Below are 113,322 nucleotides of genomic sequence, written 5' to 3' on the forward strand. Positions count from 1 at the left end.
CATTCCAGGAAGACCGGGAAATTGATTCAACGAACTTCTAACTCACGACACTAGCGGTGCGTCGATCGTTCCGCCGACTACCGGAAAGAAAAGTGCGCTGCGCCCGGATGGGCGCACATCGGCCGCTAGTCGCCAAAGCAGAATCGCCGGATCAAATCATTCGGAATACCGAATATTTGACCCGGCAATCGACGAGCGAACGCGTTGCAGTCAGTCAGTTGTACCCGAGTATCGCCGACGTAGCGACGTCTGCGCGGTCGCTCGGGTTGCCAGCCAGTACGACGGTGGGCTCATGCAATAACGAGCGATACGGGTGCAGATAAGGTTCGTTTTCCGGATCGGCGTCGTCCTGTTCGATCTCCTGGGAGTGGCTGTACTCACGTTTATCCATGATCGTCTCCTGATGTAGGGTCTAGTTGTTCGACAGTAGGGTTCCCTACATACCGGCTGAGCAAGTTTGGTGCCGCACTCGCTTTCTATCATGCCGGCGGAGTTTCTTCTGCCGCGCCCGACTCTCAGGAAGTCGTGAGCTTCAGGTTCGGACGCAAGTCGTGAGTAACCGCTTCACGTTGCCCTTTGCGCAGGTCCGACACCTGTTCGATGCCGGCCTTCAGCACCTCCTCGCAAAACGCAATTCGCGTGCGGTAGTACTCGGCCTGCAATTGCGCATCGAGAACCCGCTGTTCGGCCTGGAAGAGTGCCATGCGCAATTCACTGAGCGCGCGTTGAGCCTGCTTCTCCGGCGTTGCGGCATTGTGGGCAATCAAGTTCGAAAGCCAATGCAACATGGATAAGCCCCCCTGTTTTCAATTTCACGATCGCACGCGTCAAGTTTGATAACCGCCCGAACTGTCGCTGGGAAAAGACTATCAGAGGCGAAGAAAACCAGTGTGTGTGCAAACGAACGTGTTGTATAAACGATGCAAAAAGGTCGTATCCACGACGCGCTTACATAGCGCGTTTTCATCGCATGCTTTCGCTGCACGCTGCGGTTGCAAATAGGGAGCGATACATGTCCGTGGTGCCGGATCAGCCGATCGAGATGGGGCGCAACCGTGACTATCCACAAGCTGAGGTTTTGCACACTTGCGCTGTGCATCGCGTTCGCGTTATTGGGCCCCGGCGTGTGTCTGGCGGACCAGGTGAAAGTCATGATGTCGGGCTGGTTTGCGCCAGTGTATCGTGATCTGGGCCCGCAATTCGAGGACGAGAGCGGCTATACGCTGGCCACCGTCTGGGGCGCTGCAACAGGCAACGCCCTGAATGCGATTCCCGTGCGGTTTGCGCGCGGCGAGTGGGCCGACGTGCTGATCGTGGTCAGCAATGCGCTCGACGACCAGGTTCGCGCGGGCAACGTGGTGCCCGGCAGCAAGGTGGACTTCGCACGCTCGCCAATCGGCCTCGCGGTGCACGAGGGCGCGCCGCAACCGGACATCAGCACGGTCGACGCTTTGCGCCGCACGCTGCTTGCAGCGAAGTCGATTGTCTATCCGGATAGCGCGAGCGGCGTCTATATCGCCAACGAACTGTTTCCGCGTCTGGGCCTCGACGGGCGCATGAATAGCAGGAGCCGCATGGTCTCCGCCGAGCGGGTCGCCACTGTCGTCGCGAACGGCGACGCCGAGATCGGCTTGCAACAGGTCGTGGAACTGTTGCCGGTGAAGGGGATAATAGTGGTTGGCAGTCTGCCCGCGGAAGTACAACGTTACACGGTGTACTCCGGCGGCATTGCAACCACAGCGAGAAATCCTGTCGGCGCAGAAGCGCTGATCCGCTTTCTGTCCTCGCCGGAAGCGGCGGCCGCGATCACGCACAGCGGTCTCGAACCGATCACGGCACCGCAACCTCCTCCGCTGCCGCTGCTGCAGCCGCAACTGCCGCTGCAACCACCACCGCAACCGCAACTGGCGCCACAAGAACCGCAACCTCAACCGAATTGAGCGAAGCAGCCGTCCGGCCGATCGGCCATCACCGAAAGCCGGCCATCAACTGGCTGCCATCCCTTTTTCGGCCAGTTCTTTCTTCGCGCTTTCGTTCTTGGTCAGGTGCGTCAGGCCCATGCCGCGCAGGACGTTCGGCGCCTTCGTGAACTGGATGTTGTCATAGCCCACGATCTCGATGCGATTGCCCCAGGGGTCGCGAAAATCCAGAAATGGACCGTCGAGCGGCTTCACGCCCGCCGCCTTGAGTGCGGCGCGCGCCGCCTCCTTGTCATCGACAACGAGGCCGACATGGCGGCCGTCGTCGGCGGGCTGTTTGCGCCCCGCCTGCAACGCGATGAATTGATCGCCAAGATCGATGAAGGCCATCGTCCTGCTCTTGCCGCGCAACTGAAAGTCGAAGATGCGGCCATAGAATGCCAGCGCTTCCTCGATGTCGCCGACTTCCAGCGCGACGTGATTGAAGCCGATGACGCGCGGCCTGGTGGTTGAAGTGTCAACCATTTCCCCCTCCTTCTGCAGCCAGTGCATAGCGTTCGCAAACTCGCCCGGAACCGATATTCCGACGAGACACCCTCAAGTATGGGGATTGAAGTCGACTCGCACTAGCCGGTCAAACAAGATTTGTTGGAGTTATTTTTGAATAAGAATCGTACCCGATGCGGCGCGCGTGCATGGCGTAACCTATGATGGTTCGAGCGCAATGAGCCGGCAAACCGTGAGGGCACCAGCACCATGGACAGGACAGAGCGGACTATCAAGTGGCGCAGTTTGCCAAATGTAAGCAACGACGCGAACGAGCCACGCAATCCATTGCCTGCGGTCTGTGACGTCTCAGTGACGAACGTTTGCAACGCTGCATGCGACTTCTGCGGCTTTTCTCGTGAGAAGAAAATGGCAGGTCCGCGCCGCTATCTCGATCCCGATGCGTTCGAGCGTGCGATGCCGATGCTGCGCAGACGCAAGATTCGCTACATGACGCTGCAGGGCGGAGAGCCTCTGGTGCACCCGCAAATCGAATCGCTCGTAGGCTCGGCCACGAAAGCCGGCATCCAGTGCGGCGTGATCACGAACGGCTGGTTCCTTCCCCGCCACATCAAGCAGCTGGCTGACGCCGGCCTCAAGCGTCTCCTGATCTCGATCGATAGCGCGGACATGAGCGAGCACGAGCACAATCGCGGCCTGCCCGGCCTTGCGGCCCGCATCCGCGAGGGCATCACCCAGGCGCATGCTTTTGGCATCCCGGTTTGCGCAACGGTTACGGTGAGCCATCTGGTCCGTTACGCAGCGCTTCCCGAGACGCTCAATCAGCTTGGCTTCGATTCCGTGGTGTTCTCCTACCCAAGGCGCGACGCATTCGGTTCCACATCGCTCGTTTACGACGAAAATTCGAAGCTCGTCGACCTCAGCCGCGACGAACTGCTCGAAGCATTGAGTGCCATCGAGGCCCTCAAAAAGCGCTTTCGCGTGATGGACCCGGGCGCTGCACTGGACGAAGTCGCGCGGTTCGTGCGCGGCGAACAGCAACTCATTCCGTGCATCGCCGGGAGCAAGTATTTTTATATCGACTGGAATCTCGATGTCTGGCGTTGCGAACCGTGGCATGAGCCCATGGGCTCTGTGTTCGACCTCGACCGCCTGCCCGATCAACGCGAACCGTGCAACGCCTGCATGATGGGGTGCTACCGCCATGCCAGCGTGCTGATGCACGGCGCCAAGGCCGTCACTGACTCGGTCTATGCGCTCGGCAGGGGCGAGCTTCGCAGTGCTGTCAGCTTGTTGTTCCAGCGCGGCGTGGCGTATTCGCTGTGGGCTCTCGCCACCGAAGAATTACCTCGAACGGCGCTTGGCGCACTGGCAGGACGGAGCGGCGCACGCCGTTCATCGCCGCAAGGCGCATGAATCGAGGCTACGGGCAAATCACCGTCATGTTGAACGGGCCGCCGTTCGCCGCCGCGTGCGCGACGGCCTCGTTCGCATCGTCGAGCGCAAAGGTCGTCACGTCGAAATGGCGCAGATCGAGCAGCGCCCCGTGAATCAAACCTGTCATGAGCGTCACGGCGTGCGTGGGGTACATCCATTTGCCCCGCACCGTGATGTCATTGCGCATGATCCAAGGATAAGGCAGTTCGAGCCCGGCGCCACCGAGCATGCCGACCCCGCCCATCAGGACCACGCGCCCGTATGGGCGGACCGCCATCACCGCGGCGCGCACCGTCGTCGCCGGAACCGATGGCGGCATCAGGTCCATCACGCAGTCGATCGGCCCAGGCGCCGCCTGTTGCATGCGTTCGCGGTCCGTTGCTTCGTCGCCGGAAAGCGCCACGGTCCGCACGCGCTCGCCGAAGTTGCGCGCCAGTTTGTCGAGCGCCTGTACATTGCGCCCGGGGGCTACGACGCACCGCGCACCCATGGCGAGCGCGACCGCGACGCACGCGCTGCCGAAGTTGCCGGTCGCGCCGCTCACGAGCAGGATCTCGCCCGCCCGCAGATCGGACGCGAGCAGCCCGCCATAAGGCACGAGCAGCGTATTGAGCGCACACCATCGCGCAGCGTCGGCCGGATCGATGTCGCCGATACGCACCGCGTTTTCGGTCGGCACCCTAAGCTGTTCCGCGAACGGGCCATCATGAAAATAGCGCTGCAATTTCTGGCCGCCCTCGCCCCGCGCGCTCCAGCCCTGCAGCACGATGTCGGGCATGAGCGCGTCGTCGCGCGCGCGCACCGTCGGATCGCAGAACACCCAGTCGCCCGGTTGCAGTTTCGTCGCATCCGGGCCGACGGTCCGGACCCGGCCGATCGCGCCGCAACCAGGCACGATCGGCAGGTCGATGGGATAGCGGCGTTCTCCACTAAACACTTCCTGCGCATAGGACAACACCGGCGCCGCAACGACGTCCACGACGACCTCGCCAGTGCCGGCGGTGGGGTCCGGTATCTGTTCGATCGTGAGCGGCGCGTTGAGGGTTTTCAGAATGGCAGCTTTCATGGCGCTTCCAGAAGGGGGAACGAGCCGATTCTGGCAGGCTTAGAATCAGCAACAAGGCCCGCTGCGATCCCAGGATTGCGCAGTCCCACCCACCCTGCACGAAGCGAACGCGATGACAGCCACGACACAAACCCAATTCGGCGATTTTCTGCGCTCCCGGCGCAAGAAGCTGAGCCCCGACGAAGTCGGCCTCGGTGGCGGCAGGCGCCGCCGTACGCCCGGCCTGCGGCGTGAAGAGGTCGCGGAACTCGCGGGCATCGGCGTCGACTGGTATGTCCGCCTCGAACAGGGGCGCGCAGTCAGCCCTTCGGATGCGACGCTCGATGCGCTTGCCCACGCACTGCGGCTCGACAAGGCCGAAGCCGCCCATTTGCGCGTGCTCGCGCAGCGCGGCGAGGCGCGCGTCTTCGCCCGCGAGAGCGTGCCGCCGACCCTTGCGCGGATCGTCGCCAGTCTCGGTCTGCCCGCTTACGTCACGGGCCGGCGCTGGGACATCCTCGTGTGCAACGAGGCCGCCTCCGATCTGCTTGGCTTCGATCGCCTCGCTGCGGAAGATCGCAACATCATGATCTACATGTTCATCGAACCGGAGGCACGGCGGCTCTTTGGCGCGGGCTGGCCCGATGAAGCGCGCCGCATGATCGCGCTGTTTCGCACGAGCCACGACCTCTATGCGGGCGACCCGGCGTTCGTCGAACTGGTCGAGCGCCTGCGTTCAGGCAGCGAGGAATTCGTGAGGTGGTGGAGTACGCACGACGTGCGCAGCGGCGCGTCGGGCCAGAAGGTCCTGGCGCACGCGAAGCACGGTACGCAGCGCTACCAGTACGCAACGTTTCAGGCGAACGACGATCCGGCGCTGAAACTCGCGATTTATACGCCGGTCGACACGAATGCCGTCTAGCCTAGCGCGGCAACCAGCGTATGGTGCGCCCGCTTGCCGGCATGGTGTTTGACGCTCTGCCGGTGCGCACCGGACGTCGGGGCGCTCGGGTACGATGCGAGCCGCACCCTGACGCCGTGCGAGCGCGCGAGCATCGAATAGTGATGATGCGCACGGGCGCTTGCGTAATAGCGCGGTTCCACGACCGGCGTGTCGTCGCCGTTCAGCCATCGCCGTATCGTGACGAGATCGGCAGAGCGTCCCCACGAGGTTCGCGAGCCGAGCAGCGCAATCATCACCTGCCCGTTCGGCATGTTCGCATCGACCACGATGCAGCGCCCCGCCTCGCGGATATAGCCTGTCTTTGCGACCAGCACGTCCCAGTCGGCTGAGCTCACTATCGGGTCGGTGTTGTGATAGAACCGCGTCCTCGTGCCGATCGCCTCTTCGTAACGGGGAAGCGTCGTGTATTCGCTGATCAACGGATAGCGCGCCGCGGCGTCCGCCATCTTCACGACATCGCGCGCCGTCGAGAGATTCTCGGGCGAGAGCCCGGTTGGATCGTCGAAGTGCGTACTGGCCATATTCAGCGCGCGCGCCTTTTCATTCATCTGCCGGATGAACGCCGCCTGGCCGCCCGGGAACGCATGCGAAAGCGCGGATGCAGCGCGGTTCTCCGACGCCATGAGCGCAAGACGCAGCATCTCTCCTCGCTCGAGCGACGCACCGATAGGGATGCGGGACCCCGTATGCTTGAGCCGATCGATGTCGTCGTTGTCGACGGTCACCGTGTCACCCAACGGCTGGGCGCTGTCCAGCACGACCATCGCCGTCATCAGCTTGGTGAGCGACGCGATCGGCTGGGCCTCGTCGGCGTTCTTTTCGAGCAGGACTTCGTGGCGCGCGACGTCATACACGATCGCGCTGTGTGAATGGAGGAATGGCGTCTCGCCCCACGCGACGAACGGCGCCGAAGCGAGCAATAGCGCGCTGAGGAATTTTTTCATGGCGTTCACACCCTGGGACGGCAATCAGGCGATGGCGGGTCCAACGTGCAACTGATCCCCAACGATTCAACTGTAGTTGCTCGTTGCACGAATGAGTGTGGGAAAGAGGACAGAATTCTTGCCCTTCACGCCGAGTATTTAGCGGCTTGCGAAAATTCCTCGGGCGTCAGCGAAACCGCCCGTTTCATGGCGTCAGGCAGACAGCCGTTCGACGATCTCATCGAACGAAGGCCGCCTGTCGACCTGCTCGGCGAAACAGTCTGCAATCAGCGCATCGAAGCCGGCGTCGCGTTCATTAGCCTCTGCGGCCAGACGTTGCGCGAGTTCTTCCAGCAGACAGCCGAACGCACGCACCTCGATGCGCTCGAGCGCCTGGGACTGTGCGCGATCGTCGATATCGTGAAAGGACGCCGCGCCGAAGTCGCCGAGCAATACGTGCCCTGAGCCGTCGTGCAGGATGTTGTGCGCATAGAGATCGCCGTGCATGATCCCGCGCCCATGCAGATGCCGCGCCGCCGACGCGATCCCGCGTGCGATCTGCAACGCAACCAGCCTGTCGAACAGAACATCGGCTGCGTAGACGTCCCGCGTACACGAGTCGAGGCTCGGCGGCCCGGCGAGATTGACGAACGACGGAGGGATCAGTTCCATCACGAGGCCGTGCTCGCCCAGCGGATGACCCGTGATCTTGCCGAGCACCGGGATGAGGTTCGCGTGCGGCCCGGCTTGCAGGCACGCCGCCATTTCCAGTTCCGGCAAACCGTCGCTCGTGACCGCGCCCTTGAACAGCTTGACGGCCACCGCCTCCACCGGATGCCCGTCGCGCAGGAGACGCGTCGCGCGATGCGTCACGCCCGATGCGCCCTCGCCGAGCGTTTGTCCGAGTGCGAGCGTATGCCAGTCGATATCGGGCACCGGCGAATCGGCCAGCGCCACCTGCTCGCGCACCACGTTCAGCGGATTGCCGGCGTAGGCGAGCCACGCCAGGCGCGGCAGGCGCAACAGCCAGTCGGGCAACGCGTCGAGCCGGTTCGCCGAAATCCGCAGCAGCTCGAGCCGGCTGCACGCGGCCATCGTCTCGGGCAACGAGCGCAGCCGGTTGCCGGCAAGCATCAGCTTCTGCAGATTCGGACGTTCGCCGATTTCAGGCGGCAGCGCGTCGATGTCGTTATCGGTCAGGATCAGCCAGCGCAATTGCGGCGGCAGCGCGCACCCCGTAACGCGGCGAATGCGGTTCGCCTTGAAGCCGACCATGCTCAGCGATTCGCAGTCGCCGAGTACCGGCGGCAACTCGGTGAACGGGTTGTTCGAAGCGAACAGTATGCGCAGACGGCGCAGCCTCGGCAGGTCGTCCGGCAGCGACGTGAGCGCATTGCCCGAGAGGTCGAGCACCTCGAGGGTGTCGGCGAGATCGAAGATTTCGCGCGGAAATTCGGTCAACCCGCAAGCGAGCTTGAGCTGTCGTGCGCCGGCGAGTTGCCCGTCACGCAGTTGTTCGAGAGTAGCGGTCTTCACGCGTGAATTGAATCGAGTAATGGCAAGGAAGTCGCAAGCGCCGCTGCACAACGCAGCGCCGACCATCGCAATTCTAGCGGGTGATTCGCCTGGACTGCATCCTGGGCCGCATTTCCGACTGCATGTTTCAGGAATGCGCCGGGTCGCTTGCGGCAGCCTGCTCAGGCACGCTCGACGCGGACCAGCCGCCGCCCAGCACCTTGTACAGCGTGACCTGATTCGAGAGCTTCGCCAGCTCGTCGGTGACGAGTTGCTCCTGTGCCGTATAGAGCGTGCGCTGCGCGGTGAGCACGGTCAGGAAGCTGTCGGTGCCGGTCTTGTAGCGCGCCTGCGCGAGGTCGTAGTAATCCTGCGCCGATTTCACGTAGTCGCGGTCCGCCGCGACCTGCTCGACATAGGTCGCGCGCCCCGCCAGTGCGTTCGACACTTCCTTGAACGCCGTCTGAATCGCCTTTTCGTAGTCGGCCACGTCGATATCCTTCTCGATCTTCGCAACGTCGAGCGACGCCTTGTTGCTGCCGTAGTCGAAGATCGGCATCGTGATCGTCGGCGCGAAGGTCCACGCGCCCGTGCTCGCCTTGAACAACTGCGAGAGGCTCGTGCTAGCCGTGCCGGCGCTCGCCGTCAGCTCGATCTTGGGAAAGAACGCCGCGCGCGCGGCGCCGATGTTCGCGTTCGCCGCCTTGAGCGTATGCTCCGCCTCGATGATATCGGGCCGTCGCGCGAGCAAGTCGGACGGGATGCCCGCATCGACGTCCGCGAACATGGCGTCGCTCTCGAGCAGCGTAGACCCAGTGGCGAAGTCGTCGGGCAATGGACAGCCGATTTCGGCGATCAGATTGTTGCGGTCCTGCGCGACCGCGCGCGTGTATGACGCCACGCTCGCGCGAGCGCTCGCAAGCGACGTTTGTGCCTCGCGCACGTCCTGAAGCGACGCGCTGCCGACCTTCATCATGCTCACCGTGAGGTCGTAGGTGTTCTGGTCGGCCGCGGCGGTGTCGGTCGAAACCTTCAGCAAGGTCTCATCGGAGAGCAATTGCAGATAGTCGGTCGCGACATCGGCCACGAGCGAAAGCTGCGTACTCGTGCGCGAGGCCTGCGTCGACAGATAGTTCTCGAGCGCCTGGCGCTTGAGGCTGCGGATGCGCCCGAAGAAGTCGATTTCCCACGACGTCGTGCCGACGGAAACGGTATTCGAGTGGCTCACCGCGCCGTCGGTGCGCGTGTTCGTGAGCGAGCCGCCGGCGTCGATCGTCGGCGCCAGCTCCGCGCGCGTGATGCGGTACTGCGCCTCGTACTCGGCCACCTGCAGCGCCGCCACCCGCAAGTCCCGGTTGTGGTCGAGTGCGAGCGCGATCAGTTCCTGCAGGCGCGGGTCCTTGAAGTAATCGCGCCAGCCGACGTCGGCCGCGTTCGGCGCCGCAGGTGATGTTGAGGGCGTAGCCGCCGATGCACCCGTAGCGTACGCGGCGCCCGTTGGCCAGGCGGTGGCGACCGGCGCAGCGGGCCGTTGATAAACCGGGTCGAGAGAACACGCACTCAATGCTGCCGCACAGAGCACGGACAGAAGCTTCAATTTCATTCCTGGTCCTTTGCGTGCTGCACGGCTTCGCCGTCGCCATGCTCCTTGAACAGCCGGCGCACGACGATGAAGAACACGGGCACGAAGAAGATGGCGAGCGCCGTCGCCGCGATCATCCCGCCGGCGACGCCGGTTCCGATCGCATGGCGCGCGGCCGAGCCCGCTCCGGTGCTGATCACGAGCGGCAGCACGCCGAACACGAACGCCAGCGATGTCATCAGGATCGGCCGCAAGCGCTGGTGCGCCGCCTCGAGCGTGGCCTCGACGAGCCCACGGCCCTGCTCCTGGAGGTCCTTCGCGAATTCGACGATCAGAATCGCGTTCTTCGTTGCGAGGCCGATTGTCGTCAGCAGGCCGACCTTGAAATAGACGTCGTTCGACAGCCCGCGCAAATGCGCGCCCAACAACGCGCCAAGCACGCCGATCGGCACCACGAGAATGACCGCGAGCGGCACCGACCAGCTCTCATACAGCCCCGCGAGGCACAGGAACACCACGATCAGCGAAATCGCATACAGATACGTGGCCTGCGAACCGGCAAGCACTTCCTGATACGACTGCCCCGTCCACTCGATGCCGAATCCGGTGGGCAACTGCCTCGCGAGATTTTCGACGGCGGCCATTGCCTGGCCGGTGCTCACACCGGGCGCGGGCTGTGCGCTCATCTGCATCGCCAGTTCGCGGTTGTAGCGCTCGATCTGCGGCGGCCCGAACGTCCAGCGCGTGGTGGCGAATGCTGAGAACGGCACCATCTGGCCGTCGTAGCCCGACGTCGTGGTGGACGTCGTGGACGTTGTAGACGTTGAAGCCGAAGTCGAACTCGACGACGAACTCGAGGATGACGAAGTACTCGACGACGACGAATCCGCGCGCACATACCATTGCCCGATGTCGTCCGGCATCATCCGGTACGGTGCGTCCGCCTGCACGTAGACCTTCTGGATCCGCCCGGTATCGATGTAGTTGTTCACGTACGCGGAGCCGAACGCGGTGGAAATCGTCGTGTCGACATCGGCGATCGACAGCCCGAACGCACTCGCCTTTTCGCGGTCGATATCGACGTAGAGCTGCGGCGTATCTTCGAGGCCGGCCGAGCGCGTCATGGCGAGCGACGGTTCCTTCGCGGCCAGCGCGAGAAACTGGTTGCGCGCCTTCAGCAGCTTGTCATGCCCCTGGCCCGCGCGGTCCTCGATCTCGAAGTCGAGGCCGCTTTGCGTGCCGAGACCATGAATCGCGGGCTCGTTCATCACGAAGATCTGCGCATCGCGATTGCCCGCGAAGACCGCGTTCGCGCGATTGATCACCGCCTGCGCGCTATCGTTCGACCCGCGCTGGCTCCAGTCCTTCAACTGCACGAACGCCAGCGCATTGTTCTGCCCTTGCCCGTTGAAGCTGAAACCGTTCACGGCCATCACGTGCGTTACCGCGGGCTGCTTCAGAAAGTATTGCTCGACGGCTGCCACGGTCTGAAGCGTCTTCGAAGAAGGCGTGCCGACCGGCGCCGAAATCGACACCATGATCGAGCCCTGATCTTCCTCCGGCAGATACGACGAAGGCAGCGTCGCGTACAGAATGCCGACCACGCCCGCAATGAGTGCATAGCCGAGCATCCAGCGCGCGGGCCTGGCCACCACGCGCGCCAGCGTGGTGCTGTAGCGCGCGTTGCTCTTCGTGAAGAAGCGATTGAACGCGCCGAGCAAGCCGCGGCTCTGCGCATGTTCGACGGCCGACGGGTTCAGCAGGCTCGCGCAGAGTGCGGGCGTGAGCGTCATGGCGAGCAGCACCGAGAGCACCATCGCCGAAACGATAGTGACAGAGAACTGGCGATAAATCGCGCCGGTCGAGCCGGAAAAGAAGGCCATCGGGATGAAGACGGCGGTCAGCACCGTCGTCACGCCTACGAGCGCGCCGGTGATCTGGCTCATCGCTTTCTTCGTGGCCGCCTTCGCGTCGAGCTTTTCCTCGGCCATGATGCGCTCGACGTTCTCGACGACGACGATCGCGTCGTCCACGAGCAGGCCGATCGCGAGCACCATCGCGAACATCGAGAGCACGTTGATCGAGAAGCCTATCGCCGACATCACGCCCAGCGTGCCGAGCAGCGCAACCGGCACGACGATCGTCGGAATCAGCGTCGCACGCAGGTTCTGCAGGAACAGATACATCACGAGGAACACGAGGATCACCGCTTCGAAGAGCGTCTTCATGACCTCCTCGATCGAGATCTTCACGAACGGCGTGGAGTCGTACGGATACGCAATCGCCACGTCTTTGGGCAATTGCGGCTGCAGCTCTACGAGCTTCGCGCGCACGGCCTTCGCGACCGCCATGGCGTTCGCACCCGTCGAGAGCTTGACGGCCAGCGCGGCCGCCGGCTTGCCGTCGAGCCGCGAGGACGTATCGTATGAATCGCCGCCCACCTCGACGCGCGCGACGTCCTTCAGGCGAACCTTCGAGCCGTCGCTGTTCACGCGCAGCAGAATGTCGCCGAACTGGTCGGCCGTCGTCATGAGGCTCGACGCCGAGATCGTCGCATTGATCGCCTGGGAGTCCGTAGCAGGCGCGCCGCCGAGTTCGCCGACGGAAAGCTGCACGTTCTGATTGGTGACCGCTGTCGTCACGTCGGACGCAGTGACGCCGAAGCTGCGCAGCTTCACGGGATCGAGCCAGATCCGCATGGCGTGCTGCGCGCCAAAGAGCGTGACGTCGCCCACACCGTTGATCTGGGTAAGCGGGTCCTCGATCTGCGTCGCGATGACATTGCCGAGGTCGATCGAATCGAGCGTGCCGCCCGGCGACGAGAGCGCGACGATCATCAGAAAGTCGCTCGACGCCTTCGCCACCTGCACGCCCTGCTCCTGCACCGTCTCCGGCAGCGAGGCGGTGGCCTGGGTCACCTTGTTCTGGACCTGCACCTGCGCGATGTCCGGATTGGTGCCGGGCCTGAACGTCAGGTTGATGGTCGCCTGCCCCGCGCCGCTGCTCGTCGACGACATGTACAGCAGGTTATCGATGCCGGAAAGCTTCTGCTCGATCACCTGCGTGACGGTCTTCGCGACCGTGTCGGCGGAAGCGCCCGGATAGGTTGCCGTGACCTGCACCGAAGGCGGCGCGATGGTCGGATATTGCTCGATCGGCAACGTGGTGGTCGCCGCAGCGCCGATCAACATGATGACGATCGCAACGACCCACGCGAGGATCGGGCGCTGAATGAAGAAACCTGCCATGCGCCCTCCTTACGACTTCGCAGCAGACGCAGCAGCGGCTGCGGTGGCCGAATCCGCGGCCACGTGAACCGCCACGCCGGCCTGCACCTTTTGCAGCCCGCTCACGATCACGCGATCGCCGGCTTGCAATCCGCTCGTGACGATCCACTGGTCTGCATAGGCACTATCCGCGTGTACCGCAACCTGCTTCGCGTGTCCGGTCGCATCGACGACCCATACGCTCGCGCTGCCGTCCGAAGCGCGCGTGACCGCGAGTTGCGGAACGAGCAGCGCGTTCGTGCTCTCGCCCTCGTCGAGCTGCGCGCGCACGAACATGCCGGGCAGCAGTTCGCCGTCCGGGTTCGGGAAAACCATGCGCACCGTCACCGAGCCCGTTGTCGCGTCGACGGTGATGCCCGAAAACTGCAGCACGCCAGCGTGTGCGTATGGCGTGCCGTCCTCCATCACGAGCTGCACCGCCGCGCCCGTGCCCGACCGCTTGAGCCGGCCCGACGCAAACGCCTTGCGCAAACGCAGCCAGTCGGCGCTCGAGCGCGTGACGTCGAGGTACATCTCGTCGTATGCCTGAATGGTGGCGAGCGCCGTGGTCTGCCCTGAAGTCACGAGCGCGCCTTCGGTCACCGACGAAGCGCCGATGCGGCCCGAAATGGGCGCCGTGATCCGCGTGTAGCCGAGATTGATACGCGCCGACTCGAGCGATGCGCGATCCGCGATCACGTCAGCCTCGTCCTCGCGAACGGCCGCGATCGCATCGTCGTTGTCCTGTGCGCTGACCGCGTTGATCTTCACGAGCTGGGCGTAGCGATCGGCTTTCGTCTTCGCGGAAGCGAGCGTTGCCTCGGCCTTCGCGAGCGTGCCGCGCGCCTGATCGTACGTCGCCTGGTAGGTGGCCGGATCGATCTGGTAGAGCACCTGCCCCGCCTTCACGTCCGAACCCTCGACGAAGAACCGCTTCTGCACGATGCCGCCGATTTGCGGCCGCACATCCGAGACCTTGAGAGACGAAAGGCGGCCCGAAAGCTCGGCCGTCATCACGATGCGCTGCGGCGCGAGCGTCTTGACGCCGACTTCGACGCTCTGGCTGGCGGGGTTAGCGGGCATCCCGGCGTCGTGACGTTGACAGCCGGCGATCAATATGGCGGTCGAGCAGAAAAGCGCCGCGCCGAGGCGTTGGCCCTTCCTGTTCCATCCCTCTCTTGCATGAATCTGTTGTGGCATATATTCCATCGAATCGTGCGTTGACGCGCCCTGCCAGAACAAGGCAAGGCGCAAAGCCATTGACTCGTAGTACTAAGCGGTTGAAGTCTTGCAGCCCGGTAAGGCTGATGCCTCGTTGCGCATCAACTTCGAACCCTGAATTAATGTCCCGGTCACATAACTAAACTGAACGGTATGGTTTATAATGGAACGATCGATGACTGTCAATCGCCTTGCCCGGCAACGAATGTTTCATTCCATGACGGACGAGGGTATTGGCGTGGACGCTCGCGTCCCAGGCCCGAGAACAAGTGAGGAAGGGAGACCCGATGAGAAAGAAGACCGAAGAAAAGCGTCAATCCATCATCGAAGCCGCGCTGGCAGTGTTCCGGGACGTCGGCTTCGAGCAGGCGTCGATGACGCAAATCGCGGCTCGTTCGGGCGCGTCGAAGGCGACGCTGTATAGCTATTTCGAGTCGAAAGAGGCGTTATTTGCTGAAACAATGACGAGCCGCGCCGGAAGGGAAATCCGGCATGCGTTCAGTCAACTGACGCTCGAAATGCCGCTGGGCGAGTCGCTCGTCGCGTTTGGGGTCCACTTCCTGACGGCCGTGCTGCAGCCCTCTTTTCTCGCAACGCGCCGCCTGTGCTACCAGGAGGTCGACCGGTCGAACGTGGGCCGAGCCTTGTATGAATCGGGTCCAAAACGGGGCTTGATGCACGTGCGCGACTTTCTGGCGAGCGCGATCGAGGCGGGCACAATCCGGCCGTGCGATCCAGGCGTCGCGGCGCGACATCTACTGGCGCTTCTCGAAGCCGAGTTGGTCGAAATTGCGACGCTAGGCTATGAGGTCAAGGCCTCGCGCGCGAAATTGCTGGAGGTCGTGAACCGGGCAATCGATGTATTTCTCGCGGGCTATGCCGTGACAGCGCCGCAAGCGAACCGCAAGGGTCCGCAGAACGCAAAATGATGGCGGGATTCGCGAGCGCAAGCCCGCATCAGCAAGGCGCAACATGCGGAATCATCGCAGCCTGCCCGTGCAGCACACCCGTTTCGTCGATCAGTTGCCATACGGTCGCGCGCTCGATCCAGAAGCGCTGCCCCGACTTCGTAATGCGGATGCCGCGATAGTCTTTCACGAAGCCTTCGCGCGTCACCGAATCGAGAAATGCCTGCCGCTCGCTACGCTCGGGCGCCTGCGCGGAAAGACGCGAAGGCAGCGCCGTGATTTCGTCCCAGTCGTAGCCGAAGATCGCTTGCGCGCGACGATTGCCATACATGAATACGGGGTCCGCCTGCGTGCCGTGCGCAAGCAAGCCGAACGGCGCGCGTTCGTAGAGCCAGGCCGCGCCCTCTGTGTCGCCCATGCCTTCGGGCACGAGCGCGACGCCCAACAGGCGGCGATAGCTGTTCGCGAGAAGGCGAAATAATTCGGTATCCGTGTTCGGCGACATTCAGACTGGCTCCTTCGAGTCGAGGGGTTGCTTGCGCGTTGCGCAATTCTATCAACCGCTTGTAAAAACCCGCGCCCTGCCTCACGATCCGCCGTCTCGATGCGCCAACTACGGACATCCACGATGTCTATCTGCACTTGCACCCGAATCCGGCTTGCTTCGGGTGAAGTGGTAAAGGCCATCGACATCATTGGCCGAAGCGGCCTCGTGTATCGGCGCAATTCGCAGACCGGTCAGATCGAAGCGCTGGAAAGTGCGAGAAGCTGGGTGTCGCTGCATCCGTCGCTTCACCGTCCCTCGCCTCAACGGTATCTCGTCACGCCAGACAGCCGAGGCTCGATTCGAAGCGTTTGAAGGAGAGGCCGATCTCTAATTCGCCGCGCCGCACGCGCATGGTGTTCGCAACAGCTTACGTATGACGAAAGACGGCGTAATCCGCAAAAACTCAAGAACAGCAGACTTGAGCCGTAATAGGGAAGTCGGCGCGTCATGCGCCTTGCATTTTTAGCCATTCGAACCCCATGAAACTCAGCCGCAAGATTCCCCTCGCCTTCGCCGCGTCGCTCACCCTCATGTCGGCGGGTGCGTTCTACGGCATCCACACGCTCAACCAGGCGATCGATACCTACCGCACCACCGTGCAGGACGCCGCCGCGAACGAGCGCATGGTGTCGGCCACGCTCGTCGAGTTCAAGCTGCAGGTGCAGGAGTGGAAAGACACACTCCTGCGTGGCAAGGACCCGCAAAAACTCGATCGTTACTGGAGCGCGTTTCAGAAGCGCGAGCGCACCGTGAACGATCTCGCCGCCGGGCTCGAAACGAAGCTGCCCGAAGGCGAAGCGCGCACGCTCGTCGCGCAGTTCGCCGAGGCGCACGAGGCGATGGGCCAGGGGTACCGCAAGGGCTTCGAGGCGTTCAAGGCGGCGGGCGCCGATCCTGTTGCGGGCGATACCGTGGTCGCCGGCGTCGATCGCGCGCCCGCCCAACTGCTCGACCGCGCCGCACAGATCATTGCCGCCACCAACGCGCAAGTGGCCGCCCAGGCCGCGGTGCAGGCCGCGCACGCCACCATCGTGAGCGCAGTGCTGATGGTGGCCGCGTTCCTGCTCGCGCTGGCGGGCGGCGTGCTGTTCAGCCGTACTGTCACGAGCCCGCTGGGCCGTGCCGTGGACTTCGCGCGCGAGGTCGCCGACGGCGACCTGTCGACCGATCTGCATGCACATGGCGACGACGAGACCGCGGAACTGCTCACGGCGCTTTCGAAAATGCAGACGAGCCTCGCACGCGTGGTGAGCGAAGTTCGCGCCAACGCCGAAGGCGTGGCAACGGCGAGCGCGCAGATTGCCTCGGGTAACCAGAATCTGTCCTCGCGCACCGAAGAGCAGGCTGCATCGCTTGAAGAAACGGCCGCGAGCATGGAGGAGCTGACGTCGATCGTACGCATGAACGCGCAGAACGCGGAGCACGTCAGTTCGCTCGCGGGAACGGCGGCGCAGACCGCGGCGCGCGGCGGCACGGTGATGCGAGGCGTGGTCGGCACGATGCAATCTATCGCGGACAGTTCAAGCAAGGTCGGCGAGATCATCGGCTTGATCGACGGCATCGCGTTCCAGACCAACATCCTTGCGCTCAACGCCGCCGTCGAAGCGGCGCGTGCGGGCGAGCAAGGCCGCGGTTTCGCCGTTGTCGCGGGCGAGGTTCGCACGCTCGCGCAGCGCAGCGCGAGCGCGGCGCGCGAGATCAAGGCGCTCATCGAGCAGTCGAAAGTACACGTCGAAAGCGGATCGTTCCAGGTGGCCGACGCCGGCCACATCATCGACGAGATCGTCGAAGCCGTGCAGCGGGTTTCCGGCACCGTGCAGGAGATTTCGACGGCGTCGCGCGAACAGTCGACGGGCATCGAGCAGGTGAACATCGCCGTCACGCAAATGGACGAGGTCACGCAGCAGAACGCGGCGCTCGTGGAGGAGGCTTCGGCCGCGACGTATGCGCTGGCTGAACAGGCACACGCGCTTCGCGAGACCGTGTCCGCGTTCAGGCTCAGGGAAGGCGCCATTGCCTGACTTCGAGCGATTGCCGCGCGCGCCCTGGGGGACATAAGCGCCGCCTCCTCCCGCTCTGAGCCTGCAACCCCGGCTGGTCTGCGCAACGCAGACCGGCCGTAATTGACTGGCACGCCCGGCCGCGGCTCGCCTTGCGGCTCGGGCAACCGCCGCCGCCGGGTTCGCGCTCCAATTTTGTGAGGCGATACGCCGCACTGAAACTTCGCTCCCATTGCTTGAAAGCAAATCTTACGAAATGTAAACTTGATGCAAGCTTTGGATTCGGACGCAGTCTTCCCGAGGCTTCCCTCGAAGCTCGAGTCAATCCATCGATAACTTAGTCATCCTTTACTTCCTTGCCCTGGAGAAAACCATGAACTCGTACATCAACCGACTCAACGCCACGTTCGCGATCGCCGGCCTCCTCATGATGGCGCCGTTCATGGCCATGGCCCGCTTGCCAGCGCCGAGCGCTGTCCCGCATGGCGAATCTCTCGTCAAGAAGCGCACGTCGAACCGCTTCGCCGATGAGGAGCGTCGCGCCAGCGAATCCGGTGGAAGTGAATCCGTTAGTGAGTGATCAACATTCCTAAGTAAATTTCATCTCACTTCCTCTTTTCTTGAACGCTATTTGGAGCATTCACCATGAAAGCGAAAGTCACGACACTCTTCGTTATTGCCGCCCTGCTCGCCACGACAGGCACCGCGTTCGCATCGCAGCCCGAACACCGGCCTGGCAACCCGCCGCCTACGTCGATCGAACGAGCCAACCGTCCGGTCGGTGCGATTCCGCATCGCGACTGGCATCGTGGTGACCGCCTGCCGCCTGAATACCGTGATCGGATTTTCGTGGTCGAAAACTGGAATCAGCATGGCCTGAAAGCGCCCCCGCGTGGCTACCACTGGGTCGGCGTAGCCGGCGACTACGTGCTCGTTGCCAGCGCGACCGGCGTGATCTCGACGGTTCTGACCGCCGGCAGCCATTGATCATGCCGTTGTCTTTCCACGATATGCCCGCTCTTCGCCGCAACGCGGCCAAGGGCCGGCAACCAGCAGCGACCTGAAATCGAGCCGCAACGACGGCAAAACAACTAACTCTCGCAAATCCCCGGCACGGCAACTTTCTGGAAGATATGCGGCGACGCGATCACCGAGGAAGGATAAGCGGCCAGACTCGACCGGAACGCCGGCGCAGAGAATGCCGCCCGAAAATGCGCCGTGGATTCCCACACTGCGTAATTCATATAAGCCGGTTGCTCTCCGATCGCCCGATGGAGCTGCGTTGAAATAAAGCCGGGTTGCTGCTTCATGAACGCAGCGTCTTCCTGCCAGGCCTCCAGAAACTTCGCCTCATCGGCCAGATCCAGTGTGAAAACGTTCACGAGCACAACGGGCTCGGCGTCAACGGCAAGTTGACGTTCGATCGGGAAAGAAGGATCAAGCGGTCGCAATTGCAGCATGGTGCACTCCAGAGTCTAAAAGCATGATGTCAACCGGTCATGGCCAATATATAGTATATTGACATGATGATGTCAATTTAGAAATAGGGTGCCATATGCGCGAACTCGCGAGAACACCGGTCGGCGAACTCCTGTCGGGCATCATGCTCGAGCTCTTCCGGCTCAATAGCGGACTGCTCACTTCGGGCGACCGCCTGGTCGAGGGCCTCGGCCTCACGAGCGCACGCTGGCAGATGCTCGGCGCCATCAGGGCCGCGCAACGGCCGCAGCCGGTGGCCTGGATTGCCCGCGATCTGGGGGCCAATCGGCAAAACGTGCAACGAATCGTGAATGACCTGGCCAACGACGGTCTGGTCCGCTTCGAGGCCAACCCTCACCACCGCCGCGCGCAGCTTGTCGTTTTGACCGACGAGGGCCGGCAAGCTTTCGAAGCGGCCATGCGTCTTCAGGCCCCCTGGATCAACCAGCTCTCCGCTGGCGTGACCGCCAGCGAAATCAAGACCTTGCACCGCGTCATCACGAAATTGCAGTCGAATCTGGACCAAATGGCCGGAGCCGACGAGCCGGATTGATCGACAGCGCTGCTTGCGCATGCAATGTGCTACAGCAGGGCATCGTTACCATCCGCGAGGCGAGGCCCACGCATGTCGACCATTGCCCTCATTGTCGTGACGGTCGCGGTGACGCTCGTCGTCATCCTGGTGATCGCGAACCTCACGAGCGGCGAAAAGAAGATCGAGCACAAGATCGACCGGCTTTACGCGAGCGACAGTCCGCAGTTCATCCGCTCGATGGGGCTGCTGCTCGGGCCGCCCGTCGTGGGAGGCAATCGCTTCGAGGTGCTCGTGAACGGCGACGAGATCTTTCCGTCGATGCTGGCCGGCATCCGCGCGGCGCAGCACACCATTACCTTCGAGACCTTCATTTACTGGTCCGGCGCGATTGGCGAAGAAGTCGCCCGCGCGCTGTCCGACAAGGCGCGCGCGGGCATCGCCGTGCACGTGCTGCTCGACTGGGTCGGCTCGTCCAAAATGGACAAGCGTTATCAACGCATGCTGCGCGAGGCGGGCGTCCAGCTCGTCCTGTATCACAAGCCGCACTGGACGGGCCTCGGCCGCATGAACGACCGCACGCACCGCAAGTTGCTGGTGATCGACGGACGCATCGGTTTTACGGGCGGCGTAGGCATCGCCGACGAATGGACCGGCCATGCGCAGGACGAAAAGCACTGGCGCGATACGCACTTTCGCATTGAAGGCCCGGCGGTCGGACAGATGCAGGCGGTCTTCATGGACAACTGGGTCAAGTCGACGGGCAATGTGCTGCACGGCCCGCAGTACTTTCCCGCGATCGACGCCGCGGGCAACGGCCTCGCGCACGTGTTCAGCAGTTCGCCCTCTGGCGGCAGCGACGACATGGAGTTGATGTACCTCATGGCGATCACCGCCGCGGCGCGCTCCATCCATTTGTCGACGGCGTACTTCGTGCCGGACAAGCTGACGATCAACGCGATCGTCGAGGCGGCGAAGCGCGGCGTGAAGGTGCGCATCATCACGCCGGGCAAGCGCATCGATACTCACACGGTGCGCGAGGCCTCGCGTGCGTGCTGGGGCGACCTGCTCGCGGCCGGCGTGGAGATGTACGAGTATCAGCCGACGATGTTCCACTGCAAGCTGATCGTCGTCGACGAATATCTGGTGTCGGTCGGCTCGACCAACTTCGACAGCCGCTCGTTCAAGCTCAACGACGAGGCCAATCTCAACATCTACGACCGCGATTTCGCGCGCCAGCAGACGGCCATTTTCGATGCCGACGCTGCCCTCGCCAAACGCATCACGCTCGAAGACTGGCGCCGCCGGTCGTTACGGGAAAAGCTGCTCGAACACGCAGCCGCCCTCCTCGATTCGCAGTTGTGACGCCTGCCGCGAGCGCCGCGCCGCCAATCGACAAGAAAGCGAAGATCGCCGACAATCGGTGCCCGACATCGGGCTGTCGAGAAAGCAAAACAGAAAAAGGGACCGCAATCCATGCTGCACATCGAGGATCTGGCCGCTCCGCCAGAGGGGTTTCTTCCCGACGAGCCGGAGGGGGCGGAGTTTTACCAGGCCTTTCAGACGGCCCGGCTGGATGATTTCAGCTTCGGTTATTTCGCCGTGTACCGGGACAGCGCGCTCGTTACCGTGGCGCCCTACTTCGTGATGGATTTCCGGCTCAACACCCTGCTTCCCAGCGGCTGGCTGAAGCAAAGCCTGAGCTGGATCCGCTTCAAGCTGGCCTGCATCGGGCATCCGACCGTCGATGCCGGCCGCATCCAGGGCGAAGTCTCGCAGGAGACGCTCGCGGCCATCAGCACGGCGCTTGCGAAGAAAGGGAGCCTGCTCGCGTACAAGGGTTTCACCGAGGACTTGCCGCTGCGCGGCTTCGTGGCGGCAAAAGGCCTGCCCGTGCCGGTGCTGTCGATCGGCCCGGACTACTACCAGGCCATGAAGAGCGACCGCAGGAACCTGCTCAAGCGTAAGCTGAAAAAGGCCGCCGCACTGCGCTATGAAGAATGCGCGGGTCTGCCCGATCACCTCGTCGCCAGAGTGTATGAGTTGTATCTGAACACCTGGCAGAAAGCCGAGTTGAAGTTCGAGAAGCTCACGCCGGAGTACTTCGCCAATACCCGCAGCCTTAGCCATTATCTGCTGTACTTTCTGGACGACGAGTTGATTGGCTTCACCCAGTTGATCGGCAAGGGAAGGCACCTCGTCAACCGCTATATCGGGCTCGACTACGCCAGGAGCCAGGAGTACGGCTTGTACTTCGCCATGTTCATTCGCACGGTCGATTTCGGCATTCGCGAAGGTTTCGAGGAAATCGAGCTGGGCGCGACGTCCTATGAGTTCAAACGCATCCTCGGCGCCCGCCAGATTCCCACCTGGAATCACTACCGGCACAACAACGCGTTGGTCAACTGGCTGCTCGGCAAGCTGCGCAGCGTGCTGGAACCGTCGGAGTCCGAACTGCGTTAGCGCCCGACCGATTGGTTCGGTGCGTCCCACCTGCCGGCAACACGCGTTACAGGCGATAATGTGCCAAACGCAATCGACTTGAGAAACGGAGTGAGAATGAGCAAGCAAGGCTTCACCACTGGCATCGTTCACGGCGACAGGATCGCGGGCACCGAGCACGGCGGCGTGCGCCAGCCGATTCATACGTCCGTGCAATATGGTTTCGAGCGCGTCGAGGACCTGATCGGCGTATTTCAGGGCACGAAGAAAGGGGGTTTCAACTACGCGCGGCAAGGCACTCCCACGACGGCGGCTCTCGAGCGCAAGATCACGAGCCTGGAAGGCGGCACCGGCACAGTCTGTTTCAGCACCGGCATGGCCGCGATCACGGCGACCTTCCTCACGCTGCTGCGTGCGGGCGATCATCTCGTGTCGAGCCGCTATGTGTTCGGCAACACCAACAGCCTGTTCGGCACGTTGCGCACGCTCGGCGTGGAAGTCACGACCGTCGACGCCAGCGACGCCGAAAACGTGAAGAACGCCATCCGGCCGAATACGCGCATGGTGTTCGTCGAAACCATCGCGAATCCGGGCACGCAGATCCCCGACCTGCAAGGCATCGGCGAGCTGTGCCGCGAGCGCGGCATTGTCTACGTCGTCGACAACACGATTACCTCGCCCGCCTTGTTCCAGCCGAAGGCGGTCGGCGCGAGCCTCGTCATCAACTCGTTGACGAAGACCATCGCGGGCCATGGCGCCGCGCTCGGCGGCGCGGTGACCGATACGGGCCTGTTCGACTGGAGCACGTATCCGAACATCGCCGACGACTATCGGCGTTCGGCACCGAAAGATCAGGGGCTCCTGCAGATCCGCAAGAAGGGCCTGCGGGACATGGGGGCATCGTTGTCGTCCGAGCAGGCGCACGCCATCGCCATGGGCGCTGAAACGCTCGCCCTGCGCGTGAAGCAAAGCAGCGACAATGCGCTCGCGCTCGCACAGTTTCTCGAAGGCCACGAAGCCATCGGCAAGGTGTTCTATCCGGGCTTGAAGAGCCATCCGCAATACGAGGTTGCCCATGCGCTCTTCAAGGGCGCGTCGTGGCTGCTCTCATTTGAACTGCTCAACGTGGAGCGCATGATCGACGTCGTCAACGCGCTCCAGCTGCCGATCAAGGCGACCGGCCTCGGCGACACGCGCACGCTCATCATTCCTGTCGCGCCGACGATCTTTTTCGAAGCCGGCGCAGAAACGCGCAAGGCGATGGGCATCTCCGACGGCATGCTGCGGCTTTCGGCGGGCATCGAAGATATCGACGACCTGATTGCAGACTTCTCGCAAGCGCTCAAGCTGGCAGCATAACGCCGGGAGCGTCGATGTCGTGAACAGGGCCAGCACTCGCTGGCCCTGCGCGTTTTCGACGCTGATGCCGCTTACGGATTGAAGCGTTTTGCCTCGTCGCGCCAGTAGTGCTGCTGCTGCCAGCCAAGCAGGCGTTTGAGCTTCTCGTTGCTGAGCAGCGTCTCGAACTCGCCGAGGGCCTTCTTGACCGGCACGCCCGGATAGTAGCGATCCAGCAACGTCTGGGTCGGCAAGTCGGACGACACGTCGTCCGCCGCGACGTTCATGATCTCGAAGCCGAGGCCGTCCGTTTCGATGGCGAGCCGGCACGCGTTGGCGAGATCTCGCCCGTCGATGTAGCTCCACGCAATACGCTTGCGCAGCGCGGGATCCTTGAGCCACGTGGAGAACTTCGCGTAATCCTCGGGATCGAGCACGTTGCCGATGCGAAAACAGTAGATGTCCGACCCGGTGCGCGCCTGGAATGCCTTCGCGGTCACTTCGTTGACCACTTTCGAGGTGGCGTAGCTGTCCATCGGGTCCACCGGATAGTTCTCGTCCAGCGGAAAGTACGCGGGATCGCGATGCCGGTGGGCGAACACCACACCGTAAGTCGTCTCGCTCGAGGCGAGGATCACCTTGCGGACCCCTAGTTTCGCAGCGGCGTCGAGAATGTTGTAAGTCCCCATCACATTGATGCGGTAGACCTCGTTATCGGTCGTCAACATGATGCGAGGAATCGCCGCGAAGTGAACGATCGCGTCGATGGGTTTCGGCTCCAGGTCGTCGGCGAATTCCACTGGCGCCGTGGTCGAGGCGATCGCGTTGAAAACCTGGCCCGCGTCGGTGATGTCCGTGATCAGCGTGCGCGCCGTGCGCTTCGGCATGGGCACACGGTCCAGATTCAACACTTCGTAGCCGTGCGCGACCAGGTTCTCGACCACCCATTTGCCGGCAAGGCCGCTACCGCCGGTCACTATCACTCGCTTTGTCATCTGTCTCTCTCCTTTTCGTGGCGTCGTTCCCGCCTCTGCAAACGCGCACGTTACCGCAAACATCGGCCGGCTGTAATGACCACCGCTACCTTTCCAGCCGGATGGATTGTCTGCGGGGGACGCAGACAAAATCGTTATGCGCCCGATTGCGCGGGCGCGGCCACCGCAGGCTGCCGGTTGAACCGCTCCGCCAGAAAATCGATGAACGCACGCGCACGCGCCGATTGATTGCGCTTGTTCGGGTAGTACACGAACAAATCGGCAAGCGGCTGCACGAACTCAGGCAGCACGACGCGCAGCCGGCCGCTCTCCAGATACTTCGCCAGGTCCCACTCCGAGCGCAGCAGAATGCCGTGCCCGTCGAGCGCCCAGCCGAGCACGATATCGCCGTCGTTGCTCGACAGCATGCCGTGCACCTTCACCGCATGCGCCTCGCCATCGCGCTCGAGCCGCCATATGCCGTAGGCGTTGTCGTTCTGTCGATGCACGATGCATTGATGGTTGGCGAGATCGCCCAGCGTTGCGGGCGTGCCCTGCGTCTCCAGATAGCGCGGCGAGGCGCACAGCAAGCGGCGGTTCGTCATGATGCGCCGCGCAATGAGCCGCTTGTCGGGCAGCTCGCCAAAACGGATCGCCAGATCCACGCCGCTTTCGACGAGATCGATAGGCCGGTCGGTGACATCGAGCTGCACTTCGACATGCGGATGCCGCCGCGCGAACTCCGAAACGAGCGGTGCGATCGTCGTGCGCCCGAAGCCGAGCGTCGCGTTCACACGCAGCAAGCCGCGCGTGACGGAGCGGCTCGACGACACGACATCTTCCATTTCCTGCACTTCGGCAAGAATGCGCGTCGCGTAGTGCAGAAAGGTCTCGCCTTCGGCGGTCAGGCTCACGCTGCGGGTGGTCCGGTTGACCAGGCGCACGCCCAGGCGCGCCTCGAGCTGCGCGAGCCGTTTGGTCGCCGCCGGCGGCGTGATGTCCATGTCGCGCGCAACGCTTGAAAGGTTTCCGTAACGCCCGAGCAGAACGAAAAACGCCAGGTAGGAGGTCAGGTCATTCTTCACCGTGAGTTAATAAAGATGTGAAAACAAGTGAATCATAGTGCCGATCCGGGCGCATAACCTAGCGTCTCCCACAGCCAGCGAATCGCGAACGACCGCGCATGCTGGCCGTGCCACCAGGAGACACCCGTGAGAATCGTTGAAATCCGCGAAAAAACCGTTCCGATCAGTTCCTCGATCCGCAACGCCTATATCGACTTCAGCAAGATGACGCTCAGCCTCGTCGCCGTGGTCACCGACGTGATCCGCGACGGCAAGCCCGTCATCGGCTATGGCTTCAACTCGAACGGCCGCTATGGCCAGGGCACGCTGATGCGCGAGCGCTTCATCCCGCGCATTCTCGAAGCCGATCCCGCCTCGCTCGCGAACGACGCGGGCGACAACCTCGACCCGCACAAGATCTGGGCGACGATGTTCACCAACGAAAAGCCGGGCGGCCATGGCGAGCGCTCGGTGGCGATCGGCACGATCGACATGGCGGTATGGGACGCCGTGGCGAAGATCGAAGGCAAGCCGCTCTTCCAGCTGCTCGCCGAGCGCTACGGCAATGGCCAACCCGACCGCAAGATCTTCGTCTATGCGGCGGGCGGCTACTACTACCCAGGCCAGGACCACAACAAGCTCAAAGACGAAATGCGCAGCTATATCGACCGCGGCTACACGGTCGTGAAGAAAAAGATTGGCGGCGCGTCGCTCGACGAGGACCTGCGCCGCATCGATTCGATCCTGAGCGTGCTGGGCGACGGTCAGAAACTGGCCGTCGACGCCAACGGCCGTTTCGATCTGGACACCGCGATCCAGTACGCGAAAGCGCTCTCGCAATACGATCTGTTCTGGTACGAGGAGCCGGGCGATCCGCTCGACTTCGAATTGCAGGCCACGCTGCGCAACTACTACGACAAACCGATGGCGACCGGCGAGGATCTGTTCTCGATGCAGGACGCGCGCAACCTCATCCGCTACGGCGGCATGCGTCCCGACCGCGACTGGCTGCAGTTCGACTGCGCGTTGAGCTACGGCCTCGTCGAATATCTGCGCACGCTGGAGATGCTGCATCAGCACGGCTGGTCCGCGAGCCGCTGCATTCCGCACGGCGGCCATCAGATGTCGCTCAACATCGCGGCGGGCCTCGGGCTTGGCGGCAACGAGTCGTATCCCGATCTGTTCCAGCCTTATGGCGGCTTCCCCGATGGCGTGAAGGTCGACAACGGCTATATCACGATGCCCGACCTGCCCGGCATCGGCTTCGAGGGCAAGGCCGATCTGTTTGCGGAAATGAAGAAGATCGCGGCCTGACGCCGAAGCGAAGAAAAGAGCGCGACCGGAAACACAACCGCTGCACGCATGGCGGTTGGCGGTCGCCCGAAATTACCTGCATGGCGCCATGCTCAGGAGACAGACATGCGGCCCTCGAAACTCAAAAAGTATCTTTCGAAGCTCTACATACAGGTCTTGATCGGTATCCTGGCGGGCATTCTCGTCGGCCACTTCTATCCGGATATCGGAGCCGATCTCAAACCGCTTGGCGACCTCTTCATCAAGCTGATCCGCATGGCGCTCGCGCCGATCATCTTCGCTTCGGTCGTCGTGGGCATTGCCCGGATGAACGACCTGCACGAAGCCGGCCGCGTAGGCGTGAAGGCGCTGCTCTACTTCGAGGTGGCGTCGACCATTGCGCTTCTCGTAGGCCTCGTCGTCGTGAACGTGATCAAGCCGGGCAGCGGCATGAACATCGATCCGGCGCACCTCGACAGCTCGGCGATCGCCAGCTACGCGCACGCGGCCCACGACCACACGGCGCTCGGGTTCCTCATGAGCATCGTGCCGAACAGCATCGTCGGCGCGTTTGCGAACGGCGAAATTTTGCCGATCATCTTTTTCTCGGTGCTGTTCGCCATTGCGCTGGCGAAGCTCGGCCCGCGTACCGCACCGCTCGTCGATATGCTCGACATGTTCTTGCAGGGCATGTTCGGCGTCGTGCGGATCGTCATGTATGTCGCGCCCGTGGGCGCGTTTGGCGGCATGGCGTTCACCATCGCGAAGTACGGGCTCGGCACGCTGGCGTCGTTTGGCGAGCTGATGCTTTGCCTGTACGTGACGTCGATTGTCTTCGTCGTGGTGGTGCTCGGGCTCGTCATGCGCGTTTGCGGATTTTCGCTGTGGAAGTATCTCCGCTATATCCGCGACGAAATCCTGATCACGTTCGGCACGGCGTCGACCGAGGCCGTGCTGCCGCAGATGCTCGTCAAGATGGAGAACCTCGGCTGTTCGCGGCCTGTTGTCGGCATGGTGTTGCCGACCGGCTATACGTTCAACGCGGACGGCACGGCGATCTATCTCACGATGGCGGCCCTCTTCGTGGCCCAGGCGATGAACATTCATCTCACGCTGTTCGATCAACTTGTCGTGCTGAGCGTTTTGCTGCTGACTTCGAAGGGTTCCGCTGGTGTGGCCGGAGCGGGGTTTGTTGCGCTCGCTGCTACGCTTGCTTCGATGCATAAGATTCCGGTTTCCGGGCTGGTGCTGCTGTTGGGGGTGGATCGGTTTCTCAATGAAGCTCGGGCAGTGACCAATTTGATTGGGAATGGCGTGGCCACGATTGTGGTCGCCAGGTGGGAAGGGGCGATGGATGTTGCGCGGGCTCGGGCGGTTTTGAATGGGGAGATTGAGGGTGGGGACGCGTCGGGCGCTGGCGATTTGTCTTTGCCCAGCGGCGAGCCGGTTTCTGGTTCGAGGGGGCTGGTAGAAAACCATCTGTGAAATGAGTACTTTGCGGTGCCTTGTTTTCGCGTCGGTATGCCTGGGTTGCCCCTGTAAGGTTCACCGACGCGAACACAAGAAAAAGCCAAAGCGCCAAAAACCACAACCCTTCCGCGATAGCACCAAAAAACCACAACAAAGCAAACCCAAACCAGACACCAAAGAAATACATATCAGAATTCGTTAGTTTGTCGCGGATGGAACCCTGACTAGACTGCAGATCCATCTTGTTATGACAAGCGAACCATGCCCCGAACGAATCTGGTGGCGCTATCCCCCCAGCCGCTCTACGTCCAGATCAAGGACACGCTCCGAGAGCGCATCCTGAACGGCACCTATGCGCCGCACAGCCAGATGCCCTCCGAACACGAGCTATGCGCCCTGTTCGGCGTCAGCCGCATCACCGTGCGCCAGGCACTAGGCGATCTGCAAAAGGAAGGCCTGGTCTTCAGGCTGCACGGCAAGGGCACGTTCGTCTCCAGGCCCAAGGCATTCCAGAACGTAACCTCGCTGCAAGGCTTCGCGGAAGCGATGTCGTCGATGGGCTACGAAATTGTCAACCAGTTGCGCAGCTTCAGGATCATCAAGGCCGATCGCCACGTCGCGCAACGGCTCAATCTTCTGGAAGGCGCGCCGGTCGCGGAAATCCATCGCGTGCGCATGCTCAACCGCGAACCAGTTTCGCTAGAACTCACGTGGGTGCCGGAAGCGCTCGGCAAGCGGCTCGCCAACGCCGACCTCGCCACGCGCGACATTTTCCTGATTCTCGAGAACGACTGCGGCGTGCCGCTCGGTCATGCCGATGTGTCGATCGACGCGATTCTCGCCGATGACGACATCGCCCGCGCCCTGCGCGTGGAAGACGGCAGCCCCGTTCTGCGGATCGAACGCCTGACGCACGACGCATCCGGCAATCCCATCGACTACGAATACCTGTATTTCCGCGGCGACGCCTTCCAGTACCGGCTGCGCGTCGACCGCCAAAAAACCCGTGCAAGGGGAAGGAAAGCGCTATGAATACCGAAGTGCTCGAATACGACATCGTGGTCGTCGGCGGCGGCACGGCCGGCCCAATGGCTGCAATCAAGGCCAAGGAACGCAACCCGGCGCTCAAGGTGCTGCTGCTTGAAAAAGCCAATGTCAAGCGCAGCGGCGCAATCTCGATGGGCATGGACGGCTTGAACAACGCCATCATTCCCGGCCACGCCACACCCGAGCAGTACACGCGCGAAATCACCGTCGCCAACGATGGCATTATCGACCAGGAGGCCGTCTATGCGTATGCGCGACACAGCTTCACGACCATCGAGCAGCTCGACCGCTGGGGCGTGAAGTTCGAAAAAGACGGCAACGGCGACTATGCCGTGAAGAAGGTCCATCACATGGGCGCTTACGTATTGCCCATGCCCGAAGGACACGACGTGAAAAAGATCCTCTACCGGCAGCTCAAACGTGCGCGCATCGAGATCACGAACCGCATCGTCGCCACGCGGCTCATGACCGATTCGCAGGGCCGCGTAAGCGGCGTGCTCGGCTTCGACTGCCGCACGGCGCAGTTCCACGTGGTGCGCGCGAAAGCCGTGATCCTGTGCTGCGGCGCGGCGGGGCGCCTCGGTCTGCCCTCCTCCGGCTACCTGATGGGCACTTACGAGAATCCGACCAACGCGGGCGACGGCTACGCCATGGCGTACCACGCGGGCGCCGCCCTCGCGAATCTGGAATGCTTTCAAATCAATCCACTTATTAAGGACTACAACGGACCGGCTTGTGCCTATGTCACCGGGCCGCTCGGCGGCTTCACCGCGAACGGCAAGGGCGAGCGCTTCATCGAATGCGACTACTGGAGCGGACAGATGATGTGGGAGTTCTACCAGGAGCTGCAGAGCGGAAACGGCCCCGTGTTCCTGAAGCTCGACCATCTTGCCGAGGAAACGATCCAGACCATCGAGCAGATCCTGCACACCAACGAGCGCCCGAGCCGCGGCCGGTTCCACGCGGGCCGCGGCACGGACTACCGTCACCAGATGGTCGAGATGCATATTTCCGAGATCGGCTTTTGCAGCGGGCATAGCGCGTCGGGTGTCTATGTGAATGCGCGCGCGGAGACGACCGTACCCGGACTCTATGCAGCAGGCGACATGGCGGCCGTGCCCCACAACTACATGCTAGGCGCGTTCACCTACGGCTGGTTCGCGGGCGCCAACGCGGCCGAATACGTGGAGGGCCGCGAGCATGCGAGCCTCGACGAAGCCCAGATCGCCGCTGAACGCGCACGGATCTACGCGCCGCTCGAACGCGAAAACGGACTCGCGCCGGCCCAGGTCGAATACAAGCTGCGCCGCATGGTGAACGACTATCTTCAGCCGCCCAAGGTCACGCGCAAGATGGAGATCGGCCTGCAGCGCTTCGACGAGATCGCCGAAGACATCGAAGCGATCAAGGCCAACAATGCGCACGAATTGATGCGCGCCGCCGAGGTGCGCGCCATTCGCGACTGCGCGGAAATGGCGGCGCGCGCCTCACTGTTCCGCACCGAAAGCCGCTGGGGCCTGTATCACCACCGGGTCGATTACCCGCAGCGCAACGACGCCGATTGGTTCTGCCATACGCACCTGCGCAAGGACGCTTCCGGCAGCATGACGAGCGAAAAGCGCGCGGTCGAGCCGTACATCATCCCGCTCGCGCAAGCGGATCGAGGCGCTTACGATCAGCTACGCATTCGCGAATCCGCAGAACTCGTCGCCGAACACTAAGGAATCCGAATATGTCCTATACGCCGCACGAAATCTTCCAGCGCAGCAGTGCGCCCGTCACGATCGACGAAGACCGCTGCATCGCCGACAAAGGCTGCACGGTTTGCGTGGATGTGTGCCCGCTCGACCTGCTCGCAATCGATGTGAGCAAGGGTAAGGCCTATATGCAATTCGACGAATGCTGGTATTGCATGCCCTGCGAACGCGACTGCCCGACCGGCGCAGTCAAGGTCGACATTCCGTACCTGTTGCGCTAACCGCTGTCACCCCACGACGGTACCCGTATTGCTCGCCAAACAGATCATGAAAACACGCCAACGGATTCTTCGCCTTCTCGCCGCCCCGCTACTGTTGAGCGCCGCGATCACCGTACACGCCGAGACGATTCGCGTCGCGATCGGCACCCAGGACACCACTATCAACTGCGCGACGGGTGGCCTCCTGATCCGCGAATTGCACTTGCTCGACAAGTATCTGCCCCACACCGGCAAATACGCGAACGTCACCTACGACGTGCAGTGGAAGGACTTCACTTCCGGCGCGCCGCTCACGAACGAAATGGTGGCCGGCAAGCTCGACTTCGGCGCCATGGCGGATTTCCCGGGCTCGCTCAATGGCGCGGCGTTCCAGAAAGCGGGCCGAAAGAGCCTCTTCATCACCGTGCTCGAAGGCAGCACCGATGGCAGCGGCAACGGCATCGTCGTGCCCGTCAACTCGCCGGTGCATTCGATTGCCGACCTCAAGGGCAAGACGATCTCGGTGCCGTTCGCCTCGACGTCGCACGGCATGCTGCTGCGCGCAATCAAAGCGCAAGGCTGGAACCCCGATACCGACGTGAACATCATCACGCAAGCGCCGGAGGTGGCAGGGAGCGCCCTCAAGGCGGGCAAGATCGACGCCCACGCCGACTTCGTGCCGTTCGCCGACCTGTTCCCGTACCGCGGCATCGCTCGCAAGATCTACGACGGCGCCCAAAGCCGTGCGCCCACCTTTCACGGCGCGCTCGTCGATGCCGCTTATGCGCAGAAGTACCCGGAAGTGGTGGTCGCCTATCTGCGCGCGGCAATCGAAGCGAACCGCCTGATTGCGGAAGATCCCGAAAAATATAGTTTGCTGATCGAGAAGGTGACGGGCATCGAGGCGCCCGTCGACTATCTCTATCATGGACCGCTCGGCCTGCAAACGCGCGATCTCACCTGGAAGCCGGAGTACCGCCAGGCCGTGGCGACTGCCATCGACACGCTGAAGCTGCTCAAGAAAACGGATGTCAATCTCGATGCGAACACCTTCATCGACGACCGCTACATCCGCGAGGCGTTCAAGGAGTCGGGACTCGACTATGACGCCGCGCTGAAAAACTACGCTCGGCAGCCGCTCGCCGCGAACGACGCGCTGACCGGCAAGCCCATTCGTGATTTCCTCGCGGTCACACAGGTGTGGGTCGCCGACGAGGCACACGTGCGCAACTATGCGAACGCGGCGGAAGGGTTCGCAGCGCTCGCGAAACTCGAACAGTCCGGCAGCAAGGTGCGCGCGGTCTACGTGCAGGACCACGACAGCGGACAGAAGCTCTTCGCTTCCGACGCCTGGTACGTACGCGACGCGCATGGCGACGTCACCGCGTTCCTGCAGAAGACAGGCGCGGATGCCTACGCACAGCACACGTCGGGCGCGGTCGTCGACTATGCCGCTGCAAAAACGGGCGCCCAGCAGGCCCTCGCTTCGCGCTAACGCGTCGCGCTCTGTCCGCCCGCTCACTTGCCATTTATGAGGAGTCCGCATGTCTGCCACGCTTGACCTCGCAGCCCGGCAACGCCAGGCCGTCCGGGAACCGGCACTGACTGCAGCCGCAGCGCGCAGCGCACCGATACGCCGCCGCGCATGGCGCGCCGGCTCGATCGTGCTGTTCGTGGCTGCCTGGCAGTTGGCCGTTCATTTCCGGCTCTCGCTTGGCATCGTCACGTTCGCGAATGTCCCTTCGCCCGCCGACGCCATTCCCGCGCTATGGGCGCTGCTCCATTCGCCGAAGCTGCCGATGCATCTCGCCGCGAGTCTGACGCGCGTGCTGGCCGGCTTCTGCGCGGCGGCCCTGGTCGGCGTCGGGCTCGGACTCGCGATCGGCCGCTATCGCGCACTCGAAGATGTGCTCCTGCCGCCGCTCGAAGTGCTGCGGCCAATCCCGGCGGTCGCGTGGATTCCGCTCGCGATCCTGATGTTTCCCTCTTCGGAACTGAGCATGATGTTCATCACGTTCATCGGTGCGCTGTTCCCGATCCTGCTGAACACGATCCACGGCGTGGAGGCCGTCGACCCCCGCCTCGTCGCCACCGCGCGGGGTCTCGGCACCGGCTCGCTGTCGCTCTATACAGAAGTGGTGTTGCCGGGTGCCGCGCCTGCGATCTTCACGGGTCTTTCCATCGGCATGGGCACCGCGTGGTTCTGCCTCGTAACCGCGGAAATGATCGCCGGGCAGTACGGCATAGGATATTTCACCTGGGAATCCTATACGCTTCAGAACTACGCGGATATCGTTGTCGGCATGGCCCTGATCGGCGTGCTCGGCATGGGCAGCAGCCTCCTCGTCAAACGCATCGGCACCGCACTGACGCCGTGGTACCGCCTGCGGGGAGCGCGCCAGTGAACACGCCTGCCGCCGTCCATCCTGAAGCCCGCGCCAGGGCGCCGGTGTCCCACGCGGCGGGGCACATCAACGTGCGTTCGCTGACCGTGGAGGTAGGGCCGCCGCACGCGCGCTTCGCCGCGCTCGACTCACTGAACGTCGAGATCGCACCCGGCGAGTTCGTGTGCGTGCTTGGGCCGTCCGGCTGCGGAAAGTCCACGCTGCTCGGCGCCATCGCGGGGCACGTCCCGTCCACGCAGGGCGAAATCGCCGTCGACGGTCTCGCGGTCGAGCGCCCGCATCCGGAGCGCGGCCTCGTATTCCAGCAGCACACGCTGTTTCCCTGGAAGCGTGTGATCGACAACGTGGCATTCGGCCTGAAGATGAAGGGCGTTGGCGCCAGCGAGCGTCGGCGCGAAGCGGCCGAACTGCTCGCGCTGGTGGGGCTCGCGGGATTCGAGTCGCACTATCCCGCGCAGCTGTCGGGCGGCATGCAGCAGCGTGTGGAAATCGCGCGCGTGCTGATCAACCGTCCGCGCATTTTGTTGATGGACGAGCCCTTCGGCGCACTCGACGCCCAAACGCGCCGCATGATGCAAACGCTTTTGCTCGACATCTGGACGCAGATACGCACGACTGTCGTGTTCGTCACGCACGACATCGACGAAGCGCTGTTTCTCGGCGACCGCATCCTGATGCTCTCGCAACGACCCGCGCGCCTCGTCGCCGATATCACAGTGCCGCTCGCGCGGCCGCGCAGCGACGAGAGCACGACCGAAGCCGGCTTCATCGACATCAAGCGCCGCTGCCTCGCGTTTCTGCGCGAAGCGGCGTAGTCCCTCAAGCGCCCACCAGATCACTGCCCTTCCCATGACCGTTTCCGCTCCCACTTTGCCGAACCCGCAGCACCCGAGCGCCGAAGCGAGCGCCCTGCTCGCGCGCCTCGCCGACGCCGATCCCGCCGTGCGCCGCATCGCGCTCTTCGAACTCGCCGATCTCGAAGATGAAGCGCTGCTGCCCGCGTTCGTGGCCACGCTGCGCGACGATCCCGCTCCAGACGTGCGCCGCGAAGCCGCCGCCGTGCTGGCCGCGTGGGAAGACGACGACGTCGTCGAAGCGCTCTGCGCAGCATTGCTCGACACCGACGACGACGTGCGCGAAGCCGCGGCGCAAAGTCTTTCGGAATTGAAGGCGCAGTCGTCGGGCCACGTGCTGCGCCGGTGGGCCGCGCGGCCCGAACCGTTCGTGCGCCGCGCGGCGCTGCGCGGCCTGCGCGAACTCCGCTTTGCGGATGCCTTCGAGCCCGCGCTGCATGCGCTTGCGGACACTGAGGCCGACGTGCGGCTCGAGGCCGTCGCCGTGCTCGGCTGGCTCAAGGAGGAACGCGCGCTGAAGGCGCTCGCCGCGCTCGGCGCCGGCGACGCGCACCCCGACGTCCGCCGCGCCGCCGTTGGGGCGCTCGGCTTCGCATCGCCGGACGATCAGGCCACGCTCGACGCGCTGCTCACGGCGTTGCGCGACGACGCCTGGCAGGTGCGCGAAGAAGCCGCGACGACGCTCGGCAAGCTGCGTGCCGCAACGGCACTCGCACCGCTTGTCGAAGCGCTCGGTGACGCCTACTGGCAGGTCCGGCTGCGCGCGGCCCGCGCACTCGGACAGCTACGCGATGCGCAAGCGGCCACCGCCGTCGCCACGCTGCTCACGCATTCGATCAGCAACTTGCGCAAGGAAGCGGCGCTCACGCTCGGCGAACTGGGCACGCGCGAGTCTTTGCCCGCGCTGCAAAGCGCGCTGCAGGACCGCGATCCCGAGGTGCGCAAGGCCGTGCGCATCGCTATCGGCCAGATCGCGGGCGCAGCGCTATGAAAACGCCGCTCGAGGTTCGCAACGACGCCGTTGCGCGAGCGCTCACGCTCCGCTGGCCGGCAGGCGAGACACAACGTGTGAAGCACGCCCGGCTGCGCGCGGCGTGCCCGTGCGCAGCCTGCCGGCGCGTGCGGCTCGACGGCGCCGCGCCCGCGGCCGCTGCGGATGTGATGCTGATCGCCATCGAGCCGATGGGCTACGGCGTGCAGCTCGCGTTCAGCGACGGCCATGCACGCGGCATCTATCCATGGACCTACCTCGAGCAGCTTGGGCGCGGCGAAGACCGCTAGCTTGCGCCCTGAAGCTGGCAGCCACCCGCCTCGCTTCGATCTTCGATTAAAGAACGCTCGCATCGCGCCGATAAGCATGCCATGCCGTGCTCATTTGACGGGCGCCCGATCCGTTGACAAAGAATCGAAGAAAAAGATGCGAAACAGAATGACCCGCCTGCTCGTCGGCACTTCCTTCACATCCGCTGCGCTATTGTCAGGTTGTGTTCAGTTCGTGCCGGTCAAGGATATGGCCAACGACAAGCCCGGCTATCTCGCGGCGCACTTTGCCGTGGATTCCTTGCCCACGAGCGTTCGCGAGAAAATGCCGGCACCGGGCACGCACGTGCTGCCCTTCAAGGTCTTGACGGTGCTCGGCAAGGTAACGGGCCATGTTGGCACGGTGGGGATCGAGCGCGACTTCAAGACTGTGCTGATCAACGCACAAGATACGGGCATGGTCCAGCAGGTGTATGAAAGCTCGGCGAATGGTGTGCCCGCCGCCGCAACGTTCAGCCTCTCTTACCTCAACATTTACAGCCTGAAAGAGGAAACGGCGAACTACGCGCAGACGGCGGCGTTCATCCCCTTCGTCGCGCACGACGCCGACAACAATCAGTTCGCGTTCAACGCGCCGCAGGAAGACGAAACCTATACCACGACGTTCAAGTTCGGCACGACGGTTCAGATCGTCAACTTCCGGGCGCTCACGTGGACCTGTCACACGAGCCGCTACTATCCGGCTTCCCAGTTCAATGCAGCGTTCACCGGCAAAGCGATCGACCTGGACTGCGAACAGACGAAGGACGGTATCGTCCAGAACAAGACGCGTCGAACGTATCTGACTCAGTACGGCATCGGCCTGACCCGCTCGGTCGCCACCACTTCCGGCAAACTGGACTGGACCTATAGCGGCTTCGACAAGGACGGGCAACAAACGCTGACGCCGCACGGCCAGGCAGCGATCGAAAAACCGATTTGAAGTCGAGGCAGTGACGGCGCGCGCGATCGTCGGCCCCCGCCCCTCGATTATTCGGACCGTTGAGAATCGATCGATGCGGTGAACACGCGGTTTCCCACGATTGTGGCCCTGAGTTCCAGCGCCTTGGATACCTGCTCCTGACAGCCAGCTACACTACGGGCGCAGAGGCCGTTGAAAGGCCTGCCAGACAACTGCGCAAACCACAGGAGGAGCACGCAAATGACGCTTTCGAAGAGAAAATTTGGGCGGACCGGCTGGAACGTGTCCGAGATCGGCTTTGGTGCATGGGCAATCGGCGGCTCGTGGGGAAGCGTCGGCGAAGACGACGCCAGAGCCGCGCTGAACGCCGCGCTCGATAACGGCGTCACGTTCATCGACACCGCCGACGTCTACGGCGACGGCCGCTCGGAGCGCATTATCCGGGACGTGCTGCGCGAACGCGGCGGCGAGCGCCCGATCGTGGCGACGAAACTCGGACGCCGGCTCGATCCGCATGTGACCAGCGGCTATCTGAACAAGCGCGAACTCGAAGGCTTCATCGACCGGAGTCTTTCGAACCTGGGTGTCGACACGCTCGACCTCGTGCAATTGCACTGCCCGCCGACGGAGGTCTACTACCGCCCCGAGGTATTCGACGCGATGGACAGCTTCGTCGCCGCCGGCAAAATCCGCTTTTACGGCGTTTCGGTCGAAAAGGTGGAGGAAGCGCTGAAGGCGATCGAATATCCCAATGTGGTCTCGGTGCAGATCATCTACAACATGTTCCGCCAACGGCCTGCCGACCTGTTTTTCCGCGAGGCGCTAAAGAAGAATGTTGCGGTCATCGCGCGAGTGCCGCTCGCGAGCGGCATGCTCACCGGCAAATTGTCCGCGGATTCCGTTTTTGCGGCGGACGACCACCGTGCGTTCAATCGTCATGGCGAGGCATTCGACGTAGGCGAAACGTTCTCGGGCGTGCCTTACGACGTCGCCTTGAAGGCGGTCGATGAACTGCGCGGCCTGGTACCCGTGGACGCCTCGATGGCACAGCTCGCCCTGCGCTGGATACTCATGGAAGACGCTGTCTCCGTCATCATTCCGGGCAGCAAGAACGCGGCCCAGGCGGCGTCGAACGTCTCGGCGGCAAACCTCGCGCCGCTCTCCGACGCGGCGATGCAACGCGTGCGGGACGTTTACGAACACTATATAGCGCCGCACGTCCACCAGCGCTGGTAAAAGCCCTTGCGGTCGAGGCCGCAGGAATTTCTGCGCCCGCTTACCCGATTTTGCTCCGCCCCGATTGTTCGGCTGATCCTGCCAGTCAATTCGCGCCAGGCCGCTTTATCGCGGCGGCGTGGACCTTTAGATTCGCAATAGTCGCCGGCCGATGGCTTCATACAAGCCAGGACGCCGGTTCCATTCGATGCTGCGACATACGGTAAGGAGAACATGATGGGCAAACTTGCAGGCAAGGTGGCAGTCGTCACGGGCGCGTCGAAAGGCATTGGCGCTGCGATCGCCAAGGCCCTCGCGGCCGAAGGCGCTTCGGTGGTCGTGAACTACGCGAGCAGCAAGGCGGGCGCCGATGCGGTCGTGAGCGCGATTACGGCCGCGGGCGGCAAGGCGGTTTCCGTCGGCGGCGACGTGTCGAAGGCGTCCGACGCACAAGGCATCATCAGCACGGCCGTCGAAACTTACGGTCGCCTCGACATCCTTGTCAACAACTCGGGCGTCTACGAGTTCGCGCCAATCGAAGAGTTCACGGAGGCGCAATACCGCAAGCAGTTCGACATCAACGTGCTCGGCGTGCTGCTCACCACGCAGGCGGCCGTAAAGCATCTTGGCGAGGGTGCGAGCATCGTCAACGTGAGTTCGGTCGTGACGACGGTCACGCCACCGGGAACGGCTGTCTATAGCGGCACGAAGGGCGCGGTGGATGCGATCACGGGCGTGCTGGCACGCGAACTGGGACCGCGCAAGATCCGCGTGAATGCGATCAATCCCGGCATCATCGAGACAGAAGGCGCACACGCGATCGGCGTCATCGGATCGGATTTCGAAAGCCAGACGGTCAGCCAGACGCCGCTCGGACGCATCGGTCAGCCGGACGATATCGCCTCGGCCGTCGTGTTCCTCGCATCGGACGACGCCAAATGGTTGACCGGCGAGCATATCGTCGCCAGCGGGGGCCTGCGCTAAGGCAGGTGGGTGAAACTGGCTGGCGCGAAAAAACGCGTGCGTGCTAATCTCCTGAAGATCGGTCGTGCCGCCTGGGTGGCGGCACGACCGGCAACGCTTCGGAAAGAGGAGTTTGGCCAAGCCGCCTCATGCGAGTTTCCGACCTTGTAGACAGCCGCACGATTCTGCGCAGCCGGCGGCGTTGGCTGTATTTCGGCGTGTTCTGGCTCGGCGCCATCGCGACGGGACTGGTCGCGGTCATGTACGCGCGGCTCGTCGACTTCGGTTACTCGCTCTTTGTGCAGATGACAGGCCACAACCGGTGGCTGCCACTCGTCATCACGCCGGCCATCGGTGCGTTCTGCGTATGGGCCACGCGCCGCTGGTTTCCGGGTTCGGAGGGCAGCGGCATCCCGCAAGTCATCGCAACGCTGCACGACGTGCGCAAATTCGGCCCGCGCCTGCTCACGCTGCGCATCCTGATCGGCAAGATCGCCCTGTCGTTTCTCGCCATTGTCGGCGGATTCACGATTGGCCGCGAAGGGCCGACCATCCACGTGGGCGCGGCGCTCATGTACAGCCTCCGGCGCTTCTACCCGGCGCGCCTGCGCAGCATGTACGGCGTCGGCCTCGAATACAAGCTCGCGCTCGCTGGGTCCGCCGCGGGCCTTTCTGCCGCATTTAATGCACCGCTCGCGGGCGTGGTCTTCGCCATCGAGGAACTCACGCGCAGCTTCGAAGCACGAACGAGCGGCGTGATCATCACGGCCATCATCTTTGCGGGCGTCGTCTCACTCGCGCTGCAAGGCAACTATGTCTATTTCGGCACGATCGCCATCGGCAGTCATATGCCCGATCTGCTCGCGGTCGCCGTCATCCTCGTCGGCGTGATCACCGGCCTCGCAGGCGGCGTGTTCTGCTGGCTGCTGCTCAACACCGAGCGATGGATGCCGGCCCGTTTGTTCGCTCTCCGAAAGGAACGGCCCGTGACGTTCGGCGCCGTGTGCGGTTTATTCATCGCCGTGATTGGCGTGGCGAGCGGCGGCAATCTGTTCGGCAGCGGCTATGCGCAAGCGCGCGGCATGCTCGAGGGTCATTCACAGCTCGGCGTCGCCTATCCCGTGCTGAAAATGGCCTCGATGGTGGGCTCGTACCTGCCGGGCACGCCGGGCGGCCTCTTTGCGCCGTCGCTGGCGATCGGCGCAGGCATCGGCAACGTGCTGCACATGGTGTTCGGGCAGATGCAGTTGCCGATGCTGATCGCGCTCGGCATGGTCGGCTATCTGGCCGCCGTCACGCAGAGCCCGATCACGGCGTTCGTCATCGTCATCGAAATGATCGACGGGCACGCGCTCGTGATCTCGTTGATGGCAACGGCGCTCGTGTCGAGCCAGGTCTCGAAGCTGTTCGCGCCGCCGCTGTACGAAGCCCTGGCGCAACGCTTCCTGAAGCAGTGACGCGCGCTCACGCGCGTCGATCCTCACGCGCCGTTACCAGCGCAGCAACCGCGGCCCCAGCCACGCGCCAATGCCGGCGGGCAGCAACATGCCGATCACGTACCAGACGCTCCAGAACGCCGGGCTCATCTCCGGGCAATGGAGGCAATACGCAATGGTCGCGAGCGCGCTCGCAAAAAGCCCGGCTGCCGCGCCCGCTGCGCGCAGGCGGGTGGGCGCGAGACCGCGCACGGCCCAGAAGACGGCCACAAACGTCGGCACCGAAAGCAGCACGATATTGAACGGGCACGTGCGCCATGTGAGGCCCATCACGAGCGGTATGCGTTGCGCGGGCGCCGCGTCGCCCAGTGCGAGCCACGCGCCCGCCAGCACGGCGACGAACGGCAGCGCGACCAGCGCCCACGCGTAGCCGCCGCGCCGGCCCGGCCGCCCGAGGCGGCTGACCGCGAGCGCGGCGGCGGCCGCGACACACAACGGGAACGCGAGCTTCGCCCAGAAGATCGGCGTGTGCATGACACTCATGAGATCGTGCCGCACGCCGAACACCACGCTCATCAGCACGACCGAGCCCGCAAAACCGAGCGCCAGCGCCCGCGCGAAGCGGCGCAGCACAGCTTTGCGGTCCACGCGCGCATCGCCGGCGGCGAGCAGGTTGATCAGATCGTCGGTTTTCATCGCGCTCCCCTGATGCGCGTGGCAAGCGCCTTCAAACCGCGATGAATGCCCACCTTGACCGCCGATTCGGAGAGCCCCGTGAGCTTCGCCGTCTCCACGACCGAAAGCCCTTCGAGCTTCACGTGGACGATAGGCAGGCGCTGCTTGTCGGGCAATTGCTCGAGCAGCTTGCCGATATCTCGGCGCGCCTGCGCGGGTTCGTCGTCGGGCGCGGCGAAGAGATCGGTGTGATCTTCGAGCGGATCGTTGAGCACGTCGCGGCGTGCGCGCGAGCGGAAAAAGTCCATCAGCTTGTAGCGGGCGATCGCGTGCACCCAGGCCGTGAGCGGTTCGTCGGGGCGCCATGTGTGACGCGCGTTGTGGACCGCCAGCAGGATCTCCTGTACGAGGTCCTCGACGTCGTCGCGCAACTGCGGGATGCGCCGGCGCAGGTAGCCGCGCAAATGGCGCGTGAGTTCCTCGAGGAAGTCGCGATACGCTTGCGCGTCGCCTTCGAGGCCGCTGACGAAAAGCGCTTTGAGACGGGTTTCCGCGGTGTGCAAAGGTCGTCCTGAATGATCGCGACGGTAGGTTAGCGGGCTTGCGGGCATGGCGCTCGCCTGGTCTTGCGAAGGCGAGCTTTCAAAATTATTACGAGCACCGCCATATTCGCGCCCGTTCGCGTGAGCGTAGCCGAACGCTTCGCGCGGGCTTCGTCATTCCCACCTCGATCACGCTCGGCGGCTGGCTCGGCGGCGCACTGCAATGGCATTTCGCGGCAATGTGGCTGCTGTTTTTCAACGGCCTCGTCTATCTCGCCATGAATCTCGCCACCGGCCGCTGGCGCACGAAGTTCTTCCCGCTGAGCCTGCGCGCCGTGCTGCACGATCTGCGCGCCGCGCTCATGGGCCGGCTTTCTCACGCTGACTTAAGCCAGTACAACGCCGTGCAGAAGCTCGCCTACCTGGTTGCGATTGCCGATCTCGTCGTCCTCGTGCTGTCGGGCCTTGCGATCTGGAAGTCGGTGCAGTTTCCGCTGCTGCGCGAGTCGATGGGCGGATACGACCGCGCGCGCGTCGTGCACTTTTGCGCGATGTCCGTGCTTGCGGCGTTCGCGCTCGTTCACGTGACGATGGTCGCGCTCGTGCCGCGCTCGCTGCTCACCATGCTGCGCGGACGCTGAACGCGCCGCCCAATCCTGTTTGAATCACCGTCCTTCGATATCGATAAGGATTCCAGATGAACACGATCGACCGCAAGATCATCGCAATCGACCGCGCAGCGATCCTTGCCGATGCACGGCGCGAACTCGACATGCCGTCACGGCGCCTGTTCGGCAAGCGCATGCTCACGCTCGGCGGCCTCTCGCTGCTGACAGGCTGCACGATTACCGACGACGCCTCGGTCAACACGTTCCTCACCGCCGTTTCCCGGCTCAACGATCGCGTGCAGGCATGGCTGTTCGACCCGACCGGGCTCGCACCCACGTACAGCGAAGCCCAGATCACGCGCCCCTTCCCCTTCAACGCGTTCTATAGCGAAAGCGAAGCGCCCGTGGTCGATGGCGACGACTATCGGCTCAGGCTCAGCGGGCTCGTCAAGGGCCAGCGCGTCTGGACGCTGCCCGAGTTGTACGCGCTGCCGCACGCCGAGCAGATCACACGGCACATCTGTGTCGAAGGCTGGAGCGCGATAGGCCGCTGGGGCGGCACGCCATTCGCGCATTTCCTGCGCCGGGTCGATGCGGATCTCACCGCGCAATACGTGGGCTTTCGCTGCGCCGACAACTACTACGAAAGCATCGACATGGCCACGGCGCTGCATCCGCAAACCTTGCTCGCTTTCGACTACGACGGCGAGCGCCTGCCGGCGAAATATGGCTATCCGATGAAGCTGCGCATGCCGACGAAGCTCGGCTACAAGAACCCCAAGCACATCGTCGAGATTTTCGTCACGAATACGTATCCAGGCGGCTACTGGGTCGACCAGGGCTACAACTGGTTCGGCGGTTCGTGACGTCTTCCGGCCGCCGCCTGATACGCCACTTCATGCGACGGTTCTGTTTCACTTCCGCCCGCAAAAGGGGCAACGTTTTTTTCCACCCAGCAAGGAGCAATGCAAATGAACACGATCCGATTCGCAGCCATCGCCATCTCGGCCGCCCTGTTGAGCATGAGCGCGGGAGCATTCGCGCAGGCAAGCGGCGCGATGTCGAACGACGCCATGTCGAAGGACTCGATGCAGAAGGACGCCATGGGCAAAGGCGCCATGTCGCACGATACAATGAGCAAAGGCGGCGCGATGAGCCATGATCAGATGAAAAAGCCGATGAAGCCCGACGCCATGGGCATGGATCATCCGGCGTCGGGCGCCATGGCGCACTGAACCGTCGTAACGCGCTCCCGGCGTCGCTTGCCAGGAGCGCATCGCGTGCGCCCCAGCACAATGCGCAAGCGATGCACGATTTCCGCGGGGCCGCACACCCTGCACTGGGAGTACGTGATGGGAAGCGAATGGCAACGCCGCCTGAAATTGTTCATTCAGCGCTTCTGGCAGCCAACCAGCGCATGCATGACCTGCATGCCGGGGAGCTGGGGCAACATCATGAGCCTGCCCCATTGGACCATTGCATTCAAGACAGGACTGTTCACCGGCGCGCTGGCGGTGCTTCTCACCTTCACGCCAGCAACGAAGTGGTACGCGAATCGCTATGGCAACGCGCTGCTGGTGGGCTGCCTGACCATCATCGGCGATGCCTACGCACACACGAGTCACTATCGCATTCATGTTCTCGAACACATTGCGACGGGGGTCGTCGCTGGCCTGATCGCGCTCGCAGCGTCGTATCTGTTTGACGAGCGAGCGCGCCGCATACGAACGCTATGGACGCGCCTGACCGGGTGATTCACGAGGCGAAGCGGGCTTCCGCATAGGCCATAGGTCCGATTGACTGCGCATCCACGCATGGCACCCTTCGACAAAGCCGTCCTTTGGCTCATCGAAGGGGAACCCAATGCGCGCCTGCCGATACGTGGTCCTTTGCGCTTTGCCATTCACGATCGTCGGCTGCAACACGCCGCCCATCCCACCGGGCAAGCCGGTCGATATTCCGACCGCCCTCGAGCAGGTCCTCACGGGCCTGTGCAATTTCAGGAAGGAACAGGCCGAGCGCAAGCAGGATATGGGCGTCGCAATCGACACGGTCACCGTGGAACTCGACTTGACCGTCGACGGCGCAAGGAATCCCCCTGTAGCGGTCGCGCCGGATATCCAGTTCATTCCCACGGTGAGCTATGGGCAGATCATCACGGCGAACCGGGGCAGCCGGCTTACGCTCACCCTGAAAGGCGCTGGCACGCACGGCGGCTGTGACGTCATGACATCGCCAAAGTAGCGGCTGTTCGTTTTCGCTATAGGACCATGGGCCCATAGCCAGATCGTGCGGTTGTGACATGATGGGAGGGCGCGTCACACTCGGCCCTGGCACCATGCGCATTGTTCATACGTTGCTGATCATCCTGGCTTTCGGGACGAGTGTTGCCAGCCGGCCGACAGGCTGCCTCGCTGCCCAGGGAACGCCTGCGCAAGCCGCGGCGTCACAGGCCGCGACGGCTGCACCAGCCAGTGCGCCATCGCCCCCTGCGGCCCCCACCCCCACCGCCACGCGCCGGCTCAACCTCGCCATCCAGCCGAAGTTCGGCGATTTCGATGCCATGCTCGACCGCAGGCTGATCCGCGTGCTGGTGCCATACAGCAGGACCCTCTATTTCAACGAGCTCGGTCATGAGCGAGGGCTGACCGCCGGGCTCATGCGCGACTTCGAGCGCTACCTGAACAAGACGTACCAGAGCAGCCTCGGCAAGCGTCCCTTGACGCTCGTGATCATCCCGACGACGCGCGACCAGCTCCTTCCCGCTCTGCTGGCCGGGAAAGGAGACATTGCCGCCGGCAATCTGACCGTCACCGAAACGCGGCTCAAGCAGGTCGACTTCGTCGCGCCGCGCGACCGCAAGCCGGTTCGCGAGCTGGTCGTCACCGGTCCGAAGTCGCCCGCGCTCACCAAACTCGACGACCTGAGCGGCAAGACCGTGCACGTGCGTGCGAGCAGCAGCTATTTCGAGAGTCTGACCGCCCTGAACGCGCGCTTCAAAAAAGAAGGCAAACCGCCGATAAAGCTGGTATTGCTGCCCGATGCGCTCGAGGACGAGGACGCCATGGAGATGCTCAATGTCGGGCTGGTCCAGATTCTCGTCGTCGACGACTGGAAGGCGAAATTCTGGGCGCAGGTGCTGCCGGGCATCGTGGTGCATGACGACATGGCCGTGCGTGACGCCGGCTATATCGGCTGGGCGATTCGCAAGCAGAGTCCGAAACTCCAGCAGGCCATCACCGACTTCTACGTTGGCTACGTGAAAAAGCAGAGCGTGGCGGAAGTGCGTCTGCAGCAGGAACTGCAGCGCGTCAAGCAGATCACCAGCAATACGGAGGACGCCGAACTGAAGCGCTTCACGCAAACGGTCGGTCTCTTCGAGAAGTACGGCGCGCAATATCGCTTCGATCCATTGATGCTTGCCGCGCAAGGGTTCCAGGAATCGCAGCTCGACCAGAGCGCCCGCAGCCACGTTGGCGCGATCGGCATCATGCAGCTCATGCCGGCGACCGGCAAGGAGCTGGCCGTCGGTGACATCCGCGTGACAGAATCGAACATCCACGCCGGCGCGAAATACCTGGACCTCCTGATGTCCCGCTACTTCCCGGATGCGCACTTTTCCGACTCGGACCGCGCCCTGTTCGCGTTTGCGAGCTACAACGCGGGTCCGGCCAGGATCGCGAAGATGCGCAAGGAGGCGGCCGCCCGAGGGCTCTCGCCCGACAAGTGGTTCAACAACGTCGAGATCGTGGTCGGCGAGAAGATCGGGATCGAGACGACCACTTACGTGCGCAATATCTACAAGTACTACGCCGCCTACCGGCTCGTACAACAAGCGCAGGCGGCACGCGAACGCGCCATCGGGCAGGCGCGCAAGCAGGGCTGAGGCAGACTTACGCGTCAGGCGTCCAGCACCGCGAGATGAATCTCGCGACTTCATCCAGCGCATACCGCGCACTCGACAGCTCGTGCGTGGATCGCTGGAACACGTGGTGCAGTCCTTCGTAGATTTCCAGTTGCACCGTTGCGCCCTGCTCCGCTGCAGCCGCCGCGTAACGTCGCGCGTCGTCGAATAGCAACTCGTCCGTGCCCACCTGGAGCGCGATGGGCGGCAGGCGCCCGGGAATGGCATGCAGCGGCGACGCGCGTCCATCCGTGGGATCGCCAGCCCCAAGATACGCTGCGGCGGCATTGGCGAGCACCGGCCGCGTCAGAACGGCATCCCGGGTCGCATCGCTCTTGAACGACGGCCCTGTCAACGCCAGATCGACCCACGGCGAGAAAGCGGCCACGCTCGCAATGTTCAACGTGCGCGGTTCCTCCACACCCAGAGCCGCCAGTGCAAGGGCGCCGCCCGCGGAGTCGCCGACCAGCGAGACTTCGCGTATGCCGCCGTTCGCCAGCCATCGCAGCGCGGCGAGCACGGCATCGTGCGCCGCGGGAAACGGATGCTCGGGCGCAAGCGGATAGTCGAGCACGAAGGTATCGACACCGGCGCGCACCGCGATCTGGCTTGCGAAACCGCGATAGCCCGATGCAGAGCCGAGCACAAAGGCCCCGCCGTGCAGGAACAGGATCGCGCGATGGGCAGGCGCGGCGCGCGGCCGAATCCACCACCCTGTTGCGTCCGCGTTCGCGATGCTCTCCATGCCGACGCCGTCCGCGACCGGCGTCTGCGCGGTCATGGCGTCGTACGCCTCGCGCATCGTTCCGTCGAATTCGTCGAAAAGCCGCTGCGTGCGCTCGATCGAGGCCCTCGCCGCCTCACGGTCGTCTTCGCTCAGGCTGTGCCGCACTTCGGTCAGGTTTGTGCGTTGTCCGATGCTCATCATGGCTCCTTCGTCGCGTGAATGCGTTGTCGATGGGCATGACGATATCGATTCCACTCAGGGCATGGAAGACGGTCAGATGGAATAGAATCCATTCCAGTCAGGAAGTTTTGGGGAAGGGAAAATGGACCGGCTCGACGCGCTCAAACTTTTCATTCGCATCGTCGAAAGCGGGAGTTTCGCCGCGGCGGCCCGCGACATCGGCGTGGGTCAACCTGCGGTCAGCAAGCAGATCGCGTCGCTCGAGCGTCATCTCGGCGCTCAACTGGTGCGGCGCACGTCGCGCAGCATGACGCTCACCGAGACCGGTCAAACGGTCTATGAAGCGGGCTTGCGCATCATTGGCGACTTCGCCGATCTCGAGTCCTCCGTCGGGCACGGCCAGCTGTCTCCGAGCGGGCTGATCCGCGTCACCGTGCCACCGGTCTTTGGCCGGCTGTATGTCGTGCCGCACCTGCCGGTGTTTTTCTCCCGCTATCCGCAGGTGTACGTGGACCTTTCCGCAACGGAGCGAGTCGTCAATCTCGTCGAGGAAGGTTTCGATCTTTCGGTCAAAAGCGGACCGCTTGCCGATTCCTCAATGATTTCGAGGCATCTGGCCTCGAGTCCGGTCGTTGTCGTCGCGACACCGCAATACCTCGAAAAGCATGGGCGCCCGGAACGGCCACAAGAGATCGAACGGCATGCCTGTGTGGTTTTCGCGCCCCTGCACGAGCCGCGGGCATGGCGTTTCGGCAACGTCGAAGGGCCGGGCCTGCAGGTTCCGTCCGGCAATTTCCGCACCGGCGACGCGGAGCAGATTCGCGCTGCCGTTCTGGCCCATTTGGGCCTGGTTCAGGCGCCGGCCTGGCTCTTCGCAGCGGAGATCGCGAGCGGCGAGGTCGTCAGCGTGCTGGAAGATTTCGCGCCGCCGCCGTTGCCCATCCACGGCGTGCATCCATCGGGCAGACGGCTGCCGAACAAGACTCGCGTGTTTCTCGACTTCGTTGCCGAAATCCTCGCGACTGCTCCGCGGCCGGCTTTCGTTGCGGTCTGATGGCTTTGCGCCTGTGCGGAACGGTGCTTGCTGGGATAAGTGGGTCACTCATCCAGGAGAGCCAAAATGCCCGAGAAGAAAACGATCGAGCGTGCGCGCGCGGACAAGCGCGCAGGCAAATCTGCCAGTACCCAGGCCGGCGAGTTCGTGAAGGAGGAATTCGATCGCGTGCGCGAAGGCAAGCATGGCGTGCGTTCCGCGAAGCAGGCTGTCGCGATCGGCCTCTCGAAGGCGCGGCGCGCCGGTGTGGAACTGAAACCGCCGGCGCCAGGCAAAACCAGCGAAGCGACGCGCAAGAAGGCCGCCAAGGATAGCGCGGCGGGCCGCGGCGAGAAAACGGGCCGCGCGAGTTCGGAATCGAAGGCCAAACGCTCGCGTACGACGACGCAAGTGCTCAAGGGCGAGAGCCGGGAGGGCGCATCGCCACAAGCCGCGTCGAAACAGGCGAAGACCGCGGCGGCGCGCCGCCCCGCGGCCAGCCGGTCGGCGGCCGCGAAAAAGGCTGCGCAGACGAAGGGCGCAGCGGGCCGTTCCGCCGCGGCAAAAAAGGCGGCGAAGACACGCGCCGCGCGGGCGCAGCACACCCGCCACTAGCGGTAGCGCGGGGTTATGAGACTATCTTCCTCATCGCCCCGCACGCGCGTGCTGCACAATCGCCGATGTCCTCACCCGCTCTGCTGCTCGAACAGATCCTTCGCGACGTCCCACGCCGCTATCGCTTGCCGCAAGAGCCCGCGGCTTCGGCGCTGCCGCTTCGTCACGCCAATCCGGCGACGGCTCTCGCACGCGTCATCGAACAGGCGCGTGAAGCCATCGCACATGGCGGAGCACCCGACGCGACGCTGAAGCCGCGTTTCATCGACGCGCTCGCGGCCATGATCACGGAGGCGATGCACGCCGATTCCGGAGACCGGGCATTTCAGGCGATGGTGCTGCGGCACCGCGCGCCCCACGTACGCGAATTTGCCTCGCTTTCGGCCCAGGCCGATCAGGACCGCCGGCAGATCCATGCTGCGGTCAACGCGATCGCGCATCCAGCCAAACAGCAGCGCGCCCTCGAGGCCTGGCAGCGCGAAGCGCTTGCGCGGCTGCATGCGTCCGCGGCATTGGCGCACCACGAGGCCCATTACGCGGGACTCCATGAAACCGCGCGAGACCTTCTCGCTTCGCCGGAGCTTGCGAAGGGCTCGGCTTTCGAACCCGCGCTGGCCGATCTGCAGAACAGTCCGGCACTGGCGCGCTTGTGCCGGCTCGAAGCCCTGGCGCCCGACCCACTCGTGCAGCAATACGTATCATTGCTGGATGCGTATGGTCCGCGGCCGGGTACGCCGGCGGCCGTGGCGCAAGGCCGGGCATCGCAGCGACGCGGCGCGGCTGTCGAAGCGCTGGCCATCCAAGCCCTCGAATCTCTGGCTCAAAGGCTCAACGCGGCGCAGGAGAACCCGCACGCGTACCGTGTCGTGAGTTCGATGCGCGTTCCGGCCTCGATACCGGGTTCGCACGAGCGCGCCAAAACGGAATGGGACGTGGTCCTGCTCGAGCGGCTGCATGCGAAGACCTTCGATATCGTGCCCGTCTGGAACGTGCGCCTGCTCGTCGAAGCGAAGGCATCCGTCGAATCCGCAACGACCGACCTGCCGCGGCTCATGCGCGGTTTGCGCCTGCTCACGCACGCTGAAGAAAACGTCGTGTATACGTTCGAGACCCAGCAGGGGCCCGTGCGACTGCACGGCGCCTCGCTACGCGCGCAAGGCTTCGACGAGTGCGGCTTGCTGAACGCCGTGCTCTATTGCTGCGACGCGCCCGCCAACGGCGTTTCGCGAATGCTCAACGCCGCGAGCCGTATGCAGCTTTTGTCCGCACCGGCGAGCCTCGAATACGCCAGCACCCAGTGGGACGGGCGCCATGCGGATCCGGAAATACTGGCTGCTGTCTGGCAGCACCTCACGCAATCGTCGCGCTGGCATGCCGTGCTCGACCAGTATTCGATGCTGCGTCTCGTGCGCGAATTGATGGTGCACCCCGATGACCTGATGGCCACGATTCGCGATGCAACGGGGTGCTCGCCGGGGTGTTCACAGTACACAGCGAACGAACGGCCTTGTTGACGTGCGCGTGCGTGCGTTCGAGAGAGGCGCGCTGACGCCTCAATGCTCCGTGCTTGCGCGCGCCGCCGCGGGGCACGCCGGATCCTTGCCCCAATGCCCGTCGCACACGCGCCAACGGCAAAGCTGATCTTCGAAGAAGCCCTGTTCTCCGCACGCCTTGACTTGTTGCGCGAGCGTGAGCTTGCCAGCCGCCGGCTTCGACGCGTGCGCGGACGCGTCCTTGCCATCGCCCGGCTTGGTGCGGGCAACGAGCACGGCTAGCAGATCGACATCGGAATCGTCCTTCTGGCCGCCCGGACGCGCATCGTGTCGCTTCTTCGCCAGCGTTTCACCCTTGGTGCTTCCTGCATGCGCGGCGCTTTTCGCTTCGTGGCGGGCTTCGGCGCCCTTGGCCGGATGCTTGTGATTCGCGTCTACGGACGCGCTCGCCTGCGGCGCCGCACCGCCCGCCGGTGCGCTCGCTCCGGCATCGCGCGCGCCATTGGCCAACGCACGCGAAAGCCGGCCATTGTCGGGTACCGTTGCGGACGCAACGGCGTCGGGTGCGGGCTTCGCGTTGTCGGCAGTTTCGTCGTCGCTCACGATGGTGGCGGCGTGCGAAGCCGACGCCGTATCATGCGCGCTCGCCGCGTTCGCGACGGTTGGCGCTGCCCCCGTAGGGGCAGCTATCGGTGCAACGGCGGTGGCAGCCGCCTGCGTCCCGGCGTTCGCTGGTGCGCTGCGCTCGGCCACGTGCCAGGCGCCGAAACCGGCGGCGCCGATCAGAACCAGCGCCCCGACCAGCATCGGCGTGCGCGAACGCCGACCTGTACCAGGCGGCGCGGCCGGCGGCACGACGCGGCCCTCGAGATTCGCGAGGATGCGCGAGCCGCCCGGTTGTGCGCCCGGGACGCTGGCTGGCGTGTCGGCGAGGAGGCTGGGGGCAGCCTTGGGGGTAGAGTTGTCCGGCGCACTCATTCACTGTCTCGTTGGAATCGTGCTCATTGTGCTCATTGAATTGAGCCTGTTTCACCGCAATAATACGAGGCGGCCCAACTTCGGGCAGCGCTGATTCTAAAATCAAGCATTACAAAAAACAATTGCCACTCCGCGGGTTCGCTTTTGGTCGCCATTGCTCTCGTCGCCTATTTTGCCATTGCCGTACCACTGGCCGCACTCTTGCTGCTGCCCGCCGTACGCGCATCGCTTTTCAGCACGTTATTCGAATTGCATAATTTAATTATGCGTCGCGCTTCAGCAAGCGCCACTCACGCCCGGAGTCAGTTCTTTAAGTCGGCAAAAATTTCTCATTCGAGAATGGCCGATATGAAAAATATACTCGTCAGGCGGCGCTTGCTGATTTTCATTACCGCAGGTATTCTTGCGACGCCGCCGCTCATTGCCATTACATTGCGCGGTCATCAGTTATTTCAATACGATGACACGCCCCGGGTGCCGGACGAAAAAATCGCTGCCTTGCTGAACGGCGAGCAGCTGGTTCCACCGCCGCCGCTGCCTCCCGAGGTATTCGCCACGAAGGAGGTCGAGCAGGTGCGGCCCGCGCTGCACGACGCAAGCCGCGACTGGAATCTGCTGGATGCGGATTTCCGCACGCGGCTATTGCTCGTCTACAAGATCATGCGCGAGCAATACGGTTATGAAATGGCACTACTGGAAGGTTACCGCAGCCCCGAGCGGCAAAACAGGCTTGCGCAAATGGGCGGTAATGTGACAAACGCGGCAGCTTTCCAAAGCTATCACCAATATGGACTCGCGGCCGATAACGCATTTCTGCGTGACGGCAAGCTCGTCATTTCAGAAAAAGATCCCTGGGCGATGCGGGGTTATCAGTTATACGGCCAGGTGGCCGAGCAGGTTGGCCTGACCTGGGGCGGACGCTGGAAATTGATGGACCTGGGCCACGTCGAATATCACAAACCCGGCTTCGTTCTGGGTCGCGCGCCGGCAATTGTTAAATGAGGCGCAGCGGGAAATAAATGGGGAGTTTTATGGGGCGTTCATTCATTCTGCCGGGCGGCAAAACATCTTGCTGCGTGACGACACCGCACACCACGACAAACAGCACCCAAGGCACCAGGACCTGAACGGCTTATGCAACGCTTCTTCAACGTGTTGACAAACACGCGCACGCTCTCTGTCGTCGGCGTGATCGCGCTCGCGGCCGCATTGTTCATCGCGGCCGATGCACTGCAAATCAGCCCGGTCTGGCCCGCTGCCGTGCTCGGCGCGCTGTTCGCGATCTGGCTCGTGTTCTGGCTCTGGCGCCGCGCGCGCGTGCGGCGCGCGAACCGCAAGCTCGGCGACATGCTGGAGCAGCAGGCGCAGACCGATAACGGAGAGCCCGCACCCGCCCCTGCCAGGCAGGCGGAGCTGGATGTGCTGCGCACGCGGCTCGTCGACGCCGTAAAAACCATCAAGTCCTCGAAGATCGGCCAGCTTTCGGGCGGCTCGGCGCTGTATGAGTTGCCGTGGTACATCGTCATCGGCAATCCTGCAGCCGGCAAGAGCAGCGCCGTGCTGAACTCGGGCTTGCAATTCCCCTTCGCCGACAAGCACGACGCCGTGGTGCACGGCATTGGCGGCACGCGCAACTGCGACTGGTTCTTCACGACCGAAGGCATCCTGCTCGACACAGCGGGCCGCTATTCGGTCCACGAGGAAGACCGCACCGAATGGCTCGGCTTTCTCGGCCTCCTCAAGCGCCATCGTCCGAAAGCGCCGATCAACGGCATCATCGTCACCGCGAGCATCGCGGAACTCACGGGCAACCGCCCCGAGTTCGCCATCAACCTCGCGAAGAATCTGCGCCAGCGCGTGCAGGAACTGACCGAAAAGCTCGAAGTGTTTGCGCCCGTGTACGTGATGTTCACGAAGGCCGACCTGATTACCGGCTTCACCGAATTCTTCAGCAGCAACGACCGCCAGGAGTACGACCGCGTGTGGGGCGCTACCCTGCCCTACGAGCCGGATGAGAAGCGCGATATCGTCGCGCTGTTCGACGAGCGCTTCGAAGAGCTTTACGAAGGCCTCAAGGAAATCAGCATCGCGCAGATGTCGCTCAGCCGCGGCAAGCAGCTCTCGCCTGGGCAACTGAGCTTCCCGCTCGAATTCTCGGCGATCAAGCCGGCGTTGCGCGCGTTCCTCGCTACGCTGTTCGAGAACAACCCTTTCCAGTACAAGCCGATCTTCCGCGGCTTCTATTTCACGAGCGCGCTGCAGGAAGGCGAAACCAGCAGCGCCGCCGCGCAGCGCATTGCCAACCGTTTCGTGCTCTCCGCCGAGGGGCTGCCCAAGCCGCATAGCGCGTTTTCCAAAAACGGCTTCTTCCTGCGCGATCTGTTCTCGAAAGTGATCTTCGCGGACCGGCAAACGGTGAAGCAGTTCGCGAGCCCTGCCAAGACGCGCCTGCGCTATGCCACGTTCTTCGGCTTCGTCGCGGTGCTCGCGCTCGCGCTGGGCGGCTGGACGTGGTCGACCATCGGCAACCAGCAGCTCGTGGCGAACGTGCAGGCCGATCTCGACAACGTCGAGCGCATGCAGCAGAACCGCAACGACCTGCAGTCGCGCCTGCAGGCCATGGACATTCTCGAAGACCGCATCGAGCAACTCGAGCAGTTCCGTCGCGACCGCCCGCTCGCCGTTTCGCTCGGACTCTACCAGGGCGACCGGCTCGAACAGCATCTGCTCGAAGAGTATTACAGCGGCGTACGGCAGATCATGCTGACGCCCGTCTCGCAGAATCTCGCCTCGTTCCTCAAGGACGTGGACGCGCATCCCGAACTGCTCGCGCCGATGTCGCATACGCCCGATTCGGGTGCGATTCCCGTCTCGGCGCACACGGCAATGGCGGCCGGCAGCCAGGGCGGCCTCTATAGCGCCGCCTCGCCCACGAGCGTCGAAGACGCGTACAACGCGCTCAAGACCTACCTGATGCTCTCCGACAAGCGTCACGTCGAGGCCGCGCACCTGACCGACCAGATCGCGCGCTTCTGGCGTGGCTGGCTCGAAACGAATCGCGGCAACATGCCTCGCGACGAGATGATCAAGAGTGCCGAGCGCATGATCACGTTCTACCTCGCGCGCGTCTCCGACGACGACTGGCCGATGATCGACGCGAACCTGGCGCTCGTCGACCAGACGCGAGAAAACCTGCGCCACGTGGTGCGCGGCATGCCGGCGCGTCAGCGCGTGTACGAGGAGATCAAGGCGCGCGCCTCCACGCGTTTCGCGCCCATGACGGTGGCGCGCATCGTCGGCGACACGAATACCTCGCTGATTGCGGGCAGTTACGCGATTTCCGGCACCTTCACGCGCGAGGCGTGGTTCCAGTACGTGCAGCCTGCGATCCGCGACGCCGCAACGAAGGAACTGCAAGCGAAGGACTGGGTGCTCAACACCTCGGCGCAAGACGATCTCACGCTCGAAGGCAGCCCCGAGCAGATCCAGAAGGCGCTGGTGTCGATGTACAAGACCGAGTATGCGCAGAACTGGCAGAAGTTCATGCAGGGCATTGCCGTGCAGGACTTCGGCACGTTCGGCCAGGCCGTCGATGCGATGAATCGCCTGGGCGACCCGCAGGATTCGCCGATCCGCAAGATCCTCGAAACCGCGTACGACCAGACCTCGTGGGATAACCCATCGCTCGCGAGCGTGAGCATCAAGCGCGCGGAAAGCGGCGTGACGGGATGGGTCAGGCAATGGTTCTCGCGCATGTCGGGCAACACTGCCACGGCCAATCTCGACCTCAACGGCAATCCGGTCGAGCCTTCGATGGGTCCGATCGGCCAGGCATTCGCGGGGCTGGGCCGCATGGTCGTGACGCACGATAACGCGTCGCTGCTCGGCGGCTACATGGACTCGCTCTCGAAGGTGCGCACGCGTCTTAACGTCATCAAGAATCAGGGCGACCCGGGACCGGGCGCGCGCCAGCTCATGCAGCAAACGCTGGACGGCAACGGCTCCGAACTTTCCGATTCGCTCAAGTTCGTCGACGAGCAGATGCTCACGGGCTTGACCGACGCGCAGAAGAAGGCGCTGCGCCCGCTGCTCGTGCGCCCGCTCATGCAGGCCTACGCGGTGGTGATCCAGCCTGCGAGCGTGGAAGTGAACAAGGTTTGGAATGCGCAGGTGTACCAACCGTTCCAGGCCTCGCTCGCGAACAAGTACCCGTTTGCGGGGAGCGCGAAGATCGAGGCCGGCGCGAGCGAAATCGCCCAGATGTTCGGGCCGGACGGTGCGATTTCGAAGTTCGTCGGCACCACGCTCGGGCCACTCGCCGTGCGCCGCGGCGACACGCTCTCCGCACGCACCTGGGGCGACATGGGCCTCACGCTCACGCCCGACTTCACGACCGGCTTCGCGCGCTGGGTGGCGCCGCTTGCGGGCGGCGCGGCGGGCGCGGGACAAGGCTCGTCCGAGCCGCAGACCGTGTTCCAGATTCTGCCGCAGCCGTCGAGCGGCACGACCGAGTACACGATCGCGATCGACGGCCAGCAACTGCGCTACCGCAACACGCCGCCGCAGTGGACGAACTTCGTCTGGCCCAATCCTCAGGGCGCGCCGGGCGCGACGCTCTCGGCCACCACGTTCGACGGTCGCACGATTCAGTTCGTCAACGAGCCGGGACGTTACGGCCTGGAGAAGCTCATCAACTCGGCACAGCGCACGCGCCATCCGGACGGCACGTTCGACCTGACGTGGACGCAAGGCAGCGTGACCGTATCGGTGAGCATGCGCATCGTCAGCACCTCGCAGCCCACGGCTGCGAGCAGTAACGCGCCGCAGCAGCAAGGTTTGAGCGGCGTGCAACTGCCCTCTTCGATCGCAAGCGTCGGGACAGTGAACAGTGCGGCTGCCAACCCTGCGGCCGGCGCGAGTGCGTCGCCCGCCGCCGTGGCCGCCGTGACAACATCGGCGGCCCCCACTCAGACAGGAGGAACCGCGCAATGACGCAGTCCGTTCAGGCGCAGATCGCGTACTTCGGCAAGATTCCGTCGCGCGGCGACTTCGTCAAGAGTGCTCACAATCCGCAGCTGCTGCAGACACTGGACCGCTGGATCGCACAGGCGATGGAACTGCTCGCCGACGATCCGCGGTGGAAGATCGTCTATGCCGAAGCGCAGCCCATGCACTTCGCGTTTCTCGGCTCGCAGAGCAAACTCGCGATCGCCGGGCACATGGTGGCGAGCCAGGACCAGTCGTCGCGGCGCTTTCCGTTTCTCGCGGCCACCGCGCTCGAAGTCGAGCAGCCGCTCGCCTTTCTCGCGCGCAGCCCGCTCGCCTTCGCGCGGCTGTGGTCGCGTGCCGCGCAGCAGATGCAGCCGCTCCTTGGCACGAGCGAACCGGCGGGCGCGCTGCATGCGCTCGGCGAAACCCAGGTTCCCGTGGATGTGGGCGGCGTGGGCAACCCGCACGACGGCACCTTCAACGACTTCGTCGAACACCAGACGCTCGAAGGCCTCGAGCGGATGCTGCTCGCGAGCGGCCACCCCGTGCGCCTGCGCGGCGCGATGCTCGCGCTCGGCTCGCTGCTGCGACCAGTGATGACGAGCGGCTCCTCGCATCTGGAGCGCGGCCTCACGCTGCCGCTGCCGGTCGACCCGTTCTACCGCAGCCTCGTGGCCGCATTCTGGCTGGAGCTGATCGCGCCGTTCGTTTCGAAGGCGGACTTTGAACTCGCTATCTTCATCGGCACCATCGCGCAGCGCGAGCGGCTCATCGTCGGCTTCAACGGCGCATCGGCCCGGACCCTGCACAGCGTGGTTGATCCGCAAACCTACGCCGCCCACAACATCGATATCGACGATCCCGAATGGATCGACGGTCACGCACAAAGCGACCATGGCATCAGCAAACTCGTCAGCTACCTCGATCAGCCGCAACTGTCGCTGCGTCTTGCGATCGACACGTTCCAGGAAGCGTTCGTTGGGGAGGCTGGGCATGCTCGGCGCGGATAAACAGGCGCGCGTTCCTGTGCGTACGGCGATGGCTGCGGCGCTCTCGGCTGCCGTGTTGGGATTCGCTGGCTCGAACGCGTGGGCCGACGATGCGAGCCCTGCTCGCGTCACGCCCGTGAACAACAGCGGCGCGCAGGTCAGCACGACTGAGCTTCCTGCGGCGAACCCGGCCGCCTCTACGGCTGATACTGTTCCCCGCTCGACCGCCACGTCCACGCCCGCGCCTGTCGATACGGCGCCCGGCCAGGTCGTGGCAGGCGGCAAGGTGCCCGACGAAGCCACGCACGCGGCTGTGCTCGCTCGTCTGCGCGAGACCTATGGCGCGGCGAACGTCGTGGATCAGATTGAAGTGGGCGACGTAGCGACGCCGCCTAACTGGTCGGATAACGTGCAGAAGCTGCTCAACGCGCAGCTCAAGCAGATCCATAAAGGACAACTGAAGATCGACGGCACGCAAGTCGACGTGCGCGGCGAGGTGGGCAACGAGGCCACGCGCCAGCAGATCGCGAGCGACATGGCCACCGCGCTCAATCCGACCTATACGATTCGCAATGGGTTGCGTGTGAGCGCGTCCGAGCAGGGGCTGCTCGACCAGACGCTCGCGAATCGCACGATCGAGTTCGAAACGGGCAGCGCGACGCTCACGCCGCAAGGCCGCGCGATTCTTGATCAGATGGCGGCCGTGCTCGTGAAGATGAATACGCGTACTGTGGCGATCATTGGGCATACGGACAACGCGGGCAATCGTGCGTCGAATATCGCGCTGAGCCAGGCGCGCGCCGATGCTGTTAAAGGGTATCTCGTCGGCAAGGGGATCTCGCCGCAACAGATGACGGCGACTGGTGTGGGTCCTGACCAGCCGATTGCTTCGAACGATACAAACGACGGGCGTGCGAGGAATCGGCGGATTGAGTTTCGGGCGGGGTTGTAGGGGGACGGGAGACGGGAAGGCGAACTCACTGTGTTTTCTCTTCCGGCCCAGGACGTTCATCGACGTATTCTTTGGATGCTTCAGCCACGGCGGTTTCATTTGGATACACATGCACCGTGAGTACTCTGGAGTCTCCCGGCAATTCCCGCAAGACGGCGGTTGCATGGATTCTTTCGCCTAATCTTGGGGCGCCCTCTGGCCCTCCCAGCGAATAATCGATCGAAATCGGGCCAGGCTTCACCTTCACGCAGCAGACGGTCGAGCCACCCGCACCGCCTGGGTGATAGGCCATATAAGCACCACCTGCGTATTGACCGTTGACCGCGACATCGTAGATCGCGCGGGGCCAGTAGTTGTAGATTGAGACGTCGATGTTCATCGGCCGCTCCGAGCAAGCGGCGAGCGGCAATACGGACAGCAAACCGACGAGCAAGCGGCGGGTTAAGGTGTTGAACGCAGCGTCATACATCATGCATCGACGGACATGGACTGCTGCGATGCCATAAGCTTCGGCGGCGGATCGCATTTGCAAATACAGAGGTCATCGCTCAATGCCGCATGTCGTCCATCGGGCGCGGTCATCACCTGACGCGGTCCATCGCATTTGATTTTGCCCGTGGTGTTGCATGCGGGGCATTGCACATCATCACCCTCGTGAGCGACATCACGGCTTTCGAACTGGATCGAGGTTGGCGTGGCGACCACAGTACCGTTTGCCGTGGTCTTGTCGCCTTGAAGTATCAAGTAACGTGGCATGGTTCACTCTAGTTTGACGACAAATGGGGTCAGCTGACAATCACGCGTCGATCAATATGACCTCCTGCGACGCGACGATTTCGGCGTCTGTGCGCATTAGCGAACGTCATCACTAACAACGATCACTGATTTGCCTTGCATTCGCTCCAGCATTTTGGGCAAACGTATCATCACGATATACTGCCTGACGCCGAGTCCGGCGATCCATTGCGATACGGGAAAGAGAATCAGGGCGACTAGCAGGATCGGGCCGTGCGAACCCAAAACAGGCGCCAGAATTCGCGCGATCACCAGCGAGAGAGGCGCGATCAGCAGCACCAGATACATGTGAAACTTTCCAGAGGGGCTGCGTGAACTCAGCACTACCTCCAACTTGGCGATACTTTGCAGCCGATACTGCAAGACACTTCCTTTATCCTCAAATGCCTCCTGAACGAAGCGCGAGGTCGCTAGTGCCCTGTCGACATCTCGCGCTGTAAATGCCATCCAGTAGCCGGTCAGAGTGATACCGATCGCGAGACCACCAGCCTGTACGTACAGAGGCATCGGCGCGAACAGAAAGTAGAAAAAAAAGCAAACGATGCCAAAAAAGAAGTAAAACGCCGTCACCATGATCGTATTCGCGAGTCCCAGAGAAACGAGCCTGGATTGACCTCTGTCGATCAAAACAATGGCGCATGGTCCCACAACGGTAACTATCAACATCGCCGTAGCCAGCCAGAAAGGCGCTAGGGACACACGAAAAGCCAGCGCGTAAAAACCAAAGGCGATGGTGATCGAAACGACATTGACGAACAGCGTTAGCGGAATCGTCTTCTTCACTACGTTCCAAAGCGCGGTCTTTGCGTGAATCACGGTCGTCTCGGCGGCGAATTACATTTGCAGATACTGAGCTACTCAGCCACCAGTACGGGCTTTCGGCGATCCTTCGCGAGTTGTCTCGGCAAAATGACCATCACGACAACGATGCGAACCAGCAGCCCCCCCTAACCACAGCGACACCGGCATGCCCAACACCGCCAGAAAAAAAAGAACACCGTTCGTTCCAGAACTGGAACTCAGGAGCCGGCTCAGAATAAGGCAAAACGGCGCAACACCGCAGACGATCCAGTAATAAATCTTCGGGAACGGCAAACGTTCATTGTGGAGTTGGATCGAACAGCATCATTCCTGGCTGGATCCGGAAGCCGAGGTCGGATCCCTGATCGATAAAAGCGCGCTCGACAAAAGAAGTTGTCGTGATTGTATGAAGGACGCTTCGTTTGATGATGATCAGCCAGTACAACGTGAATGCGATGCCACCCAGAAGCCCTGGCCATTTAACCACCGGATGCAGTGGCGCAAAGATGAAATAGTAAAAGTACGCAAAAATGCCGAAAAAGAAATAGACCGCGAATATGCCGATCGACTGGACCAGCCCACACACCCACAGCAAGTTCGTGCGGCGGTACATCATGTAGATCATGAAGGGCGAGAAAGAGCACGTCAAAGTGACGAGCATCGCGAATTTCCACGGCCACCCAGAGACCGCAAGATCGTCGGCATAGGCGGCATATGAAACGCCGGTACCAAGCAACGGCAAGAGCAGGCTCATCGGTGCGACTGTTCTCACCATGTCCCGCAGCGAATCCTTGGGTGCCGTCTGCAGCGTTGCTATCGACTGTCTTCGTGGCATGTCTTTGCTTTCTTCCAGTGGATACCCGTCATGATCGAATGCACGCCAAAACCGTGAAGGACTACCTCTTCTACGAGGGAGGATTGCCGCGGCTGATGACGGCGACGGGCGCTGAGCGCTATGCGTCGACTGACATCGACTGCTGCGAAGCCACAAGCTTCGGCGGCGGATTACATTAACAGACGCAGAGATCGTCGCTCAACGCCGCATGCCGGCCGTCTGACGCCGTCATCACCAGGACGCGTCCTGTCGAAGGTGAACTATCCCGGGCAACCCGTTGAAGTCATCGATCGACATGTCGAATTGCTTCGGCGATCCGCTCGGCGCACCGAAAGCATACGCGTCATCGATCCTCCACGAACCTGTTTCCTTTACGAGAATCAGATCCGTCCGGCCGATTCCGTAGTAGCTCGCGCCACCTTTAACGATCTCTGCCCAATCGATCCGCACGCGCACGCGCGACGGGTTTACCTGAAGAATTCGGACCGGCTGTGTAATCTCTAGTCGAGCCTCATTGCCATAGTTCGATGGATCGGAATCTATTTCGGAGTCCCACAATCTGGCATCGAGCATGCCTGTTGCCTTGACATCCCCAACGCACGATTTGCGCATTTTGTCAAACAAGGAGCGTGAAAATAGCGGCTTAAAAATTCGCGTATAGGCCTCAAGGCGGAACTCACGATTGCGTACTCTGGGATCGACCGGTTGTCCATTGTGATCGATCTTACTGAAGACGCATGAAGCGTCCGGATGCGACAACGAATAGTATTGTTTGACCGTTGCGTTTATCTGTGCACCATCGGCCGCTGAAATTGCGACCTGCTGTGCATGAGCCATACCCCAACAGGCCGACAGCACAATTGCCACGAATAAGGCAGCTCGCTTTCTCAATTGTTGAACTCCTTCACGTACTTATCGAAATCTGATTTTAGCTGCGCCATTGTATAGCCTTGGTCCTGGCTAGTGCCAGGCATACTGGCCCATTCGCTTCGAAGCAACGCAACTGCCTTTTCGATTTCGCCGGTTCTCACGTAACCCAGCGCTGTCGGTTGTGGCTCTCTGGTGGTCGGGTCAAGACGTCCAGGATGCCCCTCCATGAGAAAGACTGCGTACCTGTCCTGCGTAGCGGGTTGAAAGTCGGCCGGCAAAGCGCCCATGTCGGGCCTTTGGCCGGCCATCCAAACCGCTCGGGTCATCTGATACGCTCCCTGGTGGTGTGCGCCGGGTGGATAGGTCGATAAATCCCTGATTCCGCCGGAAAGCGAGTAAACACCTTGCGACGCGTAATAGGTTTTCGAATCGCCTCCCAACTGAAAAAATGTCTTTGCTTCACGACTGCGAATAATCTTCAGGAACGCCTTCATGCGCGCGAGCGGCAATGGATCGCTAAAGCCCGCCTTGCGATATATGCCAACTGGTTCGTAATAGTGTCGCGTACCGTTTGGGTTCCTGCCGCCCACGCACAGGTAGTTGCGTTTGAAATCACTAACCTAGTAATGATACGTCCGAATGTCGATATGACCAGGCTGACCTCTTCCGTCAGCTGTTTCAGTATCACCAGCAACGTGATAGACGATGACATCACCAGGCAGTGCCCAGCGCGCGTCGGGGAGTTCACTCATGACATTCTTGAATCCTTGCGACTCTAGAAAGGCTCCAGCAACTTTTGCGTAGCTGCCACCTGCGCCTTCGAACTTGCCGTTCTTTTCACGAATGAAGCGAATCGCATCCATCTTCCACAGTGCGATCTTCACAAACATATAGCACTGTCCCTTCGATTCTTTCGAGGCTTTCGTACCATATTTGATCGTGCCGTCAGCAATTTGCTTGAGATTCACGACGGTCGATGGGGACGGCATAGTATGTGTCGTCTGCTCCTCCACCAGCCCACTGTTCTTTCTCGCGATGGCCGCGGTATCCAGGACGCTAGCGGATTGCCCCTGATCGGCGCCCCGCGGTGCCCGTTTCGCGGGGGCGATGGCGCCCTTACCGGCGACAGGATTCGACTCGACGCCCATCCAGTCCTCGATGAAATGCCACGCCGCGTTGATTTTGTGCCCAGCCCAATCGGCCCATGTCTCTAGAGGCTGCGCCTGCGGGTGACCTACAGCATCGCGCTTCGTCGCAACGTTCGGCGTAACCGGCGGTTTGCCCGATCCGCCCTTTGGCGACGCTGGCTTTGATTCCGGTTTGGATGCGCTGGTCGTTTTGCTAACTGCGGCCTTGCTTGAAGTCGCAACGGCATTCGGCTTTGGACTTGTCGCCGTATTTCCGACGCCGGTGGTCAATGTCGTTGTACCCAGCGAACTCACCGACGGTGCAGGAGCTACTGAGCCCAGTGGCGGCGCAGTTGTGTTGGTCGGATCGACTGTACTGCCCGCGCTATTGGCAGCCGGCGAAGCACTGGTGTCCGCGGTCGGCCTATCGCTTTCGGCAGGGGTACTGCTTGCGTCGTCAGCATACGCAGGATGCGTTGCTAAATTACCTGTTTCTGCCGGTGCTTCGGGAGGTGGCTCCTTGTATACGTCGGCATCCCCGCCTCCATGGAGTTCGGTGGATGTTTTCAGGAGCATGCTCGGGCTCATCAGCGTGACTGTGGTGTCGGCGCTGGGAATGGTAAAGCACGCGACCTGCTTATACTCGCCGGTATCCGTCTTCACGGATACAGAACATTCGGCGCCGGTGTTAAATGTCGTCGGAGCTGACGAGCTGCCGTCCTCGCCGGTGGAACAATCAACTGTCGCACTATCGGACTGCACGCGGTAAGTCAGGCCGCTAATCGGGCTACCGTCCAAACCGACAAACCTGTATTGCGTTTTCGGCGGAGAATCGGAGTCCGTTGACATCTGAGTGTCGGTAGATGAATCCTCCGCAGGCGTTTGCGATGTTGAGGCAGCAGTCCCATCGGCGCCGACGGGTTGTGGCGTCGCGACTCCCGTTCCGTTCGCGGCGGCCTTGTCGTGATGAAGTATCCGGTAACGTGGCACGGTTCATCCCGGCTTGACGCCAAATAGCACGATAAACTGGACATCACGGATCTGATCGAGCAATCGATTTCACGTTTGACCCGGCGGCCCGGCATCCAGAGGCGAATGCTGCGAGCATCGTGGCCGCTAAAAAAGCAATCAAATAGCGTCGCATGTGTTAGCGCGTTCTGTAGTTGGCAACGACGGATAGAGACGATTCCTGACGCACTAGCACTGGATACTCGTGCAACATCGGCAGAATGTCTCACGGGTCAATTGGATTCCTTGCGAGGCAGCCCTACTGTCCTAATCGTACGGAGAGGTCGGAAGATTTCACCCATCGCACGAGGCCCCCTCCCTTACCGAGGTAGTCGATTCTGGACCAGCTGGAACGCGTTTCAAGCACGGCCACAGGATCTAGTCGAACGAGATAGGCCTTTGTCCTGCTACTGTCTGCCGGCGCGGAATAAAGAATTGATTTCGGGACTGCAACGTAGTTGATGACGCGCCACGGTTGTGGCGTATCCAGTTTCAGAAAATCGCCCGTCGCAATAGTCGGCACGTCGCAATTGGGTAACGCGCCGGACAAGGTGGCAATCCAGGTACCGTCAGACCGTTTCTTCAGGGCAACAGACGCGCCCGCCTCATCGGCCTTGCCGCGTTCCGTGGGATACCAGGTATCGAGTTTCACCTCGCCGGCAGACGACAGCTTGCCTGTGAGAAAAAAGCGACAAGTTGGATTTGCGTCGGGGTCGTTTGATGCGGGCTGAGTGAACGGATTATCAAAAAATCCAGAGACCCGATCGCCATCGAAAGACAAGAACAACTTCCTGTAGTCAAGCTGCGTTCCAGCCACTGTCCGAAGCGTGTACGCACCTGATTGTTCTTCACTGCGGGCAACGTTGAATGCAGACAGCATGATCAAAGCCATGCCGATCGTCTTTACCCTGGTTACTTTCACTTGCCCTCCTGCGCATTGCGCTTTGCGTCCGCCTTCTGCAGTGCTTCAAAATTTCTCTTCATCTTTCCATCATAGTCGTTCTCGGCATACGATGGTCCGTTGTAACGGGATGCAAATTTGGTAAACTCTTCCTTCTGGATGGCCTTCAATAGTACCGGATCGGCCTTGACAAAATTCACAAATCCGTCAAGATGCGCTTTTTCAGATCGGGAAAGGGCTCTCACCATGGCTTGTACTGAGTCATACCCTAGCGTTTTGTAGTTGGAGCCCATAATCTGGAACGCTCCCCAGGAACATGACTCCAGTGCCGCTGTGTCATCGAGTCGAAACGCCTTTCTCAGTCGGCGATAGCTATCCTTATAAAAATCCCGATCGTCAAGGAGCACTCCTTCACGCAGCAATTGTTTGCCCGTTTCTGCTCCCGCAGCGTGAGATTTATCCTTGTCGTCATATCGCACCCAAACATCGACGGCAGCGGCCGTCCCGTCTGTTTTGGTCAGCGTCTCGGATTTCTTGTAGTACTTCTTTTTCAGGCGATAGTAGCCCACGGGATAAGAAAGATCGGGATTTGTGTCCCAATACTTCTTTCCAGATAGCCGATAAAAATAATGCCGCTCGTAAAGAATCTTGGGGACGGTGCGCCCATCCACAATAGTAAAGCTCCCCGAACCGACCTCCGTCTCATGGACTGCTTTTACGGCGTTGACGTTGCAGCTCAGCGATTTAGCAGCCGCCTTATAGTCATCTTCGCAAATCGGATCGCCGGTATACTTGTCAAGAAATTCATCAAGAGACGCATCATCGCTGGTCGCCTTCAAGACTGAAGCGCCGTTCTTGTCCTCTTCCAGTTTGGTCTTGACACCTTTATCGGGTGCAAACCTCGATGAGGTCTGGCTTCCTAATGGTGCCGCCTTAGGACCTGATTTCGCGCCATATTCAGACACAGCTGCATTTTTTGGATGGAGGACTGTCTGTGCGGTTAACTTGAGCCGAGGACTCACAAGCGTAATAAGCTTGTCGTTCATCGACGACATTGTTACATGGACAATCTTCCACTCACCGTTCAGCTTTTGAATGAGGAACTCAATCGTTTCGTCTTGGGTCGACGGCCAAAAGTCCTCTGTTTGCCCACCGGCTCCCGTCTTGCCAGACACTTCGCGGTCGGCGCCCTTGATACGATAAGAGACGTTCCCGAGCGGATTATGATCGGCATCCAGTACATGCGCACGCACTTTCCCAGATTTTCGCTTCGGAATCTTGAGCGTCTGTCCCGCACGCAACGCACGAGGGTCGCCTATACAGTTCGCTTGTGCGATGGCCTGCCAGGTTACACCTTTTTGCTGAGCGATCCCACTCAACGTGTCGCCGGGTTGAACGACGTAGTTGCCATCCTCATTGGTCATGCTTGACCTCGCAATGCCTGATCATCAGATAGGTGCTCCTCCTCGGAGACACGCCATTTCTCACTTTCTACCCACACGTCTACCTGCTGAGACTCTCTGGTAAAAAAGCGGCTTCCCACCCCGAATTGGTCGGTTACACCGCTTGCTATAACTGTTCCTTGTTGATCCGCAACGTAATAAGGCGCGTTCGCCCACAAATGCGCGTAATCTTCGGAAACAACGTCAAGTCCAGAAAGGTCGAGGAGGTTGCTATACCGTTGTACGTCAACAGGTATCGGCAACGCTGGGATCGGATAATTCGCTTGCGTAGGTCCCGCGAACGAATGCTGCGCACCCTTGATATCGATCTTCCCAGGAGCATGAATTTCTATGTTGCCATCCTTGATGCGGATATAGGCCCCGCCTGACGTCAGCAGGATTTCCTGTTTCGCGGCGGCTTCGATATTCTCTGTCGCGGAAAGCACCTTGACCGTCTTCTGTGCAGTCAACTCGATGTTGTCCGAGTGCGCCTGAACTTCGACCTTGCCCTTAGCCGCAAACAGTTTCATCCCCGCGTTCTGCACGAACAGACTGATCTTCTCGGCAGCGCTGGCTACAAGCGATTTCCCGCTGGCGATGAACGTGCTCTGTCCACTAACCAGGTTAGTCTGCTGATCACTCGCCAAGTGCACTGACTTTTGCGTCGACAGCGCAATACCGGACGGACTCGCAACCAGCATCACAGGCGACTTGAAAGCGTTCGCATTGCCGGTGCCACCTCCAGCCGTTCTACCACCAGACGATGCCCCACCCTGCGCACTGCTCTGTGTCGCATCGGTAAAGGACTTGAGCGCATCGTGCCCGTCACTGAGACTCTCCGCCTGATGCGCCTCGCTAGCCTGCGACATCGACTCGACCACGCTCTTGGCGCCCATGAGTTGCTGTCTGGCCTCGCTCACGTCCAGTTGCTGGCTGCCAGCCTGTTTAGGATGCGTCGCGACGTACAGCCCCTGCGAAGCACGCACCGCACCGTACGAATCCGTCTTCAGATCGAATCCTGATCCAAGGTATGAACCGCGCGTATTTCCGCTCTGGTCGATCAGATACCCCAGATGAAGCACACTGTTCCCCGTACTGCTGTACAACCTCGCCCGATTCTGCCCCGTCGCATCGTCGAGCACCATTTCATTAAAGCCGGAACCCGAATACTCCTTCGACCGGTAGCCCGAGAGAATACCGTTGCTGTGCCACTGCGGCTGGACACTCCCGTTGTAGACGCGATGCAGGACGATGGGCCGATCGCAATCTCCGCCCACATACCCGATCAGCACTTCCTCGCCAACTCGAGGAACGTGAACGCTACCGTAACCGCCCCCCGTATCCGACTGCGCGACCCGCACCCAGCACGAAGCGCCCGCATCTCCAGAATTCTGCCGGTCCCAGATGAACATCACCTTCACGCGGTTCAGTTCGTCCGTGTAGACCTCTTCGCCCTGCGGACCAACGACGATAGCCGTCTCCAGGTGCATTTCTGGCTTCTTGTGCTCGAACGGGCTGCGGTACGGAACCGTCACGCGCTGCGCTTCGACTTCGACCAGATAAAAACCTGCGGAACCGTCTTCCTGGGTAACAGTTTCTCCGGTGTGCCCGGATTTGGCCCTCGCCAGTTCGTTCTGCAAGCTGGGCGGAAAGCTCGCTTCGTGGTCCGAAAGCGGCAGGTTGTTCTCGATGTACCGGCGCACCTTGATTGCCGCGAATTCCCGCTGGCCCGCCGGATCGTGATCGTGCTCCGGGTGACCGGTCAGTTCGAAGCGCAGTCCCGCATCCATACCGCGAACGCCACCCGCCGCATAGAACCGTTTGGCACGCGACTCCCATTCTTCCAGATGAACTCTTGAAAGGTGTTCGCCACGAGTCTGGTCCGAGTATGTATATGCACCGGTATATTCGTAGACCTCAGCTTGCTCGGGCAGATTCCCCTGGTTCGCCATCGTCGGCAGCGTTGTCCCTTTGGGATTGACCGCGGACGACGGCGTCTTGTAGTCGAAAGTGCGCGTCGTGTGCACGGTGCTTTGCAACGTGCGCGAGCCCGACCACTGCGTAAAGGCGTCCGTTTCGCTGCCAGTGCCGGACCGGTAGAACGTAACCGGATTAGGCGACACCTCGTCGAGCGAATGAATGTCGTCGGTCACGACCAACGTATGTGACTTGCCGTCCTTGGCCTGACGCCAGAAGCCGAACAGACCCTCTTCTTCTAACAACCGGTGAATAAAATTCCAGTCGGTTTCGCTCTGGCGACAATACGAGCGTTGCGGCAGCGGCTTGCTCAAGGCGAACTGGAACTGGCCGCGCGCCTGTGGATGCTCGTTGAATACGTCCGTCATGATGGCGTCGGCGCTCTTGTCCTGCCAGTACCGCATGTCGCTGCGGAACCTAAGAAAGTGCATCCATGAGGCGTAGGTCAGCTGGTAACTCGTGAAGCTGCCATCTGCGCCGAGCCTTCGGGCCGTATGAATATAGCCGTTGACCGGAAGATAGGACTTGTCCGCTTGCTGAATCCACAGCGTCATTGGCTGCGCAATGAGTTTCTTGAGTTCGATGTCGCCCGCCGTGGACACCAGATCGAGCGTGCCACTGAAATCGCGCCCCAGCTCCGAACAAAGAACCGCCCTGCGCGGCACGAGCGCACTATCCGGCAAGGCTGGAATATCGGTCTTGATCAGGCGGTCCTGCTGGATCAGACCGCCCTGAATGACCTGAACAAGTTCAGTGAGATTCATGCTCAACTCGCATCATCCGTCTTCACACCAAGCATCTCGCGAATCTGCGCGAGCGTGCCATCGTCTTTCACCACGGTCGAAAGCCACTTGTGCAGCGGCATTTCCGCCCATTCCGCCGCCTTGTCCGCGAGATAGGCGGCGGGGCTATGCGGTTCGGTCTCGCGAAAGAACACCGCCACCGCACGCAGTTGCGCGACGGCTTCGGCACGGCTCTCTATGCCCGCGTACGCACGGACCGGCATTCGAATCGGATTCGCCATGGTGTCCTCAACGGCCAAAGGTGTCTTGAAGCTTGGTTCCGCGCGTTCGACAGCCACGGGCGAAGCGGCCGGCTGCACGGAAGGCTCCAAGGCCTCCGCATTCAGGTTCACGCCCACGTCACGCGCGAACCGCTCCGCAAGTCCATACACGCTCTCGCTGGCCTCGCGCGCTTGCCGGAAGCTCGGCGCCGCATCACCGGCTCGCGCCTCGAGCACCATATCGAGCGCAGCGAGAGCGGCTTCGAATGCTTTCAACTGCGTGAGCAACGTTCGATAGAACGAAGCCGGCGTGGCCCGCTTCGAGGCGTCGATCTGCTCCACCGAAGGCTTGCCGCGCGCGATATCGTCAGCGTGGTCCGGATCGCGCTTGACGGCCTGCGCGACGTGCATCGCGACATCCCAGTCGATCGCGCTGAAAGCCACCCCCGACTGCGTGAGCGGCACCGAACGCAGCAATTCCGCCGTGCGGCCCGCAAGCCACGCGACATTGCCGAGGCGGTACTCGGTATCGTCGCCTTCGGGTAGCGGATGCACTTGCTCCCAAAACTGCTCGACCAGTCCACTCAGGAGCGCATAGCCCTGCGTGAGCCCCGGCACGCCCTCCTGAATCGCGAGCGCCTCGGTAAGCCACACGGCGAGCCGCAAGTCCTTCGTCTGCGTGCGCAGCAACGCCGTGCAGCGTTCGACGACGAAAGGCCAGTCGGCTTCCTTGATCTCGGTGATCCACTCGCCCTGGTCGAGCGACGGGTCATCGAAGCGGCGTGCATGCTGGATCGCGTCGAAATCCGCCGAAAACAGCAGGTCGGCGCCGCACGGCGACGCTTCATTAATGGGCGCTAGCAGCGCGGTCGTGTCAGTCGACATGGCGTTCTACAGAAGGGCTAAGGCGTCGGGCTTCGAGCGAAGCATGGGGGTCGCGTATCAACGTCATGGTCATTGCACCGCGTACTTGAACTCACCCGCATCATCGGCGCGCACGCTCACGCGCGCGAGCGACGTGCCCTGCGCGATGCGCTCCAGAACCTGCTGTGCGAGTTCCGGCAAGAGCGTGCCGTTCAGAATGTGATCGACGTTGCGCGCGCCCGAATCGACTTCGGTACATCGCGCAAGCACCGCATCGACGAGTGACTCGTCCCATTCGAATGTGGCGCCGTGGTTTGCCTCGACGCGGCGGCGAATGCGCTCGAGCTTCAGCTCGATGATCTCCGCGAGCACGTCGTCGGAAATCGGGTAGTACGGCACGACTTTCATGCGGCCGAGGAAAGCGGGCTTGAACGACTTGTACAGTTGCGGGCGCAGCAACTCTGCCAGCGCTTCAGCGTCAGGCAGTTCTTCAACGGACTTGTTCAGGCAGGCCTGCATGACCGCAGTCGAGCCCACATTCGACGTGAGGATGATGAGCGTATTGCGAAAGTCGATCGCACGGCCTTCGGCGTCGTCCATCGTGCCTTTGTCGAAGACCTGAAAGAACATTTCCAGCACGTCGGGATGGGCCTTTTCCACTTCATCGAGCAGCACGACCGAATACGGGTTCCGGCGCACCGCCTCGGTCAGCACGCCACCCTCGCCATAGCCTACATAGCCGGGCGGCGAGCCCTTCAGGCCCGATACGCTGTGCGCCTCCTGATACTCGCTCATGTTGATGGTGATGAGCTTGCGCTCGCCGCCGTACAGAATGTCGGCCAATGCGAGCGCCGTCTCCGTCTTGCCCACGCCGGACGGTCCCACGAACATGAAGACGCCACGTGGCTTGTTCGGGTCCTCCAGATTCGCGCCCGCCGTGCGCACGCGCTGCGCGATGGCTTCTAGCGCATGATCCTGGCCGATCACGCGCTCGGCCAGCAGCGGATGAAGATTCAGCATGGTCTGGATCTCGTCCTTCACCATGCGGCCCAGCGGAATCCCGGTCCATGACGCGACGATTTCCGCCACCACGTGTGCGTCGACCTGCAGCGGCACCATCGGCGCGTTCTCCTGCAGCGCGTGCAGGCGCGCGATGAGCGGCGGCAACGATTCGCGCGCGGCATCGGCTTCGCGCATTCGTTCGGATGACGTACTGTCTTCGCGCGCCGCGTCGATCTGGCCGCGCAGTTTCGTGATCTGCGCCACGAGTTCGCGCTCCTCGGCGTGGCGCGCCTCGCTTTCTGCCAGTTCGCGAGCGGCAGTGTCCCGCGCCTCGCGCAGCGCCACGAGGCGCCCCTCATGCTCGGCGCCATGCACGGTTTCCCGCTCGAGCGAGGCGATCTCCGCTTCGATACGTTCGATGCGCTTCTTGCCGTCATCGATCGCACCAGGCGTCGCGCCCTGCGCGAGCGCCACTCTGGCGCACGCGGTATCGAGCACGCTCACGGCCTTATCGGGTAGTTGCCGCGCGCTGATATACCGGTGGGAAAGCCGCACGGCCTCGGTAATCGCCTCGTCGAGAATGCGCACGTCGAAGTGGCGCTCCATGAGCCCCACCATGCCGCGCAGCATGGCCGCCGCGAGCGTTTCGTCGGGCTCCTCGATCTTGACCACCTGAAAACGCCGCGCCAGTGCCGCATCTTTCTCGAAGTAACGCTTGTACTCGCTCCACGTCGTCGCGGCGATCGTGCGCAGCTCGCCACGCGCGAGCGCGGGCTTGAGCAGGTTCGCCGCATCGTTCTGGCCGGCCTGACCGCCTGCGCCGATGATCGTATGCGCCTCGTCGATGAAGAGCACAATGGGCTGCGCACTCTTCTTGACCTCGTCGATCACGCTTTTCAGACGGTTCTCGAACTCGCCCTTCACGCTCGCGCCGGCCTGCAGCAACCCCATGTCCAGCACGCGCAGCGCAACGCCGCTCAGCGCCTCTGGCACATCGCCCGCGGCGATGCGCAGTGCGAGCCCTTCCACCACGGCCGTCTTGCCCACGCCCGGCTCGCCGGTGAGGATCGGGTTGTTCTGGCGGCGGCGCATCAAGATATCGATCGTCTGACGGATCTCCGCTTCGCGCCCGATCACCGGGTCGACAAACCCTTCGCGCGCACGCTGGGTCAGGTCGGTCGTGTAGGTGTCGAGAGCAGGCGTTTTCGACGCAGCGACACTTGTTGCGCTTCCGACCTCGCCACCAGCTTCTGCCGCGCCTTCGACAGGCTCGACCTCGACCGAACCGAGCGTCACCTCATCAAAACGATGCTTGAGTTCGCCGACAGGAATCTCAGCGAAACGCGCCGACGTGCGCTGCGCGAACTGCGCGAGATCGGGCGCGCTCAACAGCGCGAGCAGCAGATGACCGGAACGGATGCGCCCGATCTGCGAGTCGAGCGACGCGATCAGCCAGGCCTGCTCGAACAGCGCGATCAGATGCGGGGAGAACACCGGTGTGCGCGTGTTGCCCGTCTTGAGGCGTTGCAGTTCGCGTTCCAGATCCGCACGCAGCGCATGCGCATCGACGCGCGACGCACGCAGCACGCATGTGAGGTCGCTGGCCGGTTCCTCGAGCAGCGCGAGCAGCACATGTTCGAGGTCCACTTCGTAGTGCCCGCGCGACAGGCACGCACTGGCCGCACGCTCGGTAGCCAGCCGGCAAGTCGTGTTCAGCTTCGCGATCAGGGTTTTCAGGGGCGTGCTCATGTCGTCCGGTCCGGCCTCGGGTCTCGTGTGTTCAATGAATGACGTGCAGTTCGTAGCGTGCGTCGCGGCGCTCGCGGTCGGCTTCGTGCGTGCAAAGGAAAGCATCCCAGCCCAGACGCGCGCCGGCGCCCAGGCGGCTCGGCCCGACTTCCTCGCGGCGCAGCACCAGCAGCACCTCGTATTCGAGCGTCACGCGCGCGAGCAGCGTGAGCATGCGTTCGAGCGCGAGCGCGTGTTCCGCGCCCGGCAGGAAGGCCTCATAGTCGGCCTTCGAAAGCGGCCCGATCACCAGGCGCGCACGCATGTCGCGCTGCCAGACGCGCTCGCCCGCAAGCGCCGTTGCACCGAGCATCACGTTGCGCTGGCCGAGCATGGAAAGCTGGTCGGGCGGCACGTCGTACCACTTGCCCACGAACTGCTCGACCTGCACGGGCACGCCGAAATAGTCGGAGAGCGTCTGGCGCAGATACGCGGCGGAAACCGGCTGATGACGCGCGGCCACCGCATGCCCCGCGATCGCCTCGTCGAAGAGCGCGCCGCCGCCGTCCTGCAGGCTCTCGCGCGACGCGTCGTTGGCCACGCCCGCAAGCGCGAGCAGCAGTGGCAGATAGCGTTCGTCGCGATCGAGTTCGTAGTGCAACGGCAGCCGGTACTTTTTCCACGCCGAATAGAACAGCGCCGTGGCGCGGTTCGAGAACACGTCGAAAAACTCGCGTGCCGCGCGGTCGCGCCGCAATTGCTCGCGCGCGACGATCTGCTCGGTGTAGTTCAGCGGCAGCGCGCCTTGCGCGCCCAGCAGCCCGAAGAACGCGGGCGTGAGATCCACGCGTTCGAGTTCGCCTGCATCGAGCGCCGCCGTGCGCTGGCCGGCATCGGCCAGCGGCGCGCCAGCCGCGTCATAAGACACGGCACCCGCGATCTCGCTGGCAGGAAACGCGAGCGACAGCGTGTTGCGAAAGCCGATACGCTGTGGGAGCACGTCACGCTGCCGCGCGCCGGCCTTGTCGACGAACCAGCGTTCGAGCAGGCGCACCGCCTGGAAAAAACCAAAGCGGTGCGGCTCATCGAGCAGCCGCTCGATTACGCCAGAATCGATTCGCCGCTGCGGGGGCTGCATCGCATGATCTCCTCGCCGGTGCGCCGCGAAACGACGACCAGTTGCACGAAGCTGTTGATGTGCACGTAAAGCCCAAAAAACACGTCGATGACGCGTACGAACGTTCCGAGGCTCGTGCCGACGAAGTGATCCTCATCGACGGTCAGGCGGATTTCGATGCCGCGCACGAAGGTCGCGAACGGCTTGCCGGGCAGCCATTGCACGGCGGCGCGCTGCTCGACGTCGACGATGCCGTCCACGTGCCGCGCCGAAACCGCCGTGCGCCGCAGGTCATAGAGCGCGAGCATTTCCTTGAGCGTCGTGGCGCCGTGGTTCACGAGCGAGACGTGATTGAGCGCGAGATGCGAAATGAGCCGCCAGTGCGCGGCCTGGCGGCGCTCGAAGCGCACGCACGGCGTCGGCCGCATCAGGAGCGCGATGCTGCTCGCCATCGCGCCGCCCTCCAGAAACAGATCGCCGCCTTCGAGCCCGGTCGCGAGCGCAGTGGGCAAATCGCGGTTGGTACAGGTCAGATCGAGGCTCAATGTTTCGTTTTGCTCGGTATCGACTTCGAAGTCGATATCGACGATCGAGATTTCGGTTTCGTAGCCCGGACTCTTTTGCGCGACGGCTTCGTCGCGCCGGGCGAACCAGTAGTGGCCGGCCCGCATCGATTCCCCATGTCGCAGCGAATAAAAAGGCCGGAACTCGACGACCGTTTCTTCGTGTGCGCGTTGCCGCACCAGTTGCACGGAGTCGATCGAATAAACTTCATAGGCGAACGCTCGCCGGCCCTCCGCCACCACCGGATACGAGACCGCCTGATGATCGAGGCGAATCGGCTCGCCGTGCTGCTTGAAGAGGTTCACCACGGGCGTGCAGAAAAGCCGCAGATGGTGCGCCGCGAGTGCGTCGAGCAACCGTGCCACGTGCGAGTCGCCGCGCACGTCCTTGAGCACGATATGAAGCGTGAGTCGCTGGCAGCGGCCCGCCGCGGCGGTCATTGCCGCGAGGTCGAAGTCGACGAAATCGAACTTGTCCGGAAACGCAAAATACTCCGTGAGCAAGCGGTACGCAGGGTGCGATTTCGCGGGATAGTCGATCAGCGCGTCAGCCGCGTCGAAGCCGGCTTGCGCGAACGGCAGCGCGGAGAGCGCGCGCCAGCGGCCATTGCGTTCGGGCTCGGCGTAGGCGGCGATCGCGTGCACGAAGAGGCAATCGCCGAGCGCCGCGATGAACGACTGCTCGCCGTGCAGGTAAGTGCGCAGCCCGCCGCTTCTCCACGCAGAGAGGTCGAACTGCGGCGACGTCGACTCGAACGTGATCGACAGGACGCCGGTTGCATTCGGCGGGAGCACGGTCGCGCTCGGTGCGATCGCCGTCGGCACGTAGCGCGCCTCCGAAATGCGGATCGGCGCGAGTGTCACGTCATAGGCGGTGCGAAAGCGGCATTGCACGCCGCGGATCGGCCGGGACTTCAGTTCCGTGCCGCGCTCGATCACGGCCGGCTCGGTGAGATTGCCGAGCGCGCCCGCGGCGCCGAACTGGGCGATCGAGCACGAGGGGAATGGGCGCAAATAATGCGGGTAGAGCACCTCCAGCAGCGCCTCGGTGAACTCCGGGTAGTCGTCGTCGAGTCGCTTGTTGATGCGCGCGCCGAGCAACGCGAACGATTCGATCATCCGCTCGACGTGCGGGTCTTCGCAGTGCTCGCCTGTCATCGCGAGGCGGGCCGCGATCTTCGGGTAGCGCTGGGCGAATTCGCGCGAATAACGCCGCAGGAACGACAATTCGCGCTCGTAATACGGCAACAGCTCTTCCATCGGTACGCTCCCGCCCCCCAAAACTACCTTTGTGTCATGCCATGTCGCGCGCCGCCGGTCGCGGCCGCGTCATGCTTTTGCGCGTGCGCGCGTGACCGAATACTGCAGCGTCGATGGCTGCAGCATCGCGTCGAAACTCACCGGCTCTTGCGCCGGATGCACCACTAACAACGCCTGAATCGCGAAGTACAGTGCGTTGGTCGAGCGCTCGTTCAGTTCGAGCGTCACCGTTACGCGCTGCAAACGCGGCTCGTGCCGCTCGATCGCCTGCTGGATCGACTTGCAGATGAACGTGCGGTCGTAATGACTCGCGAGGCTCAAGCCAGCGAAATCGTTCAGCCCGTAGGTCAGGATCGAACGGCGGCACTCGGGCAACATCGCGAGTTCGTGCTCGGTGAACGCGATGCGCGAATTCAGGATCGACTCCAGATCGCGCGCAACGGTCGCCTTGAGCTCTTCGATCGAGAACTGCCGCAATGCCGCCGGTGCCGGCGAATGCGGATCGTCGTCGAAGAGCTTGTCAAGCAGTCCTGGCTCGAAACGCTTCATCGGTTCAAATAGAGTCGGTCAGCCAGATGAAACCGGCGCAGGCATTGCACGCGATCGCGCGCGCCGCCTGCGCACGCCGCGTCAGACCGCGTAGGTCTTGTCGTTCTTCGTGAGGCTCCATGCGCCTTGCGCATTGCCGCCCTGGTTGCCGCCGATCTTCTGCTGCGTGTACTTCCACTGCACGGCCGCATACTTCAGCGAAAACTGCTCCGTGGGCAGCCCTTCGCCGACCACTTCCGGCGTGATGCTGGAAATGATCACGTATTTGAGCTTGATTTCGAGGTACTTGATGCGGTTACCCTCGCCGTCCGAGCGCATGAAGTCGATCGTGACTTCGTCGAAGGTCGTGCCGCCCGAAGCGTGCTGATAGAGCAGCGGGCTCACCACGTCGATGTCCTTCAGGAAGCGCATGTCGGCATGCTCGCAGCGCTCGACCGTGTGACCGCCCGCCGTCGAGGCCGTTGCCGAACGCGGCTGCAGAATCGAGTGATTCCACGAATCGATTTCGATCCAGCCAGCATGGTCCTTGTCCTGCGACTCGCCCTTGATGGCCGGATTGCCGAATTTTAGATAGATGTCCTTCATAACGCCTCGACTCCCCAGAGTGGTGGTTTACGGTAGTTTGCTAACGCGGGCCCGAGGGCGATGCCCCCGGGTTGCTTCCCGGTGCGATCCGCTGGATAGCGGACCGCTCCTGCTCAACTCAGTTGCGCGCTCGCGCGGTTTTATGCATTCGCCGGCTTCGGCAGATCCGCCACGAGCCGCAGCGAAATCGACAGTTCGTCGAGCTGGAAGTGCGGCCGCAGGAACGCGACCGACCGGTACGAACCCGGCTTGCCCGGAATCTCGCTGACCTGGATCGATGCCTCGCGCAACGGAAACTGCGCCTTTTGTTCCTGCGAGGCGTTGTCGTCGAGCAGCACGTACTGCGAAATCCAGCGGTTCAGGAACACTTCGACGTTCTGCGCGGACGCGAAGCTGCCGATCTTGTCGCGCATCATCGCCTTCAGATAGTGCGCCACGCGCGACACCGAGAAGATGTATTGCAGCTGCGCCGAAAGCACGGCATTCGCGTTCGCGTTGTCGGTACTATATTTTTTGGGCTTCTGCACTGACTGTGCGGCAAAGAACGCGGCGTAGTCCGAGTTCTTGCAATGGACGAGCGGAATGAAGCCGAGGTCGCTCAGTTCCTTTTCGCGCCGGTCGGTGATGGCGATTTCGGTCGGGCATTTCAGCGCGATCTCGCCGTCGTCGGTCTTGAACGTATGCGTGGGCAGGTCTTCCACGAGGCCGCCGCCCTCCACGCCGCGAATCGCCGCACACCAGCCGAAGTCGTCGAACGCCGCGGTCAAACGCGCCGCAAAGGCCCATGCCGCGTTACACCACAGGTATTTTGCGTGATCCGTGCCGTCCACGTCTTCGACGAAATTGAAGCCTTCCGCCGTCGCGCCGTCCTTCGGATTGAACGGCAGGCGGCCGAGAAAGCGCGGCAGCGTGAGACCCACGTAGCGCGAATCTTCTGCGTCGCGGAACGACTTCCACTTCGTGTATTCGACAGTGTCGAACACCTTGCCGAGATCGCGCGGCTTGCCAAGGTCGGCGAACGACTCGAGGCCGAGCAGTTCCGGCGAGGCCGATGCGACGAACGGCGCATGCGCCGCCGCCGCGACATGCGACATCTGCTCGATGAAATACATGTCTTCGGGCTGGCGCGTCACTTCGTAGTCGCCGATCAGCGCACCGAAGGGCGCGCCGCCGAACGTGCCGAACTCTTCTTCGTAGATCTTCTTGAAGAGCGCGCTCTGGTCGAATTCGACGGCGGTCTTGAAGTCGCGCACGATGTCGCGCTTGGGCGCGTGCAGCGCCTTGATCTTGATGGTCGAGCCGGTATTGCTTTCCTTGCACAGATACTCGAGGCCGCGCCAGGTGCTTTCGAGCCCCTGGAATTCCGGCGCGTGCATCACGGCACTCAGCTGCGCCGAGATCAGGCGGTCGAGTTCGGCCACGCGGGCATCGATCGTCGCGGAAAGATTGCTCGAGACGATCACGGTGCCTTCCAGCACCTGATGCACGAGCTCGCCAATGAGGTCTTTCGCGCGAGCGTGCTCGGATTCGGATTTGGCCACCTTGCTCTTTTCGACGATCTCGTCGAGCAACGAGGGCGCGGCCTTGGCTTCTTCCAGGGCCGGTGCGCGAACTGCGCCAGTCTGCTGATTCATGTCGATCTCCCCTCGCGCTTATTGCTCGTTGCCGTCGCCGGATTCGTTGCGCTCGCCACGATCCGCTTCGCCAGCGCCGCCCGTGTTGCCCGCGAGCGCCTGCAATTGCTGCGTATTGGCCAGCACCTCGCTCAGCAGGTCTTCGAGCTTGTCGTTGCCGGCGAGCTTGTTGCGCAGGTCCGCGAGCTTCGAGCGCGCCTCGAGCAGACGACGCAGCGGCTCGACCTGCGCGACGACTTCGTCGGGATTGAAGTCGGCCATCGAACGGAAGCGCAAGTCCACGGCGAACTTGCCGCCCGCCTCGCTCAAGCGGTTCTCGACCTGGAACGCCGCGCGCGGTTCGATGCCCTTCATGACGTCGTCGAAATTGTCACGGTCGATATTGACGAACTTGCGGTCGCGCAGCCGCGGCTGTTCGACTTCCGACTGACCCGCGAGATCGCCCATCACGCCGACTACGAACGGCAGTTCCTTCACCTCAATCGCGTCGCCGAGTTCGACTTCGTACGTCAACTGGACGCGCGGCGGCCGCACTTTCTGCAAGCGCTTCTGAATACTTTCTTTCTTGGCCATCGAGGGCTCCCCTGTTCAAGTCGTTCAAGACCTGTTGTCAGCAATTCACCGCCGTGCGGTTCAGCGCAGTGCGCTGAACGGATCGGACGCACCACCGCTTGCCGCCGCTTTGGCCGGCGCCGCTTTGGCGGGCGCGGGCGCAGGAGCCGCAGCCGCGGGGGCTGCGGGCGCGGACGGTGCAGCCGGCGCGGCCTCGGCTGTTTCAACCGGCTTCGCCGCCGGCTTCTGCACATGGCGAACGATGCGGCGCTTCTTCGGCGCGGGCTTATCCGCCTGCTCGGGCGGGAACAGCGAATCCTCGCCGAGCGTGTCGCGCAACTGCTTCGCGAGCGCCTGCGCATCGGACTTCGCATCACCCTGTAGCGAGGCATCCTGGCGCAGTTCGCCAAGCGACTGCGTCGCGACGCGCAAACCGGCCACGGCCAGCACGCTCTTCGCGGCGCGGTCGGTCTGATCGCGCTGCAGCGCTTCCTGCGCCGCCACGATGGCTTGTCCATAGTGTTGCTGCTGGAACTGGATCTGCGCGATGCGCGACCACGGTTCTTCGCGCGTGGGATCCGCAGCGGCGAGTTTCTGGTAAAGCGCGATCGCGCGATCCTGATCGCCGCCCTTCGCCGCGGTATCGGCGTCGGCTAGCGCCTTGTTGAATGCGTCTGGCGATGCCGCGAGATTATGGTCCTGCGTAGCGCAGCCCGCGATTACCCCGCATGCCAGCACCACCCCGGAGAGCCTTGAAATGACCCGGTTTATCATTCTTTCACCAGCGTGTAATTATTAATTCGATGGGAGGGAACTAGAGTTTTGCTTTAGCTCTAGCGCGCGGGTATAGTACAGCCCAAATTTTGATAATTCAACTTCTTAATGTAATGCGCCGACACTAAATAGCTTCTTTGACACGGGGTTTACTGCCACAAGAAATTCACACAGGAAAGAATTTCTCACTCGTGCAATTGAAAACACGAGCGAGCCGGAAAAGTTTGCCGCATCACTTAATCAACCGCTTATCGGCGCCACGCGGGGTTAAACGCGTCTTTATGCGGATAGCATTATCCGGATCGCATATCACCACTTAACGGACCCCGGGCATTCACGCCTGGCCAACAAATAATGAATGCGCGTGTTATTCGTTTCGCATCGATCCTCATCGTCGCGGCGCAACTCGCCGGCTGCGCGGCGGCCGTACCGGCGCTCGGCAGTGCGGCGTCGGCCGCTTTGCAACTCGCGGGCATCGGCAAGCCCGACGTGCCGGACAGCCAGAAACCCCCGCGCGACCTCGGTATCACGCTGCTTGCCGCGCAAAACCTCAACGCGGCGACCGACCGCAAGCCGCTTGCGCTCGTCGTGCGGCTATACGTGCTGAAGGACCCTACGTCATTCCAGCAGGCGCCGTTCGATACGTTCACCGACCCCGCAAAAGAAAAGAGCGCGCTGGGCAGCGACTTGCTCGGCGTGCGCGAAGTGACGCTCATTCCGGGCCAGAGATATAACGCCACAGAAAAGGTTTCACGCGAGGCGCAAGCCTTCGGCATCGTCGCGCTATTCCGCGATCCGGCCATGCAGCGCTGGAAGTTCGCCTTCGATCCTGCGAAATCCGAGAAATCCGGCATAATGGTCGGCCTGCATAACTGCGCAATGACCGTCACGAGCGGCACGGTGATCTCGCCGGACCAGGGATTACCGCCGCAGCAGCTGAATCTGCTTTCGTCGGTGACTTGCGGGTGAATAAAGGGCAAAGCACCAGGCAGAGTAACGAGCAAGCGGGATATTTAACAATTTCAGTCCGCCGATCGCCGGCGCGAGCGGCACGGGCCGAATCACGCATATAGCCGATTTAACATGAGTTATTCCTCGAAAGTGCTTTGGGGAGAAGGCCTGTTCCTCAGGCCTCAGCACTTCCAGCGGCAGGACGCCTATCACGAAGCGCGCCTCTTCGAATCGATCCAGGCCATTGCGCCGTACAACTGGGGCGTGCGCACCGCGCGGCTCGACCACGACGCACTGGGCAGCAACATGCTGCGCATGAGCGAACTCGCGCTCGTGTTTCCGGACGGCACGCTCTACAGCGCGCCGCAGGCCGACGACCTGCCGCCGCCCGTGGCGCTCGACACGCTGCCCGAGGGCATCAACGAATTCACGTTCTACCTGGCGCTGCACCAGATGCGCGAAACCGGCACGAACTACGCGCCGGATCGCAACGACGGCTTCGTCACGCGTTACGTGAGCGAGCAGGCGAGCGTAGCCGATCACTACACGGACGCCGCGCAGGCCGACGTGACGTTCCTGAAAACGAACGTCAAGCTGATCGCGCACAGCGAGCCGCGCGATCAGTTGCTCTCGGTGCCCGTCGCACGCGTGCGGCGCACTGCGACTTCGGGATTCGAGGTCGACGAAAGCTTCGTGCCGCCGAGTCTCGCCATCGAAGCGTCGCCGCTCCTGCACCAGCGTCTGCGCCGCCTCATCGACGCGCTGCAGGCCAAGGTCAATGCGCTCTACGGCTTTCATCGCGAGCCGACCAAGAACATCATCGAGTTCCGTTCGGGCGACATCGCCTCGTTCTGGCTGCTGCATACGGCGAGCGGCGCGTTCGCCACGCTCGCACATCTCTATCAGCATGCGGCGCTTCACCCCGAGCGGCTCTTTCACGAGCTGCTGCGCCTCGCGGGCCAGCTCATGACGTTCTCCAAGGGCTACGCGCTGGCCGACCTGCCGGCGTACCGTCACGACGATCCCGGCCCCGGCTTTGCGCGCCTCGATACGATACTGCGCGACCTGCTCGAAACGGTGATCTCCACGCAATACTTCGCCATTGCGCTCGAAGAAGTGCGTCCGTCGTTCCATATCGGCCGGCTCGATTCGGGCAAGATCGACGACAAGACCACGTTCTATCTCGCGGTTTCGGCAGACATGCCCGCCGTCGACCTCGTCGAGGCCGTGCCGGCTCGCTTCAAGGTCGGCGCGCCCGACGACGTCGACAAGCTCGTGCTCTCGGCCATGCCGGGCGTGCGGCTCGTCTACACGCCCCAGGTGCCGCCCGCCATTCCCGTGCGGCCCGGCGCATGCTATTTCGCGTTCGAGGCGCGTAGCGCGCTTTATGAGCGCATGGTGCAGGCGCAGTCGGCCATGGTCTATGCGCCCTCGGGCATCAACGATCTCAAACTCGAACTGATCGCGGTGACGTCATGAGCAACGCCCCTTCCCTTTTCGGCGACGCGGCGCCGCCCGTGAATCACCCCGCGCCTGCCGCGGAGCCCGCTTACCAGGTGCGCTCGCTGCTCGATTTGCTCTACGACGGCTTCTTCATGCTGTTCCTGTTGAAGAACGGCCGCGAGCCCGGCGACGCCAGCGAATTCGGCGCGCGCGTGCAGCAGTTTCTGGGCGATTTCGAGCGCGGCGCGAAGAAGCTGAACGTCGCGGCCGAAGACGTGTACGCGGCCAAGTTCGCGTTCTGCGCCGCACTCGACGAATCGGTGCTGGCGTCGTCGTTCCGAATTCGCGCAGCGTGGGAACGCCGCCCCTTGCAGCTCGCGCTCTTTGGCGAGCAACTCGCGGGCGAGAAGTTCTTCCAGTATCTCGAGGAATGTCGCGCACAAGGCGCGCCGCGGCTGCAGTCGCTCGAGGTCTTCCATATGTGCCTGCTGCTCGGATTCCAGGGCAAGTACATTCTCGAAGGGCCGGAAAAGCTCGCCTATCTCACGGCGCGCCTGGGCGACGAGATCGCGCATATCAAGGGCAAGCGCGCGGCCTTCGCGCCGCATTGGCCGCTGCCCGATCAGGTTGCGCACCGCCTCAAACGCGAGGTGCCGCTGTGGTCCATCGGCGCGGTGTTCGCGCTGGTGGGTCTGCTCGCCTGGCTCGGCCTCAGCACCTGGCTGCGCGACAACACGGTGCACATGCTCGCCCCGTATACGCAACTCATCAAGCTCGGGCCGCAATCGGCAAATTTGACGATCTCGCTGCCTTGAGCGTTCGAAAGGGGCGTGGCGTGCGGCCCGCCCCTTTCGCACCCAATCAACGCAAAAAGCAAAACCACCGCCGCAGCGGATATTTCGAAGCAACTGCAGAGTAGCCGGATTGACGCATTGTCGATACGAACAACTAAGCAAATCATAATTCGTTGGTTTGCCTGGAATCGTTGCAGATCGACAATCATCGAGCATCGTCAATCCACTACCCTGCTCGTTGCCGAGTCTCCGCTCATGAAGGCGTTCTCCCCGAAAATCCGTCGGCGCTCCGCCGGAACCGTTCTGCTTGCCGCGTGCGCCGCTGCGGTCCTGGTACTCCAGGGCGGTTGCAAGCCGCATGGGGAGCAGGCGCAAGACGCGTCTGTCACGACCCGACAGGCGCCGGCGCAGCAGCAAATCACCTACTTCAAGTACCCCGACAATCCCGCGTTCGACCTGGTCTATCTCGCCGACAAGCTCGGCTACTTCGACAACACGAGCACGCGGCCCAAATATGTCGGCAAGATTTCCGCGCCGCAGATCATTCCGCTCGTGGGCACCGGCGATATCGATTTCGGCACGCGCATGGTGCCGCTCGTCATCTCCGCGATTGCCAGCGGCGCCGATATCAAGGTCATTTCCGCAGGCGGCGAAACACTGCCCGACGCGCCGCACATGAAGTATTTCGTGCGCAAGGATTCGGGCATTCTCGGTCCGAAGGACTTCGAAGGCAAAACGGTAGCGTTCAATAGCTTCGGCGCGTGCGCGGAGTTCGTGACCAAAAAGTATCTGGCGCAACACGGTGTGAATGTATCGAAGGTGAACTGGCTCGTCGTGCCCGACAATCAGTCCGAGCAGGCGCTCGTCACGAAGAACGTGGATGTCGCGATCATTCATCCGCCCTTTTCCGGCTCGGCGGAGGCCGATCCGCAACTGCGCAAGCTGTGGAGCGACTGGGACGAGGATCACGGCCTTGGCGGCATGGCGCCCTATAGCGTGAACGGCGCGTTCGCCCGTGCCCACCCGCAGGCGGTGCGCGACTTCGTCACGGCCATCGCGAAGGCGGGCAACTGGGTCAATGCGCATCCCGACGAAGCGCGCAAGCTGACGGCCGAGCGGCTCGGCATCGACGTTCGGCTCGTGGAGCGGTATGCCTACGTGAAGGATCTCGTGGTCACGGAGCCGCCCATCCAGTACTACATCGATATCCTCGAAACGGCCGGCAAGATTCCGAAAGGCAAGGTCAACGTCAAGGATGTCTACACGAACGACTTCAATCCGTTCGCGAAGCACGAGGCCCAGGCCAGCGCGACGATTTTGCCGAACGGAACACGCTCGTGAGCATGGCAACTGCGCTACGCGAGAAGATCGTCGCGCGCGATCTCTCCCTCACCTATAGCAACGCGCAAACGGACACGCACCATACGGTCCTCAAACGCTTCGATCTCGCCGTACGCGAAGGCGAATTCATGGCGCTTTTGGGCCCGAGCGGCTGCGGCAAGTCGACCTTCCTCAACGTGCTCGCCGGCCTCACGCTGCCAACCTCGGGCGATATTCGCGTGGACGGCGACCCCGTGAGCGCCGTGCGGCAAAAGCTCGGCTTCGTGTTTCAGGGCTACGCGCTCTTTCCGTGGCGCACCGTGCGCAAGAACGTGGAGGCGGGACTCGAAATTCGCGGCATGAAACGCGTCGAGCGGCGCAGCGAGGCCGAACGCTTCTTGCGCCTCGTGGGCCTGCTGGAATTCGCGGATCACTATCCGCATCAGCTTTCCGGCGGCATGCGCCAGCGCGTGGCCATCGCGCGTGCGCTCGCTTATGGCCCCGAGATCCTGCTGATGGACGAGCCGTTCGGCGCGCTCGACGCACAGACGCGCGAATTGCTTCAGCAGGAACTGCTCGCGATCTGGGAGCAAAGCGCCACGACCGTCGTGTTCGTCACGCACAGCATCGACGAGGCGATCTTTCTCTCCGATCGCATCGCCATTCTTGGGCGCGGCCCCGGACGCGTGAAAGAGATCATCGACGTCGACCTGCCGCGCCCGCGCGACGCCGCGCTGCGTCACTCGGCGGCGTTCGTCGCGCTGCGTCAGCGCGCATGGGCGAGCCTCAGCACGGAACTCGACACGCGACTCGACGCACAGCCGCAAACCCATGCATTGACGGGAGCCGATCATGTCCGATTCGATGTCTGACCCGATGTCCAACCCGGGCGCGGTCCGCGAATCCTCGCACAGCGTTCAGCGCGCGCGCACAGCTTCATCTTTCGCGCGCCTATACGTAGGCGTGGAGCGCTCCCTCGCGCTCGCCGCCTTCCTCCTGTTGTGGGAGTTGCTGCCCCGACTCGGCGTGGTCAACGCGGCTTACCTGAGCCCGCCTACACAAGTCGCCCTCGCCATCGCGCGGCTCTTCGAAAACGGCGACGCGTGGACCCATATCGGTGCGAGCGCCGTGCGCTCCATCAGCGGTTTGCTGCTTGCCGTGGCCGGTGGCATTGCATTCGGCTTCCTGCTGGGATGGTTCAAGCGCGTCGAGCGCGTCGTCGATCCTGTCTTTCAACTGCTGCGGCAGGTGTCGGCGTTTGCGCTCTTTCCTGTTTTCATGTTGTTTCTCGGCATCGGCGAGTCGTCGAAGATCGCCATTGTCGTGTGGGCCGCGTTCTGGCCGGTGCTGCTCAACACCATTGCGGGCGTGAAACAGGTCGAGCGCGTGCTGATCGACTGCGCGCGCTCGATGGGCGCCTCGCAGCGCTTTATCGCGACGAAGGTCGTGCTGCCGGCTGCGTTGCCGCAGATCCTCACAGGCGTGCGTCTGGCGGGCGCCTACAGCATTACGGCGCTGGTGGCGGCGGAAATGATCGGGGCACGTTCGGGGCTCGGCTTCTATACGCTCAATTCGCAGGAGACGTTTCAGATTCCCGATATGTACGCGGGTATCGTGCTGCTCGCCATATTTGGACTGCTGATCAATCAGGGCCTGTCGATACTCGAACGGCAACTGCTGCGCTGGCGCGTCGGACTCGCGCAGAATGGCTAGGAACGCTGAGCTCGACGCTTCGGCAATTCCGCGGCGCCTGCGCTGGCCCGCCACCGCGCTAACGGCCATGTTCGCAGCGCTCGCATTACTCGCGCTGCTCGCGTGGGCGCTGAACCGCGAGTTGCCACGCGCCCTTCCCGAAAGCGACCTGCCTTTCGCACCCGCGGCAGCACGCGGCGTGCTGATCGTGGCGGTGCCCCCGCGCCCCGCGCCTGCGCTTTATGTCGGCAAGGTCGACCGCGCGCTGCGCTCGCCCGACCCGTTCGCGGCGGCGCTCGCTTCGGACCTCGCTCGCCGCGCAGGGCTGCCTGTGCAGTTCCTGCTGGCCCAACCGGCCGCCGCGCGTGCCGCGCTGCAGGCGGGCAAAGCCGATGCCGCCATTGCCGGCCTGGACTTCTCGCCCGACGCGCGAGTCGCGTTCGCACCGGCTTCGTATTCGAGCGGCCGTGGCATGGCGCTCGTGCTGGATCATGGCAACGTGCGGACATGGCGAGACCTGAACGGCCGCGCGATTTGCGCATCGCAGGGCAACCCTTATGCACGGCGCGCAGCGCGCGAGTACCACGCGAACCTGCGCGGATTCGACCGGCCGCTCGATGCGCTGCTGGCGTTCCAGGCGGGCGATTGCGCCGCCCTTGTCGACGACGAATTCGTGATCGAGGCGCTGCTCAAGCAGGCGGACTGGTCCTACTATCGCCCGCTACCCGGAACCATCGCTGCGCAGGCGGCGTTCATCGCCACGCGCGCGGGCGACGCGGCAAGCGCGGTCTTTGTCGGCAATACGGTGGCGCAGTGGCAACGTAGCCGCTGGCTGGCGACCGTGCGCAGGGATCAGGCAATCAGCCTCGCGTTCGACATGTTCAACGCGGAAAACGACCTGTACTGCCACTAGCTGCGCCGCCTGAGTTCTGCCACGCGCAGCTGATAGCTTTTCAACAGGCACGCCTTGTCGCCGCACGCATTGCGCGAGTTTCGAAGCCATGCCCTTGCTCTGCCCTTAGCCGGTAACGAAAGCGGCGCTCGCGCAAAGCTTCAGTAGATATTGAACTCCATGGCGCGCAAGACGCCAGGCAGCACGAGTGGCGCAGCCGATAGCCACGCACGCGCGAGGCGGTGCAGAGTCGTCGAATCCTGGGCGTTACGCACACACGCCTCTAAACGGAACCCGGTCTAGAACCCGCGCCTCAGGTTCCGGTCGCGCATTGGGTCGGGCGTCTTCTGCGTGAGCCGCAAGATGCCCTGATCGTCGAAGTAGAAGTGAAACATCATGTAGTCGATGTTGTTCGCGATGTAGCGGTAGGACCAGACTTCCCGCTGCATGCGCGAAAAGTAGGCCGTCTCCGCGGGCCGGCCGAAATTGATCAGGACATCGTTGCGTGTCCACTCGTTGACTTTCGCCCGATAGAACTCGCTCTCCTGCATGACCTGACGCACACTCACGACCTTCCCGCTCGCGTCGATGTCGGCGACGGTGTTCGTCGACCCCATCGGCTGGGTCGGCCACATGAGACGTTTGCCGCCGTCCGGCAGGTTATAGGTTTCGCGCGGCGGCCCGAGACGCGCGATCAACGCAGACTGGTCGCTGCCCGGTTCGATGCTTTGCCACGGCTGGGCGCAACCGGCCGCGAGCAGCACCGCGGCGGCGAGCCACGCGCGCTTCACGAAACTGGACAGAGTCCCCATTCACGCACCCCTGAGTAGCGAATCTGGCGAGCAACACACGCAGATCATGGCGGCCGTGGCGGATGCGGACAATCAGACCTTGGTCCTACCGGCAAAAGCCGGCGCTCCGCGGAGGCCGGCCACGGCGTGTGCAATACTGGTGCAGCATGGTTGCACGCCCCGAACGGGTTGCCAGCGGCGTTTACACGCGACCTCTGCTTTCGGGGCGATCGCGTGGAAGCGATCTGGCCAGTCGACGCACGCGGTCTTTCCCGATGACGCTCCGATGCCGCAACGATCGCTGCGGCATCGGCTTTTACGTCAAGCGCCCGCAAATCTGGAAACCGACACCGCCTGCTGCAACTGCGCCGCCTGATCGGCCATCGAGCTTGCCGCGGCAGCCGCCTGCTCGACCAAGGCCGCGTTTTGCTGCGTGACCTGGTCCATTTGCGCGACCGCGCGAATGTCGGCGACGATGCCGGTTAGCTGCGCACGCATCTCGCCGAGCGCGTACAGCAGGCTGCTCGTATCGCCAGCATGCGTTGCTATGGATACCGAAAGATCGCCAGCCGCGATACGGCCCGCGATTTCCATGGCGTGAGCCGGCTCGCAGCCCAGCTGGCGCGAAAGCCGCTGCGAAATCAACCAGGCCAGCAATGCGCCTGTCGCGACCGCACCGAGCAGCATCGCCACGATGAGGGTGCGCAAATGCTGGAATTGCACCGTGGCTTCGGTCTGCGCACTCTTGGCCTCGCGTTGCAGCGAATCGATCAGCGCGGCGACGCTGTCTCCCAACGCGACACTCGCCGCAATGGCGCGGCGTACGAGTTCGGCGTTGTCCACACCTGCCGGCACGGGCGCGAAACCGATCTGCTGATGCATGCTGTCAGCAGCTTTTTGAGCACCGTCATGCGATCGAGCCATCTCATGGCTGTCCCTTTATTCGATTCCGTTTTATATGTATCACGGCGAGCGAAAGCCTCGACGCAAGCGCGCCAAGCTTGATGCAATCCCCCCACCAAGGGCAGGAGGGCAACGGATATAGGGAGAATCAGCCAGCGCTTCTAGCGGTGTCAGCGGAGTTCTGCTAACCCGCCGCGCGCGCCGCATTTCGAGGGGGACGTGACATCCATGACGCTGAGAGCCCTCAGTTTCCAGCCTGCTGCGCGCTGGCCGGTACGAGCTTCAGCGTATGCACCAGTGCGCCCGGCAGGAACGGCGCCGCGTCGCCATGCACCCACGTTTCATGCCCCGCGAGGAAAAACGGCGACATGGGATTGCCCGATTGGCCGCCCGGCATCTCGAGGATGCCGTCCTGTTCGCGCCCCGGCGACACCGCGAAACGCTCGGACGCGCCGAATGCCCGGGCCTGCACGCGCGGCATGTTGATGTCGCCCGGGAGCGGGTCGTGCGGCGCGCTGAGCCAGCCGCGAACCCACGGCAGCCATGCCGGCACCATGCGCGCGAACGGATGCGCAATGGTCGAGCGGTTGCGCTCGCCCCAGCGCGCCTCTTCGAGCGTGGTGCCCTTGGGCAACCGGGCGATCGTGTGATCGATGCGGTCCAGCATGAACGCGCGCCAGTCCGCGAAGCCTCCCGGTATCCACGCGCGATGGTCGGCCAGCGTCTCCATCGTCGCTTCGTAACGCGAGTTCGCCGCGCGATAGCTGAGGTCCGGCGCAATCGCGGCCATCTGCTTGTCAAGTACCCCGAACCATGCTTCGTAGAGCGAGTCGTAGAACGCGCGCACCAGCCGGTAGCCGACAGCATTCACATCGGCGCGGCCATCCCACGCCTGAACGAGGCGCTGGAATTCGGCGCGTTGAGGATGGCCGTCGAGCGCGCGTGCATCGAGCGCGTCGAGCGCCACGCGTCGCCAGTACTCGATCCAGAACGCGCGATCGTCGGTCTGCACCGCGAGCATGTCGCGCTCGCTCGCGTGCGGCAGCGCGAGCAGGTCGTTGCGAATCTGCGTGGCGCGCGCGCCGAGATCGGTGCCGGCATCGCCGATTCGCGCCACATCTTCCATCGGCAGGGTGCGGTTATTCGCGGTCCAGATGCGGCCGGCCGGCGGATCGACGCGCACGGGATACGCATCGGGCGTCCGATACCCTTGCCAGCCGGCGTACGTCCCGGAGAGGTACGGCATGCTCGCGAGCGCTGCCGCCTGACCGTCCACTTCAGCGTCCGCATTGGCATCCGCGAAGCGCGGCAGCGGCCCGGCGAGCGTCCAGCCGATATGGCCTTGCGCGTCGGCCACCATGAAGTTCTGCGTCGGCATCCCGAAGGTCTGCGCGGCATGCAACGCGTCGGCGACGTTCGTGATGCCTTCGAGCCGCATGAAGTTCATGTTGGTCGCCTGCGGATCGTGCGCGACCCAATGCAATGCATACGCGCGCTCGCCGGCCACAATCTGCGGCCCCCAGCGCGTTTGTACGACCGGCAGATCGACGCTCGCGCCGCCGTTCACGTCGAGCCGCTCGTGGATCACCTGCGCGCGCTCCCATCCGCCGTTCGGGACGCGGTAGCGCAGTGGATCGGCCGGATCGCGTTGAAGTTCGACCAGATCGACGAAGCGCCCATAGCTGTTCGTGAAGCCCCACACAATATGGCCGTTGCTGCCGGCCACGACGAACGGTGTACCCGGCAAGCTGACGCCCGTGATGCGCCGCACGCCGCCTTCGGGCGCAGGATAGACGAGCGAGATCCGGTACCAGATGTTCGGCAACGACAGGCCGAGGTGCATGTCGCTCGCGAGCAGCGCGCCGCCGTGTGCGCTGTGCGCGCCGTCGACCGCGAAACCGTTGCTGCCGACCATCGAATCGACCGCGCTCCCGCCGCCCGCGAAGCCGCTAACGAAACCAGGCAGGCCGGCGACAAGTACGTTGGCCTCCGGTTCGGCATCGACGGCGGACCGCGTTGACGGGAGCCATGACGGCGGCGCGGCGGGCAGCGCCGCCGGCGGCTGCGCCAATGGGCGCTGCCCGTCGAGCGGGGCGTCCCAGTGGCTCGTCTCAGGCAGCAGGAACGCAAGCAGATCGGCCGGCACGCGCTCGCGCAACGCCGCACGAGAGAGTACGCGCCTCACCTGGTCATACTGAAGATCGAAGTACATCGCGTAGACCGCGAGCACTGTGTCTTCGGGACGCCACGGCGCCGGTTGCGCGCGCAACAGCCAGTATTCGAACGGCCGCGCGCGAAGCGAGCGCAGGCCGTCGTTGACACCCGCCGTGTAGCGCTCGATCAACTCCCGCTGATCGGCGGAGAGCGCGGCGAGCGCCGCCTGCGCGTGCTCGCGAAAGCGCAAGGGCCGGTCGCGTCGGTCCAGCGGCAGCGCCGCCGGGCCGATGAGTGACGCCATTTCGCCAGCGGCGACCCGGCGCAGCAAATCCATCTGGAAGAAGCGGTCCTGCGCGTGAAGGAAACCGCTCGCATACGCAACGTCGCCACGCGTGCCGCCCTGTACCGTCGGCACGCCGAGCGCATCGCGCCCGATCGTTACCGGTGCGGAGAGCGGCACGGCACGCGTGCCGTCCAGCTGTGGCAAGCTGCCGCGCAATGCCAGCCAGCCCGCCAGCACCATGGCAGCCAGGACGATGACGACGGCACACAGCAAAATCAGCGGCCACGCACGGCGCCGCTTTGGCGGGAAAGGACTCGAACGGGTCATGGAGGAGCACGCAGGTCGTTGTGTTCAGCGCTTCCAGGCGCGGCGACCGGATCGGCCGGACGCCGTACGACCATAGCATGACCCTGTGGCAACAACACGCAGGGAGAGCGACGCGGCCTTCTACCTCTTCACCGCCCTTCCTGGGCGCGGCAGTCTGCCATCTGCCACCGTGCCGCGGAAAGAACACAATCTCGATATTGCGTTCCGTCCGAGATCGCGCGTGGGCGACATCATGGCAAAGAAGTTTCCGATTCACCCGCTGCGCCCCGAGCGCCTGTGCTGGGGCTGCGACCACTACTGCCCGGCCAACGACATGCGATGCGGCAACGGCCAGAGCCGCACGCAGCATCCGGCCGAACTGCTCGGCGACGACTGGCTCGAACAGGGCGACTGGGGTATCGAAGTCGACGCGTCCGGCAAAAGCGTCACGCCTTAACGCGCGAAATCAACCGCGCAATCAGATATGAATGCCGCCAGCCACCTCGATGCGTTGCGCGTTCACCCAGCCAAAGTCATCCGATAGTAGACCGGCAATCACGGGCCCCACGTCCGTCGGTAATCCCACGCGGCCCAGCGCGGTATGTTCCGCCACTGCCTTGTTGACCTCAGGATTGTCCCGCACGATACCGCCGCTGAAGTCGGTGGCAATGGCGCCCGGCGCCACGACGTTGACCGCGATCCTGCGCGGCGCGAGTTCGAGCGCCATATAGCGCGTGAGCGCTTCGACAGCCGCCTTCATCGGGCCATAAATCGAGCGGCCCGGGTACGCGAAGCGCGCAAGGCCCGAAGAGATGTTCACAATCCGGCCGCCGTCATGAATGAGCGGCAGCAGCTTTTGCGTCAGCAGGAACGGCCCCTTGAAATGCACCGCGAACTGCGCGTCGAGCTCCGCTTCGGTGCCCGCTGCGAGCGTGGCCGTCGATGAGATACCGGCGTTGTTCACCAGATAATCGAAGCCCGTTGCATTGAGCGTCCCAAGCGCCTCTCGCAGGCGCGCGACGAAGTCGTCGAACGCGCCCGAATTCGCGATATTCAACTGCAGGGCAATCGCCCGGCCGCCCGCTTGCGCGATCTCGGCAGAGACCTTCTCCGCCTCGTCTCGATTGGTGTTGTAGGTGAAAACCGTGTGGACGCCGCGGCTTGCCAGCCGCAGCACCGTGTCGCGACCGATCCCACGGCTGCCTCCGGTGACGACTGCGATTTTCGGGCCCGACTGACTGCCGTTGTTCGTTGCCATTTGGCACCTCTCGCTGGGTTGGATAGCGTCGATTCTGCGCCTGACGCGACCGGCGAGTGAATACCCGAATCTCCCCGATTCTTGCCTAATCCTGCTTCGCTGACTAAGATGGACCGTCGCGCACTTTCCGTCGCGCGTTTCTTATCCAGCCCCCATGACAAACGATCTGGCCGCCGCCCTGCTGCGCTACACGCAAACACAGCCGGGCACGAGCCCATACAGCACCGCTGTCGACGGACTGCTCATCCTGCGCTCCGACCATCCCGCGCCGCCCACGTTTCGCTCGGCGCGGCCGGCTTTGTGCATCGTCGCCCAGGGCGCCAAATGGGCCAGTTTTGGCGGGGAACAACTGGAGTATCGCGCCGGTCAAGCGCTCGTGGTCGGCGTGGAAACGCCGTCGCGGGGCCGCGTGTTCGAGGCGAGCCCGGACAAGCCTTGCCTGGTTCTGATTCTCGAGCTGGACCTGGCCATGTTGCGCGCCGTGGCAAAGGAGATATCGCCTGCGCCCGTGCCGGCGGCGGACGCAAGCCGCGGCGTGTTCGTCGCGAACTTCGACGGCCCCCTCGCCGATTGCGCGCTGCGTGCCGTGCGCCTGCTGGACACGCCGGACGCCATCGGCATGCTGTATCCCATGCTGATGCGCGAGATCTGCTACTGGTTGCTAAGCGGTCCGAACGGTTCGGAAATCGCGAGGCTGGCGTCGACGGAAAGCCCTTCTCACAGCCTGCTGCGCGCGGTGGAAAACTTGCGTGTGCGGTTTGCCGAACCCGTGCGGGTGGAAGACCTGGCGGCAGTCGCCCAGCTCAGCGCTTCGGCGTTCCACCGGCAGTTCAAGGCGCTGACCGGGCTGCCGCCCCTTCAGTACCAGAAGCAGTTGCGGCTGCTGGAAGCGCGCAGACTGCTGCTTTCGCTGTCGATGAGCGTACAGGCCGCCGCCTTCGAAGTGGGATACGAGAGCGCCTCGCAGTTCAGCCGCGAATACACGCGAATGTTCGGGGCGCCACCGAAAAAAGACTCGACTCAAGCGAAGACACTGCGCGAGGCCGCGTAGCACGCTCCGCTGACACGCGGCGCGAGAGCGGTGCATCCGCTCTCGCGCCGTGCACATGTCACGCTGGACGCGTCACATCACTTGCCATACACGTCGAAGTCGAAGTACTTCTTCTCGATCTTCTTGTACGTACCGTCCTTGATGATGCTGGCGATCGCGCCGTCGATCTTCGTCTTGAGCGCGGCGTCTTCCTTGCGCAGGCCGATGCCGGCGCCGTTGCCGAGCGTTGCCGGATCGTCGAGGTCGCCGCCCGCGAAGCTGTAGCCCTTGCCGCGCGGCGTCTTCAGGAAGCCCACGTCGGCCTGCACGGCGTCTTGCAGCGCGGCGTCCACGCGGCCGGCCAGCAGGTCCTGATAAACCTGGTCCTGGTTCTGGTAAGGCACGACCTCAACGCCTGCCGTTGCCCAATGCGCCTTTGCGTAGGCCTCCTGAATCGTGCCCTGCTCCACGCCCACGCGCTTACCCTTGAGCGATTCGGCGGTCGGCATGATGCCCGAACCCGTCTTGGCGACGAGACGCGTCGGCGTGTTGAACAGCTTGTCCGAGAACGCGATCTGCTCTTTGCGCGCCGGGGTCATGGACATCGACGAAAGCACGCCGTCGAACTTGCGCGCCTTCAGCGCCGGGATCATGCCGTCGAAGTCGTTCTCGATCCAGACACATTTGGCATTCAGACGGTGGCAGATCTCGTTGCCGAGATCGATGTCGAAGCCGACCAGTTTGCCGTCCGGCGCTTTCGATTCGAACGGCGGATAGCTTGCATCGACACCGAAGCGAATGGTGTCCGCCGCAAAGGCGCCGACGCTGGCCGTGGAGGCGATCAAGGCAATAGATACGGCTGCAAACAACTTTTTCATGGGATCCCCTCGGTTCTGGATATCAAGGTGGTCAAGAACATAAACACCGCCCGCATGGTTGCGGCGCGGACATTCCCTCGCGGCGCACGCCGCAAACGTGATCGACGCTGCGGGTGCACCTGCGCCCGGCAAGGTAGCAGTCCAGAATACGCGCGTCGAGTCGTCAAAAACAGGCGGAAACACCTATGGCAGGGAAGACCCTAAAGGGGGTTGAAAGCGGCAGCCGAAGACTTACCCGAATGTCCAGTTGCTCTTGCCGGCGCGAGCCGCGCGCCGCAAGCGCTTGACGCGATACATTTCGTGGTCCGCCTGTCGAGCGCCGCGCGCGCCGGTTGGGCAGTTCCGTCATGTCGTCGATCAGGGCGCGTTGTGCGAGATGTTCCGGCTGATGGCGCATAGCGTACCGATGACGGCGCCGCCTTGCGCGCAGACCGGTGCGCTCGCATAGGTGCAAATCCCGAGTTCGGAGGCCGCCCGCGAATCGCCCCAGATATCCTTGACGTTGCTGACCACGCGCCGCCCGCTTTCCAGACTGCGCTTGCAGAGGGTGTCGAACCGCTGAACCTGCGGGCCCTCCATGATCTGCACGTCGCCGTCGTTGCGCGAATAGAGGACGGTCTGCACCTCGCGGCTGAAGTCGACCGAGGCGCCCGTCAGTTCGTCGATCGTCGCGAGTTTTTCCATGCGCCCAGGTATCCGATCGTGAGCGAGCATCACCATGCCGATAGACATGCAAGGCAACGTGACGATCGCAAGGCCGAGCAGCACCACGTTCCAGGGCGACGGCTGCACCGCCACACGGCACGCATGCCGAAAACTTGGCGCGTGCCCTGCACGAGCAGCACGACGACCAGCGAAAGCAGATTGAAAGAATCCAGGCCGCGTGTGGCGCACATCGCTTAAGCGTCGGGGACGTATCGTATCCGAGGTTTGGCCCGAATCCATGCAATCCGGATCGATCCGGTCGACTTCGCCCGCTCGAACACGCGAATCGAAACTCGGGGGCCGGCAACAGTCGGGCGCATAGCGCGAAATCCGCGAAGGATCGACGCTACACTAAGCGGCACCCGCGGACTCTCCAGACGAGGTACTCGCCATGCCAGCACCTGACGTCAGGCGCTCAATGCGACTTGTTTGCGCCTTGCTTTGTGTGCTGTTCTGGCTTGGCGGCTGCGCGGGGTTGACGGGAGACCCGCTGCGGGTCAACGTGGCGGGGCTGGAGCCACTCCAGGGCGAGGGGATGGAAATGCGCTTCAACGTGAAGTTGCGCATCCAGAATCCCAACGACACGCCGGTCGAATTTAGCGGCGTGTCACTGCAACTGGACCTGAACGGTCAATCGTTCGCGAGCGGCGTAAGCGATCAAAGCGGCGTCGTGCCGCGCTTCGGCGAAGCGGTGATCTTCGTGCCGCTAACCGTGCCGGCACTCTCCGCCGTCCGGCAGGCTTTCGCCTTTGCGGGCAGCGCACAGGCCGGCAACATTCCCTACGAAATACGCGGGCGCCTGGCGGGCGGCATCGGCGGCGGCACACGCTTCGTCGATCACGGCAACCTGTCGCTGCCAACGCAGGGCCTGTTCGGCCCGTGAACGGCGCCAGCGCGCCGGCCGGGCGTGTCGCAGCTTGCTTCGGCGCTCAAACGTCACGGCCCTCGACGCCGAGCGCCGGACGCGCTTCGTCCGGCGGAAAGATGTACCAGCTGCCGTCGTCGTGACGAAAGAAGAACATGCCCGATTCGCCGACGGCGCCGACCGCGCTGACATAGACGCACGACCGATGCTTCCTCGCACCCTGCGCAACACGCGTCACATGCACTTGCGTGTCCGGCCGCAAGAAGAGCCATTTATCGGCCATCGCTCGCAATGAGCGTGATTTCCTGCGCATCGTCGTTTCCCTCCCAACTCACTCCGATGTTCCAACCCGCGGCATCCCCATTGATACAGCGCATCGGGCATGCCGGCATGCTCAGCCAATCGGACTTCGGATACCTTTAAATTCGCATCGCATGTTCCTGCGCCCCGCGCTATTCAGGCATCGAAATAAGTCAGGCCCAACGTGTCTTTCACCTCGGAAAGCGTCGCCCCGGCGTGCAGCGCAACGCGCAGGCCGGCTTCGATCGGCATCTCGCCAGGCCTACCGGCCTTGATTAGCTCACCGCCGCGCTGATGCTTGCGCGCGAGCGCTGATTCGCCCGTGTTTCATCGATCGCTGCACGGCGGGCATTCGCGTTGCTCCACCGTCATTGCGCAAGTGGAGCGCGCAAATTCAATGACCCACCCTGAGCACACAGGAGCACGATCATGGACACGAGACACGCACACGCCATCGCGAACGAGGTCGCGGGAGAAGCGCAGCACCTGGCCGGCCGCATGCTGCGCGACCCCGCCATGGGCCTGGCCGGCAAGGCAAAGGTGCTGTACGGCAAATCCCAACAGGCCTTGAACGATGCGGCCGACGCAACACGCGACAACGTCGCCGACAAGCCCATGACCGCGCTCGGGCTCGCCGCCGCTGTCGGCTTCGCGCTCGGCGCGGCATGGGTCTTGAACCGCAATAAATCCGAAGGCTGAAAGCCAACCCCGGCTCGGGAACGCTTTATGCGCGTGGTCGTGAAATCGCCTCACTGATGCGAATCGTGTGTCATCGCGAGGCGTAGTCAGGAGCTCCGCCCATGACGATCGGCTGTCCCGAATGCGGCGCCCTCGAGGACATCCCTCCGCTCGGCCCGCGCATGCTCGCGCGCTGCAGGACCTGCCACTACCCGCTCGAGCGGCGCAGCGGGCGCAGCATCACCGCTTCGCTCGCCTGCGCCATCACGACCTTCGTCCTGCTGTTCCCCGCCAACCTCGCGCCGCTGATGACGGTGCACATGCTCGGCGCCGATCGTTCATCCGTTCTCGCGTCGGGCATCGTGTCGATCTGGCGCGACGGCTGGCTCGCGCTCGCGCTGTTGCTCGGCGCATTCGGCATCGTGCTGCCGTTCGTACGCTTCGGCCTGCTCATGATCGTGCTGGGACTGGTCGGCTTCGGTGTGCGATTCAGGCATATCGGCACGCTCTTTCGCTGGTCCATCGCGCTCGACATCTGGGCCATGCCCGACGTCTACCTCGCCGGTTGCCTCGTCGGCTATGCGCGCGTCACGCAGAACCTCACGGGAACGATCGGGGCGGGCGGCTACTGTTTCATCCTTGCCGCGCTCATGTCGATGCTCACGCGCGCCTCGCTCGATCGCCGCACCGTCTGGCGCGCCATCGTCCCCGACCAACAGGCGCCGCACGGGCATGGCGCGCTGTCCTGCCCCGTGTGCGACCTCGTCGTGCCCATTTCGCATGAAGGCCGGCCATGCCCGCGCTGCGGCCTGAAACTGCGCGCGCGCAAGCCGGACGCCGTGGTGCGCGCGGCCGCGCTCACGCTCGCGGCGCTCGTGCTCACCGTGCCCGCCAACTTCTATCCGATGACCATGTCGCGGCAACTCGGGCATTACGACTCGCACCGCATCATCGACGGCGTCTATCAGCTCTTTCACGTCGGACTATGGCCGTTCGGCATCCTGATCATTGGCACGAGCATCGTCATTCCCCTTGCGAAGCTCGGCGGCATGGTGTGGTTCATCACCTCGGTCTTGCGCCATTCGCGCCGGCACCTGCGCGCCAAGGCCCATCTTTATCGCTGGATCGACGAACTGGGCCGCTGGTCGAACGTCGACGTCTTCACGATCGCGGCATTCGTGCCGCTGATCCACTTCGATGGCGTGGCGGTGGCGAGACCCGACACCGGCGCGACGGCGTTCGCACTCGTCGTCTTCTTCACGATGCTGGCCTCGCGCAGCTTCGACCCGCGCATGATGTGGGACGTGCATAGGCGGAGAAAGCCATGAGCGGCCCGCATCGCCACCGCACGCAAGCCGAAGTGCGGCGCAGCGCCTGGCCCGGCTGGATCTGGGCCGTGCCGATTGCCGCCATCGGCGCGACGGGATGGCTCGGCCTGCGCGCGCTCGTCCATGACGGCGAGACCGTTGTCGTGACGTTCGACAATGCCTACGGCATGAAGCCCGACGACACAATCGTCACGCTGCACGGCGTGAAAGTGGGCGCCGTCTCGGACGTGTCGCTCGCGCCAGATGGTCAGCATGTCGAAGCAAAGCTCCGGATCGACCGGGCGGAGAATCCGTATTTGCGCTCGGGCACGCGGTTTTACCTGCGCGGCGCGAAGGTGGATTTGAGCGACCCTGCCTCGCTGAAGGCCATGCTTTCGGGACCCGAAATCGTCATGGAGCCCGGTCCCGGCAAACATGCCGACCACTTCGACGGGAGCGATCGCCGGCCGCCGCTTGCGCCCGAACACGGTCCGATGGTGCGCTATGCGGTGCGCTTCGACGGCGCGGTCGGCAACCTGGAGACCGGCTCGGAAGTGGACCTGCGCGGCTTTCCCGTGGGGACCGTCACGAGCGTGCGCCTGAGCTACGACGTGCGCACTGGCGCGCTGAGCACCCCGGTTCAACTCGCGCTGGACCCGTCGCAGCTTGGCATCGTCGGCGCGCCGCCGCCCGCGGACGGCAACTGGCGGCCGCTCGTCGACGGCATGCTCGATCACCTCGTCGCCGACGGGCTGCGCGCGCGCCTTTCGCAGGACCCGCCGCTCGTCGGGCCGCGCAAGGTCAATCTCGACTTCGTTGCGGGCGCAGCGGGCGCGACGCTCACCGCCGACAGCGGGCTCCCCGTGATCCCGAGCGTCGCCCCCGCCGATTTCGATACCATGACCTCGCGCGCCGGCGAGGTGATCCGGAAGATCGACGACCTGCCGATCAAGCAAACGGGCGACGAAGTGCGCAGCATTGCCGCGCACGTGAACGCCATCAGCGCCTCGCCGCAGATCCGCGACAGCCTCATGCATATCGACCGCTCGGTTGCGCAAATCGATCAGACGCTCGCGCAGGTGTCGCCCAAGATCGGCCCGCTCGTCGCGCAGCTGCGCGAGACGGCGAACGAAGCCGATCGCACCGTCGCGGCAGCCAATCGCACGCTGGGCGCCGACGCCTCGAGCCAGAACGACCTGCCCGCCGCGCTGCGCGAGCTGACGGATACCGCGCGCTCGGTTCGCGCGCTAGCCGACTATCTCGACCGGCATCCCGAAGCGCTGCTGCGCGGCAAGGCACAGGAGGAGAGCCAATGATGCGCCGCCAAGCGAGCCGGGCTTCGATCGCGCGACTGCTAGATGCGGCCGTGCTCGCGGGCATCGGCGTCGGGATCACCGCATGTGGCCACAGCGCACCCACGCGTTACGTCACGCTCAACGCGACGCCTGCGCAAGCGCCGCTTGCCACCGCCGCCATGGCGCCGGTGCAGCTGGGCGCCGTGCATATTCCCGCCGTGCTCGACCGGCCCGAAGTGGTGACGCATGTCGCGCCCAACCGGCTCGCCGTCGACGACAACGACCGCTGGGGGGCGCCGCTCGGGCAGATGATGCGCAGCACGCTCGCGCAGGACCTGCTGCCGCGCCTGCCGCCCGGCGCATTCGTTTTTCCGGACGCGCCCGCGCCCGCCGGCACGCGCACGCTCGTCGTCACGGTGCTCGACTGCAACGCGAGCGCGGGCGGCACGCTCACGCTGCAAGTGGCGTGGACGCTGCTCGCGGGTCAGCCCGCACGAACCACAATGAGCCAGGAGGCGGCGCTAAGCGCACAGGTCGAGGGTCACGATGCGGCCGCGCAAGCCGCTGCGCTCAGTCGCGTGCTCGGCGAACTCGCCGACCGGATCGCCGCATCGATCGCCGTGCGCTGACACGGCGATCGCTGACACAGGCGGCCCTCCCCGCAGCGCTAACCTCCCGTCTGGAATCCTAACGACGCCGCCTTGGCGCGCAGGTCCGCGAAGCGGTCCACGTTCGGGTTGGTCGCGAGCTGCGACTGATCGATCGACGACACCGGATTCGACGGCGACACCCCGGGGATCCCCGAGCACTCCCCGCCGAACGTGCCTTGGGCAATCGTGAACGCAGGCGCGTCGGTGCGCGGCGCATCGGTGAAATCGAGCGCATAGGCGAGATTGAACGTCGCCGAATCGCTGCTGCGCACGCCGAGCGGCGGCAAGCCGAAGCGCCATTGCAGCAGCGCGTGAATCGAACTCGGGTCGAACGGATAGCGCGTGACCGTGCCCGCGCGAACGCGCGGCCCCAGCAGCGCGAGCGGCACGCGAAAACCCAGCTTGCCGTCGTTGCCGAGCGCGAGCTCGTTCTTGCTGATCGGCCTCGTGGGCGGCACCACGTGCTCGAGAAAGCCGCCCCACTCGTCATACACGACGATCATCAGCGTGCGGTTCCAGGTCGGACTCGTGCGCAGCGCTTCGTACACCTGCCCGAGAAACGCCTCGCCGTTGCGGATGTCCGCGTGCGGATGATCGTCCGCGGAAGTGCCTTGCGGCTCGCCCGCGAATGCCGGATCGACCATGCAGAACGGCGGCAGCGTACCCGTCCCGGCATGCGCGACAAAATCCGCAAACGGACGCGAAATGCCGACATGGCGCCTGCCGTAAAGCGCCGTGAACGGCACGTCGTGATAGTAGTAGTTGCAGCCGATATTCGCGGCGCTGAGCCTGTCCCAGATCGTGGGGAGCGTCGAATTGTCGATACTGTCGTCGAGGCGATCCGTGGCGCCGCTGTGCAGATAAAGGCGATTGGGAAACGTGCTGGTGAGGATGCCGGTGAAGTAGAAGTCGCCGATCGTGTAACTGCTCGCGACCGCGTCGAAGAACTGCACATCGGCCGAAGTGTAGTAACCGATGGGCAGCAAGTCGCCCTGATGCAGGCTCGTGCCCGGCGTGAGGAGAAAGCCGTTCATCGCGCCCGAAGCGAGTTGCGTACGCGCGCCGTCGTAGCTGTGATTGGGGTCCTGGTACGCGCACGCCTGGTAGCCATAGGCGGAATTCGCTGCGAGCGAAAACGGCGTTTGCGTCGCGCCGAACGCGTCCTTGAACTGCCGGTTCGCGGGCATGCCTTCGGCGCCCGGCACCCAGCCGAGGAAGTGGTCGAAGGAACGATTTTCCATCGTGACGAGCACGATGAAGTCGATGCCCGAACTCGCTGGATTCGGCAACGCCGGACGCGGCAAGCTATAACGGTCAGCGCCGTCCGGCGAGGGAACGTCGCCGACCGAGGGCGCGGGCGCGTCGCCGTTCTGGCCGGCCGGGTCGTCACCGCCTCCGCCACCGCAGCCCGATAATGCAACGCTGCCGGCAACCGCCGCTACGCCGGCAAGAAAGCGGCGCCGGTCGTATCCGTGATGCGGGCTATTGTCGTCTCCCATGACACGTCTCCTGGTTGGATGCGGCGCTGGCAATCCGCCCGTGCCTCGCTGCCGCGAAGCGAAACGCGCTCGCGACGGCGAGCAGCGGACGGCCTTTGCCCGCAAGCCTCGCGCCCGCTGTGGTGCAGCCAGGACACGCTCGGAGTGTGGCGATGAGAGAGGAGGACGAGGGAGGTCAGGATGCGTGCGGCAGGGTCACGACTGCTCGATGAGCGCCTTGATGCGCTCGGCCTGCCCGGCATCGACCGGGTTGTAGGCGATCATGTGCAGGTCGGGCCGGCCATCGACGGAAAACGCCGATTGCTCCAGCGCGATCAGACCCAGCGTGGGATGGTGCAAGCGCTTCACGTGGTCGGCTTCTGCATGTGCCGGCACTTCGTTCTCGCGCCACAGTGCGTCGAACTCGGGGCTCATGCTGCACAACTCGTCGACGAGCCAGCCGAATGAATCGGAATGGAAAGCCTGTTAGTCATCTTACTATGATGAACTCACTACTTTAACGGTATAGAGAATTTGGAGATAGTACGCCAGTCATGACCCAGGAGAGATGACCATGCGTATTTTTCTAACTGGCGCGACCGGCTTCATCGGCTCGGCGCTCGTGCCGGAACTCATCGAAGCCGGTCACGAAGTGATCGGCATGACCCGTTCCGAAGGCGGCGCACAGGCGCTCGCCAGGGCGGGTGCACGCGTGCATCGCGGCACGCTGGAGGAACCGGCAAGCCTGCGCAGCGGCGCGGAGCAAGCGGACGCCGTGATCCACACGGCCTTCGACCACGACTTTTCGCGCTTCGTCGAAAACTGCGAAAAGGACAAGCGCGCCATTGCGGCGCTCGGCACCGCCCTCGCCGGCTCGGATCGTCCGCTACTGATCACGTCCGGCACGGGCATCGGCAACGCCCAGCCAGGCGAACTGGCCAGCGAGGACGTCTTCAATCCGGGCCATCCCAACCCGCGTATTGCGTCCGAGCTGGCTGGGCAGGTACTGTTGGAACAAGGGCTCAATGTAGGCGCGGTGCGGCTGCCCCAGGTCCACAACCCGTTCCGGCAGGGGCTCATTACGCCGCTCGTCGCGATCGCCCGCGAGAAAGGCGTTTGCGCCTACGTGGGCGACGGCCAGAACCGCTGGCCGGCGGGCCACCTCTCCGACGTCGTGCGCCTTTATCGGCTCGCCGTTGAAAAAGGTCAACCGGGCGCGCGCTACAACGCGGTTGGCGAAGAAGGCGTGACGAGCCGCGCAATCGCCGAGGCGCTAGGCCGCGGGCTCGGCCTGCCGGTCGTTTCGATCGCGCCGGAAGAGGCAGCCGCGCATTTCGGCTGGATGGGGATGTTCGTCGGCCTCGACGTGCCCGCTTCGAGCGCGCTCACCCAGGCGCGGCTAGGCTGGCGCCCGACCGGTCCCTCGCTGATTGCCGATCTGAACGAAGCGCGCTTCGCCGAGGTGGGAGCGTCGACTTGATCCGGCAGCAATCCTGAATATCCTCACCTCACCGTCTCGTGGTCGACGACGCCATCGCCGCGCTTACGCGGGGTCGCGTCGCGCGTCATGCGCGCGCAACGCCACGGCGAATCTGCCTGGCTCCCAGTCCTCATGCAGCGCGCGCTGCATGAGTGCCTGCTGGCTTTCTGGCGCGAGGCCCCCCAAAGGCGGGTCCCGGTCGAGATTCGTGGGAAACGGATAGCCTTCGGCGCACGACGCGATGACCGCCACGGTCGCAAGTTCGTCTGCAACGCCCAGGCCCTTCCTGCGCCACTCGCGCAGCACGGGATAAATCGCCTCGCACATGCTCGTACGGTCGAGCGCTTCCATTGCGCGCCCCATCGCCGACGAAACCTGCAGCAGATTCGCCATGCGCTGTACGTCAGCGGTGCGGTTCGCGCCCGCCGCATGAAATAGCGCGGGATTGAAGAACAGAGCGTCGCCCCTGGTAAGCGGCAACTGTACGCAATGCGTTTCGAAGTACGCGCGGAAATCGGCTCGCCGCCATGCAAGATAGCCCTCGGCATAGCGTTGCGAGTACGGCAGGAGTTTCGTCGGCCCGCTCTCGACCGGCATGTCGCTGTGCGCCACCGCCCCCTGGAGCGTGAGGAAAGCGGATACATGATGCACGTGCGCCGGATAACGCTGCGCCTGCTCGATCGTCTGGAATCCCAGGTGATAGTCGCGGTGCGCTTCCTGTGCCGCGCCGCCCGGCCGCACCACGTTGACCTGCGAAGTCATCTGATAGCACGGTCCGAGCCACGCCTCGCACACGGCCATGAGCGGCAGATTTGCGAAGTAGTCGACGAACACGGCAGGCGCTTCGAGGCAGAGCTTCTGTTGCGCATTCCAGATGCGGTCGTTTGCGCCCGCCTTCGCGAAATGGTCCGCGCCGCTCGTGCCCTGCTCCCGCTCGGCCCGGATGATGGCTTCGAACACGGCGGTGGCATCGTCCACGGGCTGCGTATTCGCGTAGGCGCGCTCGAGCACCAGCACGCCGGCGCCGTCGCGCAGCACATGCGCCCATTCCGCCTGCAACTGCGCGCGCCGCGCCGCGTCGTGCAGCGCGCCTTCGAGCGCCACGCAGTCGTAGACGGGAATGCGCTGCCTCACATCGCAGGCGTAACGCAACGGGCTGCCGTCGTCGCGCAGTCGGTTCACGAAGGCGTCCAGCGAGCATTCGCGTTCGACGTACCATTGCCGCCCCAAATCCGCCACCGGTGTTTCGTGCTGGTCCATGCGTCTGCCTCCGTGTTGGATCAAGCATAACGTCGGCACCCGGCGCCGTGGATACCAAAAATCTATCAAAACCGCATCAGGAAGGCGGCGGCAGGGCTGCGTGCGCCACCTCACTCCAGCGGAAAGCCATCCTTGAACGTCTGCCGCAGAAACTCCGTAAAGTGCTTGACCGCTCGCGGCACCTGCGCCCCATACGGCCGCACGACGTGCAATTGCGAAGCGAACGCGCCCACGGGGCGCCAGTTGGGCAGCAGCACGACGAGCTTGCCGGCCTGCAGCGCGGCCTGCGCGCTGAAATCGGGCAACAGCGCGATGCCGAGATGTTCCAGCGCCGCGTCGCGCAACGCCTCGCTGTTGTTCGCCGAGAACGGGCCGTTTACCGTCACCGTCTCGCGCGCGCCTTCCGCGCGGCGGCCGGCTTTCTCGAACGACCACACGCCCGCCCCCAGCGGGCGCGGATAGAACAGACAGTCGTGCTGCGCCAGATCGGCGGGCGTTTGCGGCGTGCCTCGCTGCTTGAGGTAAGGCCGCGTGGCGACGATGACCGAGCGCGTGTCGCAGAGCTTCCAGGCCACGTGGGTTTCCGGCACCTGCGCGCTATGGCGAATCGCGAGATCGAACCCTTCGGTCGCAATCGAGCTGAGCCGGTCGGAAAGCTCCAGTTGCACGCGCACTTCGGGATGCGTGCGCGAAAAGTGCGCGAGACGCGGCACCAGTTGCTGGCGCGCGAAGGCGACCGGTGCAGTGACGCGCACCGTGCCGCGGGCGACGTCGGCCATCTCGCGCACGCTCGCGAAGCTCGCGGCGATGCTGTCGAACTGCGCGCGCGTGTCCTCCACGAGCCGCAGCCCCGCCTCCGTGAAGCGCACGCTGCGCGTGGTGCGCTGCACAAGCGGCACGCCCGCCACGCGCTCCAGTTCCGAGATGCGCTGGCTCACGGCCGCCTTGCTCACGCCCAGGCGCGTCGCCGCCGCGGTATAGCTGCCCTGGGTGGCCAGCACATTGAGCCAGTGTAAATGCGTCCAGAGTGCTTCGACTCGCTGTGTATCCATCGATCAAAAGTCCGCGTCAAAACTCGTGAATCCCGCGTCGATACTAGCATACCGTTCGCGCACTTTTCACAGACTACGCCAGTGATTGTTCACAGCTGAAAACAATCAATTCAGCGCCAGCGTCTTTCCTCGCCCCCGCACCCTCCGTAGACTGGCGGCACGCACTCACCTAACGAGGAGATAACATGCAGGCCTATACCGATTCCGCAGACGTAGTCCACTTCATCGGCGGCAAGACCGAGCGCGGCACGGGCGACCGCACGCAAGCGATCTTCAACCCCGCGACCGGCGCCGCCGCGCGCCGCCTCGTGCTGGGCGAAGTCGCCGACGTGGACGCCGCCGTGGCGAGCGCGAAAGCTGCGTTCCCGAAGTGGCGCGACACGCCGCCCATTCGCCGCGCGCGCGTCATGCTGCGGTTCCTCGAGCTGATGAACCGTCACGCGGACGAACTCGCGGCGATCATCACGGCCGAGCACGGCAAGGTCTTCTCCGACGCGCAGGGCGAAGTGGCGCGCGGTATCGACGTGATCGAATTCGCCTGCGGCATTCCGCAACTGCTCAAGGGCGACTACACCGAACAGGTTTCCACGGGCATGGACAACTGGACCGTGCGCCAGCCGCTGGGCGTGGTGGCGGGCATCACGCCGTTCAACTTCCCTTGCATGGTGCCGTGCTGGATGTTCCCGGTGGCGCTCGCAGCCGGCTGCACGTTCATCCTCAAGCCTAGCGAGCGCGACCCTTCCGCTTCGCTTTTCATGGCGCGTCTGCTCACGGAAGCCGGCCTGCCCGACGGCGTGTTCAACGTCGTGCAAGGCGACAAGGACGTGGTCGACGCCCTGCTCGCGCACCGCGACGTGAAGGCCGTGAGCTTCGTGGGCTCCACGCCGATCGCGAACTACATCTACGAGACCGGTGCGAAGCACGGCAAGCGCGTGCAGGCGCTCGGCGGCGCGAAGAACCACATGGTCGTGATGCCCGACGCGGACCTCGACAAGACCGTGGACGCGCTGATCGGCGCGGGCTACGGGTCGGCCGGCGAGCGCTGCATGGCGATCTCGGTGGCCGTGCTGGTGGGCGATGTGGCCGACAAGATCGTGCCGCGCCTCGCCGAGCGCGCACGCAGCCTCATCGTGAAGAACGGCATGGAAGCCGACGCGGAAATGGGCCCGATCGTCACGAAGCAGGCGCTCGAGCGCATCGAAGGCTATATCGCGAGCGGTGTGGAAGAAGGCGCGAAGCTCGTGGTGGACGGACGCGGCCTCGAGGTGCCGGGCCACGAAGCAGGCTTCTTCACCGGCGGTACGCTGTTCGACAACGTCACGCCCGAGATGCGCATCTACAAGGAAGAAATTTTTGGACCGGTGCTCGCCTGCGTGCGCGTGAAGGATTTCGCCGAGGCCGTGGAACTCATCAACGATCACGAGTTCGGTAACGGCGTCGCCTGCTTCACGAGCGACGGCCACGTGGCGCGCGAGTTCGGCCGCCAGATCGAAGTGGGCATGGTGGGCATCAACGTGCCGATTCCGGTGCCGATGGCATGGCACGGCTTTGGCGGCTGGAAGCGCAGCCTCTTTGGCGACATGCACGCGTATGGCGAAGAAGGCGTGCGCTTCTATACGAAGCAGAAGTCGATCATGCAGCGCTGGCCGGAAAGCACCGAAAAGGGTGCGGAATTTTCGATGCCGGTGGCGAAGTAACAGTTGTCGGGCCTGCGTGAGTTTGCGTGGCGTGGACACTGGCCTCGCGGTCGCATCAAAGGACGCCATTCATGCTTTGATGAAGTGTCACTGATCATCACGACGCCATGACGCGTCGGCAGTGCGAGACGCGCTGCGCACGGTCAGTCCGGTTGCGCGCCGAGCATGCGCGAAATATCCGCGACGAGCGCATCCACCGCCACGCGCACCTTCGACGGCATGTGACGCGCCTTCTGCCGCACGACGTGCACTTCGTCGCCCATCACGCTCTTGCTGTCCATGACGAGTTCGAGTCGACCGTCGCTCAAATACGGGCTCATGAGCCAGCACGGCAGCCACGCGAGACCGGCGCCGGCGGCGGCGGCATCGGCGATCGCCAGCAGGTCGTCGAAGCACAGCCGCGACGCGAGCCGGCATTCCTCGATCTCGCCGCCGGGCCCGCGCACGCGCCACGCCGGGCTCTGTCCCGCTCGGCCATAGGCGATGCCTGTGTGAGTGGCGAGGGCTGCGACGTCCGCGGGCTTGCCGTGTTGCGCGAGATACGCAGACGACGCGCAGATCCCCATGCGCTGCACGCCAAGCCGGCGCGCGACGAGCGTGCCGTGATCGGGCAGCGTCCCGATGCGTACGGCCAGATCGAAGCCGTCCTCGACGAGATCGGCCACCCGGTCGCTAAACGAGAGTTCGACATTCAGACGCGGATGCTCCTCCACGAGCCGCCGCACCACGGGCGCCACGCACTGGCGTCCGAACAGCACCGGCGCGCTGATCCGCAAGCGCCCCGCAGGCTCGCGCCGTCCGTGATCGAAGGCGGCTTCCACGGCGCTCAGCTCCCCCAGCACGCGGCGGCACTGCTCGTAGTACGCGTGGCCTTCGTCGGTGAGGCTCAAGCTGCGCGTGGTCCGCTGCAGCAGGCGCACGCCCAGGCGCTGTTCGAGCCGCGCGACGATCTTCGCGACCGCCGAGCGCGTCACGCCAAGGCGCTCGCCCGCGGCGGAGAAGCTGCCCGCGTCCACCACGTCTACGAATTCGGCCACGCCGTTCAGGCGATCGTTCATATCCCCACTCCTTTTGTATCCACCGCGGCGACAACCAAGCTCCGGAATCTCACCAATGTCGCCTCGCAAGCAACACTATCATAGGTGCTCCCACTCGTACTGGAGCAGTCATGAACGCATGGAAACTGAAGGCCGGCAGCGGCCATGGCGCACTCGCGCGCACCGACTTCACGCCGCGCGCGCCCGGTCCGCATGACGTGGTCGTGAAGATTCACGCAGCCTCGCTCAACTATCGCGACCTGATGTTCGCGCGCGGCGATTACCTCGGCCTTGGCGACACGCCGCTCGTGCCCGTCGCCGACGGCGCGGGCGAAGTGGTCGAAGTCGGTGCGGCCGTCACGCGCTTCAAGCCCGGCGACCGCGTGATCAACACCTACTTCCCGCATTGGGTGGATGGCCCACCCACACCGTGGAAAGTGCGCGAGTCGCCCGGTGCGCAATTCGACGGGGTGCTCGCCGAACGCTTCGTCGCTGAGGAAACCTCGCTCGTCTCGATTCCCGCGCACCTGAGCTACGAGGAGGCCGCAACGATCTCGTGCGCCGGCATCACCGCCTGGAACGCGATCTTCGCCGATGGCGGCGCACGGCCCGGTGCAACCGTGGTGCTGCTCGGCACCGGTGGCGTGTCGATCTGGGGGCTGCAACTCGCCCACGCGGCGGGCTTGCGGACCATCATCACCTCTTCGAGCGACGAGAAGCTCGAACGCGCCCGCACCCTCGGCGCGAGCGAGACCATCAACTATCGTTCGCATCCCGAATGGCAGGACGAAGTGCTGCGGCTCACGGGCGGCGAAGGCGCGGATATCGTCGTGGAAGTGGGCGGACGCGATACGCTGCCGCGCTCGGTGGCGGCCACGAAGATGGGCGGGCTCGTTTCGATCATCGGCGGCGTGACGAGTTTCGCGGGCCCCGAATTGGGGTTGTTATCGGTGATCGGCGGTATCAAGCGTCTGCACGGCATCATGGTCGGCAGCCGCACGATGCTCGACGACTTGACGCGTTTCGTCGCCGCGCAGCAGATTCGCCCCGTGGTGGATCGCGTGTTCGCTTTCGAGGAAGCGCCCGAAGCTTACGCGTGGCTGGAAGCCGGCAAGCATTTCGGCAAGGTCGTGATACGCGTGGCCTGAGAGCACGTGCGCAGAAAAGCGAAGCGGGCACGCATGGTGCCCGCTCCGTTCTTCTTGTGCCGGTCGTTCTAGAAAACCGGATGCCCGTTGATCACGCTGGGCAGCCACGTCGAGAAGAACGGAAAGTAGGTGACCAGATTGATCGCGCTAAAAATCGCGAGATAGTATGGCCAAGCGACCTTGGTCGTCTCCCCGATCGACACATCGCCGATGGCGCAGCCGATGAACTGCACCGAGCCGATTGGCGGATGCACGAGGCCCAGCGCGCAGTTCAGCAGGATCATGATGCCGAACTGCACCGGGCCCACGCCGCTATGCATGGCGAGCGGCAGGAAGAGCGGCGTCGTGATGAGGATGTGCGCCGCCATGTCGATGAACGTGCCCAGAAACACCTGGATGATGTTGATGTAGAGAAGCATCAGCCAGGGAAGGGTCGTGGCATGTTCGAGCACGCGCTCGATGGCCTCCGGAATCTCCAGATAAGCCATCTGATAGCGCAGCATGTTCGACACCGCGATCAGCAGCAGCACCACGCCCGTGGTCTTGGCCGCACGCGAGAGGGCGAAGAACAGCTTCTCCTTCGTCATCGAGCGATACACGACCACGGTGAGCGCGAGCGAATACACCACGGCAATCGCGGCCGCTTCGGTGGCGGTCGCAATGCCCCGCGCCACGCAGAAGAGAATGATCGCGATCACGAACAGGCCAGGCAGCGCGCCGAGGAACGCCCGCACCACGGCGAGCCAGCCGGGAAACACCTGCAGCCTGGTCGAGCCGTCCGCGCTGCGCGGATAGCCGAAGCGGCGCGCCTGCCAGTAAGCCGCAATCAGCACGAAGCCCATGACCCACAACACCGGCAGCAGGCCCGAGAAAAGCAGGTCGCCAATCGACACGCCGCTCATCTGCTGGCCGTTCAGCGTGCCCGTAATGCCTTGCGCCGCGAACGCATAGATGATCATGTTGGTCGAGGTGGGCATCAACGCGCCCGCCAGCGACGAGTGCGTCGTCACGTTGACGGCATAGGCCGCGCTATAGCCTTCGCGCTTCATGAGCGGAATGACCACGCCACCCATCGCCGACGTATCGGCGGAAGGCGAACCGGAAACGCCGCCGAACAGCGTGCACGCGACGACATTGGCCATGCCGAGTCCGCCACGGAAATGTCCCACTGCAGCCTGGGCGAAGCGCAGGATGCGGTCGGCAATGCCGCCGTGCAGCATCAGCTCGCCGGAGAAAATGAAGAAAGGTACCGCGAGAAACGAAAACGCGTTCATGCCCGAGATCATCGACTGCATGGCAGTCGCGGCCGGCAGTCCTTCGTAAAGGTACGTGCTGACGCAGGCGAGACCGAGGGAGAAAGAAACCGGCACCCCAACGGCGAGGAGCACCAAAAAACTGAGCGAAAGAATTGCGAGTTCCATGTTTGCCCTACTTTGCCTTGCGTACGAACAGCGCCAGAAGATGCTCGAGCGAGAACAGCACGATGCAGGTACCGGCCACGACCGGTATGACATAGCGCACCGCTTCCGGTATGCCGAGAATCGCGATGTGGTCATCCATGGTCGTGTCCGCCATTTGCAGGCAGCCGAAGAAAATCGCCACGCCGAGCGCGATCAGGCAGAGATGCTGGAACGCCTCGGCGATCAGTTGCCCCCGCGGGGAAAGCTTCTTGACGAGCGAATCGAGACCGATATGCCCGCGCTCGCGCACCTTGAGCGCGGCGCCGAACATGGCGATCGTGACTACCAGCAGCAACGCGATCGGCTCGACGAAATCGGGTGCGCTCTCGAACACGTAGCGCATGATCACGCCGTAGAAGACGAGAACCGTCAGCGCGGCGAGCGCAACCGAGGCAACGATCGTCAGCAGGCGAAACAGCAAATCGTTGGGGAGTTTCAGGAAAGTCATGATCCATCCTTGCACGGCACACACTGAACAACGGCGTTTTTCCGGCTCCGCGCCGCTTGTGACGCGGAGCCCCAGGCTTTAGTGAATCGCCTGGATTTCGTCCACGATCTTCTTCATGTCGGCCGTCTTTTCATACTTCGTCCAGACCGGCTGCATGGCCTTAACGAAGGCCGCGCGATCGACCTGCGCGGCCGGAATGATGGTCGCGCCGCCCTTCTCCACCGTCTTGCCCGCCGTGTCTTCGCGCGCGGTCCAGAGCTTCACGTAGTACGGCACCGAGTCGGCTGCGGCCTTCTTGATGATCTCCTGCTCCTGCGGCGTGAGCGTGTCCCATACCTTCTTCGAGAACACCAGCACTTCCGGGGTCATCGCGTGATCGGTCTCGGAGTACACCTGTGCCACTTCGTAGTGCCTGGTTTCCTCGTACGACGGCAGGTTGTTTTCCGCTGCATCCACGAGGCCCGTCTTCAGGCCCGTATAGACTTCGGCGAACGGCATCGGCGTGGGCGTGCCGCCCATCGCCTTGATTTCGTCGACCATGAGGTCGGACGGCTGCACGCGCACCTTCAGGCCCTTCATGTCGGCCGGCGACTTGATCGGACGCTTCGCGTAGATCGAGCGCGCGCCGCTCTCGTAGAACGTCAGCGCAATCATGCCCTTGGCCTTGAACGCGTCCAGAATCTTCTGGCCTTCGGCGCCGTACATCACCTTGCGGAAATGGTCGATGTCGCGAAAGAGGAACGGCAGCGAGGGAATCATCGATTCCGGCACGATCTCGTTGAACGCGGCGCCATTGGCGCGCACCATGTCGAGCGCGCCGATACGCACCTGATCGATCGTATCGTTCTCCGAACCGAGTGCGCTGTTGCCGAACACCTTGATCGAGTCCTTGCCGCCCGTGGCCTGCGAAATTTCCTCGCCCATGTGCTTGAGCGCCATGTTGGTCGGGAAGGTGTCGCTGTGCACGTCGGCGACGCGGAACACGCGCGCGTGCGCGGCGCCTGCGGTGAGCGCCAGCGCCGCCGCCAGAACGGTCATTGCGGTCTTCGCGGTGCGTGCACCCTGTGAGTTGCGAAAGGTCTTTTTCATTGCTTGCCCCAAGAATGGAAGAGTTGTTTTCGAGCCGTGTTTGGGCTGATTCGCTGGCCAACCGGGTGTCTCAGAACCGGTGGTGGGTGATACCTGCGTGAAGGACGACGCAAAGGTGGGGTCGGGCGCCGGCAATCGCCACCCCGACTACAGCGCACTTCGACCGGCGCGTGTGCTCCGCCATTTTCCGATCTCCTTTTGTTCTTCCCGTGCCATTTCTGGAAAACGTTTTCTCGAAATTTAATGCGTTCCCTTCAAAATGGCTAGTAGGTAGTTACGCGGAGCGAAGGAGGGTTGGCGCGGCCCAGTTGGCGTATCGGAAACAGGCGTGGCAAGGCCGCCGGCCGTTGTCTGGCGGCCAGCGCGGGGGATCTACAGCGATCAGGGAATCAGCGACAGGCGACGGTCGAGTCGCGCACGACGAGGCGGGGTTCGAGCACGACCTGCTCGACATCGGCGCGGCCGGCCAGGACGTCGATGAGCTTTTGCATGGCCAGTTCGCCCATGCGCTCGCTCTGCCCGTCGATCGTGGTCAGGCGCGGCTCGACGTATTCGCCATAGGGCACGTTGTCGATGCCGGCAACCGAGACGTCCTGCGGCACGCGAAAGCCGAGCGACCTGGCCTCCTTCATGAAGCCGAGCGCAATGAGGTCGTTGTAGCAGATCACCGCCTGCGGGCGTTTCGGGCCGAGCATCACCCGCGAGCAGGCGTGCTCGCCCGCCTGGGCGGTCGGCGCGTGCGTTTCGTAGACATCGAGCGTGAGGCCGGCCTCGGCCAGCGCCTCGGTGGCGCCGGCAATACGCTCGTCGTTGATGGTCGCCGCGGCGAAGCCCAGATAGGCGATATGCCGGTGCCCGAGATTGAGCAGATGACGCACCAGCATGGACGTCGCGAGCCGGTTGTCGAAACCCACGGTGGGCATGTCGAGCCCGCGCACGGTCCTGAGCATGACGACCGGCTTGCCCAGATTCATCGTCCACCGGGCGATTTCCTCGGAAGCCCGCGAGCTGACGATGAGCCCGTCCACGCGCGGCGCGAGCGCTTCGATGAGCGAGCGTTCGCGGGCGAGATTCTCTTC

The 113,322-nt window shown here is 63.4% G+C and carries 105 protein-coding genes and 2 pseudogenes (1 of these 107 only partly in view); 55 read left to right on the plus strand and 52 right to left on the minus strand.

Annotation, left to right across the window (positions count from 1 at the left end; genetic code table 11):
* Positions 1-214 precede the first annotated feature (214 nt).
* Positions 215-391 (minus strand): hypothetical protein, encoded by a 177-nt coding sequence (locus ACOJB8_RS25085; protein WP_176732940.1) that lies wholly within the window; start codon positions 389-391, stop codon positions 215-217.
* Between the two features lie 124 nt (positions 392-515).
* Positions 516-704 carry a hypothetical protein gene (locus tag ACOJB8_RS25090; protein ID WP_254317186.1) on the minus strand — a complete coding sequence of 63 codons (189 nt, stop codon included), beginning with the start codon at positions 702-704 and terminating at the stop codon, positions 516-518.
* 351 nt (positions 705-1,055) lie between these two features.
* On the opposite strand from ACOJB8_RS25090, the gene ACOJB8_RS25095 reads away from it, so the two are divergent.
* Entirely contained in the window at positions 1,056-1,940 is an 885-nt protein-coding gene (locus ACOJB8_RS25095) for a substrate-binding domain-containing protein (protein WP_475014860.1), read from the plus strand.
* 45 nt (positions 1,941-1,985) lie between these two features.
* Here ACOJB8_RS25095 and ACOJB8_RS25100 read toward each other — a convergent pair whose 3' ends face one another.
* Positions 1,986-2,471, minus strand: a complete 486-nt coding sequence (locus ACOJB8_RS25100; protein WP_256094883.1) for a VOC family protein — start codon at positions 2,469-2,471, stop codon at positions 1,986-1,988.
* Positions 2,472-2,675: 204 nt separating this feature from the next.
* Between ACOJB8_RS25100 and ACOJB8_RS25105 the strand changes: the two genes are divergently transcribed.
* Positions 2,676-3,842 carry a radical SAM protein gene (locus ACOJB8_RS25105; protein ID WP_342948842.1) on the plus strand — a complete coding sequence of 389 codons (1,167 nt, stop codon included), beginning with the start codon at positions 2,676-2,678 and terminating at the stop codon, positions 3,840-3,842.
* Positions 3,843-3,849: 7 nt separating this feature from the next.
* Here ACOJB8_RS25105 and ACOJB8_RS25110 read toward each other — a convergent pair whose 3' ends face one another.
* A complete protein-coding gene (locus ACOJB8_RS25110; protein WP_342948841.1) occupies positions 3,850-4,929 on the minus strand; it encodes an MDR/zinc-dependent alcohol dehydrogenase-like family protein in 1,080 nt (359 codons plus the stop codon).
* Between the two features lie 112 nt (positions 4,930-5,041).
* Between ACOJB8_RS25110 and ACOJB8_RS25115 the strand changes: the two genes are divergently transcribed.
* Complete coding sequence (locus ACOJB8_RS25115; RefSeq protein ID WP_475014862.1) at positions 5,042-5,830, plus strand: helix-turn-helix transcriptional regulator; 789 nt, start codon at positions 5,042-5,044, stop codon at positions 5,828-5,830.
* Here ACOJB8_RS25115 and ACOJB8_RS25120 read toward each other — a convergent pair.
* The 5 genes from ACOJB8_RS25120 to ACOJB8_RS25140 all read right to left on the minus strand — a co-directional run bounded on the left by ACOJB8_RS25120 (position 5,827) and on the right by ACOJB8_RS25140 (position 14,358).
* Complete coding sequence (locus ACOJB8_RS25120) at positions 5,827-6,816, minus strand: D-alanyl-D-alanine carboxypeptidase family protein (protein WP_342948839.1); 990 nt, start codon at positions 6,814-6,816, stop codon at positions 5,827-5,829. The two genes, ACOJB8_RS25115 and ACOJB8_RS25120, sit on opposite strands and share 4 nt — an antisense overlap.
* A 192-nt stretch (positions 6,817-7,008) precedes the next feature.
* On the minus strand, positions 7,009-8,331 hold the full coding sequence (locus ACOJB8_RS25125; protein ID WP_342948838.1) for a leucine-rich repeat-containing protein kinase family protein: 1,323 nt from the start codon (positions 8,329-8,331) through the stop codon (positions 7,009-7,011).
* 127 nt (positions 8,332-8,458) lie between these two features.
* A complete protein-coding gene (locus ACOJB8_RS25130) occupies positions 8,459-9,913 on the minus strand; it encodes an efflux transporter outer membrane subunit (RefSeq protein WP_342948837.1) in 1,455 nt (484 codons plus the stop codon).
* Positions 9,910-13,140 (minus strand): efflux RND transporter permease subunit, encoded by a 3,231-nt coding sequence (locus ACOJB8_RS25135; protein ID WP_475014864.1) that lies wholly within the window; start codon positions 13,138-13,140, stop codon positions 9,910-9,912. The genes ACOJB8_RS25130 and ACOJB8_RS25135 overlap by 4 nt, the downstream gene beginning before the upstream one ends.
* 9 nt (positions 13,141-13,149) lie before the next feature.
* Entirely contained in the window at positions 13,150-14,358 is a 1,209-nt protein-coding gene (locus ACOJB8_RS25140) for an efflux RND transporter periplasmic adaptor subunit (RefSeq protein ID WP_475014866.1), read from the minus strand.
* 308 nt (positions 14,359-14,666) lie between these two features.
* On the opposite strand from ACOJB8_RS25140, the gene ACOJB8_RS25145 reads away from it, so the two are divergent.
* The gene (locus ACOJB8_RS25145; protein ID WP_069266582.1) at positions 14,667-15,308 is read left to right on the plus strand and encodes a TetR/AcrR family transcriptional regulator; all 642 of its coding nucleotides are present in this window, start codon (positions 14,667-14,669) and stop codon (positions 15,306-15,308) included.
* Positions 15,309-15,336: 28 nt separating this feature from the next.
* Here the strand turns inward: ACOJB8_RS25145 and ACOJB8_RS25150 are convergent, their stop codons facing one another.
* A complete protein-coding gene (locus ACOJB8_RS25150) occupies positions 15,337-15,792 on the minus strand; it encodes an MEKHLA domain-containing protein (protein WP_368604393.1) in 456 nt (151 codons plus the stop codon).
* Between the two features lie 521 nt (positions 15,793-16,313).
* Here ACOJB8_RS25150 and ACOJB8_RS25155 point away from each other — a divergent pair.
* The 3 genes from ACOJB8_RS25155 (at position 16,314) to ACOJB8_RS25165 (ending at position 18,821) form a co-directional block, all read left to right on the plus strand.
* Positions 16,314-17,855: a methyl-accepting chemotaxis protein gene (locus tag ACOJB8_RS25155; protein ID WP_342948834.1), complete on the plus strand. Its 1,542-nt coding sequence runs from the start codon at positions 16,314-16,316 to the stop codon at positions 17,853-17,855.
* A 352-nt stretch (positions 17,856-18,207) separates the two neighbouring features.
* Positions 18,208-18,414 carry a hypothetical protein gene (locus ACOJB8_RS25160; protein ID WP_069266585.1) on the plus strand — a complete coding sequence of 69 codons (207 nt, stop codon included), beginning with the start codon at positions 18,208-18,210 and terminating at the stop codon, positions 18,412-18,414.
* 65 nt (positions 18,415-18,479) lie between these two features.
* The gene (locus ACOJB8_RS25165) at positions 18,480-18,821 is read left to right on the plus strand and encodes an RcnB family protein (protein ID WP_368684570.1); all 342 of its coding nucleotides are present in this window, start codon (positions 18,480-18,482) and stop codon (positions 18,819-18,821) included.
* A gap of 104 nt (positions 18,822-18,925) precedes the next feature.
* Here the strand turns inward: ACOJB8_RS25165 and ACOJB8_RS25170 are convergent, their stop codons facing one another.
* Positions 18,926-19,294 carry an antibiotic biosynthesis monooxygenase family protein gene (locus ACOJB8_RS25170; protein WP_475014869.1) on the minus strand — a complete coding sequence of 123 codons (369 nt, stop codon included), beginning with the start codon at positions 19,292-19,294 and terminating at the stop codon, positions 18,926-18,928.
* A gap of 95 nt (positions 19,295-19,389) precedes the next feature.
* On the opposite strand from ACOJB8_RS25170, the gene ACOJB8_RS25175 reads away from it, so the two are divergent.
* The 4 genes from ACOJB8_RS25175 (at position 19,390) to ACOJB8_RS25190 (ending at position 23,646) form a co-directional block, all read left to right on the plus strand.
* Positions 19,390-19,866, plus strand: a complete 477-nt coding sequence (locus ACOJB8_RS25175; protein ID WP_069266587.1) for a MarR family winged helix-turn-helix transcriptional regulator — start codon at positions 19,390-19,392, stop codon at positions 19,864-19,866.
* A 72-nt stretch (positions 19,867-19,938) separates the two neighbouring features.
* Positions 19,939-21,210 carry a cardiolipin synthase gene (gene cls, locus ACOJB8_RS25180; RefSeq protein ID WP_069266588.1) on the plus strand — a complete coding sequence of 424 codons (1,272 nt, stop codon included), beginning with the start codon at positions 19,939-19,941 and terminating at the stop codon, positions 21,208-21,210.
* A gap of 111 nt (positions 21,211-21,321) precedes the next feature.
* On the plus strand, positions 21,322-22,308 hold the full coding sequence (locus ACOJB8_RS25185) for a GNAT family N-acetyltransferase (protein ID WP_475014871.1): 987 nt from the start codon (positions 21,322-21,324) through the stop codon (positions 22,306-22,308).
* 96 nt (positions 22,309-22,404) lie between these two features.
* Entirely contained in the window at positions 22,405-23,646 is a 1,242-nt protein-coding gene (locus ACOJB8_RS25190) for a cystathionine gamma-synthase family protein (RefSeq protein WP_475014873.1), read from the plus strand.
* 71 nt (positions 23,647-23,717) lie between these two features.
* Here ACOJB8_RS25190 and ACOJB8_RS25195 read toward each other — a convergent pair whose 3' ends face one another.
* A complete protein-coding gene (locus ACOJB8_RS25195; RefSeq protein ID WP_028207963.1) occupies positions 23,718-24,620 on the minus strand; it encodes an NAD-dependent epimerase/dehydratase family protein in 903 nt (300 codons plus the stop codon).
* Between the two features lie 134 nt (positions 24,621-24,754).
* Positions 24,755-25,684, minus strand: coding sequence for a LysR substrate-binding domain-containing protein (locus tag ACOJB8_RS25200; RefSeq protein WP_069266591.1), 930 nt, complete (start codon positions 25,682-25,684; stop codon positions 24,755-24,757).
* A gap of 126 nt (positions 25,685-25,810) precedes the next feature.
* Here ACOJB8_RS25200 and ACOJB8_RS25205 point away from each other — a divergent pair, with 126 nt between their 5' ends.
* The 14 genes from ACOJB8_RS25205 (at position 25,811) to ACOJB8_RS25270 (ending at position 40,545) form a co-directional block, all read left to right on the plus strand.
* A complete protein-coding gene (locus ACOJB8_RS25205) occupies positions 25,811-26,977 on the plus strand; it encodes a mandelate racemase/muconate lactonizing enzyme family protein (protein ID WP_475014878.1) in 1,167 nt (388 codons plus the stop codon).
* A 105-nt stretch (positions 26,978-27,082) separates the two neighbouring features.
* Positions 27,083-28,441 (plus strand): C4-dicarboxylate transporter DctA, encoded by a 1,359-nt coding sequence (gene dctA / locus ACOJB8_RS25210; RefSeq protein WP_083245411.1) that lies wholly within the window; start codon positions 27,083-27,085, stop codon positions 28,439-28,441.
* A 246-nt stretch (positions 28,442-28,687) separates the two neighbouring features.
* Positions 28,688-29,458 carry a GntR family transcriptional regulator gene (locus tag ACOJB8_RS25215; RefSeq protein WP_069266593.1) on the plus strand — a complete coding sequence of 257 codons (771 nt, stop codon included), beginning with the start codon at positions 28,688-28,690 and terminating at the stop codon, positions 29,456-29,458.
* A complete protein-coding gene (locus tag ACOJB8_RS25220) occupies positions 29,455-31,194 on the plus strand; it encodes a fumarate reductase/succinate dehydrogenase flavoprotein subunit (RefSeq protein ID WP_368604399.1) in 1,740 nt (579 codons plus the stop codon). Before ACOJB8_RS25215 ends, ACOJB8_RS25220 begins: the two co-directional genes overlap by 4 nt.
* Before the next feature lie 11 nt (positions 31,195-31,205).
* Positions 31,206-31,451, plus strand: a complete 246-nt coding sequence (locus ACOJB8_RS25225; protein ID WP_069266595.1) for a 4Fe-4S dicluster domain-containing protein — start codon at positions 31,206-31,208, stop codon at positions 31,449-31,451.
* 46 nt (positions 31,452-31,497) lie between these two features.
* Positions 31,498-32,925 carry an ABC transporter substrate-binding protein gene (locus tag ACOJB8_RS25230; RefSeq protein WP_475014883.1) on the plus strand — a complete coding sequence of 476 codons (1,428 nt, stop codon included), beginning with the start codon at positions 31,498-31,500 and terminating at the stop codon, positions 32,923-32,925.
* A 49-nt stretch (positions 32,926-32,974) separates the two neighbouring features.
* A complete protein-coding gene (locus ACOJB8_RS25235; protein WP_069266596.1) occupies positions 32,975-33,835 on the plus strand; it encodes an ABC transporter permease in 861 nt (286 codons plus the stop codon).
* A 44-nt stretch (positions 33,836-33,879) separates the two neighbouring features.
* Positions 33,880-34,650, plus strand: a complete 771-nt coding sequence (locus ACOJB8_RS25240) for an ABC transporter ATP-binding protein (protein ID WP_368684663.1) — start codon at positions 33,880-33,882, stop codon at positions 34,648-34,650.
* A 34-nt stretch (positions 34,651-34,684) separates the two neighbouring features.
* A complete protein-coding gene (locus tag ACOJB8_RS25245; RefSeq protein ID WP_475014886.1) occupies positions 34,685-35,680 on the plus strand; it encodes a HEAT repeat domain-containing protein in 996 nt (331 codons plus the stop codon).
* Positions 35,677-35,970, plus strand: a complete 294-nt coding sequence (locus tag ACOJB8_RS25250) for a gamma-butyrobetaine hydroxylase-like domain-containing protein (protein ID WP_069266598.1) — start codon at positions 35,677-35,679, stop codon at positions 35,968-35,970. Before ACOJB8_RS25245 ends, ACOJB8_RS25250 begins: the two co-directional genes overlap by 4 nt.
* A complete protein-coding gene (locus tag ACOJB8_RS25255; protein ID WP_475014888.1) occupies positions 35,948-36,931 on the plus strand; it encodes a hypothetical protein in 984 nt (327 codons plus the stop codon). The genes ACOJB8_RS25250 and ACOJB8_RS25255 overlap by 23 nt, the downstream gene beginning before the upstream one ends.
* A 219-nt stretch (positions 36,932-37,150) precedes the next feature.
* A complete protein-coding gene (locus tag ACOJB8_RS25260) occupies positions 37,151-38,146 on the plus strand; it encodes an aldo/keto reductase (protein WP_475014891.1) in 996 nt (331 codons plus the stop codon).
* 216 nt (positions 38,147-38,362) lie between these two features.
* Positions 38,363-39,109, plus strand: a complete 747-nt coding sequence (locus ACOJB8_RS25265) for a glucose 1-dehydrogenase (RefSeq protein WP_069266601.1) — start codon at positions 38,363-38,365, stop codon at positions 39,107-39,109.
* Positions 39,110-39,237: 128 nt separating this feature from the next.
* A complete protein-coding gene (locus tag ACOJB8_RS25270; RefSeq protein WP_342948822.1) occupies positions 39,238-40,545 on the plus strand; it encodes a chloride channel protein in 1,308 nt (435 codons plus the stop codon).
* Between the two features lie 33 nt (positions 40,546-40,578).
* Here the strand turns inward: ACOJB8_RS25270 and ACOJB8_RS25275 are convergent, their stop codons facing one another.
* Both ACOJB8_RS25275 and ACOJB8_RS25280 read right to left on the minus strand, forming a co-directional pair.
* Complete coding sequence (locus ACOJB8_RS25275; RefSeq protein WP_069266603.1) at positions 40,579-41,220, minus strand: DUF1109 domain-containing protein; 642 nt, start codon at positions 41,218-41,220, stop codon at positions 40,579-40,581.
* On the minus strand, positions 41,217-41,762 hold the full coding sequence (locus tag ACOJB8_RS25280) for a sigma-70 family RNA polymerase sigma factor (protein ID WP_069266604.1): 546 nt from the start codon (positions 41,760-41,762) through the stop codon (positions 41,217-41,219). The genes ACOJB8_RS25275 and ACOJB8_RS25280 overlap by 4 nt, the downstream gene beginning before the upstream one ends.
* Positions 41,763-41,800: 38 nt before the next feature.
* On the opposite strand from ACOJB8_RS25280, the gene ACOJB8_RS25285 reads away from it, so the two are divergent.
* From ACOJB8_RS25285 to ACOJB8_RS25310, 6 genes are all read left to right on the plus strand, one after another.
* Complete coding sequence (locus ACOJB8_RS25285; protein WP_475014895.1) at positions 41,801-42,382, plus strand: cytochrome b/b6 domain-containing protein; 582 nt, start codon at positions 41,801-41,803, stop codon at positions 42,380-42,382.
* 56 nt (positions 42,383-42,438) lie between these two features.
* Complete coding sequence (locus ACOJB8_RS25290) at positions 42,439-43,215, plus strand: molybdopterin-dependent oxidoreductase (RefSeq protein WP_475014897.1); 777 nt, start codon at positions 42,439-42,441, stop codon at positions 43,213-43,215.
* A 105-nt stretch (positions 43,216-43,320) separates the two neighbouring features.
* Positions 43,321-43,584, plus strand: coding sequence for a pentapeptide MXKDX repeat protein (locus tag ACOJB8_RS25295; protein ID WP_475014899.1), 264 nt, complete (start codon positions 43,321-43,323; stop codon positions 43,582-43,584).
* A gap of 117 nt (positions 43,585-43,701) precedes the next feature.
* Positions 43,702-44,103, plus strand: a complete 402-nt coding sequence (locus tag ACOJB8_RS25300; protein ID WP_069266716.1) for a hypothetical protein — start codon at positions 43,702-43,704, stop codon at positions 44,101-44,103.
* A 109-nt stretch (positions 44,104-44,212) separates the two neighbouring features.
* The gene (locus ACOJB8_RS25305; RefSeq protein ID WP_069266608.1) at positions 44,213-44,593 is read left to right on the plus strand and encodes a hypothetical protein; all 381 of its coding nucleotides are present in this window, start codon (positions 44,213-44,215) and stop codon (positions 44,591-44,593) included.
* A 94-nt stretch (positions 44,594-44,687) separates the two neighbouring features.
* Positions 44,688-46,235 carry an MltF family protein gene (locus ACOJB8_RS25310; protein WP_475014901.1) on the plus strand — a complete coding sequence of 516 codons (1,548 nt, stop codon included), beginning with the start codon at positions 44,688-44,690 and terminating at the stop codon, positions 46,233-46,235.
* A gap of 7 nt (positions 46,236-46,242) precedes the next feature.
* Here ACOJB8_RS25310 and ACOJB8_RS25315 read toward each other — a convergent pair whose 3' ends face one another.
* Positions 46,243-47,178 (minus strand): alpha/beta hydrolase, encoded by a 936-nt coding sequence (locus tag ACOJB8_RS25315; RefSeq protein ID WP_475014903.1) that lies wholly within the window; start codon positions 47,176-47,178, stop codon positions 46,243-46,245.
* 124 nt (positions 47,179-47,302) lie between these two features.
* Between ACOJB8_RS25315 and ACOJB8_RS25320 the strand changes: the two genes are divergently transcribed.
* The 3 genes from ACOJB8_RS25320 (at position 47,303) to ACOJB8_RS25330 (ending at position 50,322) form a co-directional block, all read left to right on the plus strand.
* The gene (locus ACOJB8_RS25320; protein WP_475014905.1) at positions 47,303-48,214 is read left to right on the plus strand and encodes a LysR family transcriptional regulator; all 912 of its coding nucleotides are present in this window, start codon (positions 47,303-47,305) and stop codon (positions 48,212-48,214) included.
* A gap of 66 nt (positions 48,215-48,280) precedes the next feature.
* Positions 48,281-48,808, plus strand: a complete 528-nt coding sequence (locus ACOJB8_RS25325; protein ID WP_475014907.1) for a DUF6496 domain-containing protein — start codon at positions 48,281-48,283, stop codon at positions 48,806-48,808.
* Positions 48,809-48,873: 65 nt separating this feature from the next.
* A complete protein-coding gene (locus ACOJB8_RS25330) occupies positions 48,874-50,322 on the plus strand; it encodes a 3-deoxy-D-arabino-heptulosonate 7-phosphate synthase (protein WP_475014909.1) in 1,449 nt (482 codons plus the stop codon).
* A gap of 39 nt (positions 50,323-50,361) precedes the next feature.
* On the opposite strand, the gene ACOJB8_RS25335 is transcribed toward ACOJB8_RS25330, so the two are convergent.
* A complete protein-coding gene (locus tag ACOJB8_RS25335) occupies positions 50,362-51,279 on the minus strand; it encodes a hypothetical protein (RefSeq protein ID WP_475014911.1) in 918 nt (305 codons plus the stop codon).
* Between the two features lie 144 nt (positions 51,280-51,423).
* Here ACOJB8_RS25335 and ACOJB8_RS25340 point away from each other — a divergent pair, with 144 nt between their 5' ends.
* The 4 genes from ACOJB8_RS25340 (at position 51,424) to ACOJB8_RS25355 (ending at position 58,209) form a co-directional block, all read left to right on the plus strand.
* A complete protein-coding gene (locus tag ACOJB8_RS25340; RefSeq protein WP_475014913.1) occupies positions 51,424-52,281 on the plus strand; it encodes a M15 family metallopeptidase in 858 nt (285 codons plus the stop codon).
* A gap of 132 nt (positions 52,282-52,413) precedes the next feature.
* Complete coding sequence (gene tssM / locus ACOJB8_RS25345) at positions 52,414-56,271, plus strand: type VI secretion system membrane subunit TssM (RefSeq protein WP_475014914.1); 3,858 nt, start codon at positions 52,414-52,416, stop codon at positions 56,269-56,271.
* Complete coding sequence (gene tagF / locus ACOJB8_RS25350; RefSeq protein ID WP_342948813.1) at positions 56,268-57,278, plus strand: type VI secretion system-associated protein TagF; 1,011 nt, start codon at positions 56,268-56,270, stop codon at positions 57,276-57,278. Before tssM ends, tagF begins: the two co-directional genes overlap by 4 nt.
* The gene (locus ACOJB8_RS25355; RefSeq protein ID WP_342948812.1) at positions 57,262-58,209 is read left to right on the plus strand and encodes an OmpA family protein; all 948 of its coding nucleotides are present in this window, start codon (positions 57,262-57,264) and stop codon (positions 58,207-58,209) included. Before tagF ends, ACOJB8_RS25355 begins: the two co-directional genes overlap by 17 nt.
* Before the next feature lie 25 nt (positions 58,210-58,234).
* Here ACOJB8_RS25355 and ACOJB8_RS25360 read toward each other — a convergent pair whose 3' ends face one another.
* The 19 genes from ACOJB8_RS25360 to ACOJB8_RS25450 form a co-directional block, all read right to left on the minus strand.
* Entirely contained in the window at positions 58,235-58,588 is a 354-nt protein-coding gene (locus tag ACOJB8_RS25360) for a DUF3304 domain-containing protein (RefSeq protein ID WP_342948811.1), read from the minus strand.
* An 89-nt stretch (positions 58,589-58,677) separates the two neighbouring features.
* The gene (locus tag ACOJB8_RS25365) at positions 58,678-58,965 is read right to left on the minus strand and encodes a PAAR domain-containing protein (RefSeq protein ID WP_342948810.1); all 288 of its coding nucleotides are present in this window, start codon (positions 58,963-58,965) and stop codon (positions 58,678-58,680) included.
* A gap of 96 nt (positions 58,966-59,061) precedes the next feature.
* Positions 59,062-59,787, minus strand: coding sequence for a hypothetical protein (locus ACOJB8_RS25370; protein WP_342948809.1), 726 nt, complete (start codon positions 59,785-59,787; stop codon positions 59,062-59,064).
* A gap of 316 nt (positions 59,788-60,103) precedes the next feature.
* Complete coding sequence (locus ACOJB8_RS25375; protein WP_342948808.1) at positions 60,104-60,640, minus strand: hypothetical protein; 537 nt, start codon at positions 60,638-60,640, stop codon at positions 60,104-60,106.
* Positions 60,641-60,871: 231 nt separating this feature from the next.
* On the minus strand, positions 60,872-61,507 hold the full coding sequence (locus ACOJB8_RS25380) for a hypothetical protein (protein WP_342948807.1): 636 nt from the start codon (positions 61,505-61,507) through the stop codon (positions 60,872-60,874).
* Between the two features lie 20 nt (positions 61,508-61,527).
* A complete protein-coding gene (locus tag ACOJB8_RS25385; RefSeq protein WP_368618867.1) occupies positions 61,528-62,004 on the minus strand; it encodes a hypothetical protein in 477 nt (158 codons plus the stop codon).
* 126 nt (positions 62,005-62,130) lie between these two features.
* Positions 62,131-63,486, minus strand: coding sequence for a hypothetical protein (locus tag ACOJB8_RS25390; protein ID WP_342948805.1), 1,356 nt, complete (start codon positions 63,484-63,486; stop codon positions 62,131-62,133).
* A gap of 418 nt (positions 63,487-63,904) precedes the next feature.
* Positions 63,905-64,567: a hypothetical protein gene (locus tag ACOJB8_RS25395; RefSeq protein WP_342948804.1), complete on the minus strand. Its 663-nt coding sequence runs from the start codon at positions 64,565-64,567 to the stop codon at positions 63,905-63,907.
* Complete coding sequence (locus ACOJB8_RS25400; protein WP_342948803.1) at positions 64,564-65,970, minus strand: LysM peptidoglycan-binding domain-containing protein; 1,407 nt, start codon at positions 65,968-65,970, stop codon at positions 64,564-64,566. Before ACOJB8_RS25400 ends, ACOJB8_RS25395 begins: the two co-directional genes overlap by 4 nt.
* The gene (locus ACOJB8_RS25405) at positions 65,967-68,729 is read right to left on the minus strand and encodes a type VI secretion system Vgr family protein (RefSeq protein WP_342948802.1); all 2,763 of its coding nucleotides are present in this window, start codon (positions 68,727-68,729) and stop codon (positions 65,967-65,969) included. Before ACOJB8_RS25405 ends, ACOJB8_RS25400 begins: the two co-directional genes overlap by 4 nt.
* A gap of 2 nt (positions 68,730-68,731) precedes the next feature.
* Positions 68,732-69,853 (minus strand): type VI secretion system protein TssA, encoded by a 1,122-nt coding sequence (tssA, locus tag ACOJB8_RS25410; RefSeq protein WP_342948801.1) that lies wholly within the window; start codon positions 69,851-69,853, stop codon positions 68,732-68,734.
* A gap of 69 nt (positions 69,854-69,922) precedes the next feature.
* Positions 69,923-72,583 (minus strand): type VI secretion system ATPase TssH, encoded by a 2,661-nt coding sequence (gene tssH, locus ACOJB8_RS25415; protein WP_475014918.1) that lies wholly within the window; start codon positions 72,581-72,583, stop codon positions 69,923-69,925.
* Between the two features lie 31 nt (positions 72,584-72,614).
* On the minus strand, positions 72,615-73,700 hold the full coding sequence (gene tssG / locus ACOJB8_RS25420) for a type VI secretion system baseplate subunit TssG (RefSeq protein WP_342948799.1): 1,086 nt from the start codon (positions 73,698-73,700) through the stop codon (positions 72,615-72,617).
* Complete coding sequence (tssF, locus tag ACOJB8_RS25425) at positions 73,664-75,502, minus strand: type VI secretion system baseplate subunit TssF (protein ID WP_368604420.1); 1,839 nt, start codon at positions 75,500-75,502, stop codon at positions 73,664-73,666. The genes tssG and tssF overlap by 37 nt, the downstream gene beginning before the upstream one ends.
* Before the next feature lie 69 nt (positions 75,503-75,571).
* Positions 75,572-76,051, minus strand: coding sequence for a type VI secretion system baseplate subunit TssE (gene tssE, locus ACOJB8_RS25430; RefSeq protein ID WP_475014920.1), 480 nt, complete (start codon positions 76,049-76,051; stop codon positions 75,572-75,574).
* An 81-nt stretch (positions 76,052-76,132) separates the two neighbouring features.
* On the minus strand, positions 76,133-76,636 hold the full coding sequence (locus ACOJB8_RS25435; protein WP_028206760.1) for an Hcp family type VI secretion system effector: 504 nt from the start codon (positions 76,634-76,636) through the stop codon (positions 76,133-76,135).
* Positions 76,637-76,776: 140 nt separating this feature from the next.
* The gene (tssC, locus tag ACOJB8_RS25440) at positions 76,777-78,270 is read right to left on the minus strand and encodes a type VI secretion system contractile sheath large subunit (protein ID WP_069266629.1); all 1,494 of its coding nucleotides are present in this window, start codon (positions 78,268-78,270) and stop codon (positions 76,777-76,779) included.
* 18 nt (positions 78,271-78,288) lie between these two features.
* Positions 78,289-78,843: a type VI secretion system contractile sheath small subunit gene (gene tssB / locus ACOJB8_RS25445; RefSeq protein WP_342948797.1), complete on the minus strand. Its 555-nt coding sequence runs from the start codon at positions 78,841-78,843 to the stop codon at positions 78,289-78,291.
* 60 nt (positions 78,844-78,903) lie between these two features.
* Positions 78,904-79,596 (minus strand): tetratricopeptide repeat protein, encoded by a 693-nt coding sequence (locus tag ACOJB8_RS25450; RefSeq protein ID WP_368618861.1) that lies wholly within the window; start codon positions 79,594-79,596, stop codon positions 78,904-78,906.
* A 354-nt stretch (positions 79,597-79,950) separates the two neighbouring features.
* On the opposite strand from ACOJB8_RS25450, the gene tssJ reads away from it, so the two are divergent.
* The 7 genes from tssJ to ACOJB8_RS25485 all read left to right on the plus strand — a co-directional run bounded on the left by tssJ (position 79,951) and on the right by ACOJB8_RS25485 (position 86,709).
* Positions 79,951-80,565 (plus strand): type VI secretion system lipoprotein TssJ, encoded by a 615-nt coding sequence (gene tssJ / locus ACOJB8_RS25455; RefSeq protein ID WP_342948796.1) that lies wholly within the window; start codon positions 79,951-79,953, stop codon positions 80,563-80,565.
* A gap of 114 nt (positions 80,566-80,679) precedes the next feature.
* Positions 80,680-82,026 (plus strand): type VI secretion system baseplate subunit TssK, encoded by a 1,347-nt coding sequence (tssK, locus tag ACOJB8_RS25460; RefSeq protein WP_069266632.1) that lies wholly within the window; start codon positions 80,680-80,682, stop codon positions 82,024-82,026.
* Positions 82,023-82,805, plus strand: a complete 783-nt coding sequence (gene icmH / locus ACOJB8_RS25465; RefSeq protein WP_475014923.1) for a type IVB secretion system protein IcmH/DotU — start codon at positions 82,023-82,025, stop codon at positions 82,803-82,805. The genes tssK and icmH overlap by 4 nt, the downstream gene beginning before the upstream one ends.
* Positions 82,806-83,039: 234 nt before the next feature.
* Positions 83,040-84,125 (plus strand): ABC transporter substrate-binding protein, encoded by a 1,086-nt coding sequence (locus tag ACOJB8_RS25470; RefSeq protein ID WP_475014925.1) that lies wholly within the window; start codon positions 83,040-83,042, stop codon positions 84,123-84,125.
* Positions 84,126-84,127: 2 nt separating this feature from the next.
* Positions 84,128-84,976 (plus strand): ABC transporter ATP-binding protein, encoded by an 849-nt coding sequence (locus tag ACOJB8_RS25475; protein WP_475014989.1) that lies wholly within the window; start codon positions 84,128-84,130, stop codon positions 84,974-84,976.
* Positions 84,957-85,817, plus strand: coding sequence for an ABC transporter permease (locus ACOJB8_RS25480; RefSeq protein WP_475014927.1), 861 nt, complete (start codon positions 84,957-84,959; stop codon positions 85,815-85,817). The genes ACOJB8_RS25475 and ACOJB8_RS25480 overlap by 20 nt, the downstream gene beginning before the upstream one ends.
* Positions 85,810-86,709, plus strand: coding sequence for a type 2 periplasmic-binding domain-containing protein (locus ACOJB8_RS25485; RefSeq protein ID WP_475014930.1), 900 nt, complete (start codon positions 85,810-85,812; stop codon positions 86,707-86,709). Before ACOJB8_RS25480 ends, ACOJB8_RS25485 begins: the two co-directional genes overlap by 8 nt.
* Before the next feature lie 278 nt (positions 86,710-86,987).
* Here the strand turns inward: ACOJB8_RS25485 and ACOJB8_RS25490 are convergent, their stop codons facing one another.
* From ACOJB8_RS25490 to ACOJB8_RS25500, 3 genes are all read right to left on the minus strand, one after another.
* Positions 86,988-87,500 (minus strand): hypothetical protein, encoded by a 513-nt coding sequence (locus ACOJB8_RS25490; protein ID WP_475014932.1) that lies wholly within the window; start codon positions 87,498-87,500, stop codon positions 86,988-86,990.
* A 300-nt stretch (positions 87,501-87,800) separates the two neighbouring features.
* On the minus strand, positions 87,801-88,361 hold the full coding sequence (locus tag ACOJB8_RS25495; RefSeq protein ID WP_475014934.1) for a hypothetical protein: 561 nt from the start codon (positions 88,359-88,361) through the stop codon (positions 87,801-87,803).
* A 265-nt stretch (positions 88,362-88,626) separates the two neighbouring features.
* Positions 88,627-91,149: a penicillin acylase family protein gene (locus ACOJB8_RS25500; protein WP_342948790.1), complete on the minus strand. Its 2,523-nt coding sequence runs from the start codon at positions 91,147-91,149 to the stop codon at positions 88,627-88,629.
* A gap of 232 nt (positions 91,150-91,381) precedes the next feature.
* Between ACOJB8_RS25500 and ACOJB8_RS25505 the strand changes: the two genes are divergently transcribed.
* A complete protein-coding gene (locus ACOJB8_RS25505) occupies positions 91,382-91,585 on the plus strand; it encodes a DUF3079 domain-containing protein (RefSeq protein WP_342948789.1) in 204 nt (67 codons plus the stop codon).
* 21 nt (positions 91,586-91,606) lie between these two features.
* Here the strand turns inward: ACOJB8_RS25505 and ACOJB8_RS25510 are convergent, their stop codons facing one another.
* Entirely contained in the window at positions 91,607-92,386 is a 780-nt protein-coding gene (locus ACOJB8_RS25510; protein ID WP_342948788.1) for an SDR family NAD(P)-dependent oxidoreductase, read from the minus strand.
* A gap of 154 nt (positions 92,387-92,540) precedes the next feature.
* Here ACOJB8_RS25510 and ACOJB8_RS25515 point away from each other — a divergent pair, with 154 nt between their 5' ends.
* On the plus strand, positions 92,541-93,437 hold the full coding sequence (locus ACOJB8_RS25515; RefSeq protein ID WP_475014937.1) for an AraC family transcriptional regulator: 897 nt from the start codon (positions 92,541-92,543) through the stop codon (positions 93,435-93,437).
* A gap of 77 nt (positions 93,438-93,514) precedes the next feature.
* Here the strand turns inward: ACOJB8_RS25515 and ACOJB8_RS25520 are convergent, their stop codons facing one another.
* Positions 93,515-94,294: an ABC transporter substrate-binding protein gene (locus tag ACOJB8_RS25520; RefSeq protein ID WP_069266641.1), complete on the minus strand. Its 780-nt coding sequence runs from the start codon at positions 94,292-94,294 to the stop codon at positions 93,515-93,517.
* 645 nt (positions 94,295-94,939) lie between these two features.
* Positions 94,940-95,083 (minus strand): annotated as a pseudogene (locus ACOJB8_RS25525) (GGDEF domain-containing protein); the annotation flags it as partial.
* Between the two features lie 334 nt (positions 95,084-95,417).
* On the opposite strand from ACOJB8_RS25525, the gene ACOJB8_RS25530 reads away from it, so the two are divergent.
* The gene (locus tag ACOJB8_RS25530; protein ID WP_475014940.1) at positions 95,418-95,882 is read left to right on the plus strand and encodes an LEA/WHy family protein; all 465 of its coding nucleotides are present in this window, start codon (positions 95,418-95,420) and stop codon (positions 95,880-95,882) included.
* 46 nt (positions 95,883-95,928) lie between these two features.
* Here ACOJB8_RS25530 and ACOJB8_RS25535 read toward each other — a convergent pair whose 3' ends face one another.
* Entirely contained in the window at positions 95,929-96,177 is a 249-nt protein-coding gene (locus tag ACOJB8_RS25535) for a hypothetical protein (protein WP_069266644.1), read from the minus strand.
* Positions 96,178-96,593: 416 nt separating this feature from the next.
* Here ACOJB8_RS25535 and ACOJB8_RS25540 point away from each other — a divergent pair, with 416 nt between their 5' ends.
* The 4 genes from ACOJB8_RS25540 (at position 96,594) to ACOJB8_RS25555 (ending at position 100,073) form a co-directional block, all read left to right on the plus strand.
* A complete protein-coding gene (locus tag ACOJB8_RS25540) occupies positions 96,594-96,863 on the plus strand; it encodes a CsbD family protein (protein ID WP_069266645.1) in 270 nt (89 codons plus the stop codon).
* A 101-nt stretch (positions 96,864-96,964) separates the two neighbouring features.
* A complete protein-coding gene (locus ACOJB8_RS25545; protein WP_342948785.1) occupies positions 96,965-98,170 on the plus strand; it encodes a paraquat-inducible protein A in 1,206 nt (401 codons plus the stop codon).
* Complete coding sequence (locus tag ACOJB8_RS25550) at positions 98,167-99,465, plus strand: MlaD family protein (RefSeq protein ID WP_342948784.1); 1,299 nt, start codon at positions 98,167-98,169, stop codon at positions 99,463-99,465. Before ACOJB8_RS25545 ends, ACOJB8_RS25550 begins: the two co-directional genes overlap by 4 nt.
* Positions 99,462-100,073: a PqiC family protein gene (locus tag ACOJB8_RS25555; RefSeq protein ID WP_069266648.1), complete on the plus strand. Its 612-nt coding sequence runs from the start codon at positions 99,462-99,464 to the stop codon at positions 100,071-100,073. Before ACOJB8_RS25550 ends, ACOJB8_RS25555 begins: the two co-directional genes overlap by 4 nt.
* Positions 100,074-100,111: 38 nt before the next feature.
* On the opposite strand, the gene ACOJB8_RS25560 is transcribed toward ACOJB8_RS25555, so the two are convergent.
* A complete protein-coding gene (locus ACOJB8_RS25560) occupies positions 100,112-101,593 on the minus strand; it encodes an alkaline phosphatase family protein (RefSeq protein WP_069266649.1) in 1,482 nt (493 codons plus the stop codon).
* 195 nt (positions 101,594-101,788) lie between these two features.
* Positions 101,789-102,031 (minus strand): annotated as a pseudogene (locus ACOJB8_RS25565) (MmyB family transcriptional regulator); the annotation flags it as partial.
* A 115-nt stretch (positions 102,032-102,146) separates the two neighbouring features.
* On the opposite strand from ACOJB8_RS25565, the gene ACOJB8_RS25570 reads away from it, so the two are divergent.
* Positions 102,147-103,052, plus strand: a complete 906-nt coding sequence (locus tag ACOJB8_RS25570; protein WP_475014946.1) for an SDR family oxidoreductase — start codon at positions 102,147-102,149, stop codon at positions 103,050-103,052.
* Positions 103,053-103,115: 63 nt separating this feature from the next.
* Here ACOJB8_RS25570 and ACOJB8_RS25575 read toward each other — a convergent pair whose 3' ends face one another.
* A complete protein-coding gene (locus tag ACOJB8_RS25575) occupies positions 103,116-104,312 on the minus strand; it encodes a phytanoyl-CoA dioxygenase family protein (RefSeq protein WP_475014949.1) in 1,197 nt (398 codons plus the stop codon).
* 110 nt (positions 104,313-104,422) lie between these two features.
* Positions 104,423-105,364 carry a LysR family transcriptional regulator gene (locus ACOJB8_RS25580; protein ID WP_475014951.1) on the minus strand — a complete coding sequence of 314 codons (942 nt, stop codon included), beginning with the start codon at positions 105,362-105,364 and terminating at the stop codon, positions 104,423-104,425.
* Between the two features lie 185 nt (positions 105,365-105,549).
* Between ACOJB8_RS25580 and ACOJB8_RS25585 the strand changes: the two genes are divergently transcribed.
* Complete coding sequence (locus ACOJB8_RS25585; RefSeq protein ID WP_475014953.1) at positions 105,550-107,061, plus strand: CoA-acylating methylmalonate-semialdehyde dehydrogenase; 1,512 nt, start codon at positions 105,550-105,552, stop codon at positions 107,059-107,061.
* 143 nt (positions 107,062-107,204) lie between these two features.
* Here ACOJB8_RS25585 and ACOJB8_RS25590 read toward each other — a convergent pair whose 3' ends face one another.
* Entirely contained in the window at positions 107,205-108,119 is a 915-nt protein-coding gene (locus tag ACOJB8_RS25590) for a LysR family transcriptional regulator (protein ID WP_069266654.1), read from the minus strand.
* Between the two features lie 110 nt (positions 108,120-108,229).
* On the opposite strand from ACOJB8_RS25590, the gene ACOJB8_RS25595 reads away from it, so the two are divergent.
* A complete protein-coding gene (locus tag ACOJB8_RS25595) occupies positions 108,230-109,246 on the plus strand; it encodes a zinc-dependent alcohol dehydrogenase family protein (RefSeq protein ID WP_475014956.1) in 1,017 nt (338 codons plus the stop codon).
* A gap of 68 nt (positions 109,247-109,314) precedes the next feature.
* On the opposite strand, the gene ACOJB8_RS25600 is transcribed toward ACOJB8_RS25595, so the two are convergent.
* The 4 genes from ACOJB8_RS25600 to ACOJB8_RS25615 form a co-directional block, all read right to left on the minus strand.
* Entirely contained in the window at positions 109,315-110,667 is a 1,353-nt protein-coding gene (locus tag ACOJB8_RS25600) for a TRAP transporter large permease (protein ID WP_069266656.1), read from the minus strand.
* Between the two features lie 7 nt (positions 110,668-110,674).
* The gene (locus ACOJB8_RS25605) at positions 110,675-111,154 is read right to left on the minus strand and encodes a TRAP transporter small permease (protein ID WP_069266657.1); all 480 of its coding nucleotides are present in this window, start codon (positions 111,152-111,154) and stop codon (positions 110,675-110,677) included.
* A 78-nt stretch (positions 111,155-111,232) separates the two neighbouring features.
* Complete coding sequence (locus ACOJB8_RS25610) at positions 111,233-112,192, minus strand: TRAP transporter substrate-binding protein (protein ID WP_475014991.1); 960 nt, start codon at positions 112,190-112,192, stop codon at positions 111,233-111,235.
* Between the two features lie 440 nt (positions 112,193-112,632).
* On the minus strand, positions 112,633-113,322 hold the 3' portion of the coding sequence (locus ACOJB8_RS25615) for a LacI family DNA-binding transcriptional regulator (protein ID WP_069266659.1). The gene runs 303 nt beyond the window's last position; the window shows 690 of its 993 coding nt (coding positions 304-993); its start codon lies beyond the right edge, outside the window — the gene reads right to left on this strand; the stop codon is at positions 112,633-112,635.

This window comes from Paraburkholderia sp. BR10141 (assembly GCF_056155635.1).

What these genes read in the sequence shown, in the direction of transcription:
- ACOJB8_RS25085 (WP_176732940.1), bottom strand. Translation starts at nt 391, where the DNA reads ATGGATAAACGTGAGTACAGCCACTCCCAGGAGATCGAACAGGACGAC.
- ACOJB8_RS25090 (WP_254317186.1), bottom strand. Translation starts at nt 704, where the DNA reads ATGGCACTCTTCCAGGCCGAACAGCGGGTTCTCGATGCGCAATTGCAG.
- ACOJB8_RS25100 (WP_256094883.1), bottom strand. Translation starts at nt 2,471, where the DNA reads ATGCACTGGCTGCAGAAGGAGGGGGAAATGGTTGACACTTCAACCACC.
- ACOJB8_RS25105 (WP_342948842.1), top strand. Translation starts at nt 2,676, where the DNA reads ATGGACAGGACAGAGCGGACTATCAAGTGGCGCAGTTTGCCAAATGTA.
- ACOJB8_RS25110 (WP_342948841.1), bottom strand. Translation starts at nt 4,929, where the DNA reads ATGAAAGCTGCCATTCTGAAAACCCTCAACGCGCCGCTCACGATCGAA.
- ACOJB8_RS25115 (WP_475014862.1), top strand. Translation starts at nt 5,042, where the DNA reads ATGACAGCCACGACACAAACCCAATTCGGCGATTTTCTGCGCTCCCGG.
- ACOJB8_RS25120 (WP_342948839.1), bottom strand. Translation starts at nt 6,816, where the DNA reads ATGAAAAAATTCCTCAGCGCGCTATTGCTCGCTTCGGCGCCGTTCGTC.
- ACOJB8_RS25130 (WP_342948837.1), bottom strand. Translation starts at nt 9,913, where the DNA reads ATGAAATTGAAGCTTCTGTCCGTGCTCTGTGCGGCAGCATTGAGTGCG.
- ACOJB8_RS25135 (WP_475014864.1), bottom strand. Translation starts at nt 13,140, where the DNA reads ATGGCAGGTTTCTTCATTCAGCGCCCGATCCTCGCGTGGGTCGTTGCG.
- ACOJB8_RS25140 (WP_475014866.1), bottom strand. Translation starts at nt 14,358, where the DNA reads ATGCCACAACAGATTCATGCAAGAGAGGGATGGAACAGGAAGGGCCAA.
- ACOJB8_RS25145 (WP_069266582.1), top strand. Translation starts at nt 14,667, where the DNA reads ATGAGAAAGAAGACCGAAGAAAAGCGTCAATCCATCATCGAAGCCGCG.
- ACOJB8_RS25150 (WP_368604393.1), bottom strand. Translation starts at nt 15,792, where the DNA reads ATGTCGCCGAACACGGATACCGAATTATTTCGCCTTCTCGCGAACAGC.
- ACOJB8_RS25155 (WP_342948834.1), top strand. Translation starts at nt 16,314, where the DNA reads ATGAAACTCAGCCGCAAGATTCCCCTCGCCTTCGCCGCGTCGCTCACC.
- ACOJB8_RS25160 (WP_069266585.1), top strand. Translation starts at nt 18,208, where the DNA reads ATGAACTCGTACATCAACCGACTCAACGCCACGTTCGCGATCGCCGGC.
- ACOJB8_RS25165 (WP_368684570.1), top strand. Translation starts at nt 18,480, where the DNA reads ATGAAAGCGAAAGTCACGACACTCTTCGTTATTGCCGCCCTGCTCGCC.
- ACOJB8_RS25170 (WP_475014869.1), bottom strand. Translation starts at nt 19,294, where the DNA reads ATGCTGCAATTGCGACCGCTTGATCCTTCTTTCCCGATCGAACGTCAA.
- ACOJB8_RS25175 (WP_069266587.1), top strand. Translation starts at nt 19,390, where the DNA reads ATGCGCGAACTCGCGAGAACACCGGTCGGCGAACTCCTGTCGGGCATC.
- cls (WP_069266588.1), top strand. Translation starts at nt 19,939, where the DNA reads ATGTCGACCATTGCCCTCATTGTCGTGACGGTCGCGGTGACGCTCGTC.
- ACOJB8_RS25185 (WP_475014871.1), top strand. Translation starts at nt 21,322, where the DNA reads ATGCTGCACATCGAGGATCTGGCCGCTCCGCCAGAGGGGTTTCTTCCC.
- ACOJB8_RS25190 (WP_475014873.1), top strand. Translation starts at nt 22,405, where the DNA reads ATGAGCAAGCAAGGCTTCACCACTGGCATCGTTCACGGCGACAGGATC.
- ACOJB8_RS25195 (WP_028207963.1), bottom strand. Translation starts at nt 24,620, where the DNA reads ATGACAAAGCGAGTGATAGTGACCGGCGGTAGCGGCCTTGCCGGCAAA.
- dctA (WP_083245411.1), top strand. Translation starts at nt 27,083, where the DNA reads ATGCGGCCCTCGAAACTCAAAAAGTATCTTTCGAAGCTCTACATACAG.
- ACOJB8_RS25215 (WP_069266593.1), top strand. Translation starts at nt 28,688, where the DNA reads ATGCCCCGAACGAATCTGGTGGCGCTATCCCCCCAGCCGCTCTACGTC.
- ACOJB8_RS25220 (WP_368604399.1), top strand. Translation starts at nt 29,455, where the DNA reads ATGAATACCGAAGTGCTCGAATACGACATCGTGGTCGTCGGCGGCGGC.
- ACOJB8_RS25225 (WP_069266595.1), top strand. Translation starts at nt 31,206, where the DNA reads ATGTCCTATACGCCGCACGAAATCTTCCAGCGCAGCAGTGCGCCCGTC.
- ACOJB8_RS25230 (WP_475014883.1), top strand. Translation starts at nt 31,498, where the DNA reads ATGAAAACACGCCAACGGATTCTTCGCCTTCTCGCCGCCCCGCTACTG.
- ACOJB8_RS25235 (WP_069266596.1), top strand. Translation starts at nt 32,975, where the DNA reads ATGTCTGCCACGCTTGACCTCGCAGCCCGGCAACGCCAGGCCGTCCGG.
- ACOJB8_RS25245 (WP_475014886.1), top strand. Translation starts at nt 34,685, where the DNA reads ATGACCGTTTCCGCTCCCACTTTGCCGAACCCGCAGCACCCGAGCGCC.
- ACOJB8_RS25250 (WP_069266598.1), top strand. Translation starts at nt 35,677, where the DNA reads ATGAAAACGCCGCTCGAGGTTCGCAACGACGCCGTTGCGCGAGCGCTC.
- ACOJB8_RS25260 (WP_475014891.1), top strand. Translation starts at nt 37,151, where the DNA reads ATGACGCTTTCGAAGAGAAAATTTGGGCGGACCGGCTGGAACGTGTCC.
- ACOJB8_RS25265 (WP_069266601.1), top strand. Translation starts at nt 38,363, where the DNA reads ATGGGCAAACTTGCAGGCAAGGTGGCAGTCGTCACGGGCGCGTCGAAA.
- ACOJB8_RS25270 (WP_342948822.1), top strand. Translation starts at nt 39,238, where the DNA reads ATGCGAGTTTCCGACCTTGTAGACAGCCGCACGATTCTGCGCAGCCGG.
- ACOJB8_RS25275 (WP_069266603.1), bottom strand. Translation starts at nt 41,220, where the DNA reads ATGAAAACCGACGATCTGATCAACCTGCTCGCCGCCGGCGATGCGCGC.
- ACOJB8_RS25290 (WP_475014897.1), top strand. Translation starts at nt 42,439, where the DNA reads ATGAACACGATCGACCGCAAGATCATCGCAATCGACCGCGCAGCGATC.
- ACOJB8_RS25295 (WP_475014899.1), top strand. Translation starts at nt 43,321, where the DNA reads ATGAACACGATCCGATTCGCAGCCATCGCCATCTCGGCCGCCCTGTTG.
- ACOJB8_RS25300 (WP_069266716.1), top strand. Translation starts at nt 43,702, where the DNA reads ATGGGAAGCGAATGGCAACGCCGCCTGAAATTGTTCATTCAGCGCTTC.
- ACOJB8_RS25305 (WP_069266608.1), top strand. Translation starts at nt 44,213, where the DNA reads ATGCGCGCCTGCCGATACGTGGTCCTTTGCGCTTTGCCATTCACGATC.
- ACOJB8_RS25310 (WP_475014901.1), top strand. Translation starts at nt 44,688, where the DNA reads ATGCGCATTGTTCATACGTTGCTGATCATCCTGGCTTTCGGGACGAGT.
- ACOJB8_RS25315 (WP_475014903.1), bottom strand. Translation starts at nt 47,178, where the DNA reads ATGAGCATCGGACAACGCACAAACCTGACCGAAGTGCGGCACAGCCTG.
- ACOJB8_RS25320 (WP_475014905.1), top strand. Translation starts at nt 47,303, where the DNA reads ATGGACCGGCTCGACGCGCTCAAACTTTTCATTCGCATCGTCGAAAGC.
- ACOJB8_RS25325 (WP_475014907.1), top strand. Translation starts at nt 48,281, where the DNA reads ATGCCCGAGAAGAAAACGATCGAGCGTGCGCGCGCGGACAAGCGCGCA.
- ACOJB8_RS25330 (WP_475014909.1), top strand. Translation starts at nt 48,874, where the DNA reads ATGTCCTCACCCGCTCTGCTGCTCGAACAGATCCTTCGCGACGTCCCA.
- ACOJB8_RS25335 (WP_475014911.1), bottom strand. Translation starts at nt 51,279, where the DNA reads ATGAGTGCGCCGGACAACTCTACCCCCAAGGCTGCCCCCAGCCTCCTC.
- tssM (WP_475014914.1), top strand. Translation starts at nt 52,414, where the DNA reads ATGCAACGCTTCTTCAACGTGTTGACAAACACGCGCACGCTCTCTGTC.
- tagF (WP_342948813.1), top strand. Translation starts at nt 56,268, where the DNA reads ATGACGCAGTCCGTTCAGGCGCAGATCGCGTACTTCGGCAAGATTCCG.
- ACOJB8_RS25355 (WP_342948812.1), top strand. Translation starts at nt 57,262, where the DNA reads ATGCTCGGCGCGGATAAACAGGCGCGCGTTCCTGTGCGTACGGCGATG.
- ACOJB8_RS25360 (WP_342948811.1), bottom strand. Translation starts at nt 58,588, where the DNA reads ATGAACATCGACGTCTCAATCTACAACTACTGGCCCCGCGCGATCTAC.
- ACOJB8_RS25365 (WP_342948810.1), bottom strand. Translation starts at nt 58,965, where the DNA reads ATGCCACGTTACTTGATACTTCAAGGCGACAAGACCACGGCAAACGGT.
- ACOJB8_RS25375 (WP_342948808.1), bottom strand. Translation starts at nt 60,640, where the DNA reads ATGCCACGAAGACAGTCGATAGCAACGCTGCAGACGGCACCCAAGGAT.
- ACOJB8_RS25385 (WP_368618867.1), bottom strand. Translation starts at nt 62,004, where the DNA reads ATGAAGGCGTTCCTGAAGATTATTCGCAGTCGTGAAGCAAAGACATTT.
- ACOJB8_RS25390 (WP_342948805.1), bottom strand. Translation starts at nt 63,486, where the DNA reads ATGTCAACGGACTCCGATTCTCCGCCGAAAACGCAATACAGGTTTGTC.
- ACOJB8_RS25400 (WP_342948803.1), bottom strand. Translation starts at nt 65,970, where the DNA reads ATGACCAATGAGGATGGCAACTACGTCGTTCAACCCGGCGACACGTTG.
- ACOJB8_RS25405 (WP_342948802.1), bottom strand. Translation starts at nt 68,729, where the DNA reads ATGAATCTCACTGAACTTGTTCAGGTCATTCAGGGCGGTCTGATCCAG.
- tssA (WP_342948801.1), bottom strand. Translation starts at nt 69,853, where the DNA reads ATGTCGACTGACACGACCGCGCTGCTAGCGCCCATTAATGAAGCGTCG.
- tssH (WP_475014918.1), bottom strand. Translation starts at nt 72,583, where the DNA reads ATGAGCACGCCCCTGAAAACCCTGATCGCGAAGCTGAACACGACTTGC.
- tssG (WP_342948799.1), bottom strand. Translation starts at nt 73,700, where the DNA reads ATGCAGCCCCCGCAGCGGCGAATCGATTCTGGCGTAATCGAGCGGCTG.
- tssF (WP_368604420.1), bottom strand. Translation starts at nt 75,502, where the DNA reads ATGGAAGAGCTGTTGCCGTATTACGAGCGCGAATTGTCGTTCCTGCGG.
- tssE (WP_475014920.1), bottom strand. Translation starts at nt 76,051, where the DNA reads ATGAAGCGTTTCGAGCCAGGACTGCTTGACAAGCTCTTCGACGACGAT.
- ACOJB8_RS25435 (WP_028206760.1), bottom strand. Translation starts at nt 76,636, where the DNA reads ATGAAGGACATCTATCTAAAATTCGGCAATCCGGCCATCAAGGGCGAG.
- tssC (WP_069266629.1), bottom strand. Translation starts at nt 78,270, where the DNA reads ATGAATCAGCAGACTGGCGCAGTTCGCGCACCGGCCCTGGAAGAAGCC.
- tssB (WP_342948797.1), bottom strand. Translation starts at nt 78,843, where the DNA reads ATGGCCAAGAAAGAAAGTATTCAGAAGCGCTTGCAGAAAGTGCGGCCG.
- ACOJB8_RS25450 (WP_368618861.1), bottom strand. Translation starts at nt 79,596, where the DNA reads ATGATAAACCGGGTCATTTCAAGGCTCTCCGGGGTGGTGCTGGCATGC.
- tssJ (WP_342948796.1), top strand. Translation starts at nt 79,951, where the DNA reads ATGAATGCGCGTGTTATTCGTTTCGCATCGATCCTCATCGTCGCGGCG.
- tssK (WP_069266632.1), top strand. Translation starts at nt 80,680, where the DNA reads ATGAGTTATTCCTCGAAAGTGCTTTGGGGAGAAGGCCTGTTCCTCAGG.
- icmH (WP_475014923.1), top strand. Translation starts at nt 82,023, where the DNA reads ATGAGCAACGCCCCTTCCCTTTTCGGCGACGCGGCGCCGCCCGTGAAT.
- ACOJB8_RS25470 (WP_475014925.1), top strand. Translation starts at nt 83,040, where the DNA reads ATGAAGGCGTTCTCCCCGAAAATCCGTCGGCGCTCCGCCGGAACCGTT.
- ACOJB8_RS25475 (WP_475014989.1), top strand. Translation starts at nt 84,128, where the DNA reads ATGGCAACTGCGCTACGCGAGAAGATCGTCGCGCGCGATCTCTCCCTC.
- ACOJB8_RS25480 (WP_475014927.1), top strand. Translation starts at nt 84,957, where the DNA reads ATGTCCGATTCGATGTCTGACCCGATGTCCAACCCGGGCGCGGTCCGC.
- ACOJB8_RS25485 (WP_475014930.1), top strand. Translation starts at nt 85,810, where the DNA reads ATGGCTAGGAACGCTGAGCTCGACGCTTCGGCAATTCCGCGGCGCCTG.
- ACOJB8_RS25490 (WP_475014932.1), bottom strand. Translation starts at nt 87,500, where the DNA reads ATGGGGACTCTGTCCAGTTTCGTGAAGCGCGCGTGGCTCGCCGCCGCG.
- ACOJB8_RS25495 (WP_475014934.1), bottom strand. Translation starts at nt 88,361, where the DNA reads ATGCATCAGCAGATCGGTTTCGCGCCCGTGCCGGCAGGTGTGGACAAC.
- ACOJB8_RS25500 (WP_342948790.1), bottom strand. Translation starts at nt 91,149, where the DNA reads ATGACCCGTTCGAGTCCTTTCCCGCCAAAGCGGCGCCGTGCGTGGCCG.
- ACOJB8_RS25505 (WP_342948789.1), top strand. Translation starts at nt 91,382, where the DNA reads ATGGCAAAGAAGTTTCCGATTCACCCGCTGCGCCCCGAGCGCCTGTGC.
- ACOJB8_RS25510 (WP_342948788.1), bottom strand. Translation starts at nt 92,386, where the DNA reads ATGGCAACGAACAACGGCAGTCAGTCGGGCCCGAAAATCGCAGTCGTC.
- ACOJB8_RS25515 (WP_475014937.1), top strand. Translation starts at nt 92,541, where the DNA reads ATGACAAACGATCTGGCCGCCGCCCTGCTGCGCTACACGCAAACACAG.
- ACOJB8_RS25520 (WP_069266641.1), bottom strand. Translation starts at nt 94,294, where the DNA reads ATGAAAAAGTTGTTTGCAGCCGTATCTATTGCCTTGATCGCCTCCACG.
- ACOJB8_RS25530 (WP_475014940.1), top strand. Translation starts at nt 95,418, where the DNA reads ATGCGACTTGTTTGCGCCTTGCTTTGTGTGCTGTTCTGGCTTGGCGGC.
- ACOJB8_RS25535 (WP_069266644.1), bottom strand. Translation starts at nt 96,177, where the DNA reads ATGCGCAGGAAATCACGCTCATTGCGAGCGATGGCCGATAAATGGCTC.
- ACOJB8_RS25540 (WP_069266645.1), top strand. Translation starts at nt 96,594, where the DNA reads ATGGACACGAGACACGCACACGCCATCGCGAACGAGGTCGCGGGAGAA.
- ACOJB8_RS25545 (WP_342948785.1), top strand. Translation starts at nt 96,965, where the DNA reads ATGACGATCGGCTGTCCCGAATGCGGCGCCCTCGAGGACATCCCTCCG.
- ACOJB8_RS25550 (WP_342948784.1), top strand. Translation starts at nt 98,167, where the DNA reads ATGAGCGGCCCGCATCGCCACCGCACGCAAGCCGAAGTGCGGCGCAGC.
- ACOJB8_RS25555 (WP_069266648.1), top strand. Translation starts at nt 99,462, where the DNA reads ATGATGCGCCGCCAAGCGAGCCGGGCTTCGATCGCGCGACTGCTAGAT.
- ACOJB8_RS25560 (WP_069266649.1), bottom strand. Translation starts at nt 101,593, where the DNA reads ATGGGAGACGACAATAGCCCGCATCACGGATACGACCGGCGCCGCTTT.
- ACOJB8_RS25570 (WP_475014946.1), top strand. Translation starts at nt 102,147, where the DNA reads ATGCGTATTTTTCTAACTGGCGCGACCGGCTTCATCGGCTCGGCGCTC.
- ACOJB8_RS25575 (WP_475014949.1), bottom strand. Translation starts at nt 104,312, where the DNA reads ATGGACCAGCACGAAACACCGGTGGCGGATTTGGGGCGGCAATGGTAC.
- ACOJB8_RS25580 (WP_475014951.1), bottom strand. Translation starts at nt 105,364, where the DNA reads ATGGATACACAGCGAGTCGAAGCACTCTGGACGCATTTACACTGGCTC.
- ACOJB8_RS25585 (WP_475014953.1), top strand. Translation starts at nt 105,550, where the DNA reads ATGCAGGCCTATACCGATTCCGCAGACGTAGTCCACTTCATCGGCGGC.
- ACOJB8_RS25590 (WP_069266654.1), bottom strand. Translation starts at nt 108,119, where the DNA reads ATGAACGATCGCCTGAACGGCGTGGCCGAATTCGTAGACGTGGTGGAC.
- ACOJB8_RS25595 (WP_475014956.1), top strand. Translation starts at nt 108,230, where the DNA reads ATGAACGCATGGAAACTGAAGGCCGGCAGCGGCCATGGCGCACTCGCG.
- ACOJB8_RS25600 (WP_069266656.1), bottom strand. Translation starts at nt 110,667, where the DNA reads ATGGAACTCGCAATTCTTTCGCTCAGTTTTTTGGTGCTCCTCGCCGTT.
- ACOJB8_RS25605 (WP_069266657.1), bottom strand. Translation starts at nt 111,154, where the DNA reads ATGACTTTCCTGAAACTCCCCAACGATTTGCTGTTTCGCCTGCTGACG.
- ACOJB8_RS25610 (WP_475014991.1), bottom strand. Translation starts at nt 112,192, where the DNA reads ATGACCGTTCTGGCGGCGGCGCTGGCGCTCACCGCAGGCGCCGCGCAC.